Origin of the sequence: Lentibacillus cibarius (assembly GCF_005887555.1) — a bacterium.
In the GTDB taxonomy this organism is placed as follows: domain Bacteria; phylum Bacillota; class Bacilli; order Bacillales; family Amphibacillaceae; genus Lentibacillus; species Lentibacillus cibarius.
In genome coordinates, this window is sequence record NZ_VCIA01000001.1 from 1,903,152 (window position 1) to 2,018,494 (window position 115,343).

A 115,343-nucleotide genomic window follows, 5' to 3' on the forward strand; every position below is an offset into this window, starting at 1 on the left:
GATTTGTCTATCGCAGTGACTTTAAGCGCTCTGAATTTATTAGTGACGTATTGGCTATTGATGAGGACCTCCATGATCCCATCACCTATTCAGCTATTGTAACGACATCAAGTAACGTAAAAGAAAAAGCAAAAGCGTTTCTATCCTTTTTGCAGACGGATACAGCTCGTTCGATTCTTAAGAAATATGGATTTGAGACTTAACGGGGGCATGTCGGTAGGCTTTGTAATCAGATTATACGAAGAGAATGTACACAACATTTTTTACTGCGTTCTATATGAAAAAAACCCGATTCAACAATAAGATGAATCGGGTTTTCTATTATTCAGCCACATACGGCAATAGAGCCATTTGACGAGCACGTTTAATTGCTCTTGTTAATTTACGCTGATATTTTGCAGAAGTTCCGGTTACACGGCGAGGAAGAATTTTTCCGCGCTCAGAAATGAACTTCTTTAAAAGGTCAACATCTTTGTAATCGATGTGTGTAATTCCATTCGCTTTGAAATAACACACTTTCCGACGTTTTGCACGACCGCGACGAGCTGCCATTTGAAACCCTCCTTTTCATGTTTTCGATGACCAAAGTACACATTTTGCGAATCAATTTCACGAGGGAAATCGTTTGGTTCACAACCATGCACTAGTCACTAGAATGGTAAATCATCATCTGATATGTCAATTGGTTCCCCGTTATCTTTGAACGGATTGTCACTTGATGGTTTTTGTTCCATTGGGTTCTGATTTTGGTTCCCGTTTGGCTGGAATCCTGATGACTGCTGTCCCCTGCCTTGTGATGATCCTTTTGATTCCAGGAACTGAACACTGTCAGCAACAACTTCTGTCATAAAAACTGTCTTCCCGTCCTGGCCTTCGAAAGTACGTGTCTGGATGCGGCCATCAACACCAACCATGCTGCCTTTTTTCATGTAGTTTGCCAGATTCTCAGCTGCACGGCGCCAAACAACACAGTTAATAAAATCTGCATCCCGGCTACCCTGCTGATTCGAAAAAGGGCGATTAACTGCTAAAGTGAAATTAGCAACAGCCACACCACTTGCAGTATAACGTAAATCAGGATCCTTCGTTAATCTGCCAACTAGAACGACACGATTCAACATCAGAACCACTCCCTATTATTCATCATCTTCTCGAACTGCCATATGACGGATTATATCGCCAGTGAATTTTGCCTGTCGGTCAAATTCATTGATGGCATTTTCATCGCCGTTGAAGTTAATGACAACATAATATCCATCACGGTAATCGTTGATTTCATATGCAAGACGACGCTTGCCCATTTCATCAACTTTTTCAATCTCCGCGCCGTTATCGGTCAATACGTTGTTGAAACGCTCAATCAAGCTTGTCTGCGCTTCTTCCTCCATATCCGGGCGGATGATATACATGATTTCATATTTTCTCATCCGTTACACCTCCTTTTGGTCTTAACGGCCCTTCTCCATTGACAAGGGCAAGGAGTAATTATCTTTTACATTACTCACAGTGGAGTATTATACCAAATGGTTTCATAAAAAACAAGCATTCGAGAGATCCTGATTTACTTTTATCTAATAATATAGCGCTTTTTTACGCCGAAAAAGCTTTGCTAGACACTAACATTTTGGTTGCATGAAGCTAAAGCTAGATCCACTAATCCCGATTAAGCCCGACTACGGATGCACTGCGTCTGTCATCCTTTAAACATTAAAACGGAAATGAATCACGTCACCATCCTGAACAATATAATCCTTGCCTTCCAAGCGGACATTGCCATGTTCTCTAGCAACGGCCATCGACCCTGCTTCCATCAGATCTTCATAGGAAACAGTTTCTGCCCTGATAAAGCCCCGTTCAAAGTCGGAATGGATGACACCTGCTGCCTGTGGGGCCTTCATCCCTTTACGGAATGTCCATGCACGTACTTCTGGTTCCCCAGCTGTGAAGAATGTTCCCAGCCCAAGCAAACTGTACGCAGCCTTAATCAGCTGGTCTAGTCCGGATTCAGCGATACCTAAATCATCCAGAAACATTTCCTTTTCCTCCTGGTCAAGTTCGGAAATTTCCTCTTCAATCTTGGCGCAGACCGTGATTACTTCGGCATGTTCAGCTGCTGCATAATCCTTTACTTTCTGGACATCTTCATTTGCATCCGGATCACGGACTTCATCTTCACTTACATTCGCTACATACAACGCTGGCTTACTTGTGAGTAAATGAAGTCCTTTAACTATTTTCCATTGTTCTTTTGCAAACTCCAGTGCGCGTGCAGGCTTTTCGGCTTCCAGTCCTTCTTTTAAGACAGTGAGTACATCATATTCCGCTAGCGCTTCTTTATCCTTCTGCCTGGCCATTTTTTCAACACGTTGGATGCGTTTATTCACTGTTTCCAAATCAGCTAGAATGAGTTCCATATTGATTGTTTCCATATCATCAACCGGATCAATTTTGCCTGATACGTGGGTGACATTATCGTCAGCAAAACAACGCACTACCTGTACAATTGCATCTACTTGGCGAATGTTAGCCAGAAATTGATTCCCTAGCCCTTCACCTTTACTTGCCCCTTTGACAATCCCGGCAATATCCGTGAATTCAAAGGTTGTCGGAATCTTTTTTTTCGGTTTCACCAGTTCTGTTAATTTATTTAAGCGATCGTCGGGTACTTCCACAATCCCCACATTTGGGTCGATTGTTGCAAATGGGTAGTTCGCCGCTTCTGCCCCTGCCTGGGTAATAGCATTAAATAACGTGGACTTACCAACATTCGGAAGCCCGACAATTCCTGCTGTCAAAGACATGTAACCTTCACTCCTTAAGGATTTCCATTCATATGAACGCTTCAGTCATACCAATTATAGATACAAGCCTGGAAAATGACAAGCAATGGAAAAATAAAAATAAGCATGTTAACATGCTTATTTTTGAAATATACACCGGTAAAATTAAGTTTTCTATTCACATGACTTCATAATTTGCTAATTTAGTAATGATACATAAAATTTCCATTAAATTATTCTTCTGCTTTTTCCAGGATTTTTTTCATTTTTTTAGTAAACGTTTTGCGCGGGATCATAACACTATGGTCGCACCCCTCGCATTTAATTCGTATATCCATGCCCATACGAATGATTTTCCATCTATTTTCCCCACATGGGTGCGGCTTTTTCATTTGCACAACATCATTTAGGCCAAATTCTTTATCTGCCATTATTGTTCTCCTTCCTGTATGTGTTTATCGGGATGTATTTCCATTGATGTTGGTTCCTGATTTCGTGAATACATAACAAGACGTGGTGCTGGTATGTCAATTCCTTCCTTATAAAGTGCTTCTTTTATTTCCTTACGCATAATGCGTGCACCTGCCCATTGGTAAACTGGTAACGTTTCAGCAATAACACGAATGACATAATGAGATGACTCCAATGTTTGCACCCCAATGACTTCCGGTACACGAACAATCTCCTCATATTGATCAGGAAGACCTTTGCCAACCGTTTCAATAAGCCGCTCAGCCATGGCGGCATCATTCTCATAAGGAATGTTTACATCGACAACGGCAAGGCCATTATGCACAGAGTAGTTCGTCACCTGCGTCACGTTGCCGTTCGGTATGACATGCTGCTCACCTGTCCAGCTTTGTATTTTAGTCGTCCGCAAGCCGATTTCCTCTACCGTCCCTTCCGCATCGGAAACAAAAATATAGTCACCAACGGAAAACTGGTCCTCAAAAATAATGAAGAATCCGGATATGATATCGCGGACAAGACTTTGTGCACCAAACCCAATTGCCAAGCCGGCAACCCCGGCACCTGCCAGTAAACTCGTAATTGGCAACTGCAGAACACCCTGCAGAATCATAACAAGTGCAATAAAATAAACGGTATATTTCAGTGTATTTTGAATTAGCTTCTTAAGCGTGACTTCCCTTCTTTCCGTTATCCGGAATGGGTTGTGCGTTCTGTTTTCAAAAACACGTTCGATCACTCGGTTACCAAAACGTATGATAAGCATGGCCAGGATGATGATCAGAATGGTATTAAGGAATGCTGATCCAACCGTGATCCAAAGGTCCACTCCTGTTAGATAATCCCATAAACTTTGCCATTTTTCCTTTAAAAACTCCAAGCTATTACCCCCGGCTATTACTTTATACATTAATTTTACATCAATCATGCTGTTAAGGAAAGAAAGAAGCAAGCCGGACTATACCTCCTTATTACCCCACAGCGGATAGAGAAGTAACCGGGTAAGAACGTATAGATTTAGAATGCCATAGACCGGATAAATATAACTGATCAACGTAGAAAATCCCAATGTGGTAAGTGGAATCATAACGAGAATCAAGACAGCTGCCATCATCCAAATGGGAATGTTACATATATTCTTCAATCTGGTGGCTATTCCCAGTATACCTGATGCAGCCGTTGTGAAAATCGCAAACCATAAAAGAATGGACATAAAAATAAGTATTTCAAATGGATAATGTTTTAATATAGCAAATAACGGAATTTCATATAGTAAAAGCTCATCTGCTATTTGAATCAGGCTACTGTTATAAATAAATGAAATGGTTCCTAAAATCAACCCACTTCCCAATGCAGCAACATGTATTTCTCGTTTTGACTTGACTTTATTTCCAATGGCCCCTAACACTGCAATTAACGGCAAAATATTTAGTGCTGTAAATGGAAATGCTGCAGTCCAATTGCGCTGCTCATGCAAATTGATAAACAAATTAAGTTGCTGATCAACGGTAAATAAAAATAGAATGAACAACAAACCACCAAGCAACAAAGGCAATACCACCTGATTAACGGTTAGCAGTCCATTGATATCTTTTAGAAACAAGGCAATCAATCCAATACTAATGGCCAGCACCCCCCACCAGTACGAGATCCTGAATGCCTGTCCAGTCGCACCACTTCCGGCAATCATCACAACCGTTGTAGTAAATAAATATAAAAAAATCATGATATCATAAACTTTCGTTAACCTTGTCCCGACAATCACCTTTAGTACCGGCAAATAATCACTTGATTGCTTGCGATAGCTAACATGCATGATAACGTAACAACTGACCGTGAAAAAAATTGAAAACAGCAGTATGGCAAGTCCACTTTCATGACCGAAAAACTGCCATAACTCACGCCCGGAAGCGTACCCGGCCCCGATGGTTGTGCCTATAATTAAAAACATCCACTTAAAACCTGGTCCCAACATTGCTTTTCCTCCATTGTTTATCATGTATAGATTTTTATTTTTTTCCGTATACTAATACCATTATGATTGTGGAGGAAAAGCTATGAATCTAATTAACCGTTTCATCCCTAAAAATGACAAACTGCAATTAATGTATGATGACCCTGACCTACTAGACGATATGACACAACGAATTATTTCCTGGCTTCCTGAAAACGCCAGTGAACTTGTCGTTGTCTGTATTGGCACGGATAGGTCTACTGGAGATGCTCTTGGCCCATTTACAGGATCGTTTCTTGCTGAACTAAAGCCAAAATACATTCACCTCTATGGTACACTAGACGCTCCCATACACGCCGCTAATATGGAAGAATCAATCCGTTCTATCCGCATGCGGCATCAGAATCCGTATGTGATTGCCATTGATGCGTCTTTAGGTAAACCAGCATCTGTCGGAACCATCACGGTGGATACCGGTTCATTAAAACCTGGCGCAGCGTTGAACAAAAAACTTCCAGCTATAGGGGATATACATATTACTGGAGTCGTCAATATAGGGGGCTTCATGGAATTCTCCATATTACAAAATACTAGACTTTCTCTCGTCGTTTCCATGGCAAAACGCATAGCCGCATTTCTGTATCAAATGGACGAACAACTTGTACAGCAACATGCTACTGCCCATAAAGAAAATAAAAAAATGATATAAAAGCTCTGCCACAGGTAACGCAGCAGAGCTTTAAGTCTATATATATGAAATTATTTCACCAAGCAAGTTGTTTTTTTATGTGACTAGTAGATAAATTGGATAGATTAGTCCGACTGTTAAAATGGACGGAAGCAGATTCCCAACACGTATTGAGGTTATGTTAAGCAAATTCAGACCAATTGCGACAATAATCAACCCACCTATGGATGTCAGTTCAACAATCAATCCGTTTAGAACCTGTTCTGGAATCCAATGGTCAATTTGCGTTGCGAGTAATGCAATGGTACCTTGATAAAGGACAACCGGTATAACAGAAAAAAGCACCCCAAACCCAAGTGTTGTCGTCAAAACTAGCGCGACAAATCCATCAATAATCCCCTTTGTGATTAACACTTCATGGTTACCGCGCAGTCCCCCATCCAAGGCTCCGACTACAGACATGGCACCAATCACAAAAACAAGTGATGCTGTCACAAATCCTTGCGAAACACTTATGTCATTTTTTGCTGATGCGAATTTATTCCCTATCCATTCTCCCAAACGGTTTAGCCCTTCTTCCAAATGCAGCATTTCCCCAATCACTGCACCACTAAGTAAACTAAGCAATACGACAATAATCGCTTCTGTTGATAAGGCCATTTGCATTCCTATTAAAATAACGGCTAAACCGATGCCATGCATCACTGTTTCTTTAAAGTGTTCTGGTATTTTTGCGAAAAATAACCCGATTAAACTGCCAACTACAATACAGCCCCCATTGACCAATGTTCCCAATAATGCCATCGTCCCATCCCCATTTACTAATAGTTATCACATCATTTTATAAGCTGAAACAATCTCCTGTATCGACTGAAGAAAGTGTTTAACTTCCTCTTTCGTATTATACTTGCTTAAGCTAGCTCTGACTATACCTTGATTGGTTGTTTCAAGAAATTGGTGTGCGAGTGGCGCACAATGAAGCCCTGCCCGAACAGCTATGTCATAATGTGAATCAAGGATCATCGCAATTTCCTGTGACGGTATATTTAAGATGTTGAAGGCAACAATGGGCAATTGGCATTCGTCCGGCCCATAACAAGTAACCCCATCAATGTCCCGCAGACTATCCAACAGCGACTGACATAACATTGTTTCACGTGGAACATTTTTATTTTCTTCTGCTTCATACACAGCGAGAGCAGCATTTAAACCGGCAATACCGGGCGTGTTTAATGTTCCACTTTCAAACTTCTCCGGCCATTTTTGTGGATTTTCAGGTTCCTCGGAAAAACTTCCGGTTCCTCCGTGCAAGATAGGTTCAAGCTCCACAGTACCTTCGACAAGTAACATTCCTGTCCCTTGTGGTCCAAATAAACCCTTATGTCCCGGAAAGACGAGCATATCCACTCCCATATCACGCATGTTTATTGGCAAATGCCCAGCTGTTTGAGAAGCATCCAGAAGAACTGGGATGTCATGTTCACCAGCAATAGCAACTGCTTGTTCCACCGGAAAAACATCACCGGTTAGATTAGAAGCATGGGTCATAGCAATAAGCCGTGTATTTGAATTAACTGCTTCTCGGATATTTCGTTCAAATGCAGCAGTATCGCCATCCCAATCTATATATGTCACACTGACACCATATTTTCGCTTCACATACTCCAATGGTCTACGAATCGAATTATGTTCAAATACAGTGGCAATAACGTGATCCCCTTGTGACCATGATAGTCCTTTGATTGCCTGATTTAATGCTTCTGTCGCATTTGAAAAGAACATCGCCTTTTGTGGATCACTACACCCGAATAAGCGTGATGCTCGTTCACGGGTATCCGTGACAATATCAGCAGCTTTCCTTGCAAGCCGGTGACTGCCTCTACCGGGGTTAGAGCCTATATCATTTAGTGCCTGAATCATCGCCTCTCCCACTTCTGAAGGTTTTGGGTGAGAAGAGGCTGCTTGATCAAAATATATCATTTTTAAAAACACCCCATATTTAACTTTTACTCGACTTACTTTGTCGTACAATCTATTTCACCAAAAGAGTTCCAGTCTGTTCCTAGAAAACTTGGACAAAAACAATGCCTGCATTACATAGTAAATGAATTAGCTTAAATTTCAACAGTATCATTCGTATCAAGTTAGCCAACAATTTTGCACGTACAAGATGGTGCCTAATCCCACTAAGTAAAGTTTAACTTTATCCTTTGCTATGTGCAACAAAGGCGCAAGCGTCCTTGCTGGCTAAAACCGTAACGTCCTGTGACAACGCCTGCACTAGCACGTCCTGTGCGTCGAAGCCGGACGTGGCTTAACCTTGCAAGTAAAAGTTATATCGCTAATTTTATAGGTTCTTATCTTGCAAAAAAAAAGACTGACCTTGCCTGCAGTCAGCCTCTTCCCATTTCCATTATTGCCCTATTCAGTCGGAAACGGCGATTGGAAATTTATCTTATTTATCAATTGTATCGAGTATGCGTTCAAGATCTTCATTTGAATAAAACTCAATTTCTATTTTTCCTTTTCGTTTTCCCTTATTAATGGATACAGCTGTACCAAGACGATCACGCAAAATAGATTCCTGCTCCTGTAGAAAGATATCTTTTTTCGGCTTTTCCGGTTTTTTCTGTTGCTGATCATTAAGTTGGACAATTAGCTGTTCCGCTTGCCGCACATTTAATTTTTCTTTACGGATCTTATCAGCAACAGGCAAAGTCTTCTCCTTATCCTTTAAGCCAAGTAGCGCACGTCCATGTCCCATTGAAAGCTCACCATTATTAATATGGGCTACTACCTTTTCTGGCAATGATAGAAGTCGCACGATATTGGCTATATGTGATCTGCTTTTTCCCAGACGTTTTGACAGTTCATCCTGAGTGACACCAAGTTCGTTCATCAAATTATGGTAGGCATGTGCCTCTTCAATCGGTGTTAAATCCTCGCGCTGAAGGTTTTCCAGCAAGGCAACTTCCATCATTTTTTCATCTGATAAATCCTTCACTACTGCAGGCAAGGTTTCCAGACCTGCTTCCTTAGCAGCACGAAATCGGCGTTCACCAACGACAATTTCATATCCTTTAATGCTTTTCCGTAAAATCAGCGGCTGAACGATACCATATTCGATTATAGAATCCTTTAATTCTGTTATCGCATCGGCATGAAACGTCTTTCTTGGCTGATAGGGATTGGGACGACATTCATTAACGGGTATTTCCTGAATGACATCATCATCTTTTTCTTCCACATCCTGCGGGAAAAACGCATTAATTCCTTTACCTAACCCTCTCGCCATTGCCTATCACTTCCTTTGCTAAATCAAGATATACCTCGGCACCTTTGGATTTCGGATCATAAGTAATGATTGGTTCACCATGGCTTGGTGCCTCCCCTAACCGGATATTTCTAGGTATGATCGATTGATATACTTTATCCTGAAAATATTTCTTTACTTCCTCGATCACCTGAATGCCAAGGTTTGTTCTTGCATCAAGCATTGTTAGCAAAACTCCTTCTATCATAAGGGACTTATTTAAATGTTTTTGCACTAGCCGTATCGTATTTAACAACTGACTAAGTCCTTCCAATGCATAATACTCACATTGGACGGGAATCAGTACGCTATCCGCTGCGGTAAGTGCATTAAGGGTAAGCAATCCCAGCGAAGGAGGACAATCAATAATGATATAATCGTAGTTTTCCTTTAGGCTTTCCAGTGCTCTCTGTAAGCGTATTTCACGTGAAATGGTAGGAACAAGTTCGATTTCGGCTCCCGATAACTGGATTGTGGCAGGTATGATATCTAAGTTTTCAACTTGAGTTGGTACACAAACTTTTTCTGCAGGCAAGTCTTCCACAAGGACATTGTAAATGCACTGATCCATATCAGCCTTATTTATTCCAACGCCACTTGTAGCATTCCCCTGTGGATCAGTGTCCACAACTAATACCTTATTGTTTAACTTTGCTAGACCTGCACTCAAATTAACTGCTGATGTTGTTTTTCCTACGCCGCCCTTTTGATTTGCAATGGCTATAATCTTTCCCATGATGTCACCTACCTAAAAACTATACTTTATTATTCTACCACTTTTCAAAAGAAATAGGCTATTAATATGACCATTTGTTAGAAAACATTTATTTAATGAAAGAAATATTTGTAAACGCGTTTTGTATTGATCTTCTTTCGTACTTAACCCACTGTACTTCATGTGTTCATCAGTTAGAAGGATGAGAATTTAAAAACCACTCATCTTCCGTTCTGCAAAGATGAATGGTATTCTCTCAGATAATATAAAAACATGTATCAGTTCTTTTTCGGTATTTTAATCGTAATTTGATAAAAGTCATCAAGATCCTCTTCATCCGTTTCCACATCAATCCCAGTATCTGAGACCATGTTGAGAGATTGGCGAATTGTATTCATGGCAATCCGGACATCTTTATTAACACCTTTTCGTTTAGGCTGTTTTTTTGCGGGTTTCTCTCCGGTTTGGCTGAGCTTAGCTATATGTTCTTCAGCCTGTTTAACATTTAACTCTTTTTCAAGGATTGTTTCCAACGCTTTGATCTGTTTTTCAGGATCATTGATTTTTATTAATGCTCTTGCATGACGTTCCGTAATCTGTTTCTCCATAAGGGCAGTTTGTACCTTTTCCGGGAGTTTCAGTAAACGTAATTTGTTAGCAATAGTGGATTGATTTCTACCAAGTCGTTGTGCCAGAGCTTCCTGTGTCAATGAATGTAAATCCAGCAGGCGTGCATAGGCGTTAGCCTCCTCAATCACCGTCAACTCCTCCCGCTGCAAATTCTCAATTAGTGCAACGGAGGCAATTTCTGTATCAGTCATGCTGCGAATGATGGCAGGTATTCGCTCCCAATTAAGTTGTTTTGCTGCCCGCCATCTTCGCTCGCCTGCAATCAGTTCATAACTGTTTTCCTCGTCGATCTTACGGACAACGACTGGCTGGATCATCCCATGTGTATGTAACGTCTGAGCAAGTTCCTCAATTTTTTCTTCACTAAATACGGACCTTGGCTGAAACCTATTAGGTTCGATTTTTTCAACAGGAAGTTCGGTTACTTCATCTGGATGGTAGGCTTCTTTTTCTGGCACTGATTCATTTTTATCTCCCATGCCAAATAGTCGGTTCAATGGACTTACCATTGCCAAATCACCACCTTTTCTTAAAAAAACATACTCAACTATACCACCAGTGTAGCGTTGTCCAGGCCAACGGCAATCATTTCTTATATGTTTCAGTTATTCGCGTTGCCATTTTAAAAATAAAAACCGGAAACGATGAATTGTAGCTGTTTTCGTAAACTTTATTGTTATTATATCTCACCCGTACACACATTGCTTTTTCACGAACCGATAGTGCCCACGTACTGCGACGTAAAGGAAGTACTAGTGCAGGCGTTGTCACAGGACGTCGCGATCTTAGCATGCCGACGTAAAAGATGCTCGTTTGGAACATCGTTTATTGTCGGTTGGCACTCCGATTTATGTCGTTGTTTCCATCTAGGAAATGTTCCACGTGAAACATTTGCAAAAAACAAGTGTCTGACAAAAAGATATAAAATTTAAAACTATTAATTATTTATAAATACGCAAAAACTATTACATTCTATCAACATTCTATCATATATGACGGTGAAAAAGTATGAAATTGTCGATAATCTTTTTGTCAATTTAAAAACTATTTTATGTGATTGGTTTCTTTGCCGGTGTACCGGGTTTACGTGGATACTTTTTCGGTGTGTTATGTACTTTATGTAAAATAACAATTGATCGATCACTATTTTCTTGAGGTAGTTGAAAAGAATGGGTCGTTACCAGTTCTCCCCCTAGCGTCTTAAACGCATTCTTCGCCTCTGTTACCTCTTCTTCAGCACTGGCACCCTTCATGGCAATGAATGTCCCATGTTTCTTTGCCAATGGCAGACATAATTCGCTTAAAACGGACATTTTCGCCACTGCTCTAGCCATTACAATATCGAATGATTCCCTAAATGTACGATTTGCTGCGAAATTTTCAGCTCGATCATGGTAAAAAGCAATACCAGTAAGATTCAGATTTGTAGCCAATTGTTCTAAAAAATGAATTCGCTTTTTTAATGAATCAACAATCGTAACTTGCAATTCCGGAAAGCATATTTTAAGCGGGATACTGGGGAAGCCAGCCCCAGCACCCACATCACAAATATGACTGTTGCCTGTGAAATCATAGTAAAAAGCAGCAGATATAGAATCATAAAAGTGTTTTAAATAAACATCTTCTTTGGCAGTTAACGTGGTCAGGTTTATTTTTTTATTCCATTCCACCAGTGTTTGAAAATAAGTTTCAAATTGTTCGGCCTGCTCCGGGCTTATATTAATATCTCTCTCATGCAGTCCGTCTTTAAATTGTTCGGGTGTCATTCATGGCAACTCCTTTATAATGGTTGTCATATCAGTGCCATTCAACATTTATAACAGCACGTTAATCAGTTGGCAACACGGGCAATTTTTCCTTGCTCAATATAAACAAGCAGGATGGATACATCGGAAGGGTTCACACCGGAGATACGGGAGGCCTGACCGACTGACAGCGGACGTACCGTTTTTAGCTTTTCCTTCGCCTCGGAAGCAATACCATCAATATCATCATAATCAATGTTGTCTGGTATTTTTTTGTTTTCCATTTTCAGCATTTTATCCACTTGTTCATTCGCCTTCTTAATATATCCTTCATACTTAATTTGAATCTCTACCTGTTCCTTGACAATTTGCGGCAGGTCGTTGTTCGGCTCAATAATTTGTTCCACCATATCATACGTAACTTCAGGTCGTTTCATTAAATCATATGCTTTAACTGCTTCTTTCAACGGTGAGCCTTTTGCTTCCTTCAACATCGATTGTACAGGTTCTTCAGGTTTGATGACAATTTTGCTAAGGCGTTGTTTTTCCTCGTCAACTAGTCGCTTCTTTTCTGTAAATTGTTCATACCGTTCATCGCTAATCAATCCGTAAGCATGGCCGATTTCTGTCAAACGCATATCAGCGTTATCATGACGAAGCAGCAAACGATATTCAGCACGTGATGTCAAAAGTCGGTATGGCTCTTTGGTACCTTTTGTGACCAAATCATCAATCAGAACGCCAATATATGCCTGAGAACGGTCCAGAATAAGTGACTCTTTACCAAGTACTTTGGCTGCAGCATTAATCCCGGCCATAATACCTTGTGCCGCTGCTTCCTCGTATCCGGAGGTACCATTTATTTGTCCCGCTGTAAATAGACCTGACACATTTTTTAGCTCCAATGTCGGCCATAGCTGTGTTGGAATCACCGCATCATACTCAATCGCATAGCCTGCACGCATAATTTCAGCGTTTTCCAGCCCTGGGACTGTTCTAACCATGTCATGCTGGATATATTCTGGCAAAGAAGTCGATAGTCCTTGTACATAAACCTCTTCTGTATCTCTTCCTTCAGGCTCCAGAAAGATTTGGTGGCGAGGCTTGTCATTAAATCTTACTATCTTATCCTCAATGGACGGACAATAACGTGGACCTGTTCCGCGTTTCATACCGGAATACATTGCCGACAGTGATAAGTTGTCATTGATGATTTGGTGTGTGAATTCATTCGTATACGTGAGCCAGCATGGAATCTGATCGGTAATATATTCCGTTGTCTCATACGAGAAACTTTGTTGCTTCTCTTCACCAGGTTGTTCCTCTGTTTTGGAATAATCAATCGAATGACTGTTAACCCTTGGTGGTGTACCTGTTTTAAATCGCGTAATGGAAAGACCAAGTTCTTCCAGGTTTTCCGATAACTTGATGGATGCTCGTTGATTATTGGGGCCACTCTCATACTCAAGATCACCCATCAGTACTTTTCCACGCATAAAGGTACCAGTAGTAATAATAACCGAGTCTGCATAATAGGCAGCTTTCGTCTCCGTAATGACCCCTTTACATACACCATCTTCCACGATTAGTTCATTAACCATACCTTGTCTTAGTGTTAAATTCTCTTGACTTTCCAAGACATGTTTCATTTCTTTAATATACATAGGTTTATCTGCCTGTGCACGCAATGCCTGTACGGCGGGACCTTTTCTCGTATTCAGCATCCGCATTTGGATGTGTGTTTTATCAATAACTTTGGCCATGACACCGCCAAGTGCATCTACTTCACGAACAACAATACCTTTGGCGGGTCCTCCTAGTGATGGGTTACACGGCATAAAAGCAATCATGTCTAGGTTAAGTGTCAACATTAGGGTTTTTGCACCCATTTTTGCTGCGGCAACACTTGCTTCTGCACCGGCATGTCCCCCACCGACAACGATAACGTCATAATGTCCAGCATCATATACCATCATTTTTCACCCTTTCTCCTCTTATTATTTATCATTACATACCTAGCTTAAAGCGAACTACTTTCCAAGACAAAACTGAGAAAACAACTGATCAATCAAACTGTCACTGGCAGTATCGCCGACTATTTCACCTAAAAATTCCCACGTCCTTGTAACATCAATCTGTACAATATCTAGTGGCATATCTATTTCCAGACTTTCCATCGCATCTTCTAATGCCTGCTTTGCTTGTTTGAGCAGTTGTATATGGCGCACATTGGAAACATACGTCATATCTCCTGTATCCACATCACCGGCAAAGAACGTCGTAGCAATAGCAGATTCCAGCTGATCGATTCCTTCTTCTCTAATGAGCGACGTTGTGATAACTGGTTTCCCGGCAGCAAGCTCGTTTACTTTGTCCAAATCAAGCTGTTGTTCCAAATCTGTTTTATTAACAATCACAATATAATCAAGTCCCTGCACCGCTTCAAACAGTTTTTCATCCTCTTCGGTTAGTGGCTCATTATAATTCAATACCAACAAAACGAGATCAGCATCCTGCAGTACTTCCCGGGATCTGTCCACACCAATCTTTTCAACAATATCTTCTGTTTCTCGTATGCCGGCAGTGTCGACCAATCTTAGTGGGACACCACGCACATTAACATATTCTTCAATAATATCACGAGTTGTTCCCGGTACTTCCGTTACAATCGCCTTATTTTCCTGTACGAGTGTATTCATCAGGGATGACTTACCAACGTTCGGACGTCCAATGATAGCAGTGGCGATCCCCTCACGTAAAATTTTCCCTTGTTTAGCAACTTGCAATAAGTTTTCCAGTTCTCCGTGCACTTCTTTCGTCTTCGTTTGCATCATTGTATTAGACATTTCTTCCACATCATCATATTCCGGATAATCAATATTCACTTCAACGTGTGCAACTGTTTCCAGAAGTTCTTGCCTGAGCCGGCCAATTAGTTCCGACAACCGACCGTCCATCTGTTTAAGCGCCACTGACATGGCTTTATCCGTTTTCGACCGGATCACATCCATGACCGCTTCGGCTTGAGACAAATCGATTCGCCCGTTTAAAAACGCACGCTTCGTAAATTCTCCGGGTTCAGCTATCCGCACACCTTGTTCCAGAACAATTTCCAGCACTCGATTTACCGCAACCATACCACCATGGCAATTAATCTCAACAACATCTTCCCGTGTAAAAGTCTTCGGTCCGCGCATCACAGTTACCATTACTTCCTCGGCAACCTCATTGACAGCAGGGTCCATGATCTTTCCGTAATGAATCGTATGCGTATTCGCTTCAATCAAATTTGTCCCCTGAAACAGTTTAGCTGTCGCGGGTATCGCCTGCTCACCACTTAAGCGAACAATCGATATGGCGCCTTCTCCAACTGGTGTTGATATCGCAGCAATTGTATCTGTTTCCATATTCTTCACCTCCATCTTCCTCATTTTTACATCTATATAGAAAGTATTAGTTTTCCCACCACTAACTTAATAGAATATCATAAATCAAATAAAAAATAAACTTGTCCACAGTGTTAACAAGTTTATTTTTTATATATCCTAATTCCTTTTATCCACATGTGAATAAAAGGAATTAGAGTATCACAGTTATCAACAGGGCATAAGGAATCAATTTCAAGTTTGATTTATATTCGAGTGGTGACTTCTGCAGTTGGCTATTGACGTGGGCGGTTTTAGCGGAAGGTCCCCTGCCAAAGCGTTTTTACGGACTTTTTGACAACCTCTTAAAGCAAAAAAAATAACCCCCGGTGTCCCAGGAGTTTTTAAAGTACTTATACTGTTATGGTTTGATGACGATATACCGATGCGGTTCCTCACCTTCAGAAGAAGTTGCGATCTGCTTATTATCCTGCAATGCATGATGGATAATTTTACGTTCAAATGCCGGCATTGGCTCAAGTTTTACTTCCTTGTTAAGCCTAAGGGATTTATCGACCATTTTACGAGCCAGCGATTCTAGGGTTTCTTTTCTGCGTTCCCGATACCCTTCCGCATCAACCAACACGCTATAGTGATGATTTCTGTCTTTGTTGATGACAAGATGCAGCAGATATTGGATGGCATTTAACGTCTGCCCACGCTTCCCAATAATTAATGCAATATGATCCCCGGTTACATTAAAATTAACCTGCGTACCGGAAACTTCCGTCGTCACTTCAGCGGGTATTCCCATTTTTTCAATGATTTGTTGTAAGTACTCCTCGGCCTGTTCAACTGGATCCGACGGCATATTAACTTTGACAATTGCCGGCTTGGAACCAAAAACACCGAGAAGACCTTTTTTTCCTTCATCAACGACTTCAACTTCGACCTGGTCCCTTGTGGTGTCTAACTGCTCTAGTGCTGATTGGACCGCTTCTTCAACCGTTTGTCCACTAGCAGTTATCTCTCTCACTTTTTGACTCCCCCAGTTTTATTATCATTCATCATTGGCTTGCGGATTAAAAGCGTTTGGGCAACCATAAAGACATTACCTACCACCCAGTACAACGCCAAGGCCGACGGAAAAATAAACGCAATAACAGTAATCATGATTGGCATGACATATAACATAACCATCATTTGCGGGTTTTGCGCCGCCGCGCTACCAGACATCATTAACTTCTGCTGCAAAAATGTTGCTCCACCAGCAATTAGAGGCAAAATATAGTCCGGTGAACCCAATTCAAACCAAAGAAAAGAATGACCACTTACCTCTTGCGTCCGCCTAATGGCATGATACATCGCAATCAAAATCGGCATTTGTACAAAAATCGGCAGACAACCTGCAAGCGGATTAACGCCATGCTTCTGGAATAGCTGCATGGTTTCCTGCTGCAGCTTTTGCTGTGTGTTAGCATCTTTTGACGCGTATTTCTGCTGTAATTCCTTTATCTCCGGCTGTATGTCCTGCATCGCTTTGGAACTTTTCAGCTGTTTCACGTTCAATGGAAGCAGAATTAGCCGAATAAAAATCGTCAAAACAATAATCGACAGACCGTAACTGCCATTGAATAACTCAGCTAAATATATAATCACCTGTGACAATGGATATACAAAATATGAATTCCAAATACCTTCACTTTCCGACGTTATCGGTTCATTAATTTGCGTACATCCTGATAAAACCACTACCAGCCCGATCACAGCCGCCAGTAATAACAATTTTTTGCGCAACACATTTCCTCCTAACTGACAAAACCCTATATGTAACCCATTTTCTAGTTATTTTACCACTAACAAATAATAAGATTCTATATAAAAATGAAAAACGCTAATATTTTTTTGATAACAGCTTTTCTTTTGACAATAAATGCATCAAACTTTTTTTAACTTCATGGAAATTCATTCGTTTCGTTGGCTGCCGGGCAATAATGACGATATCATACGCCGGAAGTACACCTGCCTCCAACTCATGAAACGCTTGTCGTAAATAACGTTTAATCCGATTTCTCGTTACAGCATTCCCAATCTTTTTTCCAACAGATAACCCAACACGAAAATGCGTTAGTTCTGACCTCTTCATATAATATAGAACAAGCTGCCTGTTTGCAAATGAATTACCATGTTTGAACACATATTGAAATTGTTTATTATCTTTTATACGATTCATTTTTTTCATTGCTATCACCTTTTAATTGGAAACTGTAACTATCCATCAACAGTAATGATCTCCACGCATGTCCACGCATGCATAAGTGGAAAAAAGACCACTGAAGGGTTCAGTGGTCTATGCAGATAATACTTTTCTTCCTTTACGACGACGACGTTTTAAAACCTGACGTCCGTCTTTTGTACTCATACGTTTACGGAAACCATGTACTTTTTTCCGTTTACGGTTATTTGGTTGAAATGGTCGTTTCATTTATCCTACACCTCCCGAGGAATTACAAAGCTGTTTAATTATTTGTAATCACAGTCTAGGTAATTATAAGGAAAACAACTCCCGCCTGTCAACTTACAATTGGTAAAAAAGTTATCCACATGCCTTTGTGTCCCTTTTTTCGACACTTTTCTATTATCCACAACTTCTATCGACAATTCACTCACAAAATATAGTAGTGTGGATAAGTATTGTCTACAATCGGTTGAAATTGTGGATAACTGGCGAAAAACCGTTGCACACTTGGATTTTTTTTGATATCATATTTGTGTTTTAACATGTGTATAACAGATCACCCTTCAAAAGTTCTCCACAGGTTGTGGATAGTGTGTGGATATGTATTCACACCTTTGTGTATTTTCTATTAACAACAATGTGGATAATGTAAACAAGTACCGCTTTCAGTCTGGTATAAGGGGTTCGCAATCCACAATTAAATATAAACAACAACGCCAGTTACAGAGCCTTTCCATCTTTCATTCGCAGTACCGTATGAAAGATTGAGGAAGGGTTTTTCTATCATCTATTCAACGTTGAAAGACCTGCGGTGATATGTCAAGAGGAAAATAACTAAATATTCGATTGTCAAGGTTCAATTTTGCGAAAAAAGGCATCAGGAAACTAGACCAGTAAATAAATGGAAATTACTGGTAATCAGTAAAAGGATTTAGAAGCTATTTGTGCTTCATGCATTCACGCTCCTTTTTGGCGTGTAGATTTGGTGATTGCGTAGTAGCACATCCACCAAACGCACTAATTTTCTTGCGGTTAAGACGAGTGCTCTTTTGTGTTGATGCTTAGGTACTTCACTGTATTTTTTCGCGTAATATGCTTGATACTCAGGAACGTGCCGTCTTACCGAGTTGGCGGCTTCAACCAGGTAATATCTGAGGTACTGATTCCCGTTACGCGTAAGTGAAGTGTCGTCAGCTGTGAAGCGGCCTGATTGGTGCTTTCGCCAATAAAGGCCTGCATATTTGGCTATCTTAGTTTCATCATCAAATCGCTCAATTTGGCCGATTTCGGCGATGATTCCCGCAGTAAACACGGGCCCGATGCCTGGGATAGTGACAAGCGTTTGTGGCAGTCCAGCCATGATACGCTCGATTGCTTTATCAATTTCCTTTATCTGTTTTTGGAGTGTGCGAATGACTTCGATAGTTGTACCAAGAATAACATCGATAGAGTCTTCCACAACCTTGTCCAGACGGTAAGAAGAACGAACGGCTTTCTGAATGGATTTCGCAACACATTCCGGGTCACCAAAGCGATTTCTGCCCTTTTCTTGTAGAAAATCAGCTAGATCTTCAACCGGCATTTGCGCAAGTTCATCCAGACTGAACTTCTCGAAAAACAGTTCCATCATGGCATTCCCAAAAACGGAAGAATCGACTTCCTCTTTGAAGGTATTGCATTTAAAACTCAAGTGTTGAAGGAAGTGCTGCTTTTCCTTGGTAACCTGATGAACTAGCTGATACCTGGAGCGTGTAAGCTGTTGGAGCGCAACATATTGGCTCTCTTTGACAACAGACATTGGCAATCGGCCAAAACGCAGATAATCGGCGATGACGAACGCATCAATTTCATCGGTTTTGTCCATGTCGCTATAACTCTTTTTAAAGTTCGCAATCTGTTTTGGATTCATGACAAATACCTCTGCGCCAAGTGCTTTGAGTGCCTCATCATGATGAAGAAACATGGATGGATGAAAACTATAAACGGACGTGGATTCAAGCCCGAATTTGAGCGTATCAACAGCCTGATCACGCAAATATTCCAAAACAGTATCCCGAAGCTCACTAGCACCAGGAAGGTCATTGGAAACCGTGAAGGATTTAACCTTTTCTCCTTCACCATCCAGCAAACAAATCTTGATATCAAAAGAACTAACATCTAATCCAGCAAATAATTTCATGGGGGGTTCTCCTCCTTTCGATTTAGAATCATTGGTACTATTTCTTGGACGCCCTGAGATATCCCTAGTGTGAACGCCGATCAGCAACCTCGTGTATAAGTACTAACCCTGATTCGAAAGCCGCCCTGGGGCTACTAACACCCAGGTTCGAGATTCAGGGTGCACAGCCTGCGAGTAGGAAGGTCCGAACGCACACTGGGAAACAGTCTTTACGTGTGGTCTAGCCACAAGGGGGAAAAGAATTGTCCCAAATGATCCTAAGACCATTATCTAGGAACATCACGGGACGTCCAAGACTTTTGACTATATCCAGCAGGAAAAGTAAGAAAATATGGGCTCAAATGATAGGGCCTAAACATAATATACGAGGGGTGAACCATATGGAAAACATTGACGATTTATGGAATGCGACTTTAAAAAATATTGAAGACCAAATAAGTAAACCAAGCTTTGATACATGGTTAAAAAACACCAAAGCCGAATCGCTGGAAAATAATACGCTAACGATATCCGCTCCAAATGAATTTGCACGAGATTGGCTTGAAGGCAGGTACACAAATCTGATTAATGAAATACTGCTTGAGATCACCGGAGCAGAACTGTCGACCCGTTTTATCATCCCTGATGCCCAGGAGGCCGAAGATGACACCAATCAACCACAAAAGAAAATCCCAACAGCAAACAATGCGGAAACATCCGATACAGCAAAAACAATGCTGAATGCGAAATACACCTTTGATACCTTTGTCATTGGATCAGGAAATCGGTTTGCCCATGCTGCATCGCTTGCAGTAGCTGAAGCACCTGCAAAGGCATATAATCCGCTGTTTATTTATGGTGGTGTTGGGCTTGGAAAAACACATTTGATGCATGCAATCGGACACTATGTACAGGATCATAATCCAAATGCCAAAGTGGACTATTTAACATCTGAAAAGTTTACCAACGAATTTATTAATGCAATTATGGATAACAAAGCGGCGAATTTTCGTAATAAATACCGCAATGTGGACATCTTACTGATTGATGATATTCAATTTCTTGCTGGAAAAGAACAAACACAAGAAGAATTTTTCCATACGTTCAATACACTACACGAGGAAAACAAGCAAATCATTATATCTAGTGACCGTCCACCAAAAGAAATACCAACACTGGAAGATCGCTTGCGCTCAAGGTTTGAGTGGGGACTCATCACGGATATTACTCCTCCTGATTTAGAAACCAGGATTGCTATATTAAATAAAAAGGCAAAAGCGGAAGGGCTTGACATTCCGAATGAAGTCATGCTCTATATTGCTAATCAGATTGACACCAATATACGTGAGCTGGAAGGGGCATTGATCCGAGTTGTTGCCTATTCGTCACTCGTAAACCAGGATATCGATGCATCGCTTGCTGCAGATGCTTTAAAAGACATCATACCAAGCAGTAAGCCACGCACGATTACAATCCAATCTATCCAAGAAGCTGTAGGGGAAAAATACAATGTAAAACTGGAAGACTTTGCGGCCAAAAAACGTACGAAATCCATTGCTTTCCCTCGACAAATAGCCATGTACTTAGCACGGGAGCTCACTGACTTTTCTCTTCCAAAAATCGGAGAAGAGTTTGGCGGGCGCGACCACACAACCGTCATTCACGCACATGAAAAAGTCGTAAAAACGATGGAAAATGATACATTGCTGCAAAAGGATATCGAAAAATTAAAGGAACAACTTAAATCATTTTAGAAAAAAACCTTGTTCATTATGTGGATGAGTGAACCATACCTGTCAACACATTATCCACATGTGAATAACTCCAAGTATGTGGCTTTTATGGGGATATCCACATATCTACAGCCCTTACTGTTATTATTACTATATTTTTATTAATAAATAATATAAATATGTATACAAAAGGAGATTAATTTTCATGAAATTTGTCATTCAGCGCGACCAACTCATTTCCAGTGTGCAAGATGTCATGAAAGCTATCTCGGCAAAAGCTGCCGTTCCTATTTTGACCGGGATGAAAATAGATGCCAAAGTAGACGGAATTACCTTAACTGGAAGTGATTCGGATATTTCAATTGAATCACATATACCGACTGAAGAGGATGGAATCGTCCATGTGGAACAAATTGAAGAAGGAAGTATTGTCGTCCAGGCGCGTTATTTTCCGGATATTATACGAAAACTCCCAGAAAAAACAGTTGAAATTGAAGCTGATTCCAGCCTAAACGTAACCATTCGTTCAGGAAAGGCTAAGTTTAATCTAAATGGCCAAGATGCTGACGAATACCCTAAGTTACCACAGCTGCAAACTGATGATAGTTTTGAACTCCAATCTGATCTATTGAAAAGTTTGATTAAACAAACCGGTTTTGCTGTATCCACAATGGAAACAAGGCCAATTCTTACTGGTGTGAATGTGAAAATTGAGGATGATACACTGCATTTCACCGCAACGGACAGTCATAGGCTGGCAGCTCGTAACGTACCGGTCAGTGATGTTAGTGGACAATTTTCTAACATTGTAGTTCCGGGAAAAAGCCTCAATGAGTTATATAAGATTCTTGATGACAAAGGTGAAAAGGTAGAAATCAGTGTCACAAGCAATCAGATTTTATTCCGTACAAAGCATTTGCATTTTTTATCTAGACTACTGGATGGAAATTACCCGGAAACATCCCGGCTTATTCCGGAAAAAAGCCAGACGAAACTTCATGTGAAGACGAAAGAGTTAATTGATACAATTGACCGTGCCTCCCTACTTGCCAGGGATGAACGAAATAACGTCGTTAAACTAACAACCAAAGATCATCAGGTATTACAGATTACCAGTAATTCACCGGAAGTTGGACAGGCAGCAGAAGAAGTATCTGTCCAGGCAATGGAGGGGGAAGACTTAAAAATTTCTTTCAGCTCAAGATATATGCTGGATGCTCTGAAAGCCATTGAAGATGATGAAGTGATCATTGAATTCACCGGTGCCATGCGGCCATTCATTATTAAACCAGCTAATGGCGATCCTATTTTGCAATTGATTCTGCCTGTAAGAACGTATTAATTCTATTTTTATATGCCAATGTCAGAACAGCTGAAAACAGGTCATTAGCCCTTTTTTAGCTGTTCCATGTTTTGGTATACCCACTAATTTCCTTTGTTCCTCTTTAACGTGTGAAAACTTTCAAGCCCGGCCATCACCTCAAAAAGTAAGCTCCTGCAGTTAATGAACAATAAAAGAAGTAAGTTCACTTTCCTTCCCTAAACGGTTAAAATTTAGTAAAATAGATAGGAAGTATATAAAGCGTAAAGCTAATAATCAAAAGACTGGTGAAACGTATGCAAGAATATGAAAAAGTACCAATAAATACAGACTATATTCCGTTAGGTCAATTTATGAAACGTTTAAATGTGCTTGATTCCGGGGGAATGGTTAAGGCTTACCTGCAGGATATTGGGGTATTAGTTAATGGTGAGCACGAACATAGAAGAGGTAGAAAGTTGTATCCAAATGACACGATAGAGATAGAAGACATTGGCCTCTTTATTGTGTCAGAAGAATAGTCGCGGGGAGTTTCCATGAATATTGAACAAATACAACTGAAAAATTACCGGAACTATTCCGAATTAGATCTTTCCTTTGACGATAAAATCAACGTCATTATCGGTGAAAATGCTCAAGGGAAAACAAACCTGATGGAAGCAATTTATTTGCTTGCTTTCACGAAATCACATCGGACTCCAAGGGAAAAAGAGCTTATCCATTGGGAACATTCGTATGCTACAATAAAAGGACAGATAAATAAACGGAATCGAACTTTTCCGCTCGAAATTATTTTGTCAGCAAAAGGGAAAAAGGCGAAATTAAATCATTTGGAACAGAAACGACTTAGTGATTATATTGGTGCACTGAACGTTGTTATGTTTGCCCCGGAACATTTATCACTTGTTAAAGGATCGCCACAGATCAGAAGGCGGTTCATTGATATGGAACTTGGTCAGATACAGCCGGCATATATTTACCATCTTGGTCAATATCAGAAAACATTGCGGCAGCGAAACCATTTACTAAAACAGATGCAGCGGCGGGAAAAACAAGATCTGACAATGTTGCACGTTCTAACAGACCAGCTAGTGCAACATGCGGCTACTCTGCTAGAGCGTCGGTTTACCTTTCTTGATTTACTCCGGAAATGGGCTTCCCCGGTTCACCGGAGCATTAGTCGTGGAAAGGAAAGGCTTGAAATCCAGTATTCTCCCACGATAGAGGTATCAGAATCAGCCAACAGGGAAAAGCTAGAAACAGTGTATACCAATAAATTCCATGAATTACAGGAAAGAGAGATTGAACGTGGCACCACTTTAGCAGGACCGCACCGGGATGATCTCATTTTTTATGTCAACGAGAAAAATGTGCAGACTTATGGATCCCAAGGACAGCAACGTACAGCCGCATTATCAGTGAAACTTGCCGAGATTGATCTTATTTCCAGTGAAGTTGGTGAATATCCTGTTCTACTTCTTGATGATGTGCTAAGTGAATTAGATGATCATCGGCAATCCCATTTATTGAACACAATCCAGGGGAAAGTTCAAACATTTGTAACGACAACAAGTGTTGATGGTATTAATCATGACACATTAAGGGAAGCTGAATTATTTCGTGTGGCGGACGGTGTTGCACATACATGACTGTGGAGGGATACGATGTTTATTCATATTGGCAATGACCATGTGATTCGTGAAGAAGATGTTGTTTTGATTATCGACCGCAATATGATTACATCTTCAAATATCATGGAAGAGATGATGGATAATGCCAACGTAAAGCAAAAAGTTTACGGCCCGTCGGATGAAGCGAAGTCAATTATTATCACAACAGAACAAATTTACTACAGCTCCCTGTCTGTTGCCGCACTGGAGAAACGGGCAGGCATGGTTTCGACAATCAGTAAACTTGATGACTTTGTTGAAGAACTAGAGTAATGGTTGTTAAGGAACAGTTATAAGCAGAAACGTAGGTGATAAGATGTCAGCAGAAGAAAAAGTTTCAAATGAACAGGCATATGACGCTGATCAGATACAAGTACTAGAAGGATTGGAAGCAGTACGGAAAAGGCCCGGCATGTACATCGGTTCAACAAGTGAAAAGGGATTACACCATTTAGTATGGGAAATTGTGGACAATAGTATTGATGAGGCACTTGCCGGATATTGTGATAGGATTGAAGTTATTATTGAAAAGGATAATAGCATTACCGTTATCGACAACGGTCGCGGTATTCCTGTTGATATACAGAAAAAGACCGGAAAACCAGCCCTTGAAGTGATTATGACTGTTCTGCATGCCGGTGGTAAGTTCGGCGGTGGTGGATATAAGGTTTCCGGTGGTCTGCATGGTGTCGGGGCATCGGTTGTTAATGCCTTATCAAGTACATTGGATGTCTATGTATACCGCGACGGGAAAATTTATTACCTTGGGTTTGAAAAAGGCGTACCAAAGGGAAAAATTGAAACCGTTGGTGAATCGGATATAACGGGGACAAAAACACAATTTAAACCAGACCCGGAAATTTTCAACGAAGAGACCGAGTTTGACTTTGACACCCTCACACAACGTTTGCGGGAACTAGCATTTTTAAATAAAGGTATTACCATTTCGATTGAAGATAAACGGACAGATGAAGACCCTGTAGAATTCTGTTACGTGGGCGGGATTAGCTCCTATGTTGAGTTTATTAACCGGAATCGCCAAGTGCTGCACGAGCCGTTTTATGCCGAAAGTGAAGACCAGCAAATCACAGTTGAAGTGGCCATCCAATACAATGACGGATTCATGAGCAATATTTATTCGTATGCTAACAATATCCATACGTATGAAGGCGGTACACATGAAGCCGGATTTAAATCTGGCCTGACACGTGTCATTAATGATTACGCCCGTAAAAACAATATGTTCAAAGAAACTGATCCGAATTTAAGTGGGGATGATGTTCGTGAAGGTATGACAGCTATCATCTCTATCAAGCATCCAGATCCGCAATTTGAAGGGCAAACGAAAACAAAACTTGGCAACAGTGAAGTAAAAAAGGTAACTGATTCAGCGTTCAGCGAAGTTTTCTCCAAGTTCCTTTTTGAAAATCCCGATGTCGCAAAAATTGTTGTGGAGAAAGGATTAATGGCATCTCGTGCTCGGCTGGCTGCCAAAAAGGCACGTGAATTAACAAGACGGAAGAGTGCACTAGAAGTGTCCAACCTACCCGGTAAACTTGCAGATTGTTCCTCAAAGGATGCTAGCATCAGTGAACTATATATTGTTGAGGGTGATTCTGCGGGCGGCTCTGCAAAACAGGGACGCGACCGGCATTTTCAGGCAATCTTGCCATTACGCGGTAAAATATTGAACGTGGAGAAAGCTCGTCTCGATAAAATCTTATCAAACAATGAAGTCCGCGCCATGATTACTGCAATGGGAACAGGAATTAGTGATGAATTTGATATAACGAAAGCACGATATAACAAGATTGTCATTATGACTGATGCTGACGTTGACGGTGCACATATCCGTACGTTACTTTTAACATTTTTCTATCGCTATATGCGTCCGCTGATTGAACATGGCTATGTTTATATTGCACAACCACCGTTGTATAAAATACAGCAGGGCAAGACTGTTCACTATGCATACGATGACAAGGAGATGGAGCGCATTCTTGAAGAACTGCCGAATACGCCGAAGCCGGGACTACAGCGTTATAAGGGTCTTGGTGAAATGAATGCAACTCAGCTCTGGGAAACGACCATGAATCCGGAAACACGGACATTGCTTCAGGTGGAATTGTCCGATGCGATGGATGCCGATTATATTTTTGACATGCTTATGGGCGATAAAGTTGAACCTCGTCGTAATTTCATCCAAGAAAATGCGCAGTATGTTCAAAATCTTGATGTATAGTAAGGTATATCGTTCATGTCGTCAAAAAAGCTGGAATTGCTCAGCAGTAATTCAGCTTTTTGTTGCAGTTTCACCGGCAAGTAAGCTAGTTTCAATCTCCACGTTGAACTAGCTCGATTGCCGTGTTTTTTCAGGAAGTGAGAATGTATAAAATGAAGCAATACAATTTTTACTGGCAAAGTTAAGCCACGTCCGGCTTCAGCGCCCAGCGACTAGCGCGACTTCCTTCACCTCCGTACGATAAAGAAGACTTGCCGACTGGTGTAACCAGAGGCATAGTCGCACTTATACCCTTGTGGTGAAAGTCAACATCGACTCCCGATGGTCGTCGTGTTTCCTTTATCTCCTGCGGTTCAGTCCAGTCCGTACGTCGCTAACCGGGCGCTTGCACCTTTGTTCGGAAGTGAGATTTGGAGGTATTTTTATGGCAGATCAACAGCGTCCAAACGTTCAGGAAATTAATCTTGGTCAAGAAATGCGTACATCTTTCCTTGATTATGCGATGAGTGTTATCGTTTCACGGGCTTTGCCGGATGTCCGTGACGGGCTGAAACCAGTCCATCGTAGAATTTTGTATGCGATGAATGATCTTGGTATGCATGCAGATAAGGCATATAAAAAGTCAGCCCGAATCGTTGGTGAGGTAATTGGTAAATACCATCCGCACGGTGACTCTGCTGTGTATGAAGCAATGGTCCGGATGGCACAAGATTTCAGTTATCGCTATATGCTCGTCGACGGACATGGTAACTTTGGTTCAGTTGATGGGGATTCAGCAGCAGCTATGCGTTATACAGAGGCGCGTATGTCCAAGATATCCATGGAACTCTTGCGGGATATTAATAAAGATACAATTGATTATACAGACAACTATGACGGAACAGAGCGAGAACCGGTTGTTTTTCCTTCCCGTTTTCCCAATCTGATTGTTAATGGTGGTGCTGGGATTGCTGTCGGGATGGCAACCAATATCCCCCCACATAATCTCGGGGAAACAATTGATGCTGTATTAGCTATCAGTAAAGACCCTGAAATCACCATTAATGAATTGATGGAAAGTTATATTTATGGTCCCGATTTTCCAACAGCCGGTGAAATCATCGGAAGAGGCGGCATTCGCAAAGCCTATGAGACAGGAAAAGGATCGGTGACCATTCGGGCGAAGGTACAAATAGAAGAATATGCAAACGGTAAGACCAGTCTGATTGTTACCGAGTTGCCGTATCAGGTCAACAAGGCAAAACTAGTTGAAAAGATTGCTGAACTCGTCCGGGAGAAACGAATCGACGGGATTACTGATCTACGCGATGAATCAGACCGGAATGGATTACGTATAGTTATTGAACTTCGCCGTGATGCAAATGCTAATATTGTACTCAATAACTTATATAAATATTCCGCACTGCAAACGACATTCGGTATCAACATGCTAGCACTCGTTGATGGTCGTCCAAGGGTACTGACAATCAAACAGTGTCTGGAACATTATCTAGAGCACCAGCGAGAAATTGTCAAACGCCGTACGGAATTTGAGCTAAGAAAAGCACAGGCACGCGCACATATATTAGAAGGCTTGCAAATTGCTCTTGACCACATTGATGAAGTTATTTCACTTATCCGTAATTCTAAAACAACCGATATTGCACGAAACGGGTTGATGGAACAATTCGGCCTAAGTGAAAAACAGGCTCAGGCAATTCTTGATATGCGTCTACAGCGTCTGACAGGACTGGAACGGGAAAAAATCAATAGTGAATACAATGAGCTTCTTCAGCAGATTGATGAATTAAAGGCCATTTTAGCAGATGATGAAAAATTGCTGGAGATTATACGTGAAGAATTGATAGCCATCAAAGAAAAGTTTAATGATAAACGCCGTACGGAGATTGTTGCCGGCGGAGCGGATTTCATTGACGATGAGGATTTAATCCCTGAAGAAAATATTGTTATAACACTTACCCACCAGGGTTATGTCAAACGGCTTCCCGCTTCAACGTATCGAACACAAAGACGGGGCGGTCGCGGGATTCAGGGAATGGGAACAAATGACGATGACTTTGTCGAGCATCTAGTTTCCACATCAACCCATGATACGGTTCTGTTCTTCACAAATAAAGGGAAAGTTTATCGTGCTAAAGGGTATGAAGTTCCTGAGTTTAGTCGTACGGCAAAAGGGTTGCCAATTATTAATCTGCTGCAAATTGAGAAGGATGAATGGATTAATGCCGTTATTACTGTTTCCGAATATAGTGACGAATCATACCTATTCTTTACCACGAAACACGGGTTATCTAAACGTACAAAGTTGTCGCAGTTTGTCAATATCCGTAAAGGTGGGCTTAACGCTATAGGACTTCGAGAAGGTGATGAGCTAATTTCCGTTCAGCTGACAGACGGCACCAAAGATATCATGATTGGTACGAAACAAGGCTTTTTGATCCGTTTTCCAGAAGATCAGGTTCGCTCAATGGGAAGGAATGCAGCAGGTGTTCGCGGTATTTCACTTCGAGATGATGACGAGGTCGTTTCAATGGAAATATTGGAAGCCGGGTTGCAAGTTTTACATGTGACTAATAAAGGTATCGGTAAACGCACGCCGGAAGATGAATCCGTGTTACCAATCGTGGTGGTAAAGGTATCTACACGTGTAAGTTGACAGAAAGCAATACTGTTGTAGCGGTTAAGGCTGTTACAGGAGAAGAAGATATGATGCTCATTACCGCTGCCGGTGTACTAATCCGTACGCCAGTCGAAGGTATTTCCCAAACTGGACGCAATGCCCAAGGGGTTCGTCTGATCCGTCTGCAGGAGGATGAAGAGGTGGCTACTGTTACCGTGGTTGAGCGGGATGAAGCTGAACCGGAAAATGAGGGTGACGACAATCAAGAGACTGACTCTGCTTCCGAATCAGCTGAGGATGACTCCGATGATTCGACTAATGGCGGAGAGTAAGCGTCCGTTATCCATTCTAGCAACTAAGTAAGGAATACTAGGCTAATTATGTTGTCTAAACATATAAAGCGAGGGGGAGTTTCATGCGGGTGAAACCTTCTCAAATAGTCCCTGGCTGTGTTTTATTACAGGATGTATTTAGTAAGACGAGTAAACCAATTATTTCAAAACAAACGGTATTGACAGATGAACATATCACGATACTACAGAAGTTCTTCATCGATACTGTGGAAGTTGCATCAACGCTTGCTAATGGGGCCCCTTTCCAGCCTGATCAGCCACAGCTGCATGAAGTAATGTCAATTGTTGGTCAATCACAGTTGCCTGATTCATTCATCGCCCATTATCAGACGGTGGTTGCCAATTATAAACAGCTGTTTCAAAACTGGCAAAGTACGTTTGTCCTGAATATGGCTGATGTGCGCATGACGATGCTACCACTTTTGGAACAGGTGGATAGTGTTGGTGATTGTATTTATACACTGCATCACTATGCTGATGAACGAGACTACCGATTCCATCATAGTGTCGCAGTTGGGTTACTGGCAGCATATGTTGCCAAACGGCTAGGTTATAAAAAAGGTGAATGGTTGCAGGTAGGTCTGGCTGGTTTGCTCAGTGATGCTGGTATGGTTAGAATAGCAGCATCCACACTGGAGAAAAGCGGCACATTGAGTCAGGTAGAGTGGGAGGAGGTAAAGAAGCATCCTATCTATTCCTACCGTCTGATTGAGAAATCGCCTACTGCTACCAAAAGCGTAAAACTTGCTGTTCTCCAACATCACGAACGGCTAGACGGATCGGGTTATCCGCTTGGGATTAGCCATGAGAAAATTCATGCATATGCACGAATTATCGCTGTTTGTGATACCTATCATGCGATGACGTCTGTACGGCCATATAAACAGAAGCAATCCACGTTTCATGCTGTCGGTGAATTACAGAACAATAGGTTTACCATGTTTGATCATGAAGTTGTGCAAGTATTAATTGATGATTTGACCCGGATTACAGTTGGAACAAAGGTGAAATTATCAACGAACCAAATTGGCGAAGTTGTTTTTACTGATAAGAATGATCCCACCCGTCCAATCATTAGACTTGACGGATCAAATGAAATGATTGCACTCAAAGACAATGAAGACATACAAATCGAAACTGTTTTGTAGTAAGGTAAGGTCATACGTTTGACCTTATCTGTGAACAAAGGTGCAAACGCCCTTGCAGGCTAGGAACACTCACGTCCTGTGTGTCGAAGCCGGACGTGGCTTAACCTTGCAAGTAAAAGTTATATCGCTAAATTTTATAGTTTCTTATCTTTTGAATAAAGCGAGGTCTAGACTTAAGTTCCAACATGTTTGTCCAGTAATTCCCCCCCAGTAGCATGGGGATTTTTTTTGCCGTAATGTCCAAAAAGGACCGAATAAATGGGAAATCCGTGTCTGGCTTTGTGGTAAGCAAATCTCCCCACCACTCCGGCTCATACCGGCATAGCATACTAAGGTTATAAAGTAGCAAGTAATGAACCATCACTTCAGAAATGGGCAAGAAATCCTCCCGGTATATCGGAAAGTAAATAGCCTGTTCATTCATGTCAGTAAAAAAAGGACTGGCATCTTTCGGGTAAAATGGAGCGTTTAAATAGACATGGATATAACCATTTTCCGTTTTTGTTTTCTCCAGTTTTGGCAAATAGGCTTTCACCCGATTGATCAATGCATTAGCCGTCAGATGGTAATAATCCAAAAGCCAAACAGGGAATTGTAAGTGCTTTGTTCCTGTCATTCCGATACCTGTCAATTTTCCATCCGATTGAAATTGAAATAGTGGATCTAATTCAGGTATTAACGCAAATAAACGGTCCATTTTTATTTTCGGAAATGGTGATGTTTGGATGGAAAATAGATGTGTGGAGAAATAGGAAAATAATCCATTATGTTGAATTTTTACTTCATCATCCATGAACGTGTAGTCCTTTTTTTTACGTTTCCTAGTTGACACACCATGTGCAAGGATGGCCGTTGATTCTGGGTATTGTGGCCGAACAGAGAGCAAGTTTGCTTTGATTAAATGAACCATGCCGTAAAAGAACAGCATCGGTTGCAGCAGTGGTTCAAGCTGTTTACCATTTTCATAAAAACGCATACCGTGATCAAGATAATGTATAAACGGATTACAATTTTCAAAGCTCTTTACGGAAGCATCAACAGTCTCTATTTGCTGGTAACAAGCCGACAAATATTGCTGGGCATTTTGCTGTGACATTAGGTGCACATAAAACGCATGGATTTCCTTTACCTGCATGATATTCCTCTCCTATTTTAACTAAAGATTCATAATTATAGTTCTTTTAATCCGTATTTAATAAGCTGTTGCAAATATCGCGCAGTTGACGTATTGTAAATAACAATAGAATTACTGTATAGTTTGACCAAGATCACGTTCATTTACTCATAGCGAAATACCCACTGGATAGGAGGATACCAATGCGCGAGGACAAGTTTGCTAAAGAAGGATTGACATTTGATGATGTATTGCTGATGCCTGCGAAGTCAGAAGTATTGCCGAAAGATGCTGATGTAAGCACGAATTTATCAGAGAATATCCGTCTCCAGCTACCGTTGATAAGTGCTGGAATGGACACAGTGACTGAAGCAGAAATGGCTATCGCAATGGCACGTCAAGGTGGATTGGGAGTCATTCATAAAAACATGTCGATTGAGGATCAGGCGGAGCAGGTGGATAGGGTGAAGCGATCAGAAAGTGGCGTCATTACAAATCCATTCTTCCTGACGCCGGAGCATCAAGTTTATGATGCTGAGCATTTGATGGGGAAATTCCGTATTTCCGGTGTACCGATTGTTAATAATACGGACGACCAAAAGCTAACTGGTATTATAACGAATCGTGATTTGCGTTTCATTCAAGATTATTCAACTGCAATTAAAGATGTCATGTCCAGTGAACATCTGGTAACTGCTCCGGTGGGAACAACCTTGGAAGAAGCAGAAAGTCTCCTGCAAAAGCACCGGATTGAAAAGCTCCCATTGGTCGACGATAACGGTGTGCTTAAAGGCCTAATTACGATTAAGGATATTGAAAAGGCAATTGAATTTCCAAATGCGGCGAAGGATACTCAGGGCCGGTTACTTGCTGGTGCGGCTGTCGGTATTACCGGTGATTCCATGAAACGTATTGAGAAACTGACCGAGGCTGGCGTTGATGTCATTGTGATTGATACGGCACACGGTCATTCGGCAGGTGTGCTGGAACAAGTTAAGAAAGTACGCGCTGCTTATCCGGACTTGGATATTGTCGCGGGCAATGTTGCAACAGCTGAAGCAACAGCAGATTTAATCGAGGCTGGTGCAAATATTGTTAAAGTAGGGATCGGACCTGGGTCCATCTGCACGACTCGCGTGATTGCCGGAATCGGTGTACCGCAGATTACTGCTGTCCACGATTGTGCAGCCAAAGCAGCTGAGTATGGCGTTCCGATTATTGCTGACGGTGGGATCAAATATTCCGGCGATATTGTTAAGGCACTTGCTGCTGGTGCGCATGCAGTAATGCTCGGCAGTATGTTTGCCGGTGTGGCAGAAAGCCCGGGAGAGACGGAGATTTTTCAGGGCAGACAGTATAAAGTTTACCGTGGTATGGGTTCAGTCGGCGCTATGCAGGCAGGTTCCAAAGATCGGTATTTCCAGGATGCAGCGGATGCTAAAAAGTTGGTCCCGGAAGGCATTGAAGGACGGACTGCTTACAAGGGACCACTTGCTGACACAGTCCATCAGTTGACGGGTGGCTTGCGTGCTGGTATGGGCTATTGTGGTACTGCGACGATTGATGATTTGCGTCGTAATGGGCGCTTCATCCGCATATCTAACGCTGGTCTTGCAGAAAGTCATCCGCATGATGTTCAGATAACAAAAGAAGCTCCGAATTATTCATAACCAGTGTTTGATGCTTGTTCAATTTAGAATGCAACGATAAAATAGTAAATATTTCCTACTGGAGTACTAATAGATAGGGCTTTTCCCTGTCTATTTTTTCTCTATTTTTTATGGTAAAATACGAGTATCTAATAGATTACAACAATGACAGACTTAAATAGGTGGAGGCAACGAAAGTGAACTATAAACGAAAAAAACATTTATCACTATTTCTGACTGCTTTGATAATGATAGCGGCTATACTAACGCAGCCGTTTTCTACACAGGCAGCTGAAGCATTAGACATCGAGGCGGAGTCAGCCATATTGGTTGATGCGGAAACAGGCAAAGTTTTGTATGCTAAAAAACCGGATATGGCATTGCCACCGGCCAGCATGACGAAAATGATGACTGAATACCTTGTGCATGAAGCGATTGAGAAAGGTAAAGTCAACTGGGATACAACTACACAAATTAGCGACTATCCATACAGTATATCGGCAGACCCATCCTTTTCCGGTGTTGGTCTGACCCAAAGCAAAGACTACACTGTAAGAGAATTGTACGATGCAATGGCCATCAACTCAGATAATGCGACAACTATCGCACTTGCGGAATTGATTGCCGGTTCGGAAGGCGAATTTGTCAAAATGATGAACAAGAAGGCAGAAGAGATGGGGCTTTCGGATTATAAGTTTGTTAATTCGACAGGACTTAACAATGCATCACTTAGGGAAAATGTGCCTAAAGGGACCGATCCGAATGCCAATAACTTGCTATCCGCTCGGTCGGCAGCACTATTGGCGTACAACCTGATTAATGATTATCCGTCAGCACTTGATGTATCTAAGGTCCCTTCAGCAACATTTGATGGTCAAACTATTCGTAACTGGAACTGGATGCTCCCGCATGATCCGAAGAATGCAAGTTCACTCCAACAATTCTATTATGAAGGCATTGATGGGCTAAAGACAGGACATACGGATTTGGCCAAATATTGTTTTACAGGTACAGCGAATCGGAACGGTAAACGATTGATCTCTGTTGTTATGAAAACAGAAAGTGAGCCGGCACGCTTTCAACAGACGGCAAAATTAATGGATTACGGTTTCCAGCGATTTGAGAAAAAAGAGATCTTCTCTAAAGGTTATCAACTGGAAGATCAATCGGATATTCCAGTCGCTAAAGGGAAAGAAGATACGGTGCAGATTGCAACAAAAAAAGCATTCAGTGCAATGGTTAAAGAAGGACAGGCAGAGAACTACAGCGTCAAGTATCATTTGAATAAAAACAAACTGAACAAGGACGGAAAATTGTCTGCTCCAGTTGAAAAGGGTGAAAAAATTGGAACAGCCGAAATAGTCTATGAAGGAGATGGAGACTACGGCTATATTTATCCAAATGCAGATAAACAGACTATCGCTTTGACTGCACAGCGTACGGTGGAAAAAGATAACTGGTTCATGCTTGCTATTGGGTCAGTAGGCGGATTTTTCAGTGGGTTATTCAGCACCGTCGTTGATACAGTTAAAGGCTGGTTTTAAACTATCGACGTGAAACACTTTTAGTAGTAAAATTTAAATGTGTGTTAATTTACAGATAACAGAGGGGGAGAAGGTATGGCGAATACAGGAACAGAACGTGTTAAACGAGGAATGGCGGAAATGCAAAAAGGCGGCGTCATCATGGACGTTGTTAATGCGGAGCAAGCCAAGATAGCAGAGAAGGCAGGTGCCGTTGCTGTCATGGCACTGGAACGTGTACCATCTGATATCCGTGCTGCCGGTGGTGTGGCCCGTATGGCAAGTCCGGAAATTACCGAAGAAGTGATGAATGCTGTATCGATTCCGGTCATGGCCAAGGCACGTATCGGTCATATCGTCGAAGCACGTGTACTGGAAGCAATGGGTGTTGACTATATTGACGAGAGTGAAGTTTTGACACCGGCGGATGACGTGTACCATATGAAAAAGTCAGATTATACGGTACCGTTTGTTTGTGGTTGCCGTAATCTTGGAGAAGCAGCAAGACGTATTGGTGAAGGTGCGTCCATGCTACGTACGAAAGGTGAGCCAGGCACAGGCAATATCGTTGAAGCTGTTAGTCATATGCGCCAGGTTCAGTCAGAAATCAGAAAACTGACGTCTATGTCAGACGATGAAGTGATGACCTATGCAAAAGAAATTGGTGCGCCATATGAACTGCTGGTAGAAATCAAACAGGAAGGACGTCTCCCTGTTGTAAACTTCGCTGCAGGAGGTGTGGCAACACCAGCAGACGCAGCATTGATGATGGAATTAGGAGCGGATGGTGTATTTGTCGGCTCTGGTATTTTCAAATCTAATCAGCCGGAGAAATTTGCCAAAGCCATTGTGGAAGCGACCACCCATTATACGGACTATAAATTGATTGGTGAGCTTTCCAAAGATCTTGGAACTGCCATGAAGGGTATTGAAATGGGTACATTAGAAGCGCATGACCGGATGCAAGACCGTAGCGAATAGAAAGAAGGAATGACCATGACTAAAATCGGTGTACTCGCATTACAAGGGGCGGTCCGTGAACACATCCGCGCTATTGAAGAGACCGGAGCAAGTGCTTTAGAAATCAAACAGGTCGGACAACTCAAGGAATTGGACGGGCTTATTCTACCGGGCGGTGAAAGTACGACCATGCGTAGACTGATGGACAGTTACGGTTTTTCCGATGCTATCAGGGATTTAAAAAGGCAAGGAAAACCGCTATTCGGCACCTGTGCTGGATTAATTTTGATGGCTTCCGCGATTGAAGGACAAGCAGATGCCCATCTTGGCCTGATGGATATGACTGTTGCCAGAAATGCATTTGGCAGACAAGTGGCAAGCTTTGAGGCAAAACTGGACGTTAAGCATGTCGGAGATACCTTTCAAGCCGTGTTTATCCGTGCTCCATATATAACGGAGGCTGCACCGGATGTGGAGGTCCTAGCTGTCTACCAAGATCGGATTGTTGCAGCGAAACAAGACAACTGCTTATGCACTGCTTTTCATCCGGAATTGACTGATGATAACCGATTGATTGCATATTTTGCTGAAATGGTGGAACAATCAAGGAATACACTTGCATCTTAACGAGAAATTGGCTATGCTTATAAATAATGAGATGAACAGTTATGAAAGGAAATAGTAATAAGCAATGCTTTCTACAGAGAGTCGGTGGCGGGTGAAAACCGATGAAGGCAACTTGTGAATCCGTCCTTGAGCTGGTTTACTGAAACTTTTCAGTAGGTAAACCCGGTCAACAGCCGTTATCCGATGAAGCCGGAAGAGAGATGTGCATTTCTCTTCAATAAGGGTGGCAACGCGGGAATAAAAACTCCCGTCCCTGAATCAGTTCAGGGACGGGAGTTTTTTATCGTTCATAACATTTAAAGGAGGATATAACCATGCTAGATATGAAATTTTTACGTAATAACTTTCAGGAGGTAAAGGAGAAGTTAGCCCATCGCGGGGAGGATTTGTCTGATTTAGAGAAGTTTGGTGAATTGGATGAGCGTCGCCGTACATTAATTTCTGAAGTGGAATCATTGAAGGCTAAACGTAATGAGACGTCCAAGCAAATCTCTGTTTTGAAAAAGGAGAAAAAAGATGCTGAACCGGCTATTAAAGAAATGCGGGAAGTTGGCGAAAATATAAAGGCACTTGATGGAGAACTGAAAGAGATTGAAGAAACGTTGGAAATGATGATGCTCTCCATCCCGAACATTCCGCATGAGAGTGTCCCAGTTGGCGAAGATGAAGACGATAATGTTGAAGTGCGCAGCTGGGGGGATATTCAGGAATTCCCCTTTGAAAAACAACCACATTGGGACATAGCTGCAAATTTGGATGTTTTAGACTTTGAGCGTGCCTCCAAAGTCACCGGAAGCCGCTTTGTATTTTATAAAGGGCTTGGAACACGACTGGAACGAGCACTAATTAGTTTTATGATGGATTTGCATGCAGATCAACATGGATACACGGAAATGATGCCGCCACAGATTGTTAATCGCGAAAGCCTGACTGGAACAGGGCAGCTACCTAAATTTACCGAGGATGTTTTTAAGTTGGAGGAGTGGGACTATTTTCTGATTCCGACAGCTGAAGTGCCAGTGACGAACTATCACCGAGGTGAAATCTTAAACGTTGACGACCTTCCAAGAAAGTATGCGGCTTACAGTGCGAATTTCCGTTCCGAAGCAGGTTCAGCCGGTCGGGATACGCGTGGATTGATCCGCCAGCATCAGTTTAACAAAGTGGAACTGGTTCACTTCACCAAACCGGAAGATTCCTATGATACGTTGGAAACATTGACAGGGCATGCGGAGAAGGTGTTACAGCTATTGAACTTACCATATCGCGTCATGAGCATGTGCACAGGGGATTTAGGTTTTACTGCGGCTAAAAAGTATGATATTGAAGTATGGATCCCAAGCCAGGAAACCTATCGTGAAATTTCTTCTTGCTCCAATTTTGAGGATTTCCAGGCAAGACGTGCCGGCATTCGCTTTCGCCGTGAGGAAAAAGGAAAACCGGAATATGTTCATACATTGAATGGCTCCGGTCTTGCAGTTGGCCGAACACTTGCCGCTATTCTGGAAAATTATCAGCAGGAAGATGGATCAGTTGTTGTGCCGGAAGTACTAAGGCCGTATATGGGCGGTAAGGAAGTTATAAAGTAGGCAAATAAGATTTAAATTTTTAAATACCTCCGTTGACAATGTTTTATATGGATGATATAGTATATCTTGTCTTACGGAGGTATACCCAAGTGGCTGAAGGGATCGGTCTTGAAAACCGACAGGCGGGTCAAACCGCGCGGGGGTTCGAATCCCTCTACCTCCTCCATTTAATTTCAAAAGCGCATAATTTGGAGATAAACCACCACGACCGTTACATATCAACTGTAGCGGTTTTTTTTCGACGCACAGGACGAGGAAAGCTAAATTTCGCTGTTAAAGGTGCATTTTTGGTAAAATTACAAATTTAATTTGATTAACACTTGACATGATGAGTGGCAGCAGGTATAGTACATGGAAATAGGTAAACGAACGAAGAAGAGGTCAGTAGCGAAAAAGCTGCCGTAAGAGATTGGGATTCACCGGCTGCGAGATCCCATCGGATGATGCTGTCGTGAAACCTGCCTTGGAGTTGTCAGCAATGTCTGACCGCATACACGATGCGTTATCAAATTGAGCGGGCATATGATGTTTTCTATGCCAACAAAGGTGGTACCACGGAACCCCACTCCGTCCTTTTATAAGGATGGTGTGGGGCTTTTTTATTCTTTTTTGAGGAGGTTTTTCTTGATGACTAAAAAAATGGCATTTGTTGGGGCTGGATCCATGGCTGAATCAATTTTATCCGGTATATTAGCCAGCGGATTTTTAGCAAAAGAAGACATTCTGGTAACAAACAAATCGGACTTCGAAAGACTGGAACATTTAGAGAGGCAGTACCAGATCCAGTACGTTGAGGATAAACAGGAGACTGTTACTGATGCCCGTATCGTATTGCTTGCTGTGAAGCCGTATGATATGGAGACTGCGATTGCGTCGATTCGTGACTATTTGAATACCGATCAATTACTTATATCTGTTGCCGCCGGTGTATCAACGGATACGATATCGGAAATGCTGGGCCGTGAAATACCGGTTATCCGGGCAATGCCAAATACCTCGGCAGCAGCTGGTGAATCTGCTACAGCGGTAACGAGAGGGCGGCTCGCCACTGAAGAACATCTTCATACCGCGCTTGAATTGTTTCGTACAATTGGAACGGCAACGGAAGTAGCTGAGGAAGATATGCATACGGTGACGGCGATTGCAGGAAGCGGACCTGCCTATGTTTATTATTTGGTTGAAGTGATGGAAGAGGCGGCTGTTGCCGCTGGGCTCGACAAACAAACTGCACATGAATTGCTTATACAGACAATTGCCGGTGCTGGAGAAATGCTGAAGTCATCCGGTCTGGATCCGGCACAGTTGCGTAAAAATATCACAAGTCCTGGAGGAACCACTCAAGCCGGACTGGAAGCGTTGGATGAAGGTGAATTCCAAAAAACAGTCATGGGCTGCGTAGAAACTGCTCGTGAACGCTCGATTGAATTAGGGAAAAAGTGATAAGTAGGAGCGCGGTTTATGCACCGCACTCCTTGTTTTCTTGTACTTTTGCCTGTGTGTGGAGTGTTGCAATCATGCCATAGAAGGCATAGAAAAATTCATCGGGTGCCGACACCCGAATATGTCCGACCTCACTTGTATCAAAATCCAAGGTTGCTTCCAGTAGCCGGTACGTGGAGTAGGCGTAGAAGCAAAAGTATATATAATCAAACTTCGGCATCTTTTCATAAATGACAGCAATCTCATCTTTATAGACATCCAAGTTCCGTTCTGCTTCATCAATAAATGCTTGTAGGTCGGATAAATCTGCTTCTACAACTATATCTCGTTCATTTTCTGTACGAATGGTTGCCATAATCATACATCCCTTCTGCTTGATATTCTTTCCTACCATCTACTTTAACGGAAAATGAACCCCAAGTCGGTGACACACATCACACTTTCGTCAGTCTTCTCTTTTTAAAAGTAAAACGGTCAGGCGACACGGAATTAAAAATAAGAGGTGCTCCATAGAATAGAGTACCTCTCACCATTATTTGATATATTCTCTTGTTTTCCATTTCCGTGCCTGCTGGATAAAATGGCCGATCTTTTCTAGGACTGGCTCAATCGAGTCTTCCTGTTTCGTCAGGTCGTAATCAGATATATTGATACGCAATACCGGACATGCATTAAAGTTATTAATCCATTCTTCATAGCGATTGTACATTTCTCTCCAGTAGGAAACAGGTGTATTCTGTTCCATTTTCCTGCCACGGTCTTGAATTCGCTCCAGAACTTCATCAAACGATCCTTCTAAGTAAATAAGCAGATCCGGATGCGGGAAGTACGGCGTCATTACCATAGCGTCAAATAAGTTTGTATATGTCTCATAGTCTGTTTGAGGCATTGTTCCGTTTTCGTAGTGCATTCGTGCAAAGATGCCGGTATCCTCATAAATAGAGCGGTCCTGCACAAATCCACCGCCATATTCAAAAATCCGTTTCTGTTCCTTGAACCGTTCTGCTAAAAAATAGACTTGCAGGTGAAAACTCCAGCGTTCAAAATCGTTATAAAACTTTTCAAGATATGGATTCGTTTCAACCTTTTCAAACGAGGTTTTGAAATGCAAGGCGTTAGCTAATGCTTTCGTCATCGTTGACTTGCCAACTCCGACGGTACCGGCTACTGTTATGATACTGTCATTGGGTATCCCGTATTTGGCACGTAAATTCATAAGTTGGTTCCCCTTTTTTGAATCAATACTTCCTGTTGCTGCTGTACTTGCCGGATAATCGTATCCAAATCATCCTGATAGTTGACAAAGTCCATTTCGTCTCCGTTAATGCGAATGACTGGAATATCCGGATGGAGCATCTCAAACTCATTCATATATGCTTCGTAATCGTCAGCGATCTGGGCCAGGTAGGACGATTTAATATTTTGCTCGATATCTCTCCCGCGTTGTTGGATGCGATCAAGAATCGTGTCAAGGCTCGCATGCAGGTAAATCATCATATTTGGGACGGGCATATCCTTCGTTAGAATGTGGTAGATTTGTTCGTACTTATCAAATTTATCTGCTGGCAATGTGCGCCTGGCAAAAATCATGTTCTTGGATATATGGTAATCAGCGATGACCGCCTTATTCCAGCTTAAGTACTTTTGTTGTATATCTTCCAGCTGCTTGAATCGATTGCATAGAAAAAACATTTCTGTCTGGAAGCTCCATTCTTTAATGTCATCATAAAACTTTCCTAGAAATGGGTTTTCTTCTACAATTTCTTTTAGCAGGTGAAAGTTGAATTGCACGGAAAGTTTTTGGGCGAGGGATGTTTTTCCAATTCCGATTGGCCCTTCGATTGCAATGAACGGAACAGTTGGCATGATCGTCCCCCCATTCAGTCTTTTATCAGTTGACACTCGATTCATTTTAGCATACCGAATAAGGCACTTCCATGTAAATGAATAAATTTTTCTTTTCATTTGGATATAATTTTTGTATAATAGTAATTGTGCTTTTTTATACTACCTTCATTCCTCTTAGCACTAGGATAGTTTTTTCTGTAAATGCCCCCGTAGCTCAGGGGATAGAGCAATGGCCTCCTAAGCCGTGTGCGCAGGTTCGATTCCTGCCGGGGGCGTTATAAACGTCGATATAGTGGTCTCTGTGGCCGATGATAGGTTTGGAAGCTTTAGGAACAACACACGTACAACAGCATATAATTGAAGTCTTCTAACCCCCTTTGCGTACATGTGCGGAAAGGGGGTTTTTCGCTGTATACGAAAAGAGCGGAGCCAAGCATTATTGAATATTCATTACACGAATTAACACTTAGTGACGTGTATCTTTATGAAGTAATGTAAATAATGGTAATAAAAATAGGATCCATATCAAAACCTATAGTGATGAAAAATGGAAATTTTAAAAACCATAATCAAACCTTGCAAGTCTAGTTGCTTTTAATGTATACTAGATTTACGATTGGTGTACTGCACATATTTTTTAGATTTTTTTTATTTTATTTAGATTTTTCTCTTACTTGTCCGTTCGCAAACCTTATGTAAAGCCTACGTAAAGCCACCCAAACAATAATGTGAATCATTTACGTGGTCTCCTGAATCGTGTGCCTAGGTTCGATTTCTGCTGGGAGCTTCCCTCATTACGATTTGCCATTCTTAACACACGTGATTTATTCCATACAGTAAATTTATTCAAACCTCTTCATGAAAGGAACATGCAGCATGACATTGACAAAAAAAATTCTTATTGCACTTGTTCTAGGTGTGTTTGCTGGAATTGGTTTCAGCCTTGTCCCGGGGGATATATTCTCCGCAATTGATGTATACGCCTTAAACCCAGTTGGTCAGATATTCTTGAATTTAATTATGATGCTGGTCGTACCTATTGTATTTGTTTCCATTGTCCTTGGTGCTGCCGGGCTTGGGGATCCACTGAAGCTTGGAAAAATCGGAATTCAGACAGTTGCCTTTTACCTGGTAACAACAGCGGTTGCGTTGGCTATTGGTGTGGGTATGGGCTATTTGTTAGAACCGGGTCAGGGAGGCGATTTCAGCATTGGGGAGAATAACTATGAAGAACAGTCTGCCCCCCCAATTATGGATACGCTGATTAACATTATCCCGGAGAATCCAATCAATGCGATGAGCAGCGGCGATATGCTGCAGATTATTGCTTTTGCTGTTTTTATTGGTGTGGCACTTGCTGCACTTGGAGATAAAACCAAGCGAATTCATCAACTATTTGAAGAAGCTAATGATATTTTGATTTATTTAGTTAATCTGGTGATGAAGACTGCCCCGTATGGTGCCTTTGCACTGATTGCATCTGCTATTGGTGATGCAGGATTGAATGGATTAGGTTCCATGGCCATGTATATGGTGACTGTCGTTTTAAGTCTGTTTCTGCATGGTGCTGTTACGTACAGCTTGGCTATATGGGCGCTTGGGAAGGCGAATCCGCTTAACTTTTATAAAGGCTTTTTCCCTGCAATGTCAGTTGCCTTCAGTACATCCAGTTCCAGTGCGACATTGCCTGTTTCCATGAAAATGGCTCAGGAAAAACTCGGTGTAAAAAAATCGATCAGTAGTTTCGTTCAACCGCTCGGAGCAACAATAAACATGGATGGGACAGGGATTATGCAAGCGGTGGCAACGGTATTCATTTCACAGGTATACGCGATCGACCTTGGTTTCAGTGACATTATTATAGTCATTCTTACCGCTACACTGGCAAGCGTCGGGACAGCTGGCGTGCCTGGTGTCGGTTTGGTAATGCTTGCCATGGTCTTGAAACAAGTAGGACTTCCTGTTGAAGGTATTGCGCTGATTCTTGGTGTCGACCGTATATTGGATATGCTTCGGACCTCACTAAACATTACTGGTGATGCCGCATGTGCCTATATCATATCGGAAAGTGACAAACAAAGAGAGGCCAAAAGTTCAGGCTGACAATTACTAATAAAACACCCTTGTGCAGATAAGCATAAGGGTATTTTAAATCTTTATAGAGATAGTAAAGTTCGAGTGATATGCGGAGAGAAGCCTTTTTTGGCAGAGACACAATGAAGATTTTTATCTACTAGTTTTGCTGATAAATCTAGTTTTCTAATAATTTTTGAACCTTATCACTTTAAAATTGTCACAAAATGTTCTAAAATAGAAAAACAGTCACAAAATGTTTGGATAATTTTTTATAGTTGCATAGTTAGTGTGATTCTCTCGTAAATATTTTAGGAAATAATTATTGTAACCGATTGCAAAATCGAGAAAGGGTGATAGGAATGGATATGCAACGTATACCTGCACGAGAAGGGAATTTCAATCTGCAAAACTATGAAAAAATGCGGGAGACTTTTTCCTGGGATGAAATTAAAAAGAACTTTAGCTGGCATGAAACCGGAAAAGTTAATATGGCGTATGAAGCGATTGACCGTCATGCGGAAGATCCAGCCAAGAAAGATAAAACGGCCTTATTGTATTCATCTCCAGACCGCGAGGAAAAAGTGACATTTGATGAATTGCGTCAAAGAAGTAATCAGTTTGCTAATGTGTTAAAAAAATACCATGTTGAAAAGGGCGATCGTGTATTTCTTTTCCTTCCAAGAAGTCCGGAATTCTATGCGGTATTTTTCGGTATTTTGAAAACTGGTGCCATTGCCGGGCCACTATTTGAAGCGTTTATGGAGCAGGCAGTCCGAGATCGTTTACAGGACAGTGAGGCAAGTGTTCTAGTTACAACACCTGATCTCTTAGAGCGGGTTCCACAGGAGGATTTACCTGACCTTGAAAAAGTCGTCCTTGTTGGTGAGAACAATGAAACGTCCGATAAATATATTGACTATGCTAGTGAGATGAAGGAAGCATCCACTGATTTTGCTATTGAGTGGGTGGATCTTGAGGATGGTATGCTGATTCATTACACGTCTGGTTCAACCGGTAAGCCAAAAGGTGTCTACCATGTCCATCATGCGATGATTCAGCATTATGCGACGGCTGAGTGGGTGCTCGACTTAAAGAAGGACGATATTTACTGGTGTACGGCAGACCCGGGCTGGGTAACCGGAACCAGCTACGGCATTTTCGCACCATGGCTTCATGGTGTCACAAACGTAGTCCGTGGGGGGCGTTTCAGTCCTGACGCTTGGTATGGCACGATTGAACAATACAATGTAAACGTTTGGTATACGGCACCGACGGCATTGCGGAAATTAGTCAGTGCTGGTGAGGATGCAGTAAAAAGACATGATTTGTCATCATTACGTCATGTGCTGAGTGTCGGCGAGCCGTTGAATCCGGAAGTAATTACATGGGGGCTACAAGCTTTCGGGTTGCGCATCCATGACACATGGTGGATGACGGAAACAGGTGCACAGCTGATTGTTAATTTGCCCTCAGAAGAAATTCGTCCAGGATCCATGGGGAAACCAATTCCGGGAGTTGAGGCATCGATTGTTGATAATGAAGGTAATGAAGTTCCGCCGTATCAGATGGGTAACTTGGCTATCAAAGCACCATGGCCTGCTATGATGCGGTCAATCTGGAAACGTCCGGAAAAATATGAGAGCTATTTCATAAACGGATGGTATGTCTCCGGTGATAGCGCCTATAAAGACGAGGATGGATATTTCTGGTTCCAAGGTCGCCTGGATGATGTGATTAATACGTCTGGTGAGCGTGTAGGACCATTTGAAGTCGAAAGTAAGCTGATTGAACATCCTGCAGTAGCAGAAGCCGGTGTTATCGGTAAGCCGGATCCGGAACGCGGCGAGATTGTGAAAGCCTTCATCACATTAAACGACGGGTATCAAAGCTCTGATGAATTGCTTGAAGAAATCCGCCAATTTATCAAAACTGGTTTAAGTGCACATGCGGCACCTCGTGAGTTAGAAGTGAAAGAAGGTATTCCGAAAACACGAAGCGGAAAAATTATGCGCCGGTTGCTGAAATCTTGGGAATTAGGATTGCCGACTGGCGATACATCTACATTAGAAACATAAAAAAACGTGGCTGTCATCTTCGGGTGGCAGTCTGTTTTTGAAGGGAAATGGCTGCCATGCAGATTGGTTGTTCGCTCTTTCTTCTGCTACTAAAATAATAAATGGGTCGAGCTAATATGCCCAATTTCACAAATGCTGGAAGGAGTGCGTGTCTATGGGTAAAAAAATAGCAACGGTAATGACCGATATGTTTGAGGATGTGGAGTACACAGAACCGGTACAAGCGTTTAAGGATGCCGGTCATGAAGTGGTAACCATTGAGAAGGAAAAAGGAAAACAAGTAACAGGTAAAAATAAAGAAACGTCCGTTATGATTAATGAGTCCATTGACGATGTAGATCCGAAAGATTTTGATGCATTGTTTATTCCTGGCGGTTTTTCACCAGACATACTGCGTGCAGACGATCGATTTGTGACATTTGCCAGTCACTTTATGGATGAAAAAAAGCCGGTGTTTGCTATCTGTCATGGGCCACAGCTCCTGATTACAGCTAAAAAGCTAGAAGGACGAAAAGCAACAGGTTTCAAATCCATCCAAACAGATATGACCTATGCCGGCGCAAATGTGCAAGATGAAGAAGTGGTGGTTTGCTGCAATCAACTCGTCACAAGTCGTCAACCAGATGATATCCCTGCATTTAACAGGGAAGCATTACAATTGTTGAACAATTAATTAGAAAAATCCCCTTGAACCTCAAGGGGATTTTAACTTATTCCTCCAATTTTCTAACGTTGAAACGGTCTTGTAACAGCAACCAGTTCTGTGGGAAGGCTAGCCCGAGCTTCCAGTAGCTAATTCCTCGCAGTCCAAGTTCCATGATCATTTCGAATTTGGCTTGAATGGATCGTGCATCCTCAAACCATACTTCATGCTTCTCGCCTTGATCGTCGTAATACGTGTAAAATGGTGCCTGTGATTCGTTATCGTACCTGATTGCTGCATGATTAATACGTGCCCGATTTATAGCTTCTTGTGGACTGATTGCTTCAGCTGGTTCGCCATCTTTTTCATAAGGCAATGTCCAGTCATATCCGTACAGGTTTTGCCCCATTAATATTTTTTCAGCGGGCATCACACTTAATGCGAAGTTGATGACTTTACGAACTTCATCTATAGGTGACACGGCTAATGGTGGCCCATAACTGTATCCCCATTCATAAGTCATTAACACGACAAAGTCAGCAATCTCCCCGTGAGCGGCATAATCATGTGCTTCATACCACCCCCCCGTCTGCTGAGCGCTTGTTTTCGGTGCGAGTGCTGTTGACAAGGATAAGCCTTCCTCTGACAGGCGCTGTTTTGTTTTACGTAAAAACTGGTTATAAGCTTCCCGGTCTTCCGGTGGTAAAAATTCAAAATCAAAATGGACCCCGCTAAATCCTTGTTCTTTGGCGACATTAACAATATTATCGAGCAATGTATTTTGTACAGCTTGAACGGTGACAATGATGTGTCCTAGTTCCTTACTGAATTCCTCATCTTCTAAATTAGTCACGACGAGTAGCATCCCTGTATTGTTTTGAGCGGCAATTTGTCTGAAATTATCCAGTGGTGGTGAGGTAAGTGTACCATCACGGCTGACACGGTAGCTGGATGGGGCGATATAGGTTAGATATGGAGCTGTTTTGGTGGCTGCATTTACTAGTGTGTCGGAAACATTCTCCCCGTATGGCTCAATATAAGCCTGAGCGGTGATTTCTCGTTTTAACTGTTCCGGAATATATAGCGTGTATCCAGCAGGCAGCATTTGATTGACTGGGAGTTGATACATTTGCGCTAATTGCTGTTGGTGTATGCCGAATTTTTGCGCAATCGAATACAGACTGTCACCAGGCTGAACAACGTACCATTGCCCAATAATCGGTACGACTAGTGATTGGCCGACAACAAGGTAATTCGGTGTATCAAGTTCGTTTGCTTCTACCAGTTCGTCTATAGTTGTGCCATATAAGTTGGCAATTCTATACAGTGTGTCCCCTTGCTGAACAACATGAATTTGCAAGAAAGTTCCCTCCCTCGGATGTATCCTATTCAAACAATATGTCTTAATGAAGGTAGATATACCTCCTGTATGAACGATTATACTGTTCGATTTCTTGGAAAATGGGTTAAACTAGCTTTAAGTGTCAATTATTGCGAGGTGTCATAATTTTTATGAATGATACAACATATATGTGGGAAGCGATCAAACAGGCAAAAAAAGCAAAAACAATAAATGAAGTTCCAATCGGGGCAGTCATTGTTTACGAAGGCGACGTGATTGCCACAGGGTATAATATTCGGGAAACATCCCAGACGACATTATCACATGCGGAACTTATAGCCATTAAACAGGCCAATCAGGTAATTGGCAGCTGGCGGCTGGAGGACTGTACATTATATGTAACGCTTGAGCCTTGTCCAATGTGTGCCGGTGCGATTGTACAATCACGGATTAAGCGGGTTATATATGGTGCCCCCGACGCTAAAGCCGGTTGTGCCGGGACGTTGATGAACCTGCTTACTGATGATCGGTTTAACCACCAGGCGGAAGTTTCCGGTGGTATATTGGAAATGGAATGTAGCAGTCTTTTAACTGACTTTTTTCGGGAGCTGCGGAATCGAAAAAAAACGAATGAAAAAAAGCGTGGCATATGATAATGGTTGTTTTCGTAAACGTTATTTTTTATGTAGAACACAGTTCGTATACGTCCTACTACTGTAAAATGTAACCATTCCGTCATTTCTGATTGCATTTTACACAGATAGCAAGTATAATAATTATTGCCGTGCTAAGCGGGGAGGTAGCGGTGCCCTGTACTCGCAATCCGCTATAGCGAGGCCGAATTCCCATTCGAGGTCAGGCGTCTTTAAGGTCTGACTTAAGGGATTGGTGTTGACGCCCAGGTCCTGCGCAACAGGAACCCATGAACCCTGTCAGATCCGGAAGGAAGCAGCAGTAAGTGGTTATTCCTGTGTGCCGCGGGGAAGCCTGAGCCGAGCCATGAACTTGAGTAACGCTTAGGGATGTTTGATCAACAATGGGTGCACGGTTACATATCATTGCAAGGCTGCATCAGCGCTGTTAAAGTTAGCTGGTGCAGCTTTTTTCATTCTGGTGGCTTTGATCAATAAACAGGTCGCCTTTCTCGGGTAACGGTTTTTGATATAGATGGTCCATAAAGGTTCACATTTACCCCTGACATCGAGTATAATTTAACTAGAATTTATAAAGGGGAAGCATTCACTATGAGCTATCAGGCATTATACCGTGTATGGCGGCCAAGACAATTTCAGGATGTTGTCGGACAAACCCATATTACCAGAACATTACAAAATGCCATTGTGCAGCAAAAATTTTCACATGCCTACATCTTTTCCGGCCCCCGAGGAACCGGCAAAACAAGTGCGGCTAAGATTTTTGCGAAAACAATCAATTGTGAGAGAGCGCCTGTTCAAGAACCTTGTAACGAATGTGCTGCCTGCCAAGGTATTCAAGATGGCTCGATTTCCGATATCATCGAAATGGATGCTGCGTCGAATACAAGTGTTGAGGATATACGAGAAATACGCGACAAAGTAAAATACGCTTCAAGCACTGTTCCTTTCAAAGTGTATATCATTGATGAAGTGCACATGATTTCTACAAGTGCGTTTAATGCACTGCTGAAGACATTGGAAGAGCCACCGAATCATGTCGTGTTCATTCTCGCAACAACCGAGCCTCACAAAATTCCGCTGACCGTTGCATCAAGGTGTCAGCGTTTTGATTTCAAGCCGATTACTAGCAAAACAATCGTTGAACGTATGCATACGGTTGTCGAAGCAGAAAATATAACTGTATCATCTGAAGCACTAGAAACTATTGCATTGGCAGCTGAAGGTGGTATGCGCGATGCATTAAGCATTCTTGATCAGGCTATTTCGTACAGTGATGAGCGTGTCGAACTGGAAGATGTTCTAGCTGTCACAGGTGGTGTGGCACAGGGACTTTTAACAGATATTGTGCAGTCGATGCACGAGCGCAATGTACAGAAGGCTTTGTCTTTGCTTGATGATTTGATTAAAAATGGTAAAGACCCGGCACGCTTTGTGTATGATCTCATCTATTTTTTACGAGATTTGCTGCTATATAAAAGTGCCCCCTCTTTGGAAGGCATTCTCGAACGGGCGATGGTGGATGATTATTTCAAACAGCTTGCCGAAGATGTTTCCAACGACTGGATTCAAGGGGCAATTACCCACCTGAATCAGTGCCAACAGGAAATAAAATGGACGAACAGCCCGAAAGTGTTTATTGAAATTGCGCTTCTGACCGTTGCTAATAAACAGGAACATCAGGCTTCTGAAGCAAACGGTGGAGATGCAACGGACGTCACAAAGCTAGTAAATAGACTGGAACAACTGGAAAAGGAATTGGCTATGCTAAAAGAAGCACCGCCAGAAGCAAAGCAACCGTCTCAGCAAAATGAGCCAAAGCGTCCGAAACCAAGATCATCCAAAAACAGTTATAACGTACCATATGATAAAATCCGGCGCGTGCTAGATGCAGCTGAACGGCCACTTTTAAAAGAAGTGCAGTCGCAATGGGCTTCCTTTTTATCGCAATTGAAATCAACCAGTGCCCCTGCTCATGCAACAATCCAGGACAGTAAGCCGGCAGCTGCATCGCAGGAGGCACTGGTCGTCCAATTTAAATATGAAATTCATTGTTCTCTTTTCCTCGATAATCAGCATACGGCTGAATCCGTTTTAAAAAATGCCACAGGAAGGGATTGGACAATTATACCAATTCCAGTGAATGACTGGCAGCAATTGCGCAATGAATATATAAATAAGCAAGAGAAATCCTCTACAGAAGAAACGAGTCAAGCGAAGGATCCATTGGTTGAAGAAGCCAGGAAGCTTGTTGGCGATGACCTTTTGGAAATCCATGACTAAACATAGATTATATTTTTAAGGAGGCGTTTCCTATGAAAGGAAATATGAATAACATGATGAAGCAGATGCAGAAGATGCAGAAAAAAATGATGAAAGCTCAGGAAGAACTGCACGAAATGACGTTTGAAGCATCAAGTGGCGGTGGAATGGTCACCGTTGTGGCAAATGGAAAAAAAGAAATAACCGATGTGCAGATTTCAGAAGAGGTTGTTGATCCGGACGATGTTGATATGCTACAGGACCTCGTTCTAGCGGCAACGAACGATGTACTTAAACAGATTGATGATAAAACAAACGATACCATGGGCCAATTCACGAAAGGAATGAATATGCCTGGAATGTTCTAACGTCTGAACAAATATGATGATTGACCTTGTAGAAAAGCTCCGGAATTCGCTCTGAAAGTGAGTGTGAGTTTCGAGTTTTTCCAAAAAATAAGGAAGTATAAAATTAAGGCTATATAGCTGATATCCAGGTAAGCCATGTCCAGCTTCGACGTTCAGGACGTACTAGTGCCGGCGTTGGCACAGGATGTGACGGTTTTGGCCTGCTGCAAGGACGCTTACGTTTTTCTCATAACGTCAGAAGGTTATAAAATATGGATGACCTTATAAGAAAAGCTTCGGCACTCGCTATAAGGCGAGGCGAATGCCGAGCTTTTCTCATAGGAGGTACAAGAGATGTATTATCCAGAACCGATTTCCAAACTGATTGACAGTTTTACAAAATTGCCAGGGATTGGACCGAAGACGGCTGTCCGGCTGGCATTTTTTGTGCTGAATATGAAAGATGATGATGTGCTGGATTTTGCTAAATCATTGGTTAATGCGAAGCGTGAATTAACCCATTGTTCCACGTGCGGGCATATTACCGACCAGGATCCGTGTGCCATTTGTCAGGATACATCAAGAGATAGCACCATTATTTGTGTTGTGCAGGATCCGAAAGATGTCATAGCCATGGAAAAAATGAAGGAATATAACGGGAAATACCATGTGCTGCATGGGGCTATCTCCCCGATGGATGGAATCGGACCCGAGGATATTAATGTCCCGGACTTAATTAATCGGCTGAAGGATGAGGGAGTGGAAGAACTGATCCTTGCGACCAATCCGAACATTGAAGGGGAAGCTACTGCGATGTATATTTCTCGCCTTGTTAAACCGTCAGGCATCAAGACGAGTCGAATTGCACATGGGCTTCCGGTCGGTGGTGACTTGGAATACGCAGATGAGGTAACCCTGTCCAAAGCTTTGGAAGGTAGGAGAGACCTCTAGCACACAATCAGGTGATGATATGAACAGGAAAAAGAAAAAGCGGGAAGTAGATGAACAATTGCTTGATGCGATTGTGGAAATGGAAAGTAGCTGGAAACAAATTCAAGAAATAATAGAGAAAAGTATTGAACCGACAGAAGAAATATTTTATATGCAAAATCTGACCAGAGCAAACTACTTATTTTTATTACGTGAGGCAAAGTGGCGGAAAATCAGTGCAATTAGGTATAATAAGTAGATAGTAAGTTCTTTTTTTGGACTCCTTTTCATATATAAATAGAAAGGGACAAGGAAAAGGAGTGGTTCGGATTGAGTTCGACACTGGTTATATCGATAATGGTAGCATTGATTGTCATTTTATTACTTGCAGGTGCTCCTATAAAACCGATGCGTTTCATCGCAAACAGTACGGTGAAATTAGGGATTGGGATTCTGTTCCTGTTTTTCTTTAATGTGTTCGGGGCGGCAATAGGGCTGCATATTCCAATTAATTTCTTCACAGTAGTGATATCCGGGTTCTTAGGTTTATTCGGACTAGCTTCACTTGCTGCCATTCAATTGTTTATCATACCGTGACTGCTATTTTGCGTTGATGTCTGCCACCGATGTCGGCTTTAGGGTAAAGAAAAAACCTTTGCTGCATATACTGTAACATCCTACAAATTCCAAATAATTTTCTATTAAAAATTTCAATGATTGCAAGATTATTATGTATAAGATTCGTTAGATTAGGAGATACTAAGCTAACGGAGGTGGGGACATGGAACAAAAAGTTATGACAGAACGTTGCGGTATTTGTGAAGAGGAAAAGGAACGGGGTATTCATTTGTATAAAATGTTTATTTGCCGTGAATGTGAGACGAATATGATCCAGACAGAACCACGAGAAGAAAAATACCGTTACTATTTGCAGAAGTTAAAAAATGTTAATCGGCCAACACTATATTCCTAGTAATCACTCGGGGTCTCCTTGCAAAAATTCTTGCAGGGGCCTTTTTTATTGGAATAGAATATAGTCAAAGGGTGGATAAATGATGAAAGCGAATCAGGCAAAAATACCATTATATGAATTATTGAAAAGAATGGCACGTTCCAATCCAATCTCCTTCCACGTTCCCGGACATAAGAACGGCAGTATTTTTCCAAAACAGGCCCGGCCATTTTTTGAATCTATTTTACCATTTGACATGACGGAGCTGACAGGTCTGGATGACTTGCATGCACCACAGGGTATTATCGCTGAAGCGCAAGATTTGGCTGCTTCTTTTTTTGGAGCTGACGATTCGTATTTTCTTGTTGGTGGTAGCACGGCTGGAAATCTGTCAATGATCATGAGTGTTTGTTCTCCAGGGGATCAAATCATCGTACAGCGCAACAGTCACAAATCCATTATGAACGGGCTGGAATTGAGTGGCGCTCGGCCAGTGTTTGTGGCACCGGAATTTGATGATGCAAAAGGTCGCTACACTGCGCCAAGTATCCCTACAGTTCAGGAAGCACTGAGGCAGCATTCGAAAGCGAAAGCGGTCGTTCTAACGTATCCGGATTATTTTGGTGGAACATTTGCACTTAAAGAAATGATTGACCTTGCCCATGCATACCATATACCAGTGCTTGTTGATGAGGCACATGGCGTCCATTTTTCATTGAAGGGCGGTCTTCCAGCATCTGCGCTGGAACTCGGGGCAGATGTCGTTGTCCAGTCGGCCCATAAGATGGCACCAGCGATGACGATGGGTTCCTATTTACATGTTCGGTCTTCTTTGGTTGCAGCTAGTTCTATTGCGCATTATTTGCAAATGCTGCAGTCGAGCAGTCCGTCGTATCCAATTATGGCGTCACTTGACTTGGCACGTCATTATTTGGCTAATTTAACAGCAAGGGATTTGGAATTAATTATCGAGAGTACGACTCATGTCAGGGATATACTGGCAAATAGTGAACTGTGGGATGTCTTGTCAGCTGATGATCCGCTGAAAATCACATTGCAGGCACAACGCGGCATGAGAGGGGACATGTTGGCCCAGGCATTAGAAAAAGAAGGGGTTATCCCTGAGCTTTCTACGCATAATCAAGTTCTATTGATACACGGGCTTGCCCCCTTTACAGAAGCTGATTATGTAAAAAATGCTGTCAAAAGGATAGATGCACAATTAAAATTAACGGCGAATCATGATATAATAGATGTAGATAAATTATTTACCGAAAACATAACAACGCTTGAGTTGGATTACCAAACGATGCAGCAGTGTCAAAGGGCTCAAGTTCCATTGCGGCAATCTGCAGGCTATATAGCGGCAGAGGCAATTACGCCATATCCACCTGGGATTCCCATGATTCTAAAGGGTGAGCGAATTACCGAAAAACACTTAGAATTGGTGAGACAGCTACTTAAGCAGGGTATCTCTATCCAGCATCGAGATATTTCTAGAGGTATCAGCATTTTTCAGTAACATAAAGGAGCAACCAGACGTGAACGGATATTTTATAACATTTGAAGGTGGCGAGGGTGCCGGCAAGTCTTCCATTCTGCAGGCGGTTGCCGGAAAGCTGTCAGAAGGAGGATATGACGTTTTGGCGACCCGTGAACCGGGGGGCATTGATATAGCCGAAAAAATACGCCAGGTCATTCTTGATAAAACACATACAGCAATGGATGCGCGAACCGAAGCACTTTTGTATGCGGCGGCAAGGCGACAGCATTTGGCTGAAAAAATTTTACCTGCCCTTAATGAAGGAAAAGTGGTACTATGTGATCGCTTTATCGACAGCAGTCTTGTTTACCAAGGTTATGCGAGAGGAATTGGGATGGATGAAGTATTTGCGATTAATCAGTTTGCCATTAGAGACGTGTTTCCGGATATGACATTATTTTTCGATATTCCACCTACAAAAGGGCTGGCACGCATTACAGCAAATGAAAACCGCGAGCGAAACCGCCTTGATATGGAGAATATCCGGTTTCATGAAATGGTTTATGAAGCGTATCAGATGCTCTTATCACAATTTCCTAAACGTATACAGACAATTGATGCAGATCAACCATTTGAGCAAGTTGAGGCAAATGTAATGAAAGTATTGCATTCAGGCTTACAAAAGCATGTAGAGGAGGAGAAACAGTGAAATTAATTATCGCAGTTGTCCAGGATAAGGATACGAATCGCCTTGTTGATGCCCTGGGCGAGGAGAATTTCAAGATAACCAAGCTGGCAACAACAGGTGGCTTTCTAAAGGAAGGAAACACGACATTGATGATTGGTTGTGAAGACCAATATGTTGACCATGCGTTGGATGTTATTAGGGACAACTGTTCCAAACGCGAGCAAATGGTGGCGCCAATTTCACCGATGGGTGGTAATGCAGATTCGTACATCCCTAAACCAGTGAAGGTAGAAGTTGGCGGCGCAACGGTATTTATTCTACCAGTTGAACAATTCATGCAGTTTTAAGCATAAAGAAAACTGCGGTAGTAGGAAGATTGGCTAACCCATCACACGACGTGATGGGTTTAGCCTGCAAGGGCGCTTGCACCTTTGTTCAAAGGGGTTGATTCACATGAAGGTGAATACAGATATACAATCACAAGTCGAATCCACAACTAAAAAACAGCGAGCATCCGCCACTGGAAATCGTGCCTTTCAAAACATGGTCCAATCCCAGACACAAGTACTGAAACAGCAGGAACTGGATCGACTGATGAAGGATATAACGGTACAAGGGGATAAACTAGCTCGATTTCGTTCCTTCCGTGACATGGTTAAATTTAAAAGGCTTGTTAAATCATTTTTAAAGAAAACGGTATACAATGGCCTTGACTTGCAGAAGTCACATGATTTCAGCATGAATGGAAAGAGTCGCAAACTCGCGATAGTGAAGGAAGTGGATGACAAATTGATTGAAATCACCGAGGACATTATGAATCAGGAAAAGAAAACAGTAGATTTACTTAATCTGATTGGAGAACTGAAAGGCCTGTTAGTCAATTTGTACACGTGAGTTTAGAAAATGAGGGATAGGACGAATGAAAACATGGTCACAAGTAGCTGAAGTTCAGCCACTAGCAAGCAAAATTATTACCAACAGCATTAACAGAGATCGCTTATCCCATGCCTATCTTTTTCAAGGTGAACGTGGAACTGGAAAGGATGAGATTGCGCTATTACTTGCAAAGTCTATCTTTTGTCCGAATCGGTCCGGTGTCGAACCTTGTCAAGACTGTCATGCATGTAGACGGATTGACTCGGGAAACCATCCTGATGTTCATTGGATTGAGCCTGACACACAGTCCATTCGAAAAGAACAGATTGAGCACCTGCAAAAAGAATTCACCTATTCCGGACTCGAATCGGATCGGAAGTTTTATGTCATTAAGGGTGCGGAGACGCTGACTGTGAATGCAGCCAATCGAATTCTGAAGTTCCTTGAGGAGCCAGCTACACAAACGACTGCTGTGATGCTGACAGAAAATAGCCAGGCAGTCATATCCACTATCCGTTCGCGCTGTCAAATCATTGACTTGAAACCGCTTCACCCAAAAGCTTTTCAGAATCAGTTGATAGAGCATGGCATCAACAGGTCAACCGCTGTCTTACTAAGTGCACTAACCAATAATCTTGATGAGGCAATTGCCTGGAGTGAGGATGACTGGTTTGCGCAGGCACGAAAACGAATGGTACAATTAATAGAAATGATTCGAGTCAATCCGAATGATGTATTTTTGTTTCTGCACCAAGAGTGGATGCCGCATTTTAAAGAGCGTGCACAGCAGGAACAAGGATTGGATTTGCTGATGTTGGCATTTAAAGATATATTATATTGCCATATCGACAAAGAAGAGGATTTGATCATTTTTTCGAAGGGTGATGAGAAACTCGAAAACCTGGTGATGTTCTTTTCACAGGAGAAATTGCTGGATATATTGAACAAACTACTTGATGCCAAACGCAAACTCAAACAAAATGTCAATCCGACACTTGTGATGGAACAGCTCACCGTTCAAATACAGGGGTGATAGCAATGATTGAAGTGATTGGTGTCCGTTTTAAAAAAGCGGGTAAAATATATTATTTCGACCCGGGTGACAAGGAAATAGAAACCGACAGCTATGTTGTTGTCGAAACGGTGCGCGGAATTGAATTTGGCAAGGTTGTCATTAAGAATAGACAGGTGGATGAGGAAGATGTGGTTCTTCCGCTCAAAAAAGTGATTCGGGTGGCAACAGAGGAAGATAAGCAGACAGTTGTGGAAAACCAGGAGCTTGGTGATAAAGCCATGCAAATATGCTCCGCGAAAATCAAGGAACATGAACTGGATATGAATCTGGTCGAAGTGGAGTATACGTTTGATCGAAATAAAATTATTTTTTACTTCACGGCTGATGGTCGGGTTGATTTCCGGAATCTTGTAAGGGATTTGGCAGCAGAGTTAAAAACACGTATTGAACTACGGCAGATTGGTGTCCGTGATGAAGCAAAAATGCTCGGCGGTATCGGACCATGTGGCAGGTTGCTTTGCTGCTCCACGTTTTTGGGTGACTTTGAACCGGTATCGATTAAAATGGCGAAGGATCAAAACTTATCGCTTAATCCTGCTAAGATATCCGGATTGTGTGGACGTCTCATGTGCTGCCTGAAATACGAAAATGATGATTATGAAGCTGCCAAGCGTGAATTGCCTGATATGGGAGAGCATATTGCCACACCATATGGGCATGGGAAGGTAGTCGGGCTAAACATTGTCGAGAGGGTCATTCATATTGAAATACCGGAAAAAGAACGCACTATTGAGTATACGTTGGATGAAATGATTGATGAAGGAATCATTGCAGCACAGGCCACAGAGTAGTGGGGTGATTAAGCTTGTCAAAAAGGCAGATTTTCGACCAGGTTTCAGATATGGAAACACAAATCGGAGAACTATATGAACAGCTTGGTGATTTGAAGGGAAAGCTACGTGACCTTCTTGAAGAGAAGCACCGGCTGGAAATGGAAAATTACCATCTGCGGAACCGTCTGGAACAAACGGAAGACGCGCCGGTACATACCGAAACTGGTAAGGATACCAAAAGCATACCAGGGGAAGGTTATGACAATCTGGCAAGACTGTATGAAGAGGGATTTCATATTTGCAATGTTCATTTTGGTACACCAAGACGGGAAGAGGATTGCCTGTTCTGTCTTGAATTCCTAAACAAAACTAAATGATTATAATTGTCAATACGCAACTAATTGACTGAATAGATAGGCGTTTGAAACTCTTTAAGTAAGCTGTCTCTATACTGCAGAGGCAGCTTTTGTATCATGGATTGAACGGATGTGAACAATGGCAGCATTAAATGATGACGAACGAATTGATTACTTACTGGCGGAAGACCATATGCATATCATTCAGAGTTCCGAGGTTTTTTCCTTTTCGCTTGATGCCGTTTTGCTGGCTCATTTCGCGTATGTGCCAATCAAAAAAGGTCATATTCTTGATTTATGCACTGGTAATGGTGTTATTCCATTACTGCTGTCTCGGCGTACAAATGCGTCAATCGTTGGTGTTGAAATTCAAACGCGGCTTGCTGATATGGCCAAGCGTAGTGTGGAATTAAATAATCTCGATGACCGGCTCACCATGATTCACGGTGATCTGAAGGAGATGAAGACGGAATTGGGTCATAGTACCTTTGATGTGGTTACTTGCAATCCGCCTTATTTTCCAACGCCAGCTGAAACGGAACATAACGATAATCCACATTTAACTGCTGCAAGGCATGAAGTGTACTGTACACTGGAGGATGTGGTGAAAGCCTGCAAGTTGCATGTGCGACCGGGAGGTAAGGTTGCCATGGTTCATCGCCCTGATAGACTGGTGGACATCATTTTCCTGTTTCGCCAGTACCGAATCGAACCGAAACGAGTCCGGTTCGTCTATCCGAAGTATGGAAGAGAAACTAATATGCTGTTAATTGAAGGGACTAGGGACGGCAAAGAAGGACTGACGATTTTGCCTCCATTATATATTTATCATGCAGATAACACGTATACGAAGGAAGCTGAGGGAATCATATATGGAAAATAATGAACATATCGTTTATATCTTAAAATGCGGTGATGATACGTTTTACACTGGGTATACCAACGATTTGGAAAACAGGGTAAAAATGCATGAAGATGGCAAAGGTGCAAAGTATACACGGGGGCGCGGACCATTTCAGGTGGTATTTGTTGAAAAGTTTTCAACCAAAGAGGAAGCATTACAGAAGGAATACCAAGTGAAACAGCTACCCCGTAAGGAAAAAGTGAAACTGATTAGGGAGAAGCTGAAAGAAGTGATGCAATATGCAAATTCAGAGGAGTTTTGACGGGCAAGCTGAGGGTACTGTCTACATTGTTCCAACCCCGATTGGGAACTTGGACGATATTACAATACGGGCGCTTAAAACGCTGGAAAACGCGGATGTTATTGCTGCGGAAGATACAAGGAATACAAAGAAGCTACTTAATCACTTTAATGTACCTACCCCGCTTTTAAGCTATCATGAACATAATAAGAAAAGCCGGGAACAGCAATTGCTCGACCGCCTGGAAAATGGGGAGGCGGTTGCGCTTGTCAGTGATGCGGGGATGCCATCTATTTCTGACCCTGGCGAGGAGCTCGTGCAAGCGGCCATTGAGGCAAGTTATTCGGTGGTCGTTTTGCCAGGTGCCAATGCTGCATTATGTGCCCTCGTTGGCTCAGGTCTGCCTGCAGGGGAGTTTTTATTCTATGGATTTTTGCCGAGAAAAAAGAAGGATAAGATAGCTGAATTGGAACGACTGAAGTATAAGCAGGCAACGTTACTTCTATATGAATCACCGTATCGCGTGAAGGATACGCTTAAATCGTTACACGTAAACCTTGGCAATCGCCGGATCACACTAGCTAGGGAATTAACTAAAAGATTTGAGGAGTATGCCAGGGGTACCGTGGAAGAACTGATTGCATGGGTCGATTCAGTGGAATTAAAAGGGGAATGCTGTCTGGTGGTCGAAGGTGGCTCCCGTGAAACGGTGCAAAAAAAAGACTTGTGGTGGAGTGACTTATCCATTAACGAGCATGTCAGTCATTATATGCAGACGGACAATTTAGCAAGCAAGGAAGCTATCAAACGCACCGCTACTGACAGGAATCTTGCTAAGCGTGTTGTATACCAGGCATTTCATATCGACAACTAGGACCAACCGGATTCATCTAGCTGGAAAAACAGAAACGCTGGCTAAACTTGGCATGCCCTGGCCAGCGCCGGTACTTGTACGTCGAAGTTGGTCGTAGCTGATTAAGTACTTCAGTTGTTTATACCAACTCAACGATAGTTTCCTAAAAAAGCGGCTGACGTTGTTATATCAATGCGTCAGCCGCTTTTCACACATTCTATGGAGATACAGCAAATTAGTTACTGTTCTACACTGTTTTTTCCGGTTAACGGTTCAATCGTGACTGAATTTCAGTAATAAGTTCTTGTGCTCCCTCCGGACTGAGGACAACCTTTCCATTTGCTAATGATAAATTCTCATCGGATGTCTGTCCGGTGACCTGACATGTCATGTTTGGTTTATATTTTTTCAGTACCACTTGATCGTCATTGATATAGATTTCCAGTGGATCTTTTTCATTGATATCCAATGTGCGACGCAATTCCTTCGGGAGCACAATCCGGCCGAGTTCATCGACTTTGCGCACGATTCCGGTTGATTTCATTTTTTATTCTCCCCTCGAAAGCTCTTTGTTTAACCAATAAAATCTAAGTTCTCACAAAAAAATTCAGCATGTTTCGACACTTGCTTATGGGATATAATACCAACCTCCTTGTTTTCTGTCAATGAATACAACTAAACAATCTGTAAGTTTTTTGGTAAAATAACGCGTATTAGGAGTATGTAGTACTAGTTGCTTGTGTACGGACACCCTGTAATTGGAAAAACTTTAGAAAAAAGCTACAATAGGAATAATGAGATTAGGAGGGAAATCTATGCCAACCAAAGATCAAACGTTCTATATAACAACACCGATTTACTACCCAAGTGATAACCTGCATATAGGCCATGCGTACTCGACAGTCGCCGGTGATGCGATGGCACGGTATAAGCGTCTGCGCGGGTATGATGTCATGTACTTGACTGGCACGGATGAACATGGTCAGAAAATCCAGCGTAAAGCGGAAAAGGCAGGGAAACAACCACAGGCGTATGTTGACGAGGTTGTTAGCGGTATTCAAGACCTATGGAAAAAATTAAAAATAACGAATGATGATTTTATCCGGACTACCGAGGACCGGCATAAAAAGATTGTTGGACAAATTTTTGACCAGCTCGTACAACAGGGGGACATTTATCTGGATGAATACGAGGGCTGGTACTGTACATCATGTGAATCCTTTTTCACTGAACGCCAACTTGATGAAGGCGCTTGTCCGGACTGTGGCAAGCCAGTCGAAAAGGTAAAAGAGGAATCCTATTTCTTCAGAATGAGTAAATATGTGGACAGGCTGCTGAAATTTTATGAGGAAAATCCAGCATTTATTCAACCAGAAGCACGAAAGAATGAAATGCTGAACAACTTTATTAAACCGGGGCTAGAAGATTTGGCTGTGTCACGGACAACGTTTGACTGGGGCATTAAAGTCCCTGGCGATCCGAAGCATGTCATTTATGTATGGATTGACGCATTGACAAACTATATTACAGCGCTCGGATACGGTACGGGCGACGACGAACGGTACCAGAAATATTGGCCTGCCGATGTACATTTAATGAGTAAGGAAATCGTCCGTTTTCACACCATCTATTGGCCAATTATGTTAATGGCATTGGATCTGCCATTGCCGAAAAAAGTGTTTTCTCATGGCTGGATCCTGATGAAAGATGGGAAAATGTCAAAATCGAAAGGGAATGTTGTCGACCCTGTCCAACTGATTGATGTCTATGGCCTTGACGCATTACGTTACTATTTACTGCGCGAGGTTCCATTTGGATCAGATGGTGTCTTTACCCCAGAAGGATTTGTTGAGCGTACGAACTATGACTTGGCAAATGACCTTGGTAACTTGCTGAATCGGACGATTGCCATGATCAGCAAATACTTTGATGGTAAGATGCCTGCTTATGTGCCGGGAGAGACAGATATGAGCAGTCACTGGAAAAACTGCAACAAGAAACGGCTGAAAAAGTAGAGGAAGCTATGGACAGTATGCAGTTCTCCGTAGCCTTATCTTCCTTGTGGCAGCTGATCAGCCGAACGAATAAATATATTGATGAAACGGAACCATGGAAACTAGCTAAAGATGCTACTAACTATGAACGTCTTGGAAATGTCATGGCACATCTTGCCGAATCATTGCGCAAAATTGCAATTATGCTGCAGCCATTTTTGACGGAAGCTCCTGTAGAGATCTTTAGACAAATCGGTGTTAGTGATGATTCACTTAAAAAGTGGGAAAGCATCCGTGAAGATGGAATGCTTCAGGAAGGAACCGTCGTACAGAAAGGTAATCCGATTTTCCCTCGACTTGATGTTGATAAGGAAGTTCAAGCGATTAAGGCAATGATGCAGAAGTCACAGCAAAAGGAAGAAACACCGGAAGAACGGGTGCCGGAGCAGAAAGAAGAAGTTGCTATCGATGACTTCATGAAGTTGGACATGCGTGTTGCGGAAGTTCTGAAAGCTGAGCCAGTAAAGAAAACAGATAAATTGCTAAAGCTGCAGCTGGATGTTGGGACAGATAAACGCCAAGTTGTATCCGGGATTGCGGAGCATTACAAGCCGGACGACCTAATTGGGCGTAAAGTTATCTGTATCACTAATCTAAAACCGGTCAAACTGCGCGGAGAAAAGTCTGAAGGCATGATCTTGTGCGGAGAAGATATCCAAGGACAGCTCGTACTGGCATCAGTTGAACAATCACTGCCGAATGGATCTGTTGTGAAGTAAGAAGGAGTGATGATATGTTAGTTGATACACACGTGCATTTGAATGTGGAACAATTTGCTGAAGACAGAGATGAGACCATTCAGCGTGCGTTTTCTGCCGGTGTTGAATATATGGTCGTTGTTGGTTTTGATCGCGAGACGATCCCACTGGCATTGGAACTTGCTGAACAGTATGAAACGATTTATGCAGCAGTCGGTTGGCACCCGGTTGATGCCATTGACATGCGTGATGAAGACCTGGACTGGATCGAGGAACTCACGCAGCATCCGAAAGTCGTCGCCATTGGTGAAATGGGACTTGACTATCATTGGGATAAATCACCGAAAGATGTACAGAAGGAAGTCTTTCGTAAGCAAATTGCGCTTGCTAAAAAAGTGAACATGCCAATCGTCATTCATAACCGGGAAGCGACAGAGGATATAATAGATGTGCTGCATGAAGAAAATGCAAAGGACGTTGGCGGCATCATGCATTGTTATAATGATGACGCCAAGTATGTTCCGACCTTTCTTGATATGAATTTTTACATATCACTAGGTGGACCGGTTACGTTTAAAAATGCAACCTTGCCTAAGGATGTGGCTGTTGAGGTGCCGCTTAACCGGCTGCTGGTTGAAACCGATGCGCCGTTTTTAGCACCACACCCGAATCGAGGTAAGCGAAACGAGCCGGCTTATGTGAAACTCGTTGCTGAAAAAATTGCCGAACTTCGGGGTATGTCATTCGATGAATTAAGCAGTATGACGACAGAAAATGCGTTTACATTCTTCCGATTTGGCGATAAAGCATGAAACTTGTTGTAAAATGTATGTAATAAAATTAACCATTAAGAGGCTGACAATTTTTCGTCGGCCTCTTTTTATTTGGGCTTAAAGACTGACACATCAGGGGTTTCCAAAGTTTGTCATACGATAGACATGATTTGTAATCCAACTGTAAAGGAAACGTAAACGGAATTTCGTTGCAATTGCATAGGTCTGTTAATATAATCAAAGTCGCAGTGAAAGGAGGCAAAAAAAGCATGCGAGTATTTTCAAAGCTTTTGCCAAAATTGACCTGGAAACAGCTTTTGTCTGGCGTAGGTATGATAGCACTGATTGCTTTTTCCGGATTAATGGTTTTTGAGACAACAAAAACAGAAGTAACACTGACGGAAAATGGGGAAGAGCAATCAATTAAGACCCATGCAGACACGGTTGAAGAATTACTGGCCGAATCAGGAATAACGTATGAAGAACAAGACGCAATCAATCATAAATTAAATACACCAGTGAAAAATGGTATGAATATTACATACGATGAAGCAAATGAAGTTACCGTTAAAGTTGATGGAGATGAAAAGCGTTACTACACAACAACTGATACTGTTGGCGAACTCCTTAAGGATGAAGGCATTCAATTAACCAAGCATGATAACATGTCACTTGATAAGGATGCATCAGTTGAGGATGGTATGACAATCGCTATCGATAAGGCATTTCAGGTGACGGTCAATGATGGTGGTGACAAAGAAAGAGTCTGGACGAACGGCGGAACGGTCGAACATCTATTGAATGAACAAGAAATTGAACTTAATAAATTAGATAAGATCAAACCAGCAAAGGATAAAAAAGTTAAAAAAGATACACCTGTAATCATCACCCGTATAAAAAAAGTGACAGAAGAAGTAAAAGCACCGATTGACTATCAAGTAGAAAAGCGAGAAGACAGTAGTCTGGCTAAAGGGAAACGACACGTCATCGCTAAAGGAAAAGAAGGACTTGTTGTCAAAGAATATGAAGTGACGAAAGAAAACGGCAAAGAAATTAACCGTGAGTTGATTGATAAAACGGTAAAACGCAAAAGTGAAAGCCGGATTGTCGCAATCGGCACTAAGGTGAGCGAACAGAATTTGACGACGCTTTCCGATAAAAGCAGTTCCGACAAAAGTGGAAAAGTAATGTATATGAACGCTACTGCTTACTCGTCAAACTGTAGCGGATGTTCTGGTATAACCGCTACTGGAATCAATCTGAACAAGAACCCGAATAAAAAGATCGTTTCTGTTGATACGAGCGTCATTCCGTTGGGCACGAAAGTATGGATAGAAGGCTATGGCACTGCGATTGCCGCGGATACAGGTTCACACATTGTCGGAAATCGGATTGATTTACATTTTCCAAGTCGATCATCTGCATTGAATTTTGGACGGAAAACGGTTAAAGTTAAGGTACTTGATTAATATAGGAAATTGCTCCTGTCATGGTATAGTGACAGGAGCATTATTGTTCAGGAAGAGGAAAATAAACGTGAAAATTAAAGAAGTTATCGTAGTTGAAGGAAGAGATGATACAGCGAGACTTAAGCAAGTTGTTGAAGTCGATACCATTGAAACAAATGGGTCTGCTATTAACAACACAGTTATAAAACAGATACGGCATGCACAGGCTAAACGTGGTGTTATTATTTTTACCGATCCGGACTATCCAGGTAGTCGAATTCGTCATATTATTGACAATAACGTTCCCGGCTGCAAACATGCCTTCTTGCCGCGTCATGACGCTCGTGCGAAAAATGAGCATAATAAAAGTCTTGGAATTGAACATGCATCACCTGAGGCATTAAGGCATGCACTCAGGAATGTGCATACAGTGGCTGGCGATGATGAACCAGTGGAGATTACTAGAGACGATTTGGTTGAGGCTGGTCTGATTGGTACTCCGGATGCTGCTAATCGGCGGGAACGCCTTGGCAAGCTGCTTCAAATCGGTCATACGAACGGTAAGCAGCTGCTGAAGCGCTTATCCATGTTCCGGATTTCTAAAGGCCAATTCATCCAGGCGATGAATCAGGTATTGCAGGAGGAAGACGATGAATGAAAAACCGATTGCAACCCCTAAGCGAACGGCAGAAATTCTTCATAAATATGGGTTTTCTTTCAAAAAAAGTTTAGGGCAAAACTTTATTATTGACACCAACATTCTTCAAAAGATTATACATTCAGCAGGTATTCATAAAACGTCCGGTGTGATAGAAGTGGGGCCTGGCATAGGCGCATTAACCCAACAACTGGCTATAGCAGCTGATAAAGTAGTTGCCTATGAGATTGATCAACGACTACTTCCAATTTTGAAGGATACCTTGCAAGATGTTAGTAATACGATGATTATTCATCAGGATATTCTTGAAGCAGATGTAAGAGCGATGATAAATGATCACTTCAACACAGGTCAGCCGGTTCATGTCGTTGCCAATCTCCCTTATTACATTACAACACCTATTCTCATGAAATTGCTGCGTGAGAAATTGCCGGTTGCCAGCTTTACGGTTATGATCCAGAAAGAGGTGGCTGCACGTATGGCTGCCGAACCCAATAGTAAGCAATATGGATCACTAACTATTGCAGTCCAGTATTATACGGATGCTGAAGTAGTCATGAACGTCCCTAGAAATGTATTCATGCCACCGCCGAATGTTGACTCCAGTGTGTTAAGGCTCACAAAAAAAGCAGAGCGACCTGTAGAGATTGATGATGAGGAATATTTTTTCACGTTGGTACAGGCGTGCTTTGCACAACGACGGAAGACGCTGCGTAATAATTTGCTGCGCCACTTTGGTGATGCGGTTGATAAAGACACCATTTCATTGGTGCTCAACGAAATTGATATTGACCCGGCGAGGCGTGGTGAATCACTTAATATGACGGAATTTGCCGCGATGGCTAATGCATTTTACCGGAAATTTAAAAACTGACTACGTAAATGCAGGCTAGGATAAAAGCATAGACTCTAAAGAAAAATCCGAATGATGATTCAATTGAATCATCATTCGGATTTTTTATTGTACAAAGATGAATCAATTTCATAAGTGTTTATTCTCGAAAAATACATGAATTTTTACGTATGATACGGTTTTGGTTATTCGTTTTTATTAATACCCGTAATGAAAGGTGACCGACTCCTGCGGGAAAAGGAAGGTAGGCTAAATTCGCGACGTCCTGCCCGGGCGCTTGAGCCTTTGTTCCATAAGGCACAGGTTAGGAGTAACTGTCATAGTCTACAGATAAGGGAATTTATCCAACGAGAGGCTGTGAGGTGGCTTTATGAGTTTTTCGACAGGTCAGATGGTAACACGAAAATCACATAATCATGATCTACTGTTTCGAATTGCATCTATTTCCGGGGACATTGCACTGCTGCACGGGGAAGATATCCGTCTTGTCGCAGATGCCACCTTGGATGATTTGCAGCATGTCGGTAAAAGAGATTTAGAAAAACGCAAGAAAAGAGGAAAGGAACAAGAAGAATACTCCTACCGGCTATTTAGACAGGACTATCAGTTGATGCGTGATAAGCGCGAATATCAGTCAACAAATGGTTATCAATATACTGGAGGTTTTTTTCAACTGCCGGCAAAAGTACTTCATATTGATGGTGACCGTATGTACCTTCGAAAATGTATTGAATTATATCATCGAGTTGGTCTGCAGGTTCACGGGGCCCATGTAGATGAAAAAGACATGCCGCATGAAGTCAGTACACTTGTGGAAAAGGTTCAACCAAATATCATTGTTATTACTGGTCATGATGCTTATTCCAAAAATAAAGGGATGAAGAAAGACCTTCGTGCGTATCGAAACTCCAAGTATTTTGTAGAGGCAGTTAGAACCATCCGGGAAAAGAACCCACATCTTGATGAACTGGTCATATTCGCAGGTGCCTGTCAATCTCATTTTGAATCATTGATAAGGGCGGGTGCCAACTTTGCAAGCTCTCCTTTGCGTATCAACATTCATGCATTGGATCCAGTTTATATTGCCGCCAGAATTGCGTACACGCCTTTTATGGAAAAGGTCGGTGTCTGGGAGGCACTCCGTAACACGTTGACTGGAGAAAAAGGGATGGGAGGAGTCGAAACAAGAGGATTGTTGCGCACGGGGATCCCATATATTACTGATGATGAGGATGATATAACCTAAGCCAATTCCCACGAGGCAGGAACAAATATGCCTAGTTCCTGTCCTTTTATTAAGATTTTTGTCTTATTTAATCCATTAATTATGCAAATCCATACATAGTTTGTAAATAATTTGAAATAATAATAAGTGAAAAGTGTTTTTGTTTGTTGACATGTAAGAAGTTATGCTGGTATAATAAAAAGTTTTTATTTGACTTTTAATTATACGCATGCTATTATATAAGGAAGTGAGGTGGAGTATAGTGGCAAAAACATTAATCGAAATTAAGCAGGGTCTTGAAGGCCATGTTGGACAGCGGCTACGGTTAAAGGCTAATGGTGGCAGAAGGAAAACGATTGAACGTTGTGGTGTGTTGGCAGAGACATATCCATCTGTTTTCATTGTTGAACTGGATCAAGACGAAAATGCATTCGAACGTGTTTCTTACAGCTATGCGGACGTATTAACGGAGACAGTACAATTGAGTTTTCAGGACGAAATAGAAATGATTGCCGAGCAGTGAACATTGTTTACTGCTTGTTTCATATCTGCAGTTTAACCTTTCTCACCTGAAATCATGTACTTAGTGCCACATAAACCCGGTATTAAATTTTTCCTGTTTTACATATAATTGACGGGTGTTCATTTGAACCTTCTCCATAAACTATACATGTCGTAACCACTCTTCATGAAAGGGGTTGTTCTTTGTTGGGCAGACGTAACGGAGCAATGTCAAACCAACTGAAAGAAGAAATTGCTAAAGAGTTAGGTTTTTACGACACAGTGCAGCAAGAAGGCTGGGGTGGCATCCGAGCAAAAGATGCCGGGAATATGGTGAAACGTGCAATTGAAATAGCCGAGCAACGGATGAAGTGATTAGAAAAGCTTAAGTCTAGCCTCGCTATAGCGAGTGCCGAAGTTTTTCTGAAGTCTTCAAAATTTATACTTGCTGATGTTTGAAAAAGGCAGCCCTTAGGGGGGTGCCTTTTTCTGCTCTATTGGGATATTGTAGCATCATTGTCCTTACCCGGGTCCTGAGTCGCTGCTGCTTTTTGAATATGGTACAATCTGTTATAGTCTTTAATACGGTGAAATGAGTACCAATAAAGTGGGTGACGGAGATGGTTTTCTTTGAAAGGGCTCCAGCCAAAATCAATTTATCCCTTGATGTTCTTGGTAAACGAGATGATGGATTTCATGAAGTGAAGATGGTTATGACAAGTGTAGATTTAGCTGATCGTGTTGAGCTTGGTGAACTTCATCGTGATGTAATTGAGGTGTCAGCAGACAGTCAATATGTCCCGGATGATGAAAGAAATCTTGCTTATAAGGCTGCAGCAGCTTTTAAATATAAGTACCAATTGAAGCGAGGAGTACGAATAAATATAAAAAAGAACATACCGGTTGCCGCGGGTCTAGGCGGCGGAAGTAGTGATGCGGCAGCTGTTTTGCGTGGGCTTAATCAGATGTGGTCTATCGGCGCAACGAGCAGTCAACTGGCAGAGCTCGGGGCAACGCTTGGCTCGGATGTCCCCTTTTGTGTGTACGGAACGACTGCCCTTGGGACAGGACGTGGTGAAGAGATTCGTATACTGCCTTCACCGCCTGTCTGTTATGTCGTACTTGCCAAACCGGACATTGGGGTATCTACGAGACACGTTTTTCCAAAGGTGAATGTAAATGAGTTGGAACATCCGGAGACGGAAACGGTCATCCGTTCGCTAGAGGAGAAGAATTTCAAAAAACTTTGTGGGAGTGTTGGCAATACACTGGAGCGTATCACTTTTTCGATGCATCCGGAAGTAAGACGGCTTAAAGAGAAGATGCTTACCAGTGGAGTGTCTGGTGCAGTTATGAGTGGAAGTGGCCCGACAGTAGCAGGCTTTGTCAAACACTTTAGTAAAGCGAAACGTGTTTATAACGGACTGCGGGGCTTTTGCGATGAAGTATATGTTGTACGTCTGCTGGACCAGCGCTAAAACTTGAAAAACACGTATAATAATGCTATATTTGTATAAAATATTCGGTTATAAGCGCGAGGTGTCCATATGAAAAGAAGTGATCGTTTAGTTTCATTAATGAATTATTTTTGGGAAAACCCAAGGGAACATACAGCATTGCCAGTATTCAGTGAACGATATGATGCGGCAAAATCATCGGTAAGTGAAGATTTGGATATCATTGACCGGGTCATGCGTGATGAGGGGATAGGCTACTTGCAGACGTTGCCCGGGGCGTCAGGTGGTGTACGATTTATCCCGGAATTCTCTCAGGAAAACAGCAAAGTCTTTATTAAAGAACTGTGCGATATGCTGGAAGATCCAGAACGCATTCTCCCCGGTGGCTATTTATACATGAGTGATATGTTGGGTAATCCAAAAATGGTTAGTCAGATTGGCCGTGTCCTCGCATCGGCATTTGCCGATGAACAGATTGATGTTGTTGTAACAGTTGCTACAAAAGGGATTCCGCTTGCTTATGCGGTAGCGTCTGTTTTGAACGTTCCGGTAGTCATTGTTAGAAGAGACCCGCGGGTGACAGAAGGTTCCTCGGTAAGTATCAATTATGTATCTGGTTCGTCCAGAAAAATTCAGACAATGGTACTTCCAAAGCGTAGTCTTCAGGAAGGGGCGAATGTCTGTATTATCGATGACTTTATGAAGGCAGGTGGAACAATCAATGGCATGATTAGCTTGCTGGATGAATTTGATGCTAACGTTAGCGCAGTCGGTGTGCTTGCTGAGGCGGATGATGAAGAAGATGAACGGGTGGTTGATAAATATAAATCACTAGTAAAAATAACAAACGTTGACGGCAAGAATCAGCAAATAACGGTCGCCCCCGGAAATGCTTTAGACTAATTTCTTAAATTTTTTAAAAAAACAGGCAGGAATTTACAGTGTTTTGTTGAATTAGTTTAGTAAGCACAAAGGGAAAAGGTGGTGAAACATCATGGAAGTTACTGACGTTAGATTACGCCGCGTAAGTACAGAGGGCAGAATGCGAGCTATTGCTTCAATCACCATGGATGAGGAGTTTGTAGTACACGATATCCGTGTCATTGACGGGAACAATGGTTTGTTTGTAGCAATGCCATCCAAGCGTACTCCGGATGGTGAATTTAGGGATATTGCACATCCTATCAATTCCGGTACTCGTGGCAAGATTCAGGATGCTGTCCTAGAGGAATATCATCTTGCCGGAGAAACAGAAGAAAAATATGAAGAAGCTGGTGCTTCCTAAACTTTATTCAACAAGAGGTCTAATCTGCGGGCAGGTTAGCCTTCTTTTTTTGTAACGTCAGAAAGCCTAAATTTGGAAGACCTTAGTTAACTGTGGCAAACTTGAAACGCTTCTAACCGTTGTCATTGTCCACCTCTTTCCATTCTTTCAAGTCTTATGTGCTCACTTCACGCACCGAAAGTTGAATACTTAAGAAATCACGTTCGATAATTAATATATGCTACTCCCTTATCCAATTATGCTTATGGATTGAAAAATGCTTCTGTTTAAGATATATTCATAATGGATGTTTAGAATGGAGGATGCTTCATGGCGAAACGATATGCAATAATTCTTGCTGCTGGACAGGGGACTAGAATGAAGTCCAAGCTATATAAAGTGCTTCATCCGGTTGCAGGGCGCCCAATGGTGCAGCATGTAATTGGCCAATTGAACGAAGTAAATCCCGATGAAATGGTGACGATTGTTGGTCATGGTGCTGATCAAGTAGCTGCGTACATAGGTGATGATAGTCAGCTTGTCTTACAGAAAGAACAGCTAGGGACTGGTCATGCTGTATTACAGGCAGAAGACTTGTTGAAGGATAAGGATGGAACGACTATTGTCGTATGTGGAGACACACCCCTAATTACAAGTGAAACGTACCGAACACTTTTTGAGCACCATGAACAGGAAGGCGCCAAAGCAACCATTTTAACAGCAAAGGCTCTCAACCCTGCAGGTTATGGCAGGGTTATTCGTGATGAGCGAAATGAAGTGGAGCGGATTGTTGAACAAAAGGATGCAACAGCGTATGAGCGCTCGGTAGATGAGATTAACACAGGGACATACTGCTTTGATAATAAGGTACTTTTCGAGGCGCTCCAGCATGTTTCCAATGATAATGTGCAAGGTGAGTATTACTTGCCGGATGTCATTGAAATTTTGCAAAACCGTGGAGAAAAGGTGAGTGCTTTTCAGACGTTAGATTTTGAAGAGACAATGGGAATTAATGATCGAAAAGCGCTGGCCCGTGCAGAGAAAGTAATGAAACGACGCATTAATGAAAAACATATGCAAAATGGCGTAACACTTATTGATCCGGATAACACGTATATTGGCCTGGACGCTGTCATTGAACCAGACGTCCTTGTTCATCCTGGCTCTATGATCACTGGTGAAACGATTATAAAATCGGATGCTGAAATAGGGCCGTATTCGGAAGTTGACAATTGTTTTATCGGCGAGTCTACCGTCATTCGGCATAGTGTTGCTAGAGATAGTCGTATAGGTGACAGTGTAAAGATCGGGCCGTATGCTCATATCCGACCAGACGCATCCATTGGCAACGAAGCAAAAATCGGCAACTTTGTTGAAGTGAAAAAGGCGTCACTCGGTGATAAAAGCAAAGTTTCTCATTTGAGTTATATCGGGGATGCCGAAATTGGCAGTAACGTCAACGTTGGCTGTGGGACGATTACTGTCAATTATGACGGAAAGAATAAGTACCTAACGACAATTGAGGATCGTGCATTTATTGGCTGTAATTCCAATTTGGTTGCTCCGGTGACGGTAGGGGAAGGATCCTACGTTGCCGCAGGGTCCACCATCACAGAAGATGTACCTGGTGACTCCTTATCGATTGCCCGTACAAGGCAGACCAATAAAGAAGGATATGCATCAAGAATCAAAAATCAAAAAAAGGACTAACGGAGGTTTTTTCCATGGCATCTGGCTACAAAGATTCATTTTTGAAAGTGTTTTCGTTAAATTCCAATCCGCAACTGGCTGAGGACATTGCAAGTCATATCGGGACTGAACTAGGCAAATGTACGGTTAAAACGTTTAGTGACGGTGAAATTCAGATTAATATTGAGGAAAGTGTCCGTGGTTGCGATGTGTACGTTGTTCAATCAACCAGCTCACCGGTCAATCAGCACCTGATGGAGTTGCTGATTATGATTGATGCGCTTAAACGTGCTTCAGCAAGATCCATTAACCTTGTGATGCCTTACTATGGCTATGCCAGACAGGATCGCAAGGCACGTTCACGTGAGCCAATCACTTCTAAGCTTGTCGCCAATTTATTGGAATCATCCGGTGCCGACCGTGTCATTACACTTGATTTACATGCACCGCAAATACAAGGTTTCTTTGACGTTCCAATTGACCACTTACAAGGTGTACCAATTTTATCCGATTACTTTGAGTCCAAGAATTTTGACGATGTAGTTATTGTTTCCCCTGATCATGGTGGTGTGACACGAGCAAGGAAAATGGCGGATCGTCTTAAAGCACCAATCGGAATTATTGATAAACGCAGACCGCGTCCGAATGTCGCCGAAGTCATGAACATTATAGGTAACGTTGAAGGGAAAACAGCAATCCTCATTGATGACATAATTGATACAGCGGGTACAATCACGTTGGCAGCAAATGCCTTGATTGAAAATGGGGCGAAAGAAGTATTTGCCTGCTGTACACATCCGGTGTTGTCCGGCCCAGCAATGGAACGAATAAATGATTCAAAAATTAAAGAACTGGTTATTACGAATTCGATTCCGCTCCCTGAAGAAAAACGCGGTGAGAAGGTAACCGAATTATCTGTTGCCCCATTGATTGGTGAAGCAATTACTCGTGTGCACGAGTTGAAATCAGTCAGTATCTTGTTTGACTAAAGTGGGTATAGCAGCTGAATTTTGTGTGTGTCGTCAAATTATGTTTTAATAGATAGTGTTACTGAAAAACTTACCGTATTAATGAACCAGATAGTGATCAGGTTTTTAACTAATGGAGGGTGATAAAAATGGCAGTAACATTGAAAGCAGATAAACGGGAAGATTTAACTAAATCGACAACAAAGCAAATAAGAGCGAATGGTGATGTACCATCGGTTGTTTATGGGAAAGGTAAAGATTCCAGAACGATTACAGTAAATAGTCTTGACCTTTTAAAAACCGTTCGCGACGAAGGTAGACATGCAATCATTTCACTTGCTGTAGAAGGTGAGCAACCGACTAATGTCATGCTGCATGACTATCAAATGGATCCAATAAAAGGTGAATTGTGGCATGCCGACTTCTATATTGTCAATATGGCCGAAGAAATGGATGTTAATGTTCCGTTGCACCTGGAAGGCGAAGCACAAGGCGTCAAAGAGGGCGGTGTACTACAGCAGCCTGTATTTGAACTGCAAGTGCGTGCTAAGCCTGCTAATATTCCAGAAACGATTTCCGTTGAAGTATCTCAGTTGAACATAGGCGATTCCATTGCAATTGCCGACTTGCCGAAAGAATCAGGTTATGAATTCCTTGATAATGAGGAGACAACTATAGCAACAGTTGTGCCGCCAGATTCTGCAGAACCGGACGAGGCACCTGATGAAAATGCCGAGCCCGAAATGATCGGCACTACTGACAATGAAGGCAAGTAATAAGACTTTAGAAACATGAACACGCTAGGGGACATATACTAATTGTTCCGTTCAAAAAGTAAATGAAACCCTCCTACCGGGATAGGGGGGTTTTGCTTTATCATTTTTGCAAATATACAATTGACTAATTTAGTAAAAATTATTTACAAAGGAAGAAACGATATGAAATGTATTGCGGGACTGGGCAATCCGGGAAAAAAGTATGACAAAACACGGCATAATGTCGGTTTTATGGTGATTGATGAATTGCTCCGTCGGCATGACTGGAAAGAGAAGAAAGATAAGTTCAGCGGAAAATCAGTTGTAGAGATAGTTAACGGTGAAAAAATAATTCTACTGAAACCGCAGACATATATGAATCTTTCCGGTGAGTCTGTTCGACCGTTAACCGACTTTTACCATATCGGAGTGGAGGACGTGATGGTCATCTATGATGATCTTGATCTACCAGCGGGTAAAATTCGTTTACGCCAAAAGGGTGGGCACGGTGGCCATAACGGGATCCGTTCTATCATTGACCATTTAGGCACGAAAGAGTTCAAGCGCTTACGGATTGGGATCGGTAGGCCGGAAAATGCTACACCGGTGGTTGACTATGTATTGCGCCCATTTTCAAAAGACGAGAAAATGGATGTCGACAAGAGTATCAGTTTGGCTGCGGATGCATGTGAGGCCTGGATGCAAAGGCCTTTTCCTGAAGTGATGAATGAATTTAACTGTTAGAACTGCATATAGTATAATAATATGCTTTTCGGATAAACTTGAGGATACCCAATGTTTATTCGAGGAGGTATGGTTATGCCGATTGTCTATATATGTAGGCATTGTGGGCAGAAAATTGGAAAGTTGGATCAGCAGATGGTTGATGCATCCATGCTTGGACTTGATCAATTGTCCGCTGAAGATATGCGGGAAATGATCCATTACCAGGATAATGGGGATATGGAGATAAAATCCATTTGTGAAAGCTGTGAGGAATCACTCGGAAGTCATCCGCAGTATCATGAATTGGATCATTTTATACAATAACATAAACGATGCAAGAAGCTTTGGTTATAGCAGGAAGCACAAGTGACATATGACGCGAAAAGCACCGAGAGTGGTATTACCGGTGGCTACTTGCTGGTAATACCATGTCTGTGGTAGTGCTGTAGATTAGTGCGCACCATGTGCGTACTGGACTGGTAACCAATGCATTTTTTGCACGTAAGCAGGTGGGGAGAAATGAAGGGCATACATGAATTTTTACAAGCGAAAGAAGATGTGGCCTCTGTTATAAATGGCATTACAGATGGTATGAATGAACAGCTTGTTGCCGGTTTGTCAGGATCGGCGAGGAGCTTATTTGTGTCTACCATTAATGAATCACTGCACCGCCCTGTTTTACTTGTAACAAATCAGCTGGTACAGGCACAGCAGCTGTATGAGGATCTGGCAGAATTAGCCGGAGATGAGCACGTATATTTGTACCCTGTTAATGAATTGATTGCATCTGAAATTGCCATCGCTAGTCCGGAGCTTCGCGCACAACGCATTGAGGCATTAACAGCATGGTCACAACAACAGTCCGGGATCCTGATTGCACCGGTGGCAGCACTAAAACGGATACTTCCCCCTACAGACTACTGGGCGAATTATCAGCTACCATTTAATACTGGTGAAGCAATTGATTTAGATGGTTATTTATCATCACTGGTTGACATGGGATATGAGCGTGTGTCTATGGTACGGACACCGGGCGAATTCAGCGTGCGCGGCGGTATTATTGACATTTACCCTGTAACAGAGGAAAGCCCTGTCCGGATTGAATTATTTGATGATGAGATAGATTCCATTCGGCAGTTTGATGCGGAGACTCAGCGGTCTCTTGAAAGACTTTCATCAATTACCACAGGGCCTGCGACTGAAATGCTTCTAACTGATGAAGACAGGCTGGCAGCTGCTCAGCGTTTAGAAACAGCACTGGCTTCTTCACTGCAAAAGCTAACATCAACGGAGGCTAAGGAAACACTGACAGCATCGATTCAGCAGGATATAGATAAGCTAAAAGACTATGAGCATTTTCAGGAATTATATAAGTATATCGGATTTCTTTATGACAATCCAGCTAGTTTACTAGATTACCTACCGTCTAATGGCCTAATCATCATGGATGAAATGAGTCGAATTGAAGAGACCGCCGCTAATTTGGATACGGAGGAAGCGGAATGGTACAGTAGCCTGCTGGAAACGAATACAATGGTTAGAGACAGTAAATTTTCATTTGACTGGAACACGATACGGGCTAGTATGCAGCAGCAGCGACTTTATATGTCTGTCTTTTTACGGCATATCCCCAATACCCATCCGCAAAACATTGTAAATTTGTCAGCAAGGGCTATGCAGGAGTTTCATGGACAAATGAATCTGTTTAAAAATGAATTGCAGCGATGGGAGAAAGGTGAGTTTTCAGTAGTTGTACTGGCACCTGACGAGGATCGTGCGGAAAAAATCCATTCCATCTTCACGGATTATGCAATTGAAGCGGATGTCGTACGTGAGCTGGAACTGCCAGTGAAACGTCCGGTCATCACGGTCGGAAATATTGGCAACGGTGTTGAATTTCCGATGCATAAACTTGTGCTTATTACGGAAAATGAATTGTTTAAAAAGAAAACCAAGAAACCACGCAAACAGAAACAGAAGCTTTCCAATGCAGAGCGTATTAAGAACTATCAAGAATTGAAAGTGGGCGATTATGTCGTTCATGCCCACCACGGCATTGGTAAGTATCTTGGTATCGAAACGCTGGAAGTTAATGATCTGCACAAGGATTTTATGCTGATTAAGTATTCCGGTGATGACAAGCTTTATGTACCAATCGATCAGATCGATCTGGTCCAGAAATTCGTCGCATCTGAGGGCAAGGAACCAAAATTATATAAACTTGGTGGCAGTGAATGGGCCAAGGTGAAACGGAAAGTTCAGTCGAATGTAGAGGATATTGCTGATGACCTTATAAAGTTGTATGCCGAACGTGAAGCACGAAAAGGATATGCCTTTAGTGAGGATTCGGAATTACAGCATGAATTTGAAGCGGCATTCCCGTATCAGGAAACAGAGGACCAGCTGCGATGCATTACTGAAATTAAACATGACATGGAACGACAACAGCCAATGGATCGGCTGCTATGCGGTGATGTCGGTTACGGAAAGACAGAAGTTGCCATTCGGGCTGCATTTAAAGCGATTGCAGATGGAAAACAGGTGGCCATACTTGTACCGACAACCATTTTGGCACAACAGCATTTGGAAACCATTCAGGAACGATTTCAAGATTATCCGGTAACGATTAGTATGCTAAGCAGATTTCGCACAAGGAAACAGCAACAAGAAACCATTGAAGGACTCCGTAAAGGACAGGTGGATGTCGTTATCGGCACTCATCGGTTACTATCAAAAGACATCGTTTATCGCGATTTGGGATTGTTGGTCGTTGATGAAGAACAGCGATTTGGCGTCAAACATAAGGAAAAAATTAAACAGCTGAAGTCGAATGTTGATGTGCTGACTCTGACGGCAACGCCAATTCCAAGAACACTACATATGTCGATGCTCGGTGTCCGGGATTTATCCGTCATTGAAACACCACCGGAGAACCGTTTTCCTATCCAGACCTATGTCATGGAGTATAATCCAATTTTCATGAGAGAAGCGATTGAAAGGGAAATGGCACGCGGCGGACAGGTATTCTTCCTGCATAATCGGGTAGATGATATTGATAAAATAGCACGTGACCTCGGCATGCTTGTCGACAATGCGCGAATAGCTGTCGCTCATGGACAAATGAATGAAATTGAATTAGAAAATATTATTTTTGGCTTTTTAGAAGGTGAATACGACGTCCTTGTCAGTACGACGATTATTGAAACGGGTGTTGATATACCAAATGTCAATACGCTGATTGTCAATGAGTCTGACCGTATGGGATTAAGTCAGCTGTACCAGTTACGAGGGCGTGTAGGACGTTCCAATCGTGTCGCATATGCCTACTTCACATATCATCATGATAAAGTGCTAAGTGAAGTTGCCGAAAAGCGTCTGGAAGCTATCAAAGAATTTACGGAACTAGGATCGGGCTTTAAAATTGCCATGCGTGATTTATCTATTCGTGGTGCGGGGAATCTCCTTGGTGCACAGCAGCATGGATTCATTGACTCAGTCGGCTTTGATATGTATTCGCAAATGCTCAAAGATGCTATTGAGGCACGGAAAGCAGGTGAAGAACTGGATGAAGTGCAAGCTTTTGAACCGGAACTGTCGCTTATGATTGATGCCTATATTCCTGATACGTATATCGATGACGAAAAACAAAAAGTTGACATGTATAAACAATTTCAATCCATTTCGTCGTTGGAGGAAATTACTGATTTGAAAGATGAATTAATCGACCGGTTCGGTGACTACCCCGAAGAAGTGGAGAATTTATTCACTGTAACTTCATTAAAATATGAGGCTAAACAGCAGCGGATAGCATCCGTCACTGAAAAATCAGGAAAAATCGAACTGCTGGTGGATGAAAACCGAAGTCAGCAAATTGATGGAGCGAAGTTATTTGAAACGGCCAATGAATTCGGGCGTAATGTGCAGCTTGGAACAGAAGGGAATAAATTAAAAGTGTTGCTGAAGTGGACACGAGATACACGTCACCAGCGCTATGAGCAGACAGAGGCTTTCATGAAGCGGCTGTCCGATGTGAATCGTGATAGTTAGCTTCCATCAAAGATACTTTAATAATCGAATAGCGTACAGTTTCTCGACTGCTGGATTCACGATTGGCAAGCCCTATACACATGACAGGTTTTTTCGATTATGTATAGTTCTCCCAGTATGAATCATACTAAGACCCACAACTGGTGTTTTTTCTCATAAAGGAAACGTCTGAAAGATACATACACCAGGAACTATCAGCAGAGAAAGTGAGGGCTTCCTACAAATGAAGGCAACAGGAATTGTGCGACGCATTGATGATTTAGGAAGAGTAGTTATTCCAAAAGAAATCAGACGAACGTTGCGTATTCGTGAAGGAGATCCATTAGAAATATTTGTCGACCGTGAAGGAGAAGTTATTTTAAAGAAATATTCACCGATAAGTGAGTTGGGAACGTTTGCCAAAGAGTATGCAGAAGCATTGTTTGATTCACTTAATCATCCGGTGCTCATTTGTGATCGTGATGAAATTATTGCTGTCGCAGGTGAGTCTAAAAATGACTACTTAAATCAAAACATCGGTGCGCAACCGGAAAACACAATGGAGAGCCGTACAATGTCCTATGAAACTGAGCAGGCTTCAGTTGAACTTATTAAAGGTCAGGATGAACAGCTTGATTCTTACTGTATAAGTCCAATCATTGCAAATGGCGATCCAATTGGTTGTGTTATGCTATTCTCAAAAGACGGGAAAATTGGTGATGCCGAACAAAAGGCGGTGCAAACGGCGTCAAGCTTTCTCGGCAGACAAATGGAATAATCATTGGATAGACATGGTTTTGAACAATTATATCCTTAAGTGAAAAAAGTGTCTTTATTTCAGAAAAAAATAAGGCACTTTTTTCGTTCCAATTCACTTGCAAGGTAAGCTACGTCTAGCTTTGACGTACAGGACGTGGCGTTTACTACTATCACTTTTAGCGGTATATGATATAATGGCACCATATATCCGTGCGACTGGACGGCTTGCTTCATTCATTAACTATAGCTGTTTAACAGTTTCAGCCAATGGTATGCTGACACTTTAAAAGATGAAAAGTAGCGCACAAGTTTTCAAGAAAGGCGTTTCTGATGGACGAAAAAAATACGGATGTAATGAAAGGTGCATTATTGCTGACACTGGCCGGGCTGGCCGGCAAGGTTTTAAGTGCCGGATACCGGATTCCGTTGCAGAATCTAACAGGTGATGTTGGTTTCTATATCTACCAGCAAGTATATCCGCTTTTAGGGATTGTCATTACTTTATCTTTATACGGCTTTCCTTCTGCTATTTCCAAGATGGCGGTTGAATTGAATGCACGGGACAAAGGTGTTTCTTTTCGCTATTTCTATTTTCCTGTCTTTCTGCTCTTATTCTTTATTACAACTGGTGTTTTTCTGCTGTTGTTCTTTAATGCCGAGAAATTGGGAGTGATGGTGGGCGATACACATTTGACGGAAACGTATAAACTAGCCGCCTTTGCATTTCTATTCATTCCATTTACTGCGTTGCTGCGTGGTGTTCTACAAGGGACAGGACGGATGAAGCCCACAGCCTACTCACAAATAGGAGAGCAATTTATTCGTGTGATCCTAATCATTACTGCTGCTATATGGATTTTCGGGAGTACGGCATCAATTTATCTGATTGGGCATGCTGCGGCTATCGCGTCCATGGCTGGTGCCGTGGTTGCTATTGTCATCCTGGTCTGGTTCTTCGTCCGAAACAGGCCGCCGTTATTACAGCGTCCGCCGATTTCCTGGCGTTATTATATCCATATGCTGTTAACACTCGGAATTGCCGCTGCCATGAATCATATGGTGCTCATTATTATCCAACTGGCGGATACAATTACCCTTGTACCTGGTTTGCGTGCGTTTGGGATGACAAAATTGGAAGCAATGACGGCAAAAGGGATATTCGATCGGGGCCAGCCGCTGATTCAGCTTGGTACCGTGTTAGGGTCATCCTTTGCGTTGAGCCTGCTGCCGGCAGTATCTGAACAAGCAGTCAAAGATAAAAGCACACTGCATCAATCCGTTCAACGAGCACTTGTTGTCAGTCTTTATCTGGCTGCAGGTGCTACTGCGGGGCTAATCGTGATTTTTCCTGAGGCGAACAGGCTACTTTTCCAAAATGTTGCCGGTACAGGAAATCTGCGCGTGCTAGTGATCGCTATCCTTCTCAGTTCACTTGGTATAACAGCAGCATCCATCCTGCAAGGACTTGGCTATGTAAAACGAACAGCACTATTTATTATACTTGCGTTTTCTGTCAAATGGCTGGGCAATACTGTGCTTGTACCGTATATGGGGATGGCGGGTGGTGCAACTGCGACAGTTATTAGTCTTGCGTGTCTCGCTATGATGATGCTGGTAACCTTAAAGCACAAACTTCCGCAGCTTGCCCCTGCTAAGCAGGTGAACTGGTATGCATTACTTGTAGCGATAACAGGAATGATCGCGTTTTTAATTGGGATGGACTGGCTGGTGGGACCGGTTATTTCCAGGACTGGGCTGTTACTGTACGTTCTTTTTATCTCAGCCACAGGGGGAGTAATTTATTTGCTGTTACTTGTAAGACTACAGGCTTTTCGTGAAACCGAATTATCCATGCTCCCGTTTGCCAGGCTATGGATACAATTGCATAAAGCGAGGGATTGATCATGTATCAGACTATCGAGATTATAGGACTTGGCGCAGGTGATTTAGACCAATTGCCACTTGGCATTTACCGGAAGTTAACTCGTTTAGAACAAACTGTATTTGTACGAACGAAGGAACACCCAGTCGTGAAGGAACTGCAGAAGGAAGGCGTTGAATTCGTGTCGTTTGACAACTTGTATGAAACGTCTTCGCAGTTTGGAGATGTTTATGAAGCCATTGTGAACGAACTAGTGGAGGCGGCCCGGATAAACCCTGTCATTTATGCTGTCCCTGGACACCCTATGCTGGCCGAGCAAACTGTCAAACATTTGTTAGAACAAGATAAAGTCCCAGTTGAAATTACGGGGGGACAGAGTTACCTTGATGCTTTGTTTACGGCACTGCAAATAGATCCAATTGACGGCTTCCAATTCGCTGATGGAACGGCATTCGATCGCAGTAAGTTGCATTACCGGCAGCACATCATTATTGGTCAGGTATACGACCGAATGACAGCATCCAATGTGAAGCTTGAACTTTTGGAGGATTTGCCTCCTGATTATTCTGTTAGTATTGTTGAAGCAGCCGGAAGTCAACAGCAAAACGTAACACAAGTTCAATTGGACCAACTTGATCGTATGTTTGAAAGCGTTCATAATTTAGTGTCAGTGTATGTACCCCCAGCTCCTGATGATCTGTTGCTGCATACGTTCAGGCGTCTGCACGAAGTTATTGCTGCATTGCGAGCGCCGGATGGGTGCCCATGGGATCGTGCGCAAACCCATGAAACATTGCGGCAGTATGCTATTGAAGAGGTTTATGAATTGGTTGAGGCGATTGATGAACAGGATGATGACGGTATTGTTGAGGAGTTGGGGGATCTCTTGCTACAGGTCATGCTGCATAGTCAGATTGGTGCGGATGATGGCTATTTTACCATTGATGATGTCATTCATTCGATTACACGAAAAATGATCCACCGCCATCCGCATATTTTTGCCGATCAGTCAGCAGAAACAGTCGATGATGTGTACCGGACGTGGGATGCATTAAAGCAGGAGGAGAAAGGCGAAGAGCGGACATCGGTGCTTGATGGTGTTCCTGCTGGACTACCGGGGCTGGCAAAGGCATTTAAACTGCAGCACAAAGCAGCAAAAGTCAGATTTGGCTGGGATAATGCAGAAGATGTGTTTGCAAAATTTCAAGAAGAATGGAAAGAATTTCAGGGAGCAATTGCCAATCAACCAAGTGAGGCAGTGGAAGCAGAGCTTGGTGATGTATTGTTTGTACTGGCGAATCTGGCGCGTTATTATAAAGTAAACCCGGAAATTGCCTTGAATCGAACAAATGAAAAATTCGTGCGACGCTTCACCTATATTGAAAAACAGCTAAAGGATCTCGGGAAAGATATACAAACGACTTCACTTGAAGAAATGGATTACTATTGGAAAGAAGCTAAGAGAAGTGAGTGATTGCATTGCGGTTGGATAAATTCTTGAAGGTATCAAGACTCATTAAACGCCGGACTCTGGCAAAAGAGGTAGCCGGTCAGGGGCGTATCAAGATTAACGGGAATAACGCAAAGGCGTCTTCTATCGTCTCGGTTGGGGATGAACTAGTGATTCAGTTTGGCCAGAAGGTAGTAACGCTGGAAGTAACATCACTGAGAGAGGCAGTGAATAAGGACGAGGCAACAACCTTATATCGCGTGATTAGTGAAGAAAAAGTGGACTAAAGAAAGTTCTATACTTGTCCTTCTTATCATAGAGTAATAATGACAAGGAGGGAAAGTGTATGAACTATTATCAAAATGATACCGTCAATCGGACACAACAGGAACATTCTGTCAAAATCAATAACCGAAAAGAACTGGAAATAACCGGGGTAAAAGAGGTTGACAGTTTTGATAATGAAGAGTTTTTACTGGAAACAGTAATGGGCTATCTGATTGTACGCGGCCAGAATTTGCAGATGCAGAACCTTGATGTTGGTGATGGCCTGGTTTCCATTAAAGGTAAAGTGTACGAGCTTTCCTATGTTGATGACCATCATCAGGAGAAAGCTAAAGGCTTCTTTAGCAAGCTATTCAAATGACTTTAAGTGTACAGTTCTTAACGATGATTTCCATGACTGCAGGCGGATTCTACCTCGGCATGATTTTGGATACGTACAGACGCCTGTCAATCCACTGGAAAAGTAGCCCATTCATGAAATACTTCATGGAAATCATCTTTTGGCTGACCCAGACGATGGTGTTATATTATGTTTTATTCCGAGTGAATAGCGGGGAATTGCGCTTTTATGTGTTTTTGGCTTGCCTGCTTGGGTTTTCCATGTACCAGGGACTGGCAGCTAATGTGTATAAAGCTTTCCTGGAACATATGATCCGGGTTGTGACAGCCATGTACAGGTTCTGCAAGCGAACGGTTCAGGTACTGGTGATTACGCCAGTGCTATCACTTGTCAGGTTCACTATCACCATTGCGGCATTTATTCTGCATGTACTGATAACCTTGCTGCATTGGCTTTTCAAAATCATTTATATTCCGTGCTTCTGGCTCTGCCGTCTGGTTTTTCGCATGCTACCTTCATCTTTCCAAGTGAATTTACACAAAGTTGCAGGATTTTATAGTAAAATAGAGAATACATGTAGGAAAAGGATAAAGGAATTGCTGTCCAAGAGGAGGTAGTGAACTTTGTCGGCTCATAAGAAAGCAGTCACACGACTAGATTCTAATTATATGCAGCAGTACGATGCCTACATAGCGAGACAACACAGAAAGAAAAAGCGGCTGGTGCGCCGACTCGTTTTATTTTCTATTGTCACCATGTTAATTGTTGGCGGCCTGACTGTTTACCATCTGAAACAGCGTTCACTGCAGGCGGATAAACAGGAACAATACGAGCAGTTGCAGGACAATCTTGCCAGTCTTGAGAAAAAAGAAAAGAATCTCAAGGAAGAGATTAGTCTGCTAAACAATGAGGAATATGTACTGGAGATAGCCAGAACGAACTATTTCTTCTCCAAAGAAGGCGAATTAATTTTTAAAATTCCCGACAAGTCCCCTTCATATTGACACACTTTTGCAAGACTGGCTATAATATAGTAGAAGTACACTTTTCAAAATTCTAAGGAGGAGCACTTTTTTTATGTCAATCGAAGTAGGCAGCAAGCTGCAGGGTAAGGTGACCGGCATTACTAATTTTGGAGCCTTTGTCGAAATTGAGGAAGGAAAAACAGGATTGGTTCATATTAGTGAGGTCGCTGACAATTATGTGAAAGACATTAATGAGTATTTGAATGTTGGTGACAGTGTGACAGTAAAAGTCATTAATGTAGAGAAGGATGGGAAGATCGGCCTATCCATTAAAAAAGCAAAGGACAAACCGCCACGCCAAAAGAGCCGACAGCGTACAGAGTCCTTTGAATCTAAAATGAATAAGTTTCTAAAAGATTCGGATGAACGTTTAGCCTCTTTGAAGAAGCACACGGAGTCCAAGCGGGGAGGTCGTGGTGCAAAAAGGGGATAGCAGTTTGCTGTCTATGATCAATTGATGCGAAATTTGATGCGGAATTCACCATATATAAAAAAGGCAGGCATTACCCAAAGTGGGATGCCTGCTTTTTTAGTACCACCAACTTATACAAAAATAGCAAAGTAAAAAAAGCAATCTTCATAAATTTTGTTAGCTTATAAGTGCAGTTGATATATAGTGCGACGTAATTACTGAAAGTTCTCTATAGGTACGACAACTTTTCGTGCACCGTCCGGGGTCGCTCTGGAGACCCCGCAGTGCAACGAGCATTACCTCTACCGAATAAGCTACGAGTTGCGAGGAGTGCTGCATCACTGAAATCACTTCTAACACGACGAGCACCCAGCACGAGGAGGCTCATCAGCTGCCCACGGAAAGCGACGAGCGAAACTTCCACCGAATAAGCTGCAAGTTGCGAGGAGCGTATGCTTCGCCGAATCAGCTTGCAACGTAACGAGCACACAAGTGTATTTCCGCAGCGGCGATTTAACACTTATACAAAGTTACGTCGCATTATATACAAATTGTTCAGCAGGGTTTCGGGGTGTGGCACAAAAAGCACAGACTTTAAAAAAAGAACCGGTTTCTGCACCGGTTCTTTTTTGTCTAATTATTTGGTTTGAATAGCGGCGGAGGGGATCGAACCCACGACCTTACGGGTATGAACCGTACGCTCTCGCCAGCTGAGCTACGCCGCCGAATTAGTCACAAATGATATATTACAACAGCATGGACGATGTGTCAATGGGGTTTTTGAATTGCTTAGGAAATTATAGATTTGGGTTGCTGTGGACAACTGAGGTACCAAATAAGTCACGTCCGGCTCCAGCGCTAAAGCTGTAGCGAGACTTCCTTCACCTCCGTACGATAAAGAAGACTTGCCGATCGGTGAAACCGGAGGCACCGGAGGCATAGTCGCACTTATACCCTTGTGGTGAAAGTCAACATCGACTCTAGAAGTTCAAGGAAGGCCGACTAAAATCGGGCTTTGCGCCCAACGTCGGCATACCCCGTATAGGGGCATGTTTCCTTTTCGCTCTCCAAGCATAAGGTTCACTTTGACTTTCGCCATTATTGGCGATAAGTCAAGTTCGTCTAATCTCCTGCGGCTAGTAGGGAAGATCGGCTAAGCCCGCCGCGATGCGCGGCAACGCCGACCCACCTGCGACGCGCAGGCGCAGTCCGTACGTCGCTACGACGCAAAGGACGTGCTAGTGCAGGCGTTGCGACAGGACGTCGCGTTCTTAGCCTGCCCGGGCGCTTGCGCCTTTGTTCTTCATTAGACATAAATAAACAGAATGTGGAATGTTATGTAGAATATCGCTTGTCTGTCTGGAAAGAAGTCGAACGATTTTTTGTTTCCGTCCTCTTGTTTTGACAAAAAAAGTAAGCATATTGTGTTTTAATGGGTTGCAAGAAGGAGTGGTTGAATATGATAAATTCTGTTCCAGAGCTCAAACCTGCCGCACGCGATGTGCATGATCGTTTCCTGGACAAGTTCCGTATAAAAATATCATCGGCACTAAAGACATTGCTGTTTGAAAAGGGTTGGCTGTTATATCTTGTCGGCTTTTTACTAGGAAGGGCAGTTATATTGTCCGTTGTTTCTCCTTTTGCTATCGCATTTTTAGCGACCATATGGTTTGTCCAGCGGGAGCGTTCCGCTAAAGTGATGCTCTTTGCTTTGTGTGGTGCCTTAAGCTATTCACTGATCCATGGCGCATTTATTACCTTAGCTATGTTTGTATTTCTTTTTATGGCAGGTCTTGTAAAACACACCCAAAAACAGCAAGTGCTGCTGCCGTTTATTGTATTCATTTCAACAGCGGCGCCAAGAGTGTTTCTTTACTCCATTGGTGATCAGTTATCATCCTATGAATGGATGTTGCTCTCGGTGGAGGGAGTCCTAGGAACTGTCCTAGTATTAATCTTTATGCAGAGCATTCCATTATTATCACCACAACGTTATAAACCTGCGTTAAAAAATGAGGAGATTGTTTGCATGATTATCCTCATTGCATCGATACTGACCGGCACTATCGGTTGGGAAATATATGATGCATCCATAGAACAGATTTTTTCACGTTATTTTGTATTGCTGCTTGCATTTGTTGGTGGAGCGGCAATTGGCTCAACTGTCGGAGTTGTCGCAGGTCTCATCTTGTCGCTGGCAGATGTAGCTAATCTTTATCAGATGAGTTTGCTTGCCTTTTCCGGGTTGCTTGGCGGACTGCTGAAAGAAGGAAAAAAGCCGGGGGTAAGTGCGGGACTCTTAGTCGGGACGTTTCTAGTTGCCATTTACGCGGACGTGGCTGCCGTGGTGCCTTCCTTAATGGAGACGTTAATGGCTATCATCCTATTTATTTTGACCCCGGCTAGCTTGATTAAGAAACTGTCTCGGTATATTCCTGGAACAGAGGAATACACGAATGAACAGGAGCAATATTTACAGAAGGTCCGCAATGTAACAGCAAAACGTGTGGAACAATTCTCCAATGTATTTGATGCACTGTCCAAAAGCTTCTCGGCAGCAGAGGACATAAAAGAAGATGATGTGGATGACAGACAAGAAACGGATTACTTTTTGAGCCAAGTAGCTGAAAAGACATGCCAGTCCTGTTTCATGAAAGAACGTTGTTGGCAGCAACAGTTCGACAAGACGTATTCATTAATGGAATATATGAAAAATGATCTTGCCGATGGAAGAGAACCTAATCGCAAATTGGTGCACAACTTTGAAAACCATTGTGTGAAATCCAAAAAAGTTGTTGACGCGATGAAGGAAGAGATTTCTTTTTATGAGGCGAATAAGCAGTTGAAAAAGCAAGTTACAGAAAGCAAACAGTTTGTTGCCGATCAACTACGGGGCGTGTCAGATGTGATGGATGATTTTGCTAATGAGATTCTAAAGGAACGGAAACATCATGAAAAACAGGAAATGCAGATTATGAATGCATTGCAGAATATGGGCATTGAAGTAGAAAAGCTTGATATTTATGGACTCGACAAGGGTAACATCGACATCGAAATGACGTTGTCTTTTTACGATTATCATGGCGAAGGGTCCAAACTTATTGCCCCGGTTCTGTCAGATATTCTAAATGAGATGATCATCGTTAAAAAAGAAGAGGTTTCTCCGTTTCCAAATGGCTATTGTCAATTGGCGTTTGGTTCGGCTAAGGAATACGTGGTGGAAACCGGGATTGCTAATGCGGCGAAAGGAGGCGGCCTTGTCTCAGGGGACAGTTACCGAACGATTGAACTTGGAGAAGGAAAGCATGCCTTAGCAATTAGCGACGGCATGGGTAACGGCCAGCGAGCAAATGAAGAGAGTGAAGAGACACTCCGGCTTCTTCAGCAGATTCTACAGACGGGCATTCCTGAAAAAGTAGCTATCAAATCGATTAATTCTATTTTATCACTTCGCACCCGGGACGAGATGTATGCAACGCTGGATCTTGCCGTTGTCAATTTGCATAATGCATTTGTCAGGTTTCTGAAAATCGGTTCTACACCAAGTTTTATTAAACGTGGTGACGAAATTATCAAGGTAGAAGCAAGCAACTTACCAATGGGGATTATTCAGGAGTTTGATGTAGATATTGTCGGTGAACAACTTAAGTCAGAGGATATTCTGATCATGATGAGTGACGGTATCTTTGATGGTCCAAAACATATCGAAAATACGGAAGTGTGGCTGAAACGAAAAATCCGTGAAATAAAAACAGATGACGCGCAAGAAATTGCTGATTTATTGCTTGAAGAAGTTGTAAGGACAAGGTCGGGCGCCATTGAGGATGATATGACAGTCGTTGTTGCCAAGGTACAGAAAAATGCACCACAATGGACGTCTATCCCTATTTACTCTGACGAAAAGGCACAGTAACCATCGATGGTCGAGGCAGTCCGATGTGTCCGCAAATGGCGGTTTTCATCGGGCTGTTTTTTAATAGCAGGCCACATGTATATTGTTCCCTGTTTGTGTCGATGATGATAGTGGATTCAACAGGGAGGTATGCTAGGTGAAAAAGGGAACATTGAAACAAATCTTGCTGATTACCGATGGCTGTTCCAATAAAGGGGAAGATCCTTCCGTTACAGCAGCATTGGCCCAGCAGCAGGGTATCGCTGTCAATGTAATTGGTATTCTCGATGATGATCAGACAGAAGAACCTGAGGGATTGCAGGAAGTAGAAGATATTGCAAACTCTGGCGGCGGTCTTAGTCAGATTGTTTACAAGCAGGCCTTATCCCAAACGGTTCAGATGGTAACGAAGCAGGCGATGACCCAGACCATTCAAGGATTTGTCAATCAGGAATTGAAGCAGATTCTCGGTCCGGAAAAGGATCTGGAAGAGATTGAGCCTGATAAACGTGGGGAGATTATGGAAGTTGTGGAAGACATGGGTGAAACGTGCGATTTGGAGGTTCTTATATTGGTCGATACAAGTGCCAGCATGCATGATAAACTTCCAACAGTCAAAGAAGCGCTGGTTGACTTGTCGATTAGTCTGAATGCCCGGATTGGCCGCAATCGTTTCTGTATTTATCATTTTCCAGGGAGACGCAAGGAAATGGAGAAAGTGTTGGACTGGTCTCCGAAACTTGATTCTATCTCCAGCGTTTTCCCAAAACTGTCCAGTGGTGGTATAACGCCAACGGGTCCAGCAATACGAGAAGCAATGTACCAATTTGGCAAGAAGGGCTTATTAAGGAGCTTGAGGGATGAAGATGAACCAGGCATGGAAGAAGCAGGGCATTAATATACGACCAGGGACAGTCATAACCGGCAAGTGGCACCAGAAGCGGTATGTCATAAAAAAGAGACTCGGCAGGGGTGCAGTCGGTACTGTCTATCTCTGTGAACAAAACGGCAGCTATGTAGCGTTGAAGATTAGTGACAGTGCTGCATCTATGACCGTGGAAGTGAATGTGCTCAAATCGCTAGAGAAGGTTCAAGGCAATCGTCTTGGACCTTCTTTACTGGATGTAGATGATTGGGAGGTTTCCTCTAATCATAAGTATACCTTTTATGTCATGGAATATCTCGACGGAGAGTCATTAGGCAGCTTTATTAAACGCCGCGGTCATGAATGGGCAGGTGTTTTAATGCTGCAGCTACTAGATGATTTGGAAAACCTGCATCAATCCGGGTGGGTATTTGGCGATTTCAAACCGGAAAACCTTATTGTAGTTTCTTCTCCACCAAGAGTTCGCTGGATTGACGTTGGGGGTACGACGCAAATAGGTAGGGCAATCAAGGAGTACACTGAATTCTATGATAGGGGCTATTGGGGAATGGGATCAAGACGTGCGGAACCAAGCTATGATCTTTTTGCACTGGTGATGGTATTTTTAACTGTCTGCTACCCGACTCGTTTTGAGAAAGGGTCCAATCCGAAAGCAACCCTATTTAAAAAATTGCAAGACGCAAAAGAGCTGCGTATCTACCGAAATTGTCTTAAAAAGGCTTTGCTCGGGCAGTATCAGTCAAGCGCTCAGATGAAAAAAGAGCTAATGCGTGTTATAACTGCAATGGATGGTCAGCGTCAAACGTTAAACAAGCCTACCGCTTCCGTTAAAGGTGCACCGCTAGCGGAGGGAAGTGGCATTCTGCTGCTTGCGTTGTTTTATTATTTATCCTCCTTGTTATTGCCATAGAAAAGCATATAACCTAACGATTTGTCAGATTATCGAATTGTGATAGGATAAGACAAATAGGAGCGTTATTAGAAAACAAATCAGTAAACTTCCATGTAGCGGGTCTACTGGGAGCTGATAGGGGATGGAAAGCGATGGATTCAAGCGTTCGTGCATTCATTGAAAAAAACCAATTGCTGAAAAAAGGTTCGACTGTATTAGTCGGTGTTTCCGGCGGTCCGGATTCGATGGCACTGCTTCACTTTCTCCAACGATTTAGCAATGTGTGGAATATCCGAGTTATTGCTGCAACCGCCGATCACCAGCTGCGAGGTAACGAATCACGTGAGGATGTTGCCTATGTTAGAAGGGTCTGCCATGCTTGGGGGATTGAATTGACAGAAGACACTTTAGATGTAACCGCCTATAAGGAAATGGAAAACTTGGGAACACAGGTTGCTTCCCGACACCTCCGTTATGCATTTTTTGAGAAAGAGATGGATAGATTCCAGGCAGACTATCTGGCACTAGGCCATCATGGCGATGATCAGGCAGAGACGATGCTCATGGGTCTTGCGCATTCGGCAAATGTAACGTCTTTAAAAGGGATACCCATGCAGCGTGCGTTCGCCAAGGGTCACATCGTCCGGCCGTTGCTATGTGTGACAAAAGAAGAAATCGAGCGCTATTGCCAAGAATGGTCCATCATACCAAGACGTGACCCCTCCAATTGTGAAAATACATACACACGCAATTATTATCGTAACCTTGTTCTTCCGCTATTAAAAGAAAAGAACAGTAATTTACACAGGACAATACAACATCTTAGTGAATCCATTCAAGATGATGAGGCATTTCTGACGACTAAGGCGGAGCAGATGTTCAAAGAAATTGTTGTCGTCAGTGAGGGAGAAAAGTCGGTTTCTTTTTCCGTTTCTGCCTTTTATAACTACCCTCGTTCTTTACAAAGACGTTTTATTCATCTAATATTAAATTATCTGTATGAAGATTATCCGAAGAAACTATCATACGTCCACGAGGAACAACTTTTTGCGATGATGAAAGAGAGTAGTGGGAACATAAAGCTCCATTTTCCGCAAAAGCTGAAGGTGGAACGTAATTATGAAACGATGCTATTTCACTTTCGGGATGAGCACGTATTAACGTACGATTTTTTGTTGGATGTGCCGGGGGAAGTAGAGCTTCCAAACGGATGGCGCGTTACTGCAAACTACACGAATTGCCCTGAAACAGAAGGCAAAAAAGTATATACTTGCTATAGGGCATCGGTCGCATTGCCTTTACATATACGAACACGCCAGGCTGGAGATCGGATGCGCTGGAACGGGTTGAATGGAAGTAAAAAAATAAAGGATATATTCATTGACGCTAAAGTTCCATTAAATGAAAGGGATACATGGCCGGTTGTAACTGATAATAATGGTAATGTATTATGGCTGGCCGGTTTAAAAAAGGGGTTGCCTCCAGAGCAAACGGAAGACGGTCCATTCATCCAACTAAGTTATGAGAGAAAACAATAGGAGGGGCATCATGCATAACGATATTGAAAAGGTTTTGATTACGGAAGAAGAAATTACCGCTAAATGTGCGGAATTGGGGGAGCAGCTGACAAAAGAATACGAAGGGAAATTTCCCTTGGCAATTGGTGTGCTTAAAGGTGCCCTGCCATTTATGTCCGATGTATTGCGGTATATCCATACATATCTTGAAATGGACTTTATGGATGTATCGAGTTATGACGGCCAAATGCGTTCATCCGGTGAAGTGAAAATTATTAAAGATCTGGATACGAAGGTAGAAGGCCGTGACTTGCTTATTATTGAGGATATCATTGACAGTGGTCTTACATTGAGTTATCTGGTGGATTTATTTAAGTATCGGAAGGCTAATTCCATAAAAATTGTCACACTGCTTGATAAACCCTCCAGGCGCACATCTTATATTAAAGCCGACTTGGCTGGGTTTAAGGTCCCCAATGAATTTGTTGTTGGGTACGGGCTCGACTATCAGGAGAGGTATCGTAACTTGCCTTATATAGGTGTTTTAAAACCGGAAATCTACGGTGGTAAATAAATGGTGATTCAACTGGACAACATTGCATAAAATCCTTATATAAATGGGAAAACAGGAATAATTAAATAAATGAAACATACAAGTGAAATTAGTTGTACCAATTCTTTTCCGTATGATAGTATTGGTTGTAGTTTTCCCGCTTTGGAGGAGGTAAGGAATGAACCGGATATTTCGTAATGTCATCTTTTACTTATTAATATTCTTAGTCGTCATTGGCGTCATAGGAGTATTTAAAGGACCGAATGAACAACGAGAACAATTTAACGTACAGGAATTCATGAATGCACTAAATAATGGTGAAATCGTTGAAATGACGATGCAGCCATCAAATGGAATCATGCGTATTACCGGTAATACCGGTGACAATGATGCGTTTATTGCGCAAGTTCCGGATAACCCGGAGATTATTGCAAATATTACAGAAACAGCCGCAGAGCAAAGCACGCTAAATGTGAATGAAGAGGAACAACCAAGTGGATGGGTAACCTTTTTAACAACGATTATTCCGTTTCTTATATTGGGTCTGTTTTTCTTCTTCATCCTTAGTCAGGCACAAGGCGGCGGTGGCGGCCGCGTCATGAACTTTGGCAAAAGCAAAGCCAAAATGGTAAGTGATGATAAGAAAAAAGTTCGCTTTAAGGATGTAGCCGGTGCGGACGAAGAGAAGCAAGAACTTGTTGAAGTTGTTGACTTTTTGAAAGATCCCCGCAAATTCTCAAGCGTTGGTGCCCGCATTCCGAAAGGGGTATTACTCGTAGGCCCTCCTGGAACGGGTAAAACATTGCTTGCGCGTGCAGTTGCAGGGGAAGCTGGAACACCTTTCTTTTCCATCAGTGGTTCAGACTTTGTGGAAATGTTTGTTGGTGTCGGTGCATCCCGTGTACGTGACTTGTTTGAAAACGCGAAGAAAAATGCACCATGTATCGTATTTATTGATGAAATTGACGCAGTTGGGCGTCAGCGCGGTGCTGGTCTTGGTGGTGGCCATGATGAGCGTGAGCAGACACTGAACCAGTTACTTGTTGAAATGGACGGCTTCGGTGTGAATGAAGGTATCATCATTATCGCTGCAACTAACCGTCCGGACATTCTTGACCCGGCCCTTTTAAGACCAGGACGTTTTGACCGTCAAATCACCGTTAACCGTCCTGACGTGAAAGGCCGTGAAGAAGTATTAGCGGTACATGCGAAAGAAAAACCGTTGGATGACACAGTTGAACTTAGGACAGTCGCGATGCGAACACCCGGATTCTCAGGTGCCGACTTGGAGAACTTGCTGAATGAAGCAGCACTTGTTGCAGCACGTTTCGATAAGGAAAAAATTGATATGGACGATATTGATGAGGCAATTGATCGGGTTATTGTTGGACCTGCCAAGAAAAGCAAGGTTATTTCGAAAAAAGAACGCGATATTGTTGCCCACCATGAAAGCGGACATACGATTATTGGCATGGTACTTGATAATGCCGATGAAGTCCATAAAGTAACGATTATCCCGCGCGGTCAGGCAGGCGGCTATGCCGTTATGCTACCGAAAGAAGATCGATCCTTCATAACGAAACCGGAGTTATTTGATAAAGTCACCGGCTTGTTAGGTGGACGTGTAGCTGAAGAAATCATGTTCGGTGAAGTAAGCACAGGAGCCCATAATGACTTTCAGCAGGCAACCAACATTGTACGCAAAATGATTACCGAATACGGTATGAGTGATAAGATTGGCCGTTGCAGTTTACAAGCGGTGGCGGGCAAGTGTTCCTTGGCCGTGATATCCAGAACGAACAGAATTACAGTGATACAATTGCCTATGAAATTGATCAAGAAATGCAAAGCTTTATTAATTACTGCTATGACCGTGCTAAATCCATTCTTACAGAGCATAAAGATAAGCTAGAACTGATGGCACAGACATTACTGGAAGTGGAAACACTGGACAAACGACAGATTAAATCATTGTTAAAAGATGGTGTTTTGCCGGAGCCTGTAAAGGACGACGAGAAAAACTCGGATGTCAAAGTAAATATCCATTCCAAAGATGATGATGAGCCGAAACCGGAATCTTATGAGGAAGCAAAAAAGAAAGAAGAAGATAAATTTCAAGAAAAGCATAATGACAATGATGAAAATGTTGACTCCTCATCTGAATCCGACGAGAAAAAAGAATAAACAACTAACAGCCTCTCATAATTATGGGAGGCTGTGTTATTTTTCAAAGGCCCCTCCCTCCCCCTAGGAAAGCCTGTTCATCGGCATGCTAAATTCATCACGTCCTGTGACAACGCCTGCACTAGCAGCTCCTGTGCGTCGAAATGCCGGATTCATTCAACTAACAACCAGTGATAGATAAAAATTGCAACTGATTGCAGCTTCACTTTATGATATAGTAAAAAGATAGAAAAAGGTTTGAACAACTTCTTAAAGGAAGGTTTGGTCATAAATGCTTTTTGTGCTTGATGCAGGAAATACAAACACAGTAATAGGTGTGTTTGATGGAGATACATTGATTCATGAATGGCGCATTAAAACCGATCGGCATAAAACAGAGGATGAGTTTGCGATGCTGATAAAATCATTGTTGGCGTATGAGCAGATCGCACTGTCGGATATTAGTGGGGTTGCCATATCATCTGTTGTACCACCTATCATGTTTGCATTGGAAAAAATGTGTGCAAAATACTTTAACTTAGAACCAATTATTATTGGAAAAGAAACAGCCCATACGCAGTTGAAAATGACCTATCCCAATCCGGAAGAAATCGGTGCTGACCGCATCGTTAATGCTGTAAGTGCGATTGACGAATACGGGGCGCCGCTGGTCATCATTGACTTTGGCACTGCCACGACGTATTGCTGTATTAACAGTGATGCGGCATATCAAGGCGGTCTAATTGCCCCGGGTATCCAAATATCATTGGAGGCACTGTACCAGAAGGCATCGAAGCTTCCGAAAATAGAGATTCAAGCACCGGAGAAAGTTATAGGAAGCTCAACGGTTGAAGCAATGGAATCTGGCTTATTTTATGGGTATGTTGCACAGGTAGACGGTATCGTGAACCGGATGAAACAGGAAATGAAAACAAATCCAACAGTAATTGCAACAGGCGGACTCGCGCCGTTAATTGCTGATCAGTCGGAAACGATTGATTACGCGGACAAGCATTTGACACTAAAAGGCTTACGAAAATTGTATTCCATCAATCATCATCAGGAGTGAACTGGAAGTAACATACCATTAAAGGAGATGAATGCATCATGAAGGATTATTTAGTGAAGTCAACGGTGTATGATGGCTCGATTCGTGCGTATGCCATTAACTCGACAAATACGGTAAAGGAAGCACAAATTAGGCAGGATACGTGGGCGACTGCATCAGCAGCTCTCGGGCGCACGATTACTATTAGCGCAATGATGGGTGCGATGATGAAAGATGACGACTCACTCACTGTCAAAGTGGAAGGAAATGGCCCTATCGGTGCAATCATCGCCGACAGTGATGCAACTGGTGATGTACGCGGATATGTGATGAACCCACATGTGGACTTTGAATTGAATGCACAGGGAAAACTGGATGTGGCACGTGCTGTTGGGGAAGGTAACATCAGTGTTGTAAAGGATCTTGGTCTTAAGGACTATTTCACCGGTAATGTGCCAATTGTTTCTGGTGAAATTGGAGAGGATTTCACTTACTACTTTGCTAACTCGGAGCAAATCCCTTCTGCAGTTGGTGCTGGTGTACTAGTCAATCCCGATCATACCATCCTTGCTTCTGGTGGCTTTGTTGTCCAAGTGATGCCTGGTGCTGATAATGAGATCATTCAGCGGGTCGAGGAAAGAATCGGGGCACTTCCCCCTATCTCCCAGTTAATCAGAGAAGGAGCTTCACCGGAACAAATTCTTGAACGACTTTTTAAGAAGGATGATGTAAAAATTCAAGGCCGCTTGCCAGTGCGGTTTCAGTGTAAGTGTTCAAGAGAGCGGCTGCAACGGGCGTTAATCGGATTAGGTAAAGAAGAAATCCAGAGCATGATTGATGAAGACCACGGTGCCGAGGCAACCTGTCATTTTTGTAATGAAGTTTATCAGTTTACGGAAGAGGAATTAGAAGAACTGAAGCAGTCAGCCCAAGCGTAAAGCGGAAAGGAGTTGCCCATGAATAGGAAACTTCTATGGGGGATGCTGGTTGTACTGCTTGTAACCAATATTGCGACGCTGATTGTTTTGAATCAAAATAAAAACGTTCGGTTGAACAGCAGTACAGCCATTAATAAGTCGGAGCCTGCTGCAGTAATAGGTGACAATGAAATCCCGTATGATGAATGGATAGCATCACTAAGGGAAGATTACGGAAAAGCGCAGTTGAAAAAGATGATTAATCATGAGGTTGTCCAGCAACTTGCTAAGAAGCACGATATCGATATAAGTGAAAAGGTGATTGCCCGGGAAATGTCGCTTTTGACAACGACACAAGGGGTTATGACCGATAAGACATTAAGCAGAAAAGAAAAAAAGTGGCGCAAGGATATTTTATACCGCTATCAGCTGGAAGCACTGCTGACGAGCGATGTACAAATACCTGAGGAAAAGGTGCGAACGTACTATAATAAATACCGTAACCAATACGACTTTAAATCATCCATACAACTTTCCCATATTGTCGTCAACGACCTGAAAACAGCGGAAAAGATAAGGGACAAATTGAAAGATGGTGCTCAGTTTGATTTGCTTGCGGAGAAATATTCTATCGACAAGGATACAAAACATGATGGGGGATACCTTGGTTTCTTTGTCGATGCAAGCCCGTCAATACCTGCAAGTTATTTAACAGTTGCTGAAGACATGAAGGAACGAACATATAGTGAACCTATTAGGCGTGCAGACGGAGTAGCCATCATTTTTCTTCACCGCAAACTGCCTTCGATTGCATTTACATACCAAGAAATAAAGCCATATGTGGAGCGGGAATTGGCAATGGATGAGTTAGATCAGTCGCCATCAGCTGCGTCACTTTGGAATGAATTGAAGGTTGAATGGGTATACGATAATTGACTACTGTTTTTATTGACATTTTATGAACTTAGTCATATTATATTGTATATAAATCCTATGAAATTACTATGTTTTAGGAGGGCACCACATGAAAGTTGCTGATAATATTGCAGAACTGATTGGGGATACACCGGTTGTCAAACTGAATCGTTCTGTCGATGATGACAGTGCGGATATTTATGTAAAGCTGGAATTCATGAACCCGGGTAGCTCAGTGAAGGACCGAATTGCTTTATCCATGATTGAGGCTGCTGAGAAGGAAGGCAAACTAAAAGCAGGTGACACCATCGTTGAACCAACAAGCGGGAATACTGGAATTGGGTTAGCAATGGTTGCTGCGGCTAAAGGTTATAAGGCCATATTAGTCATGCCGGATACAATGAGCCAGGAACGCCGTAACCTACTACGTGCCTACGGGGCAGAGCTTGTGCTGACCCCTGGTGCCGATGCAATGAAAGGTGCAATTAATAAGGCGGAGGAGCTCCAACAAGAACACGGTTATTTTATGCCGCAACAATTCAGTAACGAGGCGAATCCAGAAGTGCATGCACGTACAACTGGGAATGAAATAGTCAAACAAATGAGCGATGGCCTTGATGCGTTTGTTTCCGGAATTGGTACTGGTGGAACAATTACCGGTGCTGGCAAGGTGCTAAAGCAACATTTTAATGATATTCAACTGTATGCAGTTGAGCCGGATGATTCAGCTGTGCTGTCAGGTGATACCCCGGGCCCACATAAGATTCAGGGACTCGGCGCAGGATTCGTGCCAGATACGTTGAATACATCTATTTATGATGATGTGATCCGTATTTCCAACGAGGAATCATTTAAAACGTCACGTGAAGTAGCTAAGATGGAAGGTATACTTGGCGGAATTTCATCCGGTGCTGCCATAGCCGCGGCTAAAAAAGTTGCTAAAAAGCTGGGCAAAGGCAAAAAGGTGCTCGCTATCATCCCTGATAATGGGGAGCGGTATTTGTCCACCCCACTGTATCGATATGATGACTGATAAGGACCAATTGTATGGAACCGGCGCCGTTGATACGGTGCCGGTTTTCATATGACACTTTTTATCGACTTCAGGGGGCCGCTAAACTGTTCACTTTTAGTTAGTGCCTAAGTATCATTAGAAGCAGAATGATTAGACAGGGTATATTCTTCATGGTGCTTGCTTGGGCTTTTCTTTAGGCTGTGGTACGATAGGGTTGAACAAACTTAAATAGTGAAATTGGATAATGAAAGAAGGGTCAATTATGGAACTCGTGACACAAACGAAAACATATAACCTATCCGAGCGAACACATGTGATGGGCATATTGAATATAACCCCTGATTCCTTTTCCGATGGTGGAAATTACACAACGGTGGATCAAGCTATTGAACAAGCGACGTTAATGGAAAAGCAAGGGGCGGATATGATTGATATTGGTGGGGAATCGACACGACCGGATCATGAACCAGTCTCATTGCAAGACGAGCTTGATCGGGTAATTCCGATGGTTCGTGCTGTTAAAGAGCATGTAACGATCCCTATATCGATTGATACATATAAGGCGGAAACTGCACGTCAGGCTCTTGAAGCAGGCGCTGAGATTATTAATGATGTTTGGGGTGCCAAACGAGAACCTGAGATTGCCAAGATTGCAGCAGCATACAACGCACCAATTATTTTAATGCATAACCGGACGAACAAGGACTATATGTCTATCATTGATGACATGAAACATGATTTGCAGGAAAGTATTACTATTGCCCTTAATGCTGGTGTTTCCCCTGATAACATTATTCTCGATCCTGGTATTGGTTTTGCCAAAACACCTGATGATAATCTTACTGTCATGAATCATTTAGAGGATTTTTCTGAACTTGGATATCCGATTTTGCTAGGAACATCACGCAAATCGTTTATCGGTAACATTTTGGATTTACCGGCAGCCGAACGGGACAATGGCACGGGAGCAACGACATGTCTAGGCATTACAAAGGGTATACAAATTGTCCGTGTACACAATGTTCAATTAAATGTTGAATTGGCAAGAATGATGGATGCGATGCTTTTTAAACGAGAAGTGAAAAGTAATGGATAAAATACTTATGAATCAGCTGGCATTTTACGGTTATCATGGCCTCTTTCAGGAAGAAAAGAAGCTTGGCCAGCGTTTTTTCGTTGACGTGGAGTTGCATGCAGACTTAAAAAGGGCTGGTAGGTCAGATGACATGAACGACTCCATCGATTATGGTGCTGTATATCATGTAATAAAGGCGGTCATGGAAGGGAAATCGATAAATTTGCTTGAAGCCCTGGCCGAAACGATTTCTGTCCAATTATTCCAGTCATTTGCATTATTGGATGCCTGTCTTATTCGTATTACGAAGCCCGATCCACCGATACCAGGTCATTATCAGTCAGTGGCGGCAGAAATTTTCCGGAGGCGAAATGAATGAATAGGGTTTACCTAGCATCAGGGTCAAATATCGAACCAAGGGAAAACTATCTAAAAAGTGCACTAAATTTATTGGAAAACGACTCCCGATTGACCGTCACCAAGACGTCGTCCATATACCAGACAGCACCAGTCGGTTATACTGAACAGGATGATTTTTTGAACATGGTGATGGAAATAGAGACTTCGCTTACCCCGATAGCACTTTTGGATCTTTGTCAGCATATCGAAAAGCAACTCAATCGGAAGCGGGGGATAAGGTTCGGCCCCCGTACACTTGACCTTGACATTTTAGTTTATAATCAAGAAAATAGACAAACAGAACGATTGACGTTGCCACATCCGCGTATGCATGAGCGGGCATTTGTTCTTATCCCGCTTAGTGAAATCGCTTCTGATTTAACCTTACCACCAAAAGGAAAGCGTATTTCCGAATATATAGAAGCACTTCCTGAAAGCGATATAAAGGGTGTAACACGATGGACAGAGAAAGGGTCGGCAGAAGAATAAAGGCGTTCCGCAAATTAAAAGGATACACACAGGTAGCATTCGCTAAAAAATTGAATCTCCCTATTAGCACACTTGGTAAAATTGAACGTGCAGAAAGAGAACCATTACCTGAACAGTTGGAACAAATCGCTAGCCACCTACAAATACCCAGTAAGGAACTTATAAACAACGCCAAAGAAGAAAGGGAGAAATAGCGACGTTTAAGATTGGCGGGACACGTCACATACATGAGATTGAAGGTTTTTAAGCAGTGTCCCTTAATCCTAGGGGGCTACAAGTTTGGACTGGTAATCCACTATTGCCGGAAGCCGCGAAAACGCCAAGGATGAAAGTCGTTTGGTTTTCTTTTATACTTACTAAAGGCATAGCATGAAAGGTTAAACAACGTAAGAAAAATGAATAGTTGGAGTGATAATTGTGTCAGAAGAATTAAATGATCATATGCGGGCGCGGCGGGAGAAGCTTGCCATGTATCAGGAGAAAAATGTAGATCCATTCGGTGGTAAATTCGACCGTACACATTTGGCAGAAGACCTGTTTGTCGCATATGACCAATTTACCAAAGAGGAACTAGAAGAAAAAACGGATAAGGTGACCATTGCAGGGCGCATGATGACTAAACGTGGCAAAGGGAAGGCAGGCTTTGCCCATGTTCAGGACCTTAGTGGGCAGATACAGATTTATGTACGCAAAGACACGGTCGGTGAAGAGGCGTATGAAATCTTCCAATCTGCTGATATGGGGGATATTGTCGGTGTAACAGGTAACATGTTCCGGACGAAAGTTGGTGAACTTTCCGTAAAAGCTGTCGAATTCACATTGTTGACGAAATCACTGCGTCCGCTTCCTGAAAAATATCATGGTCTGAAGGATGTTGAACAGCGTTATCGTCAACGCTATCTGGACCTTATAACCAACCCAAATAGCAAAGAGACATTTATCCTACGCAGTAAAATCATCCGATCTATGCGCAGTTTCCTAGATGGGCAAGGTTTTCTGGAAGTTGAAACACCGATGATGCACGGCATTCCAGGTGGAGCTTCCGCACGACCGTTTGTCACACACCACAATGCGTTAGATATACCGCTGTATATGCGGATAGCAATTGAATTGCACCTAAAGCGTCTGATTGTCGGTGGTTTGGAGAAGGTATATGAAATTGGTCGCGTCTTCCGTAATGAAGGTGTATCCACACGCCATAATCCAGAATTCACCATGATGGAACTATACGAAGCATATGCCGATTTTCATGATATTATGACACTGACTGAAAATTTGATTGCCCATATAGCTGGAGACGTACTTTCTGATTCTACAGTCACGTATGATGATTATGAAATCAATTTGGCACCGGGGTGGAAACGACTGCATATCGTCGATGCAATCAAAGAATATACTGGAGTAGACCTTTGGCCGGAGATGAGTGATAGTGAAGTGAAACAACTCGCCGCTGAACATGGTGTTGCTATCCAGGACAATATGACATATGGACACATAGTCAATGAATTCTTTGAGCAAAAGGTGGAAGAAAAGCTAATTCAGCCGACATTTATTTATGGACACCCAGTAGAAATTTCACCATTGGCAAAACGTAATCAAGATGACGACCGATTCACAGACCGGTTTGAATTGTTCATTGTTGGGCGTGAACATGCCAATGCCTTCAGTGAATTAAATGATCCAATTGACCAGCGTGAACGGTTTGAAGCACAAGTAAAAGAGCGGGATGCAGGTAATGATGAAGCACACTTGATGGATGAAGATTTTCTGGAAGCGCTGGAGTATGGCATGCCCCCAACAGGTGGTCTTGGGATAGGGATTGACCGTTTGGTGATGCTACTAACCAATTCCCCGTCAATCAGGGATGTGTTATTATTCCCACAAATGCGCAACAAATAGTATTTTTATATTACAGTTGGTGAAGAATAAGAATAGATTCGTTAACGTTCCATCAATGAAATTAATTGATGAGACCAGGTTTCCAGTACAGAACTTGTTATGAAAGTTCTGTACTGGATTATCCTTTGTTGTCTAGTATCTTGTGCGGGCAGATTATTATTAATGTTTGTATACCCTTTCCGGAATTTTGCCGGGGTATCTGTGGCCTTGTTGGGTAGAAAAAACCGGCTATACAAGAGAAATGAGTGTTATAAATAACTGGATAAAAAAACCAATAAATTTTTCGTTTAATATCTCTTGATTTCGGGTAATAAACATGATAAATTATTAAACGTCGCACAACAGATGCGATAAAAAACGAAGACGACAAATCATTTAAAAAAAGTTATTGACTTTGTTTCTACAAAGTGATATATTAATAAAGTCGCTTTTTCAACAAAACAAATTAAATAAATCAATTGTTGACACCAACTTAATTAATTGTTAAAATGAAAAAGTTGACTCGGCGAAAGCGCCGGTAAAGATTCGCTCTTTGAAAACTGAACAAAACAGCCAGTATGACAAAAGATGTCAGAGGTAAGGAGTCAGATTTTAAATCATTTGATTTAATGAAGACTTCAATCCCCTGAATTAATTTTAAAGCTAAGACATGAAGACTGATTGGTGTCAGTCTTATCACAAACTTTTTTGAGAGTTTGATCTTGGCTCAGGACGAACGCTGGCGGCGTGCCTAATACATGCAAGTCGAGCGCGGGAAGCAGGCAATTGCCCTTCGGGGCATGCGCCTGTGGAACGAGCGGCGGACGGGTGAGTAACACGTGGGCAACCTACCTATAAGATCGGGATAACTCGCGGAAACGTGAGCTAATACCGGATGATACTTTTTCTCGCATGGGAGAAAGCTAAAAGGCGGCTTTTAGCTGCCACTTACAGATGGGCCCGCGGCGCATTAGTTAGTTGGTGAGGTAAAAGCTCACCAAGGCGACGATGCGTAGCCGACCTGAGAGGGTGATCGGCCACACTGGGACTGAGACACGGCCCAGACTCCTACGGGAGGCAGCAGTAGGGAATCTTCCGCAATGGACGAAAGTCTGACGGAGCAACGCCGCGTGAGTGATGAAGGTCTTCGGATCGTAAAACTCTGTTGTCAGGGAAGAACAAGCATTGTTCGAATAGGGCGATGCCTTGACGGTACCTGACCAGAAAGCCCCGGCTAACTACGTGCCAGCAGCCGCGGTAATACGTAGGGGGCAAGCGTTGTCCGGAATTATTGGGCGTAAAGCGCGCGCAGGCGGTCTTTTAAGTCTGATGTGAAATCTCGTGGCTTAACCGCGAGCGGTCATTGGAAACTGGGAGGCTTGAGTGCAGAAGAGGAGAGTGGAATTCCACGTGTAGCGGTGAAATGCGTAGAGATGTGGAGGAACACCAGTGGCGAAGGCGACTCTCTGGTCTGTAACTGACGCTGAGGCGCGAAAGCGTGGGTAGCGAACAGGATTAGATACCCTGGTAGTCCACGCCGTAAACGTTGAGTGCTAGGTGTTAGGGGGTTTCCGCCCCTTTGTGCTGAAGTTAACGCATTAAGCACTCCGCCTGGGGAGTACGGCCGCAAGGCTGAAACTCAAAAGAATTGACGGGGGCCCGCACAAGCGGTGGAGCATGTGGTTTAATTCGAAGCAACGCGAAGAACCTTACCAGGTCTTGACATCCTCTGACAGCGGTAGAGATACCGTGTTCCCTTCGGGGACAGAGTGACAGGTGGTGCATGGTTGTCGTCAGCTCGTGTCGTGAGATGTTGGGTTAAGTCCCGTAACGAGCGCAACCCTTGATCTTAGTTGCCAGCATTCAGTTGGGCACTCTAAGGTGACTGCCGGTGACAAACCGGAGGAAGGCGGGGATGACGTCAAATCATCATGCCCCTTATGACCTGGGCTACACACGTGCTACAATGGATGGAACAAAGGGAAGCGAATCCGTGAGGTGAAGCAAATCCCATAAAACCATTCTCAGTTCGGATTGCAGGCTGCAACTCGCCTGTATGAAGCCGGAATCGCTAGTAATCGCGGATCAGCATGCCGCGGTGAATACGTTCCCGGGCCTTGTACACACCGCCCGTCACACCACGAGAGTTGGCAACACCCGAAGTCGGTGAGGTAACCATTTGGAGCCAGCCGCCGAAGGTGGGGCCAATGATTGGGGTGAAGTCGTAACAAGGTAGCCGTATCGGAAGGTGCGGCTGGATCACCTCCTTTCTAAGGAATATATAAACGGAAGCTTCTTGTCATCGATATACTATCGGTAGACATTGAAGTTAGATTATAAAAGTCATACTCGGTTGTTTGGTTCAGTTTTGAGGGAGTGAACCCTCATTGTAGCCCACCATATATGGTGGCGTTATTTGCACCTTGAAAACTAAATAAGAGTAAAGTATTCAACGACATCAAGCAAAAAGCTTAAGCGACTGTTTATAGGAGCTGAAGCTGGATTAATAGTTAAGTGATCAAGGGCGCACGGTGAATGCCTTGGCACTGGGAGCCGATGAAGGACGGGACTAACACCGATATGCCTCGGGGAGTTGTAAGCAAACTGTGATTCGGGGATTTCCGAATGGGGGAACCCGCTGTCCGTAATGGGATAGTATGCGTATCTAAATACATAGGATACGCAAGGCAAACCCGGGGAACTGAAACATCTCAGTACCCGGAGGAAGAGAAAGCAAACGCGATTTCCTGAGTAGCGGCGAGCGAAACGGAACCAGCCCAAACCGAAAAGCTTGCTTTTCGGGGTTGTAGGACACTCCATCGGAGTTATCAAGAAACTGCTTAGACGAAATGGCCTGGAATGGCCGGCCAAAGAAGGTAAGAGCCCTGTAGTCGAAAGGCAGTTTCCTCCGGAGTGGATCCTGAGTACGGCGGAACACGAGAAATTCCGTCGGAATCCGGGAGGACCATCTCCCAAGGCTAAATACTACCCAGTGACCGATAGTGAACCAGTACCGTGAGGGAAAGGTGAAAAGCACCCCGGAAGGGGAGTGAAATAGAACCTGAAACCGTGTGCCTACAAGTAGTCGGAGCCCATTTATGGGTGACGGCGTACCTTTTGTAGAATGGACCGGCGAGTTGCGTTCGTATGCAAGGTTAAGTGGAAGACACGGAGCCGCAGCGAAAGCGAGTCTGAACAGGGCGATGAAGTATACGGGCGCAGACCCGAAACCGTGTGATCTACCCATGTCCAGGGTGAAGGTCAGGTAACACTGACAGGAGGCCCGAACCCACGTATGTTGAAAAATGCGGGGATGAGGTGTGGGTAGGGGTGAAATGCCAATCGAACACGGAGATAGCTGGTTCTCTCCGAAATAGCTTTAGGGCTAGCCTCAAGGTATACGTTCTGGAGGTAGAGCACTGATTGGACGAGGGGCCCTTATCGGGTTACCGAATTCAGTCAAACTCCGAATGCCAGCAACGTGAAACCTTGGGAGTCAGACTATGGGTGATAAGGTTCATAGTCGAAAGGGAAACAGCCCGGACCGCCAGCTAAGGTCCCTAAGTATACGTTAAGTGGAAAAGGATGTGGCGTTGCCCAGACAACCAGTATGTTGGCTTAGAAGCAGCCATCATTTAAAGAGTGCGTAATAGCTCACTGGTCGAGTGACGCTGCGCCGAAAATGTACCGGGGCTAAACGTATCACCGAAGCTGCGGATTGTTCTTACGAACAATGGTAGGAGAGCGTTCCAGGTGCTGTGAAGTCAGACCGTGAGGACTGGTGGAGCGCCTGGAAGTGAGAATGCCGGTATGAGTAGCGAAAAAAGAGTGAGAATCTCTTTCACCGAATGCCTAAGGATTCCTGAGGAAGGCTCGTCCGCTCAGGGTTAGTCGGGACCTAAGCCGAGGCCGAAAGGCGTAGGCGATGGATAACAGGCAGATATTCCTGTACCACCTCGTGAGCATTTGAACGATGGGGGGACGCAGCAGGATATGGAAAGCGCACCATTGGAAGTGTGCGTCCAAGCAGTGAGGAAGTTGGGCAGGCAAATCCGTCCAATAATTCCAAGCTGTGATGGGGAGGTCAATTGTGACCGAAGTTCCGGATTCCACACTGCCAAGAAAAGCCTCTAGTGAGTTCACAGGTGCCCGTACCGCAAACCGACACAGGTAGGCGCGGAGAATATCCGAAGGTGATCGGGAGAACTCTCGTTAAGGAACTCGGCAAAATGACCCCGTAACCTAGGGAGAAGGGGTGCTCAGGCTGAGTCTGAGCCGCAGTGAATAGGCCCAAGCGACTGTTTACCAAAAACACAGGTCTCTGCGAAGCCGAAAGGCGAAGTATAGGGGCTGACACCTGCCCGGTGCTGGAAGGTTAAGGGGATGCGTTAGCCTTCGGGCGAAGCGTTGAACCGAAGCCCCAGTAAACGGCGGCCGTAACTATAACGGTCCTAAGGTAGCGAAATTCCTTGTCGGGTAAGTTCCGACCCGCACGAAAGGTGCAACGACTTGGGCACTGTCTCAACGAGAGACCCGGTGAAATTATACTATGCGTGAAGATGCGCATTACCCGCGACAGGACGGAAAGACCCCGTGGAGCTTTACTGCACCTTGATATTGAATGTTGGTACAGCTTGTACAGGATAGGTGGGAGCCGTCGAAGCGTGAGCGCTAGCTTACGCGGAGGCACCCGTGGGATACCACCCTGGCTGTACGAACATTCTAACCCAGGGCCGTCATCCGGCCCGGAGACAGTTTCAGGCAGGCAGTTTGACTGGGGCGGTCGCCTCCCAAAAAGTAACGGAGGCGCCCAAAGGTTCCCTCAGAATGGTTGGAAATCATTCATGGCGTGTAAAGGCACAAGGGAGCTTGACTGCGAGACCTACAAGTCGAGCAGGGACGAAAGTCGGGCTTAGTGATCCGGTGGTTCCGCATGGAAGGGCCATCGCTCAACGGATAAAAGCTACCCCGGGGATAACAGGCTTATCTCCCCCAAGAGTTCACATCGACGGGGAGGTTTGGCACCTCGATGTCGGCTCATCGCATCCTGGGGCTGTAGTCGGTCCCAAGGGTTGGGCTGTTCGCCCATTAAAGCGGTACGCGAGCTGGGTTCAGAACGTCGTGAGACAGTTCGGTCCCTATCCGTCGTGGGCGCTGGAAGTTTGAGAGGAGCTGTCCTTAGTACGAGAGGACCGGGATGGACACACCGCTGGTGTACCAGTTGTTCCGCCAGGAGCACAGCTGGGTAGCTACGTGTGGTAAGGATAAGTGCTGAAAGCATCTAAGCATGAAGCCCCCCTCAAGATGAAACTTCCCATCACTTCGAGTGAGTAAGATCCCTCAGAGACGATGAGGTTGATAGGTCCGAGGTGGAAGCGTGGTGACACGTGGAGCTGACGGATACTAATCGATCGAGGACTTAACTACTACTATGGTCGTTGAATCACACTCTTATTTAGTTTTTAGGGTGTAAATGTAAAAAAACCCTTGCATTTTCCGAAGAAAATGCTATAATAGTTCTTGTCTTTAAATATAGTGACTAACAACATTCCAACATGTCTGGTGGCGATGGCGGAGAGGACACACCTGTTCCCATGCCGAACACAGCAGTTAAGCTCTCCAGCGCCGATGGTAGTTGGGGCCTTGCCCCTGCAAGCGTAGGACGCTGCCAGGCATATACTCTGTTTGGAGGATTAGCTCAGCCGGGAGAGCACTTGCCTTACAAGCAAGGGGTCGCAGGTTCGAACCCTGCATCCTCCACCATTATAGTGAACAGTTATAGACAAGCCATATTATGCCGGCCTAGCTCAACTGGTAGAGCAACTGACTTGTAATCAGTAGGTTGGGGGTTCAAGTCCTCTGGCCGGCACCATACATTAGAGCCATTAGCTCAGCTGGCAGAGCATCTGACTTTTAATCAGAGGGTCGGAGGTTCGAATCCTCCATGGCTCACCTTTTTGCGGGTGTGGCGGAATCGGCAGACGCGCTAGATTTAGGATCTAGTGTCTTACGACGTGAGGGTTCAAGTCCCTCCGCCCGCACCACTTAATAACATTGCCATTTGCGGAAGTAGTTCAGTGGTAGAACACCACCTTGCCAAGGTGGGGGTCGCGGGTTCGAATCCCGTCTTCCGCTCCATAATATGCCATGTAAAACCGCGCCGGGGTGGCGGAATTGGCAGACGCACAGGACTTAAAATCCTGCGGTAGGTCTACTACCGTGCCGGTTCGAGTCCGGCCCTCGGCATCAGAGGCGCCCGTAGCTCAATTGGATAGAGCGTTTGACTACGGATCAAAAGGCTAGGGGTTCGACTCCTCTCGGGCGCACCATATTAACGGGAAGTAGCTCAGCTTGGTAGAGCACATGGTTTGGGACCATGGGGTCGCAGGTTCAAATCCTGTCTTCCCGACCATTGTGGGGCCTTAGCTCAGCTGGGAGAGCGCCTGCTTTGCACGCAGGAGGTCAGCGGTTCGATCCCGCTAGGCTCCACCATATTTGATGATTCGCTCTTTGAAAACTGAACAAAACAGCCAGTATGACAAAAGATGTCAGAGGTGAGGAGTCAGATTTTAAATCATTTGATTTAATGAAGACTTCAATCCCCTGAATTAATTTTAAAGCTAAGACATGAAGACTGATTGGTGTCAGTCTTATCACAAACTTTTTTGAGAGTTTGATCTTGGCTCAGGACGAACGCTGGCGGCGTGCCTAATACATGCAAGTCGAGCGCGGGAAGCAGGCAATTGCCCTTCGGGGCATGCGCCTGTGGAACGAGCGGCGGACGGGTGAGTAACACGTGGGCAACCTACCTATAAGATCGGGATAACTCGCGGAAACGTGAGCTAATACCGGATGATACTTTTTCTCGCATGGGAGAAAGCTAAAAGGCGGCTTTTAGCTGCCACTTACAGATGGGCCCGCGGCGCATTAGTTAGTTGGTGAGGTAAAAGCTCACCAAGGCGACGATGCGTAGCCGACCTGAGAGGGTGATCGGCCACACTGGGACTGAGACACGGCCCAGACTCCTACGGGAGGCAGCAGTAGGGAATCTTCCGCAATGGACGAAAGTCTGACGGAGCAACGCCGCGTGAGTGATGAAGGTCTTCGGATCGTAAAACTCTGTTGCCAGGGAAGAACAAGCATTGTTCGAATAGGGCGATGCCTTGACGGTACCTGACCAGAAAGCCCCGGCTAACTACGTGCCAGCAGCCGCGGTAATACGTAGGGGGCAAGCGTTGTCCGGAATTATTGGGCGTAAAGCGCGCGCAGGCGGTCTTTTAAGTCTGATGTGAAATCTCGTGGCTTAACCGCGAGCGGTCATTGGAAACTGGGAGGCTTGAGTGCAGAAGAGGAGAGTGGAATTCCACGTGTAGCGGTGAAATGCGTAGAGATGTGGAGGAACACCAGTGGCGAAGGCGACTCTCTGGTCTGTAACTGACGCTGAGGCGCGAAAGCGTGGGTAGCGAACAGGATTAGATACCCTGGTAGTCCACGCCGTAAACGTTGAGTGCTAGGTGTTAGGGGGTTTCCGCCCCTTTGTGCTGAAGTTAACGCATTAAGCACTCCGCCTGGGGAGTACGGCCGCAAGGCTGAAACTCAAAAGAATTGACGGGGGCCCGCACAAGCGGTGGAGCATGTGGTTTAATTCGAAGCAACGCGAAGAACCTTACCAGGTCTTGACATCCTCTGACAGCGGTAGAGATACCGTGTTCCCTTCGGGGACAGAGTGACAGGTGGTGCATGGTTGTCGTCAGCTCGTGTCGTGAGATGTTGGGTTAAGTCCCGTAACGAGCGCAACCCTTGATCTTAGTTGCCAGCATTCAGTTGGGCACTCTAAGGTGACTGCCGGTGACAAACCGGAGGAAGGCGGGGATGACGTCAAATCATCATGCCCCTTATGACCTGGGCTACACACGTGCTACAATGGATGGAACAAAGGGAAGCGAATCCGTGAGGTGAAGCAAATCCCATAAAACCATTCTCAGTTCGGATTGCAGGCTGCAACTCGCCTGTATGAAGCCGGAATCGCTAGTAATCGCGGATCAGCATGCCGCGGTGAATACGTTCCCGGGCCTTGTACACACCGCCCGTCACACCACGAGAGTTGGCAACACCCGAAGTCGGTGAGGTAACCATTTGGAGCCAGCCGCCGAAGGTGGGGCCAATGATTGGGGTGAAGTCGTAACAAGGTAGCCGTATCGGAAGGTGCGGCTGGATCACCTCCTTTCTAAGGAATATATAAACGGAAGCTTCTTGTCATCGATATACTATCGGTAGACATTGAAGTTAGATTATAAAAGTCATACTCGGTTGTTTGGTTCAGTTTTGAGGGAGTGAACCCTCATTGTAGCCCACCATATATGGTGGCGTTATTTGCACCTTGAAAACTAAATAAGAGTAAAGTATTCAACGACATCAAGCAAAAAGCTTAAGCGACTGTTTATAGGAGCTGAAGCTGGATTAATAGTTAAGTGATCAAGGGCGCACGGTGAATGCCTTGGCACTGGGAGCCGATGAAGGACGGGACTAACACCGATATGCCTCGGGGAGTTGTAAGCAAACTGTGATTCGGGGATTTCCGAATGGGGGAACCCGCTGTCCGTAATGGGATAGTATGCGTATCTAAATACATAGGATACGCAAGGCAAACCCGGGGAACTGAAACATCTCAGTACCCGGAGGAAGAGAAAGCAAACGCGATTTCCTGAGTAGCGGCGAGCGAAACGGAACCAGCCCAAACCGAAAAGCTTGCTTTTCGGGGTTGTAGGACACTCCATCGGAGTTATCAAGAAACTGCTTAGACGAAATGGCCTGGAATGGCCGGCCAAAGAAGGTAAGAGCCCTGTAGTCGAAAGGCAGTTTCCTCCGGAGTGGATCCTGAGTACGGCGGAACACGAGAAATTCCGTCGGAATCCGGGAGGACCATCTCCCAAGGCTAAATACTACCCAGTGACCGATAGTGAACCAGTACCGTGAGGGAAAGGTGAAAAGCACCCCGGAAGGGGAGTGAAATAGAACCTGAAACCGTGTGCCTACAAGTAGTCGGAGCCCATTTATGGGTGACGGCGTACCTTTTGTAGAATGGACCGGCGAGTTGCGTTCGTATGCAAGGTTAAGTGGAAGACACGGAGCCGCAGCGAAAGCGAGTCTGAACAGGGCGATGAAGTATACGGGCGCAGACCCGAAACCGTGTGATCTACCCATGTCCAGGGTGAAGGTCAGGTAACACTGACAGGAGGCCCGAACCCACGTATGTTGAAAAATGCGGGGATGAGGTGTGGGTAGGGGTGAAATGCCAATCGAACACGGAGATAGCTGGTTCTCTCCGAAATAGCTTTAGGGCTAGCCTCAAGGTATACGTTCTGGAGGTAGAGCACTGATTGGACGAGGGGCCCTTATCGGGTTACCGAATTCAGTCAAACTCCGAATGCCAGCAACGTGAAACCTTGGGAGTCAGACTATGGGTGATAAGGTTCATAGTCGAAAGGGAAACAGCCCGGACCGCCAGCTAAGGTCCCTAAGTATACGTTAAGTGGAAAAGGATGTGGCGTTGCCCAGACAACCAGTATGTTGGCTTAGAAGCAGCCATCATTTAAAGAGTGCGTAATAGCTCACTGGTCGAGTGACGCTGCGCCGAAAATGTACCGGGGCTAAACGTATCACCGAAGCTGCGGATTGTTCTTACGAACAATGGTAGGAGAGCGTTCCAGGTGCTGTGAAGTCAGACCGTGAGGACTGGTGGAGCGCCTGGAAGTGAGAATGCCGGTATGAGTAGCGAAAAAAGAGTGAGAATCTCTTTCACCGAATGCCTAAGGATTCCTGAGGAAGGCTCGTCCGCTCAGGGTTAGTCGGGACCTAAGCCGAGGCCGAAAGGCGTAGGCGATGGATAACAGGCAGATATTCCTGTACCACCTCGTGAGCATTTGAACGATGGGGGGACGCAGCAGGATATGGAAAGCGCACCATTGGAAGTGTGCGTCCAAGCAGTGAGGAAGTTGGGCAGGCAAATCCGTCCAATAATTCCAAGCTGTGATGGGGAGGTCAATTGTGACCGAAGTTCCGGATTCCACACTGCCAAGAAAAGCCTCTAGTGAGTTCACAGGTGCCCGTACCGCAAACCGACACAGGTAGGCGCGGAGAATATCCGAAGGTGATCGGGAGAACTCTCGTTAAGGAACTCGGCAAAATGACCCCGTAACCTAGGGAGAAGGGGTGCTCAGGCTGAGTCTGAGCCGCAGTGAATAGGCCCAAGCGACTGTTTACCAAAAACACAGGTCTCTGCGAAGCCGAAAGGCGAAGTATAGGGGCTGACACCTGCCCGGTGCTGGAAGGTTAAGGGGATGCGTTAGCCTTCGGGCGAAGCGTTGAACCGAAGCCCCAGTAAACGGCGGCCGTAACTATAACGGTCCTAAGGTAGCGAAATTCCTTGTCGGGTAAGTTCCGACCCGCACGAAAGGTGCAACGACTTGGGCACTGTCTCAACGAGAGACCCGGTGAAATTATACTATGCGTGAAGATGCGCATTACCCGCGACAGGACGGAAAGACCCCGTGGAGCTTTACTGCACCTTGATATTGAATGTTGGTACAGCTTGTACAGGATAGGTGGGAGCCGTCGAAGCGTGAGCGCTAGCTTACGCGGAGGCACCCGTGGGATACCACCCTGGCTGTACGAACATTCTAACCCAGGGCCGTCATCCGGCCCGGAGACAGTTTCAGGCAGGCAGTTTGACTGGGGCGGTCGCCTCCCAAAAAGTAACGGAGGCGCCCAAAGGTTCCCTCAGAATGGTTGGAAATCATTCATGGCGTGTAAAGGCACAAGGGAGCTTGACTGCGAGACCTACAAGTCGAGCAGGGACGAAAGTCGGGCTTAGTGATCCGGTGGTTCCGCATGGAAGGGCCATCGCTCAACGGATAAAAGCTACCCCGGGGATAACAGGCTTATCTCCCCCAAGAGTTCACATCGACGGGGAGGTTTGGCACCTCGATGTCGGCTCATCGCATCCTGGGGCTGTAGTCGGTCCCAAGGGTTGGGCTGTTCGCCCATTAAAGCGGTACGCGAGCTGGGTTCAGAACGTCGTGAGACAGTTCGGTCCCTATCCGTCGTGGGCGCTGGATGTTTGAGAGGAGCTGTCCTTAGTACGAGAGGACCGGGATGGACACACCGCTGGTGTACCAGTTGTTCCGCCAGGAGCACAGCTGGGTAGCTACGTGTGGTAAGGATAAGTGCTGAAAGCATCTAAGCATGAAGCCCCCCTCAAGATGAAACTTCCCATCACTTCGAGTGAGTAAGATCCCTCAGAGACGATGAGGTTGATAGGTCCGAGGTGGAAGCGTGGTGACACGTGGAGCTGACGGATACTAATCGATCGAGGACTTAACTACTACTATGGTCGTTGAATCACACTCTTATTTAGTTTTTAGGGTGTAAATGTAAAAAAACCCTTGCATTTTCCGAAGAAAATGCTATAATAGTTCTTGTCTTTAAATATAGTGACTAACAACATTCCAACATGTCTGGTGGCGATGGCGGAGAGGACACACCTGTTCCCATGCCGAACACAGCAGTTAAGCTCTCCAGCGCCGATGGTAGTTGGGGCCTTGCCCCTGCAAGCGTAGGACGCTGCCAGGCAAAATAATAAGGAGGCTGATCCATACAATTATGGGTCAGCCTCTTTATATTAGATTAAAAAATATTGGGAGCAAAATTACCGATTACTTTTTTTATCGGATACCATCTAATTGAATATTTACTGAGATTGCATTTTAAAATGACGGATAAATATAATGGTGAGAGGAGGGGAGACATATGAGTGAATATATGGATCAGCTTATCGGGGATCACTTTTTAACCATTATGATAAGAATTATAATTGCTTTAGTCTTGTCTGGATTAATCGGATTTGAACGGGAATTGAAAAACCACTCCGCCGGGTTTCGGACACATATTTTGGTTGGGGTGGGCTCATGTTTAATGATGCTTCTTTCTTTGTATGGGTTTGAATCGTTAATTGATGCATATGATAATATTCGGTT

The 115,343-nt window shown here is 43.3% G+C and carries 100 protein-coding genes, 12 tRNA genes, 6 rRNA genes, 1 other RNA gene, 3 pseudogenes and 1 other annotated feature (2 of these 123 cut by a window edge); of the genes and pseudogenes, 95 read left to right on the plus strand and 27 right to left on the minus strand.

The window, feature by feature from the left end; genetic code table 11:
- Positions 1 to 203, plus strand: the 3' portion of a protein-coding gene (gene modA, locus FFL34_RS09030; RefSeq protein ID WP_138603166.1) for a molybdate ABC transporter substrate-binding protein. The gene continues 562 nt to the left of window position 1, outside the view; 203 of the gene's 765 nt are visible here — the last part of the coding sequence; its start codon lies beyond the left edge, outside the window; its stop codon occupies positions 201 to 203.
- Positions 204 to 321: 118 nt separating this feature from the next.
- On the opposite strand, the gene rpsR is transcribed toward modA, so the two are convergent.
- From rpsR to FFL34_RS09065, 7 genes are all read right to left on the minus strand, one after another.
- The gene (rpsR, locus tag FFL34_RS09035) at positions 322 to 552 is read right to left on the minus strand and encodes a 30S ribosomal protein S18 (protein WP_138603167.1); all 231 of its coding nucleotides are present in this window, start codon (positions 550 to 552) and stop codon (positions 322 to 324) included.
- Positions 553 to 650: 98 nt separating this feature from the next.
- Complete coding sequence (ssb, locus tag FFL34_RS09040) at positions 651 to 1,121, minus strand: single-stranded DNA-binding protein (RefSeq protein WP_138603168.1); 471 nt, start codon at positions 1,119 to 1,121, stop codon at positions 651 to 653.
- Between the two features lie 15 nt (positions 1,122 to 1,136).
- Complete coding sequence (gene rpsF, locus FFL34_RS09045; protein ID WP_138603169.1) at positions 1,137 to 1,427, minus strand: 30S ribosomal protein S6; 291 nt, start codon at positions 1,425 to 1,427, stop codon at positions 1,137 to 1,139.
- A gap of 273 nt (positions 1,428 to 1,700) precedes the next feature.
- Complete coding sequence (gene ychF, locus FFL34_RS09050; protein WP_138603170.1) at positions 1,701 to 2,801, minus strand: redox-regulated ATPase YchF; 1,101 nt, start codon at positions 2,799 to 2,801, stop codon at positions 1,701 to 1,703.
- A gap of 212 nt (positions 2,802 to 3,013) precedes the next feature.
- Positions 3,014 to 3,211 carry a DUF951 domain-containing protein gene (locus tag FFL34_RS09055; protein ID WP_138603171.1) on the minus strand — a complete coding sequence of 66 codons (198 nt, stop codon included), beginning with the start codon at positions 3,209 to 3,211 and terminating at the stop codon, positions 3,014 to 3,016.
- The gene (locus FFL34_RS09060; protein ID WP_138603172.1) at positions 3,211 to 4,128 is read right to left on the minus strand and encodes a mechanosensitive ion channel family protein; all 918 of its coding nucleotides are present in this window, start codon (positions 4,126 to 4,128) and stop codon (positions 3,211 to 3,213) included. Before FFL34_RS09060 ends, FFL34_RS09055 begins: the two co-directional genes overlap by 1 nt.
- 78 nt (positions 4,129 to 4,206) lie before the next feature.
- Entirely contained in the window at positions 4,207 to 5,223 is a 1,017-nt protein-coding gene (locus tag FFL34_RS09065; RefSeq protein WP_138603173.1) for a YkvI family membrane protein, read from the minus strand.
- An 82-nt stretch (positions 5,224 to 5,305) separates the two neighbouring features.
- On the opposite strand from FFL34_RS09065, the gene yyaC reads away from it, so the two are divergent.
- The gene (gene yyaC / locus FFL34_RS09070) at positions 5,306 to 5,911 is read left to right on the plus strand and encodes a spore protease YyaC (RefSeq protein WP_138603174.1); all 606 of its coding nucleotides are present in this window, start codon (positions 5,306 to 5,308) and stop codon (positions 5,909 to 5,911) included.
- Positions 5,912 to 5,986: 75 nt separating this feature from the next.
- Here the strand turns inward: yyaC and FFL34_RS09075 are convergent, their stop codons facing one another.
- The 13 genes from FFL34_RS09075 to FFL34_RS09135 form a co-directional block, all read right to left on the minus strand.
- Positions 5,987 to 6,694 carry a DUF554 domain-containing protein gene (locus FFL34_RS09075; protein ID WP_138603175.1) on the minus strand — a complete coding sequence of 236 codons (708 nt, stop codon included), beginning with the start codon at positions 6,692 to 6,694 and terminating at the stop codon, positions 5,987 to 5,989.
- Positions 6,695 to 6,721: 27 nt separating this feature from the next.
- Positions 6,722 to 7,870 carry an aminotransferase class V-fold PLP-dependent enzyme gene (locus FFL34_RS09080; protein ID WP_138603176.1) on the minus strand — a complete coding sequence of 383 codons (1,149 nt, stop codon included), beginning with the start codon at positions 7,868 to 7,870 and terminating at the stop codon, positions 6,722 to 6,724.
- Between the two features lie 475 nt (positions 7,871 to 8,345).
- The gene (locus FFL34_RS09085) at positions 8,346 to 9,185 is read right to left on the minus strand and encodes a ParB/RepB/Spo0J family partition protein (RefSeq protein ID WP_138603177.1); all 840 of its coding nucleotides are present in this window, start codon (positions 9,183 to 9,185) and stop codon (positions 8,346 to 8,348) included.
- The gene (locus FFL34_RS09090; protein WP_138603178.1) at positions 9,166 to 9,939 is read right to left on the minus strand and encodes a ParA family protein; all 774 of its coding nucleotides are present in this window, start codon (positions 9,937 to 9,939) and stop codon (positions 9,166 to 9,168) included. Before FFL34_RS09090 ends, FFL34_RS09085 begins: the two co-directional genes overlap by 20 nt.
- Positions 9,940 to 10,196: 257 nt before the next feature.
- On the minus strand, positions 10,197 to 11,057 hold the full coding sequence (noc, locus tag FFL34_RS09095; RefSeq protein WP_138603179.1) for a nucleoid occlusion protein: 861 nt from the start codon (positions 11,055 to 11,057) through the stop codon (positions 10,197 to 10,199).
- A 540-nt stretch (positions 11,058 to 11,597) separates the two neighbouring features.
- Positions 11,598 to 12,314 (minus strand): 16S rRNA (guanine(527)-N(7))-methyltransferase RsmG, encoded by a 717-nt coding sequence (gene rsmG / locus FFL34_RS09100; RefSeq protein WP_138603180.1) that lies wholly within the window; start codon positions 12,312 to 12,314, stop codon positions 11,598 to 11,600.
- Between the two features lie 65 nt (positions 12,315 to 12,379).
- A complete protein-coding gene (gene mnmG / locus FFL34_RS09105) occupies positions 12,380 to 14,266 on the minus strand; it encodes a tRNA uridine-5-carboxymethylaminomethyl(34) synthesis enzyme MnmG (protein ID WP_138604710.1) in 1,887 nt (628 codons plus the stop codon).
- Between the two features lie 57 nt (positions 14,267 to 14,323).
- The gene (mnmE, locus tag FFL34_RS09110) at positions 14,324 to 15,700 is read right to left on the minus strand and encodes a tRNA uridine-5-carboxymethylaminomethyl(34) synthesis GTPase MnmE (protein ID WP_138603181.1); all 1,377 of its coding nucleotides are present in this window, start codon (positions 15,698 to 15,700) and stop codon (positions 14,324 to 14,326) included.
- 379 nt (positions 15,701 to 16,079) lie between these two features.
- Positions 16,080 to 16,694 (minus strand): RNA-binding cell elongation regulator Jag/EloR, encoded by a 615-nt coding sequence (jag, locus tag FFL34_RS09115; protein WP_138603182.1) that lies wholly within the window; start codon positions 16,692 to 16,694, stop codon positions 16,080 to 16,082.
- Positions 16,691 to 17,455 carry a YidC family membrane integrase SpoIIIJ gene (spoIIIJ, locus tag FFL34_RS09120; RefSeq protein ID WP_138603183.1) on the minus strand — a complete coding sequence of 255 codons (765 nt, stop codon included), beginning with the start codon at positions 17,453 to 17,455 and terminating at the stop codon, positions 16,691 to 16,693. The genes jag and spoIIIJ overlap by 4 nt, the downstream gene beginning before the upstream one ends.
- A 97-nt stretch (positions 17,456 to 17,552) precedes the next feature.
- Positions 17,553 to 17,900, minus strand: a complete 348-nt coding sequence (gene rnpA / locus FFL34_RS09125) for a ribonuclease P protein component (RefSeq protein ID WP_138603184.1) — start codon at positions 17,898 to 17,900, stop codon at positions 17,553 to 17,555.
- A 108-nt stretch (positions 17,901 to 18,008) separates the two neighbouring features.
- Positions 18,009 to 18,143: a 50S ribosomal protein L34 gene (gene rpmH / locus FFL34_RS09130; RefSeq protein ID WP_138603185.1), complete on the minus strand. Its 135-nt coding sequence runs from the start codon at positions 18,141 to 18,143 to the stop codon at positions 18,009 to 18,011.
- A gap of 703 nt (positions 18,144 to 18,846) precedes the next feature.
- Positions 18,847 to 20,076: an IS110 family RNA-guided transposase gene (locus tag FFL34_RS09135; RefSeq protein ID WP_138601661.1), complete on the minus strand. Its 1,230-nt coding sequence runs from the start codon at positions 20,074 to 20,076 to the stop codon at positions 18,847 to 18,849.
- 380 nt (positions 20,077 to 20,456) lie between these two features.
- Between FFL34_RS09135 and dnaA the strand changes: the two genes are divergently transcribed.
- The 8 genes and pseudogenes from dnaA to FFL34_RS09175 all read left to right on the plus strand — a co-directional run bounded on the left by dnaA (position 20,457) and on the right by FFL34_RS09175 (position 31,142).
- Positions 20,457 to 21,809 (plus strand): chromosomal replication initiator protein DnaA, encoded by a 1,353-nt coding sequence (gene dnaA, locus FFL34_RS09140; protein WP_138603186.1) that lies wholly within the window; start codon positions 20,457 to 20,459, stop codon positions 21,807 to 21,809.
- Between the two features lie 184 nt (positions 21,810 to 21,993).
- On the plus strand, positions 21,994 to 23,130 hold the full coding sequence (gene dnaN, locus FFL34_RS09145) for a DNA polymerase III subunit beta (protein ID WP_138603187.1): 1,137 nt from the start codon (positions 21,994 to 21,996) through the stop codon (positions 23,128 to 23,130).
- Positions 23,131 to 23,405: 275 nt separating this feature from the next.
- The gene (gene yaaA / locus FFL34_RS09150; protein WP_138603188.1) at positions 23,406 to 23,630 is read left to right on the plus strand and encodes a S4 domain-containing protein YaaA; all 225 of its coding nucleotides are present in this window, start codon (positions 23,406 to 23,408) and stop codon (positions 23,628 to 23,630) included.
- 15 nt (positions 23,631 to 23,645) lie between these two features.
- The gene (recF, locus tag FFL34_RS09155; RefSeq protein WP_138603189.1) at positions 23,646 to 24,758 is read left to right on the plus strand and encodes a DNA replication/repair protein RecF; all 1,113 of its coding nucleotides are present in this window, start codon (positions 23,646 to 23,648) and stop codon (positions 24,756 to 24,758) included.
- A gap of 15 nt (positions 24,759 to 24,773) precedes the next feature.
- On the plus strand, positions 24,774 to 25,052 hold the full coding sequence (gene remB, locus FFL34_RS09160) for an extracellular matrix regulator RemB (protein WP_138603190.1): 279 nt from the start codon (positions 24,774 to 24,776) through the stop codon (positions 25,050 to 25,052).
- Between the two features lie 43 nt (positions 25,053 to 25,095).
- A complete protein-coding gene (gyrB, locus tag FFL34_RS09165; protein ID WP_138603191.1) occupies positions 25,096 to 27,021 on the plus strand; it encodes a DNA topoisomerase (ATP-hydrolyzing) subunit B in 1,926 nt (641 codons plus the stop codon).
- A 424-nt stretch (positions 27,022 to 27,445) separates the two neighbouring features.
- Positions 27,446 to 29,973, plus strand: a pseudogene (gene gyrA / locus FFL34_RS09170) (DNA gyrase subunit A).
- 83 nt (positions 29,974 to 30,056) lie between these two features.
- Positions 30,057 to 31,142 (plus strand): HD-GYP domain-containing protein, encoded by a 1,086-nt coding sequence (locus tag FFL34_RS09175; protein WP_138603192.1) that lies wholly within the window; start codon positions 30,057 to 30,059, stop codon positions 31,140 to 31,142.
- A 127-nt stretch (positions 31,143 to 31,269) separates the two neighbouring features.
- Here FFL34_RS09175 and FFL34_RS09180 read toward each other — a convergent pair whose 3' ends face one another.
- The gene (locus tag FFL34_RS09180; protein WP_138603193.1) at positions 31,270 to 32,277 is read right to left on the minus strand and encodes a YaaC family protein; all 1,008 of its coding nucleotides are present in this window, start codon (positions 32,275 to 32,277) and stop codon (positions 31,270 to 31,272) included.
- Positions 32,278 to 32,459: 182 nt separating this feature from the next.
- Between FFL34_RS09180 and guaB the strand changes: the two genes are divergently transcribed.
- The 7 genes from guaB (at position 32,460) to proC (ending at position 40,044) form a co-directional block, all read left to right on the plus strand.
- Positions 32,460 to 33,926 (plus strand): IMP dehydrogenase, encoded by a 1,467-nt coding sequence (guaB, locus tag FFL34_RS09185; RefSeq protein WP_138603194.1) that lies wholly within the window; start codon positions 32,460 to 32,462, stop codon positions 33,924 to 33,926.
- A 176-nt stretch (positions 33,927 to 34,102) separates the two neighbouring features.
- The gene (locus tag FFL34_RS09190) at positions 34,103 to 35,449 is read left to right on the plus strand and encodes a serine hydrolase (protein WP_411712437.1); all 1,347 of its coding nucleotides are present in this window, start codon (positions 34,103 to 34,105) and stop codon (positions 35,447 to 35,449) included.
- Positions 35,450 to 35,524: 75 nt separating this feature from the next.
- A complete protein-coding gene (gene pdxS / locus FFL34_RS09195) occupies positions 35,525 to 36,409 on the plus strand; it encodes a pyridoxal 5'-phosphate synthase lyase subunit PdxS (RefSeq protein ID WP_138603195.1) in 885 nt (294 codons plus the stop codon).
- A 15-nt stretch (positions 36,410 to 36,424) separates the two neighbouring features.
- Positions 36,425 to 37,015, plus strand: a complete 591-nt coding sequence (pdxT, locus tag FFL34_RS09200) for a pyridoxal 5'-phosphate synthase glutaminase subunit PdxT (RefSeq protein WP_138603196.1) — start codon at positions 36,425 to 36,427, stop codon at positions 37,013 to 37,015.
- Between the two features lie 32 nt (positions 37,016 to 37,047).
- Positions 37,048 to 37,273 (plus strand) — a binding site (T-box leader).
- A 56-nt stretch (positions 37,274 to 37,329) separates the two neighbouring features.
- Positions 37,330 to 38,604, plus strand: a complete 1,275-nt coding sequence (gene serS, locus FFL34_RS09205; protein ID WP_138603197.1) for a serine--tRNA ligase — start codon at positions 37,330 to 37,332, stop codon at positions 38,602 to 38,604.
- Positions 38,605 to 38,679: 75 nt separating this feature from the next.
- Positions 38,680 to 38,770: transfer RNA gene (locus FFL34_RS09210), tRNA-Ser, on the plus strand.
- Between the two features lie 461 nt (positions 38,771 to 39,231).
- Entirely contained in the window at positions 39,232 to 40,044 is an 813-nt protein-coding gene (gene proC, locus FFL34_RS09215; RefSeq protein ID WP_138603198.1) for a pyrroline-5-carboxylate reductase, read from the plus strand.
- 16 nt (positions 40,045 to 40,060) lie between these two features.
- Here the strand turns inward: proC and FFL34_RS09220 are convergent, their stop codons facing one another.
- The 3 genes from FFL34_RS09220 to FFL34_RS09230 form a co-directional block, all read right to left on the minus strand.
- Entirely contained in the window at positions 40,061 to 40,399 is a 339-nt protein-coding gene (locus FFL34_RS09220; protein ID WP_138603199.1) for a hypothetical protein, read from the minus strand.
- Positions 40,400 to 40,576: 177 nt separating this feature from the next.
- Positions 40,577 to 41,260 (minus strand): deoxynucleoside kinase, encoded by a 684-nt coding sequence (locus FFL34_RS09225; protein ID WP_138603200.1) that lies wholly within the window; start codon positions 41,258 to 41,260, stop codon positions 40,577 to 40,579.
- Positions 41,257 to 41,910, minus strand: a complete 654-nt coding sequence (locus FFL34_RS09230) for a deoxynucleoside kinase (protein WP_138603201.1) — start codon at positions 41,908 to 41,910, stop codon at positions 41,257 to 41,259. The genes FFL34_RS09225 and FFL34_RS09230 overlap by 4 nt, the downstream gene beginning before the upstream one ends.
- A gap of 185 nt (positions 41,911 to 42,095) precedes the next feature.
- Between FFL34_RS09230 and FFL34_RS09235 the strand changes: the two genes are divergently transcribed.
- The 4 genes from FFL34_RS09235 to FFL34_RS09250 all read left to right on the plus strand — a co-directional run bounded on the left by FFL34_RS09235 (position 42,096) and on the right by FFL34_RS09250 (position 46,716).
- Positions 42,096 to 42,167: transfer RNA gene (locus tag FFL34_RS09235), tRNA-Arg, on the plus strand.
- A 601-nt stretch (positions 42,168 to 42,768) separates the two neighbouring features.
- Positions 42,769 to 43,995: a dicarboxylate/amino acid:cation symporter gene (locus tag FFL34_RS09240; RefSeq protein WP_138603202.1), complete on the plus strand. Its 1,227-nt coding sequence runs from the start codon at positions 42,769 to 42,771 to the stop codon at positions 43,993 to 43,995.
- Positions 43,996 to 44,327: 332 nt separating this feature from the next.
- Positions 44,328 to 46,043, plus strand: a complete 1,716-nt coding sequence (gene acsA / locus FFL34_RS09245) for an acetate--CoA ligase (RefSeq protein WP_138603203.1) — start codon at positions 44,328 to 44,330, stop codon at positions 46,041 to 46,043.
- A gap of 154 nt (positions 46,044 to 46,197) precedes the next feature.
- Positions 46,198 to 46,716, plus strand: a complete 519-nt coding sequence (locus tag FFL34_RS09250; protein WP_138603204.1) for a type 1 glutamine amidotransferase domain-containing protein — start codon at positions 46,198 to 46,200, stop codon at positions 46,714 to 46,716.
- A gap of 37 nt (positions 46,717 to 46,753) precedes the next feature.
- Here the strand turns inward: FFL34_RS09250 and FFL34_RS09255 are convergent, their stop codons facing one another.
- On the minus strand, positions 46,754 to 48,046 hold the full coding sequence (locus FFL34_RS09255; protein ID WP_138603205.1) for a glycoside hydrolase family 18 protein: 1,293 nt from the start codon (positions 48,044 to 48,046) through the stop codon (positions 46,754 to 46,756).
- 152 nt (positions 48,047 to 48,198) lie between these two features.
- On the opposite strand from FFL34_RS09255, the gene tadA reads away from it, so the two are divergent.
- The 18 genes from tadA (at position 48,199) to rsmI (ending at position 60,442) form a co-directional block, all read left to right on the plus strand.
- Entirely contained in the window at positions 48,199 to 48,681 is a 483-nt protein-coding gene (tadA, locus tag FFL34_RS09260; RefSeq protein ID WP_138603206.1) for a tRNA adenosine(34) deaminase TadA, read from the plus strand.
- Between the two features lie 129 nt (positions 48,682 to 48,810).
- Positions 48,811 to 49,076: signal recognition particle sRNA large type (gene ffs, locus FFL34_RS09265), an RNA gene on the plus strand.
- A 196-nt stretch (positions 49,077 to 49,272) separates the two neighbouring features.
- Positions 49,273 to 50,964: a DNA polymerase III subunit gamma/tau gene (dnaX, locus tag FFL34_RS09270; RefSeq protein ID WP_138603207.1), complete on the plus strand. Its 1,692-nt coding sequence runs from the start codon at positions 49,273 to 49,275 to the stop codon at positions 50,962 to 50,964.
- Between the two features lie 32 nt (positions 50,965 to 50,996).
- Positions 50,997 to 51,311, plus strand: coding sequence for a YbaB/EbfC family nucleoid-associated protein (locus FFL34_RS09275; RefSeq protein WP_138603208.1), 315 nt, complete (start codon positions 50,997 to 50,999; stop codon positions 51,309 to 51,311).
- Positions 51,312 to 51,644: 333 nt separating this feature from the next.
- Positions 51,645 to 52,241, plus strand: coding sequence for a recombination mediator RecR (recR, locus tag FFL34_RS09280; protein ID WP_138603209.1), 597 nt, complete (start codon positions 51,645 to 51,647; stop codon positions 52,239 to 52,241).
- A gap of 19 nt (positions 52,242 to 52,260) precedes the next feature.
- The gene (locus tag FFL34_RS09285) at positions 52,261 to 52,479 is read left to right on the plus strand and encodes a YaaL family protein (protein ID WP_138603210.1); all 219 of its coding nucleotides are present in this window, start codon (positions 52,261 to 52,263) and stop codon (positions 52,477 to 52,479) included.
- Positions 52,480 to 52,550: 71 nt separating this feature from the next.
- Complete coding sequence (locus tag FFL34_RS09290; RefSeq protein WP_138603211.1) at positions 52,551 to 52,817, plus strand: pro-sigmaK processing inhibitor BofA family protein; 267 nt, start codon at positions 52,551 to 52,553, stop codon at positions 52,815 to 52,817.
- 184 nt (positions 52,818 to 53,001) lie between these two features.
- Positions 53,002 to 53,193 (plus strand): sigma factor G inhibitor Gin, encoded by a 192-nt coding sequence (locus FFL34_RS09295; RefSeq protein WP_138603212.1) that lies wholly within the window; start codon positions 53,002 to 53,004, stop codon positions 53,191 to 53,193.
- A gap of 79 nt (positions 53,194 to 53,272) precedes the next feature.
- On the plus strand, positions 53,273 to 54,694 hold the full coding sequence (locus tag FFL34_RS09300) for an aminotransferase class I/II-fold pyridoxal phosphate-dependent enzyme (protein ID WP_318279648.1): 1,422 nt from the start codon (positions 53,273 to 53,275) through the stop codon (positions 54,692 to 54,694).
- A gap of 19 nt (positions 54,695 to 54,713) precedes the next feature.
- Entirely contained in the window at positions 54,714 to 55,364 is a 651-nt protein-coding gene (gene tmk / locus FFL34_RS09305) for a dTMP kinase (protein ID WP_138603214.1), read from the plus strand.
- Positions 55,361 to 55,690: a cyclic-di-AMP receptor gene (locus tag FFL34_RS09310; protein WP_138603215.1), complete on the plus strand. Its 330-nt coding sequence runs from the start codon at positions 55,361 to 55,363 to the stop codon at positions 55,688 to 55,690. Before tmk ends, FFL34_RS09310 begins: the two co-directional genes overlap by 4 nt.
- Positions 55,691 to 55,796: 106 nt before the next feature.
- Positions 55,797 to 56,237 (plus strand): YaaR family protein, encoded by a 441-nt coding sequence (locus FFL34_RS09315; RefSeq protein ID WP_138603216.1) that lies wholly within the window; start codon positions 55,797 to 55,799, stop codon positions 56,235 to 56,237.
- Between the two features lie 25 nt (positions 56,238 to 56,262).
- A complete protein-coding gene (holB, locus tag FFL34_RS09320; protein WP_138603217.1) occupies positions 56,263 to 57,252 on the plus strand; it encodes a DNA polymerase III subunit delta' in 990 nt (329 codons plus the stop codon).
- A gap of 5 nt (positions 57,253 to 57,257) precedes the next feature.
- Positions 57,258 to 58,085, plus strand: a complete 828-nt coding sequence (locus tag FFL34_RS09325) for a PSP1 domain-containing protein (protein WP_138603218.1) — start codon at positions 57,258 to 57,260, stop codon at positions 58,083 to 58,085.
- 14 nt (positions 58,086 to 58,099) lie between these two features.
- Positions 58,100 to 58,444: a DNA replication initiation control protein YabA gene (gene yabA / locus FFL34_RS09330; protein ID WP_138603219.1), complete on the plus strand. Its 345-nt coding sequence runs from the start codon at positions 58,100 to 58,102 to the stop codon at positions 58,442 to 58,444.
- Positions 58,445 to 58,562: 118 nt separating this feature from the next.
- Positions 58,563 to 59,306, plus strand: a complete 744-nt coding sequence (locus FFL34_RS09335; RefSeq protein WP_138603220.1) for a tRNA1(Val) (adenine(37)-N6)-methyltransferase — start codon at positions 58,563 to 58,565, stop codon at positions 59,304 to 59,306.
- Complete coding sequence (locus tag FFL34_RS09340; RefSeq protein ID WP_138603221.1) at positions 59,296 to 59,589, plus strand: GIY-YIG nuclease family protein; 294 nt, start codon at positions 59,296 to 59,298, stop codon at positions 59,587 to 59,589. Before FFL34_RS09335 ends, FFL34_RS09340 begins: the two co-directional genes overlap by 11 nt.
- Positions 59,567 to 60,442, plus strand: coding sequence for a 16S rRNA (cytidine(1402)-2'-O)-methyltransferase (gene rsmI / locus FFL34_RS09345; RefSeq protein ID WP_138603222.1), 876 nt, complete (start codon positions 59,567 to 59,569; stop codon positions 60,440 to 60,442). The genes FFL34_RS09340 and rsmI overlap by 23 nt, the downstream gene beginning before the upstream one ends.
- 244 nt (positions 60,443 to 60,686) lie before the next feature.
- On the opposite strand, the gene FFL34_RS09350 is transcribed toward rsmI, so the two are convergent.
- Positions 60,687 to 60,965, minus strand: a complete 279-nt coding sequence (locus tag FFL34_RS09350) for an AbrB/MazE/SpoVT family DNA-binding domain-containing protein (RefSeq protein WP_138603223.1) — start codon at positions 60,963 to 60,965, stop codon at positions 60,687 to 60,689.
- A 271-nt stretch (positions 60,966 to 61,236) separates the two neighbouring features.
- On the opposite strand from FFL34_RS09350, the pseudogene metG reads away from it, so the two are divergent.
- The 25 genes and pseudogenes from metG to FFL34_RS09475 all read left to right on the plus strand — a co-directional run bounded on the left by metG (position 61,237) and on the right by FFL34_RS09475 (position 85,690).
- Positions 61,237 to 63,194 (plus strand): annotated as a pseudogene (metG, locus tag FFL34_RS09355) (methionine--tRNA ligase).
- Between the two features lie 14 nt (positions 63,195 to 63,208).
- On the plus strand, positions 63,209 to 63,985 hold the full coding sequence (locus tag FFL34_RS09360; RefSeq protein WP_138603224.1) for a TatD family hydrolase: 777 nt from the start codon (positions 63,209 to 63,211) through the stop codon (positions 63,983 to 63,985).
- A gap of 230 nt (positions 63,986 to 64,215) precedes the next feature.
- Positions 64,216 to 65,415, plus strand: coding sequence for a G5 and 3D domain-containing protein (locus tag FFL34_RS18930; protein ID WP_138603225.1), 1,200 nt, complete (start codon positions 64,216 to 64,218; stop codon positions 65,413 to 65,415).
- 67 nt (positions 65,416 to 65,482) lie between these two features.
- The gene (gene rnmV, locus FFL34_RS09370; RefSeq protein ID WP_138603226.1) at positions 65,483 to 66,052 is read left to right on the plus strand and encodes a ribonuclease M5; all 570 of its coding nucleotides are present in this window, start codon (positions 65,483 to 65,485) and stop codon (positions 66,050 to 66,052) included.
- Positions 66,045 to 66,926 carry a 16S rRNA (adenine(1518)-N(6)/adenine(1519)-N(6))-dimethyltransferase RsmA gene (gene rsmA / locus FFL34_RS09375; RefSeq protein WP_138603227.1) on the plus strand — a complete coding sequence of 294 codons (882 nt, stop codon included), beginning with the start codon at positions 66,045 to 66,047 and terminating at the stop codon, positions 66,924 to 66,926. The genes rnmV and rsmA overlap by 8 nt, the downstream gene beginning before the upstream one ends.
- 349 nt (positions 66,927 to 67,275) lie before the next feature.
- Entirely contained in the window at positions 67,276 to 68,151 is an 876-nt protein-coding gene (gene yabG / locus FFL34_RS09380) for a sporulation peptidase YabG (protein ID WP_138603228.1), read from the plus strand.
- A 241-nt stretch (positions 68,152 to 68,392) separates the two neighbouring features.
- A complete protein-coding gene (veg, locus tag FFL34_RS09385; RefSeq protein WP_138603229.1) occupies positions 68,393 to 68,653 on the plus strand; it encodes a biofilm formation stimulator Veg in 261 nt (86 codons plus the stop codon).
- Positions 68,654 to 68,838: 185 nt separating this feature from the next.
- Positions 68,839 to 69,006: a small, acid-soluble spore protein, alpha/beta type gene (locus tag FFL34_RS09390; protein WP_138603230.1), complete on the plus strand. Its 168-nt coding sequence runs from the start codon at positions 68,839 to 68,841 to the stop codon at positions 69,004 to 69,006.
- Between the two features lie 245 nt (positions 69,007 to 69,251).
- A complete protein-coding gene (gene ispE / locus FFL34_RS09395; RefSeq protein WP_138603231.1) occupies positions 69,252 to 70,109 on the plus strand; it encodes a 4-(cytidine 5'-diphospho)-2-C-methyl-D-erythritol kinase in 858 nt (285 codons plus the stop codon).
- A gap of 69 nt (positions 70,110 to 70,178) precedes the next feature.
- Positions 70,179 to 70,991 (plus strand): pur operon repressor, encoded by an 813-nt coding sequence (purR, locus tag FFL34_RS09400; RefSeq protein WP_138603232.1) that lies wholly within the window; start codon positions 70,179 to 70,181, stop codon positions 70,989 to 70,991.
- Positions 70,992 to 71,082: 91 nt separating this feature from the next.
- Complete coding sequence (gene spoVG / locus FFL34_RS09405) at positions 71,083 to 71,373, plus strand: septation regulator SpoVG (protein ID WP_138603233.1); 291 nt, start codon at positions 71,083 to 71,085, stop codon at positions 71,371 to 71,373.
- Between the two features lie 309 nt (positions 71,374 to 71,682).
- Entirely contained in the window at positions 71,683 to 73,062 is a 1,380-nt protein-coding gene (gene glmU, locus FFL34_RS09410) for a bifunctional UDP-N-acetylglucosamine diphosphorylase/glucosamine-1-phosphate N-acetyltransferase GlmU (protein WP_138603234.1), read from the plus strand.
- Between the two features lie 14 nt (positions 73,063 to 73,076).
- Positions 73,077 to 74,030 carry a ribose-phosphate diphosphokinase gene (locus FFL34_RS09415; protein ID WP_138603235.1) on the plus strand — a complete coding sequence of 318 codons (954 nt, stop codon included), beginning with the start codon at positions 73,077 to 73,079 and terminating at the stop codon, positions 74,028 to 74,030.
- Positions 74,031 to 74,158: 128 nt separating this feature from the next.
- The gene (locus FFL34_RS09420) at positions 74,159 to 74,785 is read left to right on the plus strand and encodes a 50S ribosomal protein L25/general stress protein Ctc (RefSeq protein ID WP_138603236.1); all 627 of its coding nucleotides are present in this window, start codon (positions 74,159 to 74,161) and stop codon (positions 74,783 to 74,785) included.
- A gap of 162 nt (positions 74,786 to 74,947) precedes the next feature.
- Positions 74,948 to 75,508, plus strand: coding sequence for an aminoacyl-tRNA hydrolase (pth, locus tag FFL34_RS09425; RefSeq protein ID WP_138603237.1), 561 nt, complete (start codon positions 74,948 to 74,950; stop codon positions 75,506 to 75,508).
- A 75-nt stretch (positions 75,509 to 75,583) separates the two neighbouring features.
- The gene (locus tag FFL34_RS09430; RefSeq protein ID WP_138603238.1) at positions 75,584 to 75,814 is read left to right on the plus strand and encodes an anti-sigma-F factor Fin family protein; all 231 of its coding nucleotides are present in this window, start codon (positions 75,584 to 75,586) and stop codon (positions 75,812 to 75,814) included.
- 195 nt (positions 75,815 to 76,009) lie between these two features.
- The gene (gene mfd / locus FFL34_RS09435) at positions 76,010 to 79,537 is read left to right on the plus strand and encodes a transcription-repair coupling factor (protein WP_138603239.1); all 3,528 of its coding nucleotides are present in this window, start codon (positions 76,010 to 76,012) and stop codon (positions 79,535 to 79,537) included.
- 223 nt (positions 79,538 to 79,760) lie between these two features.
- On the plus strand, positions 79,761 to 80,294 hold the full coding sequence (spoVT, locus tag FFL34_RS09440) for a stage V sporulation protein T (protein ID WP_138603240.1): 534 nt from the start codon (positions 79,761 to 79,763) through the stop codon (positions 80,292 to 80,294).
- 311 nt (positions 80,295 to 80,605) lie between these two features.
- Positions 80,606 to 82,177: a putative polysaccharide biosynthesis protein gene (locus tag FFL34_RS09445; RefSeq protein ID WP_138603241.1), complete on the plus strand. Its 1,572-nt coding sequence runs from the start codon at positions 80,606 to 80,608 to the stop codon at positions 82,175 to 82,177.
- Between the two features lie 2 nt (positions 82,178 to 82,179).
- Positions 82,180 to 83,631 (plus strand): bifunctional methyltransferase/pyrophosphohydrolase YabN, encoded by a 1,452-nt coding sequence (yabN, locus tag FFL34_RS09450; protein ID WP_138603242.1) that lies wholly within the window; start codon positions 82,180 to 82,182, stop codon positions 83,629 to 83,631.
- Positions 83,632 to 83,636: 5 nt separating this feature from the next.
- Positions 83,637 to 83,894 carry an RNA-binding S4 domain-containing protein gene (locus tag FFL34_RS09455; RefSeq protein WP_138604712.1) on the plus strand — a complete coding sequence of 86 codons (258 nt, stop codon included), beginning with the start codon at positions 83,637 to 83,639 and terminating at the stop codon, positions 83,892 to 83,894.
- A 59-nt stretch (positions 83,895 to 83,953) separates the two neighbouring features.
- On the plus strand, positions 83,954 to 84,253 hold the full coding sequence (gene yabP / locus FFL34_RS09460; protein ID WP_138603243.1) for a sporulation protein YabP: 300 nt from the start codon (positions 83,954 to 83,956) through the stop codon (positions 84,251 to 84,253).
- Positions 84,250 to 84,849 (plus strand): spore cortex biosynthesis protein YabQ, encoded by a 600-nt coding sequence (gene yabQ, locus FFL34_RS09465; RefSeq protein ID WP_138603244.1) that lies wholly within the window; start codon positions 84,250 to 84,252, stop codon positions 84,847 to 84,849. The genes yabP and yabQ overlap by 4 nt, the downstream gene beginning before the upstream one ends.
- A 6-nt stretch (positions 84,850 to 84,855) precedes the next feature.
- Positions 84,856 to 85,236 carry an FtsB family cell division protein gene (locus FFL34_RS09470; protein ID WP_138603245.1) on the plus strand — a complete coding sequence of 127 codons (381 nt, stop codon included), beginning with the start codon at positions 84,856 to 84,858 and terminating at the stop codon, positions 85,234 to 85,236.
- Between the two features lie 73 nt (positions 85,237 to 85,309).
- Entirely contained in the window at positions 85,310 to 85,690 is a 381-nt protein-coding gene (locus tag FFL34_RS09475; RefSeq protein ID WP_138603246.1) for a S1 domain-containing RNA-binding protein, read from the plus strand.
- Positions 85,691 to 86,320: 630 nt separating this feature from the next.
- On the opposite strand, the gene FFL34_RS09480 is transcribed toward FFL34_RS09475, so the two are convergent.
- Positions 86,321 to 86,394 (minus strand) — tRNA-Met (locus tag FFL34_RS09480).
- A gap of 734 nt (positions 86,395 to 87,128) precedes the next feature.
- Here FFL34_RS09480 and spoIIE point away from each other — a divergent pair.
- The 31 genes and pseudogenes from spoIIE to FFL34_RS09635 form a co-directional block, all read left to right on the plus strand.
- Complete coding sequence (spoIIE, locus tag FFL34_RS09485; RefSeq protein ID WP_138603247.1) at positions 87,129 to 89,582, plus strand: stage II sporulation protein E; 2,454 nt, start codon at positions 87,129 to 87,131, stop codon at positions 89,580 to 89,582.
- 136 nt (positions 89,583 to 89,718) lie between these two features.
- Positions 89,719 to 90,459 (plus strand): VWA domain-containing protein, encoded by a 741-nt coding sequence (locus FFL34_RS09490; protein ID WP_138603248.1) that lies wholly within the window; start codon positions 89,719 to 89,721, stop codon positions 90,457 to 90,459.
- Positions 90,422 to 91,357 (plus strand): serine/threonine protein kinase, encoded by a 936-nt coding sequence (locus FFL34_RS09495; RefSeq protein WP_138603249.1) that lies wholly within the window; start codon positions 90,422 to 90,424, stop codon positions 91,355 to 91,357. The genes FFL34_RS09490 and FFL34_RS09495 overlap by 38 nt, the downstream gene beginning before the upstream one ends.
- A 134-nt stretch (positions 91,358 to 91,491) precedes the next feature.
- Positions 91,492 to 92,877, plus strand: a complete 1,386-nt coding sequence (gene tilS, locus FFL34_RS09500; protein ID WP_138603250.1) for a tRNA lysidine(34) synthetase TilS — start codon at positions 91,492 to 91,494, stop codon at positions 92,875 to 92,877.
- A gap of 10 nt (positions 92,878 to 92,887) precedes the next feature.
- Positions 92,888 to 93,430: a hypoxanthine phosphoribosyltransferase gene (gene hpt, locus FFL34_RS09505; protein WP_138603251.1), complete on the plus strand. Its 543-nt coding sequence runs from the start codon at positions 92,888 to 92,890 to the stop codon at positions 93,428 to 93,430.
- A gap of 157 nt (positions 93,431 to 93,587) precedes the next feature.
- Positions 93,588 to 95,593, plus strand: a pseudogene (ftsH, locus tag FFL34_RS09510) (ATP-dependent zinc metalloprotease FtsH).
- Positions 95,594 to 95,864: 271 nt separating this feature from the next.
- Complete coding sequence (locus tag FFL34_RS09515; RefSeq protein ID WP_138603252.1) at positions 95,865 to 96,641, plus strand: type III pantothenate kinase; 777 nt, start codon at positions 95,865 to 95,867, stop codon at positions 96,639 to 96,641.
- A 38-nt stretch (positions 96,642 to 96,679) separates the two neighbouring features.
- Positions 96,680 to 97,558 (plus strand): Hsp33 family molecular chaperone HslO, encoded by an 879-nt coding sequence (gene hslO, locus FFL34_RS09520; protein WP_138603253.1) that lies wholly within the window; start codon positions 96,680 to 96,682, stop codon positions 97,556 to 97,558.
- Positions 97,559 to 97,576: 18 nt separating this feature from the next.
- A complete protein-coding gene (locus tag FFL34_RS09525; RefSeq protein ID WP_138603254.1) occupies positions 97,577 to 98,473 on the plus strand; it encodes a peptidylprolyl isomerase in 897 nt (298 codons plus the stop codon).
- Positions 98,474 to 98,561: 88 nt separating this feature from the next.
- Positions 98,562 to 99,485: a cysteine synthase A gene (cysK, locus tag FFL34_RS09530; RefSeq protein ID WP_138603255.1), complete on the plus strand. Its 924-nt coding sequence runs from the start codon at positions 98,562 to 98,564 to the stop codon at positions 99,483 to 99,485.
- Between the two features lie 244 nt (positions 99,486 to 99,729).
- A complete protein-coding gene (folP, locus tag FFL34_RS09535; RefSeq protein WP_138603256.1) occupies positions 99,730 to 100,563 on the plus strand; it encodes a dihydropteroate synthase in 834 nt (277 codons plus the stop codon).
- Positions 100,556 to 100,921 carry a dihydroneopterin aldolase gene (gene folB / locus FFL34_RS09540; RefSeq protein ID WP_138603257.1) on the plus strand — a complete coding sequence of 122 codons (366 nt, stop codon included), beginning with the start codon at positions 100,556 to 100,558 and terminating at the stop codon, positions 100,919 to 100,921. The genes folP and folB overlap by 8 nt, the downstream gene beginning before the upstream one ends.
- Positions 100,918 to 101,430 (plus strand): 2-amino-4-hydroxy-6-hydroxymethyldihydropteridine diphosphokinase, encoded by a 513-nt coding sequence (gene folK / locus FFL34_RS09545; RefSeq protein WP_138603258.1) that lies wholly within the window; start codon positions 100,918 to 100,920, stop codon positions 101,428 to 101,430. The genes folB and folK overlap by 4 nt, the downstream gene beginning before the upstream one ends.
- Complete coding sequence (locus FFL34_RS09550) at positions 101,400 to 101,624, plus strand: helix-turn-helix domain-containing protein (RefSeq protein ID WP_138603259.1); 225 nt, start codon at positions 101,400 to 101,402, stop codon at positions 101,622 to 101,624. Before folK ends, FFL34_RS09550 begins: the two co-directional genes overlap by 31 nt.
- Before the next feature lie 223 nt (positions 101,625 to 101,847).
- Complete coding sequence (gene lysS / locus FFL34_RS09555; RefSeq protein WP_138603260.1) at positions 101,848 to 103,329, plus strand: lysine--tRNA ligase; 1,482 nt, start codon at positions 101,848 to 101,850, stop codon at positions 103,327 to 103,329.
- 683 nt (positions 103,330 to 104,012) lie between these two features.
- A 16S ribosomal RNA gene (locus FFL34_RS09560) occupies positions 104,013 to 105,578 on the plus strand.
- A gap of 238 nt (positions 105,579 to 105,816) precedes the next feature.
- Positions 105,817 to 108,735, plus strand: a 23S ribosomal RNA gene (locus FFL34_RS09565).
- A gap of 131 nt (positions 108,736 to 108,866) precedes the next feature.
- A 5S ribosomal RNA gene (gene rrf / locus FFL34_RS09570) occupies positions 108,867 to 108,982 on the plus strand.
- Positions 108,983 to 108,995: 13 nt separating this feature from the next.
- A tRNA-Val gene (locus FFL34_RS09575) sits at positions 108,996 to 109,071 on the plus strand.
- A 33-nt stretch (positions 109,072 to 109,104) separates the two neighbouring features.
- Positions 109,105 to 109,180 (plus strand) — tRNA-Thr (locus FFL34_RS09580).
- A gap of 7 nt (positions 109,181 to 109,187) precedes the next feature.
- A tRNA-Lys gene (locus FFL34_RS09585) sits at positions 109,188 to 109,260 on the plus strand.
- A gap of 7 nt (positions 109,261 to 109,267) precedes the next feature.
- Positions 109,268 to 109,352, plus strand: a tRNA-Leu gene (locus tag FFL34_RS09590).
- Positions 109,353 to 109,371: 19 nt separating this feature from the next.
- A tRNA-Gly gene (locus FFL34_RS09595) sits at positions 109,372 to 109,446 on the plus strand.
- Between the two features lie 21 nt (positions 109,447 to 109,467).
- Positions 109,468 to 109,554 (plus strand) — tRNA-Leu (locus FFL34_RS09600).
- 6 nt (positions 109,555 to 109,560) lie between these two features.
- Positions 109,561 to 109,637: transfer RNA gene (locus tag FFL34_RS09605), tRNA-Arg, on the plus strand.
- A 6-nt stretch (positions 109,638 to 109,643) separates the two neighbouring features.
- Positions 109,644 to 109,720, plus strand: a tRNA-Pro gene (locus FFL34_RS09610).
- Between the two features lie 4 nt (positions 109,721 to 109,724).
- A tRNA-Ala gene (locus FFL34_RS09615) sits at positions 109,725 to 109,800 on the plus strand.
- Positions 109,801 to 109,969: 169 nt separating this feature from the next.
- Positions 109,970 to 111,535 (plus strand): 16S ribosomal RNA (locus FFL34_RS09620).
- Positions 111,536 to 111,773: 238 nt separating this feature from the next.
- Positions 111,774 to 114,692: ribosomal RNA gene (locus FFL34_RS09625) — 23S ribosomal RNA — on the plus strand.
- Between the two features lie 131 nt (positions 114,693 to 114,823).
- Positions 114,824 to 114,939: ribosomal RNA gene (gene rrf, locus FFL34_RS09630) — 5S ribosomal RNA — on the plus strand.
- The 16S, 23S and 5S rRNA genes sit together here with 9 tRNA genes alongside, the layout of an rRNA operon.
- Positions 114,940 to 115,116: 177 nt before the next feature.
- On the plus strand, positions 115,117 to 115,343 hold the 5' portion of the coding sequence (locus tag FFL34_RS09635) for an MgtC/SapB family protein (protein WP_138603261.1). It continues 472 nt past the right edge of the window; 227 of the gene's 699 nt are visible here — the first part of the coding sequence; it begins with the start codon at positions 115,117 to 115,119; its stop codon lies off the right edge, out of view.

Coding starts and splice junctions, on each gene's coding strand:
- rpsR (WP_138603167.1), bottom strand. CDS start 552: ATGGCAGCTCGTCGCGGTCGTGCAAAACGTCGGAAAGTGTGTTATTTC.
- ssb (WP_138603168.1), bottom strand. CDS start 1,121: ATGTTGAATCGTGTCGTTCTAGTTGGCAGATTAACGAAGGATCCTGAT.
- rpsF (WP_138603169.1), bottom strand. CDS start 1,427: ATGAGAAAATATGAAATCATGTATATCATCCGCCCGGATATGGAGGAA.
- ychF (WP_138603170.1), bottom strand. CDS start 2,801: ATGTCTTTGACAGCAGGAATTGTCGGGCTTCCGAATGTTGGTAAGTCC.
- FFL34_RS09055 (WP_138603171.1), bottom strand. CDS start 3,211: ATGGCAGATAAAGAATTTGGCCTAAATGATGTTGTGCAAATGAAAAAG.
- FFL34_RS09065 (WP_138603173.1), bottom strand. CDS start 5,223: ATGTTGGGACCAGGTTTTAAGTGGATGTTTTTAATTATAGGCACAACC.
- yyaC (WP_138603174.1), top strand. CDS start 5,306: ATGAATCTAATTAACCGTTTCATCCCTAAAAATGACAAACTGCAATTA.
- FFL34_RS09075 (WP_138603175.1), bottom strand. CDS start 6,694: ATGGCATTATTGGGAACATTGGTCAATGGGGGCTGTATTGTAGTTGGC.
- FFL34_RS09080 (WP_138603176.1), bottom strand. CDS start 7,870: ATGATATATTTTGATCAAGCAGCCTCTTCTCACCCAAAACCTTCAGAA.
- FFL34_RS09085 (WP_138603177.1), bottom strand. CDS start 9,185: ATGGCGAGAGGGTTAGGTAAAGGAATTAATGCGTTTTTCCCGCAGGAT.
- FFL34_RS09090 (WP_138603178.1), bottom strand. CDS start 9,939: ATGGGAAAGATTATAGCCATTGCAAATCAAAAGGGCGGCGTAGGAAAA.
- noc (WP_138603179.1), bottom strand. CDS start 11,057: ATGGTAAGTCCATTGAACCGACTATTTGGCATGGGAGATAAAAATGAA.
- rsmG (WP_138603180.1), bottom strand. CDS start 12,314: ATGACACCCGAACAATTTAAAGACGGACTGCATGAGAGAGATATTAAT.
- mnmG (WP_138604710.1), bottom strand. CDS start 14,266: ATGGTATATGATGCTGGACATTATGACGTTATCGTTGTCGGTGGGGGA.
- mnmE (WP_138603181.1), bottom strand. CDS start 15,700: ATGGAAACAGATACAATTGCTGCGATATCAACACCAGTTGGAGAAGGC.
- rnpA (WP_138603184.1), bottom strand. CDS start 17,900: ATGAAAAAAATGAATCGTATAAAAGATAATAAACAATTTCAATATGTG.
- rpmH (WP_138603185.1), bottom strand. CDS start 18,143: ATGAAACGACCATTTCAACCAAATAACCGTAAACGGAAAAAAGTACAT.
- FFL34_RS09135 (WP_138601661.1), bottom strand. CDS start 20,076: ATGAAATTATTTGCTGGATTAGATGTTAGTTCTTTTGATATCAAGATT.
- dnaA (WP_138603186.1), top strand. CDS start 20,457: ATGGAAAACATTGACGATTTATGGAATGCGACTTTAAAAAATATTGAA.
- dnaN (WP_138603187.1), top strand. CDS start 21,994: ATGAAATTTGTCATTCAGCGCGACCAACTCATTTCCAGTGTGCAAGAT.
- yaaA (WP_138603188.1), top strand. CDS start 23,406: ATGCAAGAATATGAAAAAGTACCAATAAATACAGACTATATTCCGTTA.
- recF (WP_138603189.1), top strand. CDS start 23,646: ATGAATATTGAACAAATACAACTGAAAAATTACCGGAACTATTCCGAA.
- remB (WP_138603190.1), top strand. CDS start 24,774: ATGTTTATTCATATTGGCAATGACCATGTGATTCGTGAAGAAGATGTT.
- gyrB (WP_138603191.1), top strand. CDS start 25,096: ATGTCAGCAGAAGAAAAAGTTTCAAATGAACAGGCATATGACGCTGAT.
- FFL34_RS09175 (WP_138603192.1), top strand. CDS start 30,057: ATGCGGGTGAAACCTTCTCAAATAGTCCCTGGCTGTGTTTTATTACAG.
- FFL34_RS09180 (WP_138603193.1), bottom strand. CDS start 32,277: ATGCAGGTAAAGGAAATCCATGCGTTTTATGTGCACCTAATGTCACAG.
- guaB (WP_138603194.1), top strand. CDS start 32,460: ATGCGCGAGGACAAGTTTGCTAAAGAAGGATTGACATTTGATGATGTA.
- pdxS (WP_138603195.1), top strand. CDS start 35,525: ATGGCGAATACAGGAACAGAACGTGTTAAACGAGGAATGGCGGAAATG.
- pdxT (WP_138603196.1), top strand. CDS start 36,425: ATGACTAAAATCGGTGTACTCGCATTACAAGGGGCGGTCCGTGAACAC.
- serS (WP_138603197.1), top strand. CDS start 37,330: ATGCTAGATATGAAATTTTTACGTAATAACTTTCAGGAGGTAAAGGAG.
- proC (WP_138603198.1), top strand. CDS start 39,232: ATGACTAAAAAAATGGCATTTGTTGGGGCTGGATCCATGGCTGAATCA.
- FFL34_RS09220 (WP_138603199.1), bottom strand. CDS start 40,399: ATGGCAACCATTCGTACAGAAAATGAACGAGATATAGTTGTAGAAGCA.
- FFL34_RS09225 (WP_138603200.1), bottom strand. CDS start 41,260: ATGAATTTACGTGCCAAATACGGGATACCCAATGACAGTATCATAACA.
- FFL34_RS09230 (WP_138603201.1), bottom strand. CDS start 41,910: ATGCCAACTGTTCCGTTCATTGCAATCGAAGGGCCAATCGGAATTGGA.
- FFL34_RS09240 (WP_138603202.1), top strand. CDS start 42,769: ATGACATTGACAAAAAAAATTCTTATTGCACTTGTTCTAGGTGTGTTT.
- acsA (WP_138603203.1), top strand. CDS start 44,328: ATGGATATGCAACGTATACCTGCACGAGAAGGGAATTTCAATCTGCAA.
- FFL34_RS09250 (WP_138603204.1), top strand. CDS start 46,198: ATGGGTAAAAAAATAGCAACGGTAATGACCGATATGTTTGAGGATGTG.
- tadA (WP_138603206.1), top strand. CDS start 48,199: ATGAATGATACAACATATATGTGGGAAGCGATCAAACAGGCAAAAAAA.
- dnaX (WP_138603207.1), top strand. CDS start 49,273: ATGAGCTATCAGGCATTATACCGTGTATGGCGGCCAAGACAATTTCAG.
- FFL34_RS09275 (WP_138603208.1), top strand. CDS start 50,997: ATGAAAGGAAATATGAATAACATGATGAAGCAGATGCAGAAGATGCAG.
- recR (WP_138603209.1), top strand. CDS start 51,645: ATGTATTATCCAGAACCGATTTCCAAACTGATTGACAGTTTTACAAAA.
- FFL34_RS09285 (WP_138603210.1), top strand. CDS start 52,261: ATGAACAGGAAAAAGAAAAAGCGGGAAGTAGATGAACAATTGCTTGAT.
- FFL34_RS09295 (WP_138603212.1), top strand. CDS start 53,002: ATGGAACAAAAAGTTATGACAGAACGTTGCGGTATTTGTGAAGAGGAA.
- FFL34_RS09300 (WP_318279648.1), top strand. CDS start 53,273: ATGATGAAAGCGAATCAGGCAAAAATACCATTATATGAATTATTGAAA.
- FFL34_RS09315 (WP_138603216.1), top strand. CDS start 55,797: ATGAAGGTGAATACAGATATACAATCACAAGTCGAATCCACAACTAAA.
- holB (WP_138603217.1), top strand. CDS start 56,263: ATGAAAACATGGTCACAAGTAGCTGAAGTTCAGCCACTAGCAAGCAAA.
- FFL34_RS09325 (WP_138603218.1), top strand. CDS start 57,258: ATGATTGAAGTGATTGGTGTCCGTTTTAAAAAAGCGGGTAAAATATAT.
- FFL34_RS09335 (WP_138603220.1), top strand. CDS start 58,563: ATGGCAGCATTAAATGATGACGAACGAATTGATTACTTACTGGCGGAA.
- FFL34_RS09340 (WP_138603221.1), top strand. CDS start 59,296: ATGGAAAATAATGAACATATCGTTTATATCTTAAAATGCGGTGATGAT.
- rsmI (WP_138603222.1), top strand. CDS start 59,567: ATGCAAATTCAGAGGAGTTTTGACGGGCAAGCTGAGGGTACTGTCTAC.
- FFL34_RS09350 (WP_138603223.1), bottom strand. CDS start 60,965: ATGAAATCAACCGGAATCGTGCGCAAAGTCGATGAACTCGGCCGGATT.
- FFL34_RS09360 (WP_138603224.1), top strand. CDS start 63,209: ATGTTAGTTGATACACACGTGCATTTGAATGTGGAACAATTTGCTGAA.
- FFL34_RS18930 (WP_138603225.1), top strand. CDS start 64,216: ATGCGAGTATTTTCAAAGCTTTTGCCAAAATTGACCTGGAAACAGCTT.
- rsmA (WP_138603227.1), top strand. CDS start 66,045: ATGAATGAAAAACCGATTGCAACCCCTAAGCGAACGGCAGAAATTCTT.
- yabG (WP_138603228.1), top strand. CDS start 67,276: ATGAGTTTTTCGACAGGTCAGATGGTAACACGAAAATCACATAATCAT.
- ispE (WP_138603231.1), top strand. CDS start 69,252: ATGGTTTTCTTTGAAAGGGCTCCAGCCAAAATCAATTTATCCCTTGAT.
- purR (WP_138603232.1), top strand. CDS start 70,179: ATGAAAAGAAGTGATCGTTTAGTTTCATTAATGAATTATTTTTGGGAA.
- spoVG (WP_138603233.1), top strand. CDS start 71,083: ATGGAAGTTACTGACGTTAGATTACGCCGCGTAAGTACAGAGGGCAGA.
- glmU (WP_138603234.1), top strand. CDS start 71,683: ATGGCGAAACGATATGCAATAATTCTTGCTGCTGGACAGGGGACTAGA.
- FFL34_RS09415 (WP_138603235.1), top strand. CDS start 73,077: ATGGCATCTGGCTACAAAGATTCATTTTTGAAAGTGTTTTCGTTAAAT.
- FFL34_RS09420 (WP_138603236.1), top strand. CDS start 74,159: ATGGCAGTAACATTGAAAGCAGATAAACGGGAAGATTTAACTAAATCG.
- pth (WP_138603237.1), top strand. CDS start 74,948: ATGAAATGTATTGCGGGACTGGGCAATCCGGGAAAAAAGTATGACAAA.
- FFL34_RS09430 (WP_138603238.1), top strand. CDS start 75,584: ATGCCGATTGTCTATATATGTAGGCATTGTGGGCAGAAAATTGGAAAG.
- mfd (WP_138603239.1), top strand. CDS start 76,010: ATGAAGGGCATACATGAATTTTTACAAGCGAAAGAAGATGTGGCCTCT.
- spoVT (WP_138603240.1), top strand. CDS start 79,761: ATGAAGGCAACAGGAATTGTGCGACGCATTGATGATTTAGGAAGAGTA.
- FFL34_RS09445 (WP_138603241.1), top strand. CDS start 80,606: ATGGACGAAAAAAATACGGATGTAATGAAAGGTGCATTATTGCTGACA.
- yabN (WP_138603242.1), top strand. CDS start 82,180: ATGTATCAGACTATCGAGATTATAGGACTTGGCGCAGGTGATTTAGAC.
- yabP (WP_138603243.1), top strand. CDS start 83,954: ATGAACTATTATCAAAATGATACCGTCAATCGGACACAACAGGAACAT.
- yabQ (WP_138603244.1), top strand. CDS start 84,250: ATGACTTTAAGTGTACAGTTCTTAACGATGATTTCCATGACTGCAGGC.
- FFL34_RS09475 (WP_138603246.1), top strand. CDS start 85,310: ATGTCAATCGAAGTAGGCAGCAAGCTGCAGGGTAAGGTGACCGGCATT.
- spoIIE (WP_138603247.1), top strand. CDS start 87,129: ATGATAAATTCTGTTCCAGAGCTCAAACCTGCCGCACGCGATGTGCAT.
- FFL34_RS09495 (WP_138603249.1), top strand. CDS start 90,422: ATGAAGATGAACCAGGCATGGAAGAAGCAGGGCATTAATATACGACCA.
- tilS (WP_138603250.1), top strand. CDS start 91,492: ATGGATTCAAGCGTTCGTGCATTCATTGAAAAAAACCAATTGCTGAAA.
- hpt (WP_138603251.1), top strand. CDS start 92,888: ATGCATAACGATATTGAAAAGGTTTTGATTACGGAAGAAGAAATTACC.
- FFL34_RS09515 (WP_138603252.1), top strand. CDS start 95,865: ATGCTTTTTGTGCTTGATGCAGGAAATACAAACACAGTAATAGGTGTG.
- hslO (WP_138603253.1), top strand. CDS start 96,680: ATGAAGGATTATTTAGTGAAGTCAACGGTGTATGATGGCTCGATTCGT.
- FFL34_RS09525 (WP_138603254.1), top strand. CDS start 97,577: ATGAATAGGAAACTTCTATGGGGGATGCTGGTTGTACTGCTTGTAACC.
- cysK (WP_138603255.1), top strand. CDS start 98,562: ATGAAAGTTGCTGATAATATTGCAGAACTGATTGGGGATACACCGGTT.
- folP (WP_138603256.1), top strand. CDS start 99,730: ATGGAACTCGTGACACAAACGAAAACATATAACCTATCCGAGCGAACA.
- folB (WP_138603257.1), top strand. CDS start 100,556: ATGGATAAAATACTTATGAATCAGCTGGCATTTTACGGTTATCATGGC.
- folK (WP_138603258.1), top strand. CDS start 100,918: ATGAATAGGGTTTACCTAGCATCAGGGTCAAATATCGAACCAAGGGAA.
- FFL34_RS09550 (WP_138603259.1), top strand. CDS start 101,400: ATGGACAGAGAAAGGGTCGGCAGAAGAATAAAGGCGTTCCGCAAATTA.